This is a genomic window from Haladaptatus sp. HS23 (genome assembly GCF_056892285.1).
The window spans coordinates 1-114,417 of sequence record NZ_JBXGLH010000007.1; the positions used below are offsets into that span (position 1 = coordinate 1).

107 protein-coding genes and 3 pseudogenes (1 of these 110 only partly in view) are annotated in these 114,417 nt (G+C 60.3%); 60 read left to right on the top strand and 50 right to left on the bottom strand.

Going from position 1 to position 114,417, the window contains the following annotated elements; all coding sequences use genetic code 11:
- The first annotated feature begins 473 nt into the window (after positions 1-473).
- Positions 474-857, top strand: coding sequence for a hypothetical protein (locus AC1XDK_RS18105; RefSeq protein WP_483351371.1), 384 nt, complete (start codon positions 474-476; stop codon positions 855-857).
- Between the two features lie 7 nt (positions 858-864).
- Here the strand turns inward: AC1XDK_RS18105 and AC1XDK_RS18110 are convergent, their stop codons facing one another.
- Complete coding sequence (locus tag AC1XDK_RS18110) at positions 865-1,161, bottom strand: hypothetical protein (protein WP_483351372.1); 297 nt, start codon at positions 1,159-1,161, stop codon at positions 865-867.
- A 707-nt stretch (positions 1,162-1,868) separates the two neighbouring features.
- Entirely contained in the window at positions 1,869-2,642 is a 774-nt protein-coding gene (locus tag AC1XDK_RS18115) for a DUF7344 domain-containing protein (protein WP_483351373.1), read from the bottom strand.
- Between the two features lie 301 nt (positions 2,643-2,943).
- On the opposite strand from AC1XDK_RS18115, the gene AC1XDK_RS18120 reads away from it, so the two are divergent.
- Positions 2,944-3,276, top strand: a complete 333-nt coding sequence (locus AC1XDK_RS18120; protein WP_483351374.1) for a HalOD1 output domain-containing protein — start codon at positions 2,944-2,946, stop codon at positions 3,274-3,276.
- Positions 3,277-3,279: 3 nt separating this feature from the next.
- Here AC1XDK_RS18120 and AC1XDK_RS18125 read toward each other — a convergent pair whose 3' ends face one another.
- Positions 3,280-3,441 (bottom strand): hypothetical protein, encoded by a 162-nt coding sequence (locus AC1XDK_RS18125; RefSeq protein WP_483351375.1) that lies wholly within the window; start codon positions 3,439-3,441, stop codon positions 3,280-3,282.
- A 341-nt stretch (positions 3,442-3,782) separates the two neighbouring features.
- Between AC1XDK_RS18125 and AC1XDK_RS18130 the strand changes: the two genes are divergently transcribed.
- Positions 3,783-4,145, top strand: coding sequence for a hypothetical protein (locus AC1XDK_RS18130; RefSeq protein WP_483351376.1), 363 nt, complete (start codon positions 3,783-3,785; stop codon positions 4,143-4,145).
- On the top strand, positions 4,146-4,475 hold the full coding sequence (locus AC1XDK_RS18135; RefSeq protein WP_483351377.1) for a hypothetical protein: 330 nt from the start codon (positions 4,146-4,148) through the stop codon (positions 4,473-4,475).
- 394 nt (positions 4,476-4,869) lie between these two features.
- On the opposite strand, the gene AC1XDK_RS18140 is transcribed toward AC1XDK_RS18135, so the two are convergent.
- Together AC1XDK_RS18140 and AC1XDK_RS18145 are read right to left on the bottom strand one after the other, a co-directional pair.
- Complete coding sequence (locus AC1XDK_RS18140) at positions 4,870-5,316, bottom strand: fimbrial biogenesis chaperone (RefSeq protein ID WP_483351378.1); 447 nt, start codon at positions 5,314-5,316, stop codon at positions 4,870-4,872.
- Between the two features lie 292 nt (positions 5,317-5,608).
- Positions 5,609-6,226 (bottom strand): GAP family protein, encoded by a 618-nt coding sequence (locus tag AC1XDK_RS18145; protein ID WP_483351643.1) that lies wholly within the window; start codon positions 6,224-6,226, stop codon positions 5,609-5,611.
- 249 nt (positions 6,227-6,475) lie between these two features.
- On the opposite strand from AC1XDK_RS18145, the gene AC1XDK_RS18150 reads away from it, so the two are divergent.
- A complete protein-coding gene (locus tag AC1XDK_RS18150; protein ID WP_483351379.1) occupies positions 6,476-7,654 on the top strand; it encodes an AI-2E family transporter in 1,179 nt (392 codons plus the stop codon).
- An 8-nt stretch (positions 7,655-7,662) separates the two neighbouring features.
- Here the strand turns inward: AC1XDK_RS18150 and AC1XDK_RS18155 are convergent, their stop codons facing one another.
- On the bottom strand, positions 7,663-8,448 hold the full coding sequence (locus AC1XDK_RS18155; protein ID WP_483351380.1) for a PHP domain-containing protein: 786 nt from the start codon (positions 8,446-8,448) through the stop codon (positions 7,663-7,665).
- A gap of 114 nt (positions 8,449-8,562) precedes the next feature.
- Between AC1XDK_RS18155 and AC1XDK_RS18160 the strand changes: the two genes are divergently transcribed.
- Positions 8,563-9,141: a histidine phosphatase family protein gene (locus AC1XDK_RS18160; protein WP_483351381.1), complete on the top strand. Its 579-nt coding sequence runs from the start codon at positions 8,563-8,565 to the stop codon at positions 9,139-9,141.
- Positions 9,142-9,227: 86 nt separating this feature from the next.
- Positions 9,228-10,481, top strand: a complete 1,254-nt coding sequence (locus AC1XDK_RS18165; RefSeq protein WP_483351382.1) for an outer membrane protein assembly factor BamB family protein — start codon at positions 9,228-9,230, stop codon at positions 10,479-10,481.
- A 46-nt stretch (positions 10,482-10,527) separates the two neighbouring features.
- Here the strand turns inward: AC1XDK_RS18165 and AC1XDK_RS18170 are convergent, their stop codons facing one another.
- Positions 10,528-11,487 (bottom strand): hypothetical protein, encoded by a 960-nt coding sequence (locus AC1XDK_RS18170; RefSeq protein WP_483351383.1) that lies wholly within the window; start codon positions 11,485-11,487, stop codon positions 10,528-10,530.
- 137 nt (positions 11,488-11,624) lie between these two features.
- Here AC1XDK_RS18170 and AC1XDK_RS18175 point away from each other — a divergent pair, with 137 nt between their 5' ends.
- Positions 11,625-13,121 (top strand): hypothetical protein, encoded by a 1,497-nt coding sequence (locus AC1XDK_RS18175; protein ID WP_483351384.1) that lies wholly within the window; start codon positions 11,625-11,627, stop codon positions 13,119-13,121.
- A gap of 34 nt (positions 13,122-13,155) precedes the next feature.
- On the opposite strand, the gene AC1XDK_RS18180 is transcribed toward AC1XDK_RS18175, so the two are convergent.
- The 3 genes from AC1XDK_RS18180 to AC1XDK_RS18190 form a co-directional block, all read right to left on the bottom strand.
- Complete coding sequence (locus tag AC1XDK_RS18180) at positions 13,156-13,560, bottom strand: DUF7475 family protein (protein ID WP_483351385.1); 405 nt, start codon at positions 13,558-13,560, stop codon at positions 13,156-13,158.
- A 179-nt stretch (positions 13,561-13,739) separates the two neighbouring features.
- On the bottom strand, positions 13,740-16,427 hold the full coding sequence (locus AC1XDK_RS18185; protein WP_483351386.1) for a heavy metal translocating P-type ATPase: 2,688 nt from the start codon (positions 16,425-16,427) through the stop codon (positions 13,740-13,742).
- A gap of 101 nt (positions 16,428-16,528) precedes the next feature.
- On the bottom strand, positions 16,529-17,263 hold the full coding sequence (locus AC1XDK_RS18190) for a CPBP family intramembrane glutamic endopeptidase (protein ID WP_483351387.1): 735 nt from the start codon (positions 17,261-17,263) through the stop codon (positions 16,529-16,531).
- Positions 17,264-17,462: 199 nt separating this feature from the next.
- On the opposite strand from AC1XDK_RS18190, the gene AC1XDK_RS18195 reads away from it, so the two are divergent.
- Positions 17,463-18,908, top strand: a complete 1,446-nt coding sequence (locus AC1XDK_RS18195; RefSeq protein ID WP_483351388.1) for an arylsulfotransferase family protein — start codon at positions 17,463-17,465, stop codon at positions 18,906-18,908.
- Positions 18,909-19,002: 94 nt separating this feature from the next.
- Here AC1XDK_RS18195 and AC1XDK_RS18200 read toward each other — a convergent pair whose 3' ends face one another.
- On the bottom strand, positions 19,003-20,034 hold the full coding sequence (locus tag AC1XDK_RS18200; protein ID WP_483351389.1) for a M48 family metalloprotease: 1,032 nt from the start codon (positions 20,032-20,034) through the stop codon (positions 19,003-19,005).
- 101 nt (positions 20,035-20,135) lie between these two features.
- On the opposite strand from AC1XDK_RS18200, the gene AC1XDK_RS18205 reads away from it, so the two are divergent.
- The 8 genes and pseudogenes from AC1XDK_RS18205 (at position 20,136) to AC1XDK_RS18240 (ending at position 27,761) form a co-directional block, all read left to right on the top strand.
- Positions 20,136-21,194 carry a DUF4129 domain-containing protein gene (locus AC1XDK_RS18205; RefSeq protein ID WP_483351390.1) on the top strand — a complete coding sequence of 353 codons (1,059 nt, stop codon included), beginning with the start codon at positions 20,136-20,138 and terminating at the stop codon, positions 21,192-21,194.
- Complete coding sequence (locus AC1XDK_RS18210; RefSeq protein ID WP_483351391.1) at positions 21,191-21,865, top strand: DUF7269 family protein; 675 nt, start codon at positions 21,191-21,193, stop codon at positions 21,863-21,865. Before AC1XDK_RS18205 ends, AC1XDK_RS18210 begins: the two co-directional genes overlap by 4 nt.
- Positions 21,862-23,136, top strand: coding sequence for a DUF58 domain-containing protein (locus AC1XDK_RS18215; RefSeq protein ID WP_483351392.1), 1,275 nt, complete (start codon positions 21,862-21,864; stop codon positions 23,134-23,136). Before AC1XDK_RS18210 ends, AC1XDK_RS18215 begins: the two co-directional genes overlap by 4 nt.
- Positions 23,133-24,617 (top strand): DUF7519 family protein, encoded by a 1,485-nt coding sequence (locus tag AC1XDK_RS18220; RefSeq protein WP_483351393.1) that lies wholly within the window; start codon positions 23,133-23,135, stop codon positions 24,615-24,617. The genes AC1XDK_RS18215 and AC1XDK_RS18220 overlap by 4 nt, the downstream gene beginning before the upstream one ends.
- Positions 24,618-24,657: 40 nt before the next feature.
- Positions 24,658-25,311, top strand: coding sequence for a DUF7504 family protein (locus tag AC1XDK_RS18225; RefSeq protein ID WP_483351394.1), 654 nt, complete (start codon positions 24,658-24,660; stop codon positions 25,309-25,311).
- A gap of 105 nt (positions 25,312-25,416) precedes the next feature.
- The gene (locus AC1XDK_RS18230) at positions 25,417-26,157 is read left to right on the top strand and encodes an HFX_2341 family transcriptional regulator domain-containing protein (protein ID WP_483351395.1); all 741 of its coding nucleotides are present in this window, start codon (positions 25,417-25,419) and stop codon (positions 26,155-26,157) included.
- Positions 26,158-26,824: 667 nt separating this feature from the next.
- Positions 26,825-27,468, top strand: a pseudogene (locus AC1XDK_RS18235) (cyclase family protein).
- A 71-nt stretch (positions 27,469-27,539) separates the two neighbouring features.
- Positions 27,540-27,761 carry a hypothetical protein gene (locus AC1XDK_RS18240; protein ID WP_483351396.1) on the top strand — a complete coding sequence of 74 codons (222 nt, stop codon included), beginning with the start codon at positions 27,540-27,542 and terminating at the stop codon, positions 27,759-27,761.
- A 58-nt stretch (positions 27,762-27,819) separates the two neighbouring features.
- Here AC1XDK_RS18240 and AC1XDK_RS18245 read toward each other — a convergent pair whose 3' ends face one another.
- The 3 genes from AC1XDK_RS18245 to AC1XDK_RS18255 are packed head-to-tail and all read right to left on the bottom strand — an operon-like array spanning position 27,820 to position 31,182.
- Positions 27,820-28,887 carry a sugar ABC transporter permease gene (locus AC1XDK_RS18245; protein ID WP_483351397.1) on the bottom strand — a complete coding sequence of 356 codons (1,068 nt, stop codon included), beginning with the start codon at positions 28,885-28,887 and terminating at the stop codon, positions 27,820-27,822.
- Complete coding sequence (locus AC1XDK_RS18250) at positions 28,884-29,876, bottom strand: carbohydrate ABC transporter permease (protein ID WP_483351398.1); 993 nt, start codon at positions 29,874-29,876, stop codon at positions 28,884-28,886. Before AC1XDK_RS18250 ends, AC1XDK_RS18245 begins: the two co-directional genes overlap by 4 nt.
- A 7-nt stretch (positions 29,877-29,883) precedes the next feature.
- Positions 29,884-31,182 carry an extracellular solute-binding protein gene (locus tag AC1XDK_RS18255; protein WP_483351399.1) on the bottom strand — a complete coding sequence of 433 codons (1,299 nt, stop codon included), beginning with the start codon at positions 31,180-31,182 and terminating at the stop codon, positions 29,884-29,886.
- A gap of 191 nt (positions 31,183-31,373) precedes the next feature.
- Between AC1XDK_RS18255 and AC1XDK_RS18260 the strand changes: the two genes are divergently transcribed.
- The gene (locus AC1XDK_RS18260; protein ID WP_483351400.1) at positions 31,374-32,504 is read left to right on the top strand and encodes an ABC transporter ATP-binding protein; all 1,131 of its coding nucleotides are present in this window, start codon (positions 31,374-31,376) and stop codon (positions 32,502-32,504) included.
- 26 nt (positions 32,505-32,530) lie between these two features.
- Here AC1XDK_RS18260 and AC1XDK_RS18265 read toward each other — a convergent pair whose 3' ends face one another.
- The gene (locus AC1XDK_RS18265) at positions 32,531-34,576 is read right to left on the bottom strand and encodes a DUF7997 domain-containing protein (protein ID WP_483351401.1); all 2,046 of its coding nucleotides are present in this window, start codon (positions 34,574-34,576) and stop codon (positions 32,531-32,533) included.
- 105 nt (positions 34,577-34,681) lie between these two features.
- Here AC1XDK_RS18265 and AC1XDK_RS18270 point away from each other — a divergent pair, with 105 nt between their 5' ends.
- Together AC1XDK_RS18270 and AC1XDK_RS18275 are read left to right on the top strand one after the other, a co-directional pair.
- Entirely contained in the window at positions 34,682-36,802 is a 2,121-nt protein-coding gene (locus AC1XDK_RS18270) for an alpha-amylase family glycosyl hydrolase (protein ID WP_483351402.1), read from the top strand.
- 26 nt (positions 36,803-36,828) lie between these two features.
- Positions 36,829-37,887 (top strand): TrmB family transcriptional regulator, encoded by a 1,059-nt coding sequence (locus tag AC1XDK_RS18275; RefSeq protein WP_483351644.1) that lies wholly within the window; start codon positions 36,829-36,831, stop codon positions 37,885-37,887.
- Here the strand turns inward: AC1XDK_RS18275 and AC1XDK_RS18280 are convergent.
- The gene (locus tag AC1XDK_RS18280) at positions 37,881-38,252 is read right to left on the bottom strand and encodes a DUF4112 domain-containing protein (RefSeq protein WP_483351403.1); all 372 of its coding nucleotides are present in this window, start codon (positions 38,250-38,252) and stop codon (positions 37,881-37,883) included. The genes AC1XDK_RS18275 and AC1XDK_RS18280 overlap by 7 nt on opposite strands.
- A gap of 95 nt (positions 38,253-38,347) precedes the next feature.
- Between AC1XDK_RS18280 and AC1XDK_RS18285 the strand changes: the two genes are divergently transcribed.
- From AC1XDK_RS18285 to AC1XDK_RS18305, 5 genes are all read left to right on the top strand, one after another.
- Entirely contained in the window at positions 38,348-39,097 is a 750-nt protein-coding gene (locus AC1XDK_RS18285) for a ferredoxin--NADP reductase (RefSeq protein ID WP_483351404.1), read from the top strand.
- Between the two features lie 97 nt (positions 39,098-39,194).
- Positions 39,195-39,917 (top strand): ThuA domain-containing protein, encoded by a 723-nt coding sequence (locus tag AC1XDK_RS18290; protein ID WP_483351405.1) that lies wholly within the window; start codon positions 39,195-39,197, stop codon positions 39,915-39,917.
- A 143-nt stretch (positions 39,918-40,060) separates the two neighbouring features.
- Positions 40,061-41,659: a hybrid sensor histidine kinase/response regulator gene (locus AC1XDK_RS18295; protein WP_483351406.1), complete on the top strand. Its 1,599-nt coding sequence runs from the start codon at positions 40,061-40,063 to the stop codon at positions 41,657-41,659.
- 190 nt (positions 41,660-41,849) lie between these two features.
- Positions 41,850-42,656, top strand: coding sequence for a DUF8054 domain-containing protein (locus AC1XDK_RS18300; protein WP_483351407.1), 807 nt, complete (start codon positions 41,850-41,852; stop codon positions 42,654-42,656).
- A gap of 1,599 nt (positions 42,657-44,255) precedes the next feature.
- A complete protein-coding gene (locus tag AC1XDK_RS18305) occupies positions 44,256-45,500 on the top strand; it encodes an orc1/cdc6 family replication initiation protein (RefSeq protein ID WP_483351408.1) in 1,245 nt (414 codons plus the stop codon).
- Between the two features lie 441 nt (positions 45,501-45,941).
- On the opposite strand, the gene AC1XDK_RS18310 is transcribed toward AC1XDK_RS18305, so the two are convergent.
- The 3 genes from AC1XDK_RS18310 to AC1XDK_RS18320 form a co-directional block, all read right to left on the bottom strand.
- Positions 45,942-47,072: a S1C family serine protease gene (locus AC1XDK_RS18310; RefSeq protein WP_483351409.1), complete on the bottom strand. Its 1,131-nt coding sequence runs from the start codon at positions 47,070-47,072 to the stop codon at positions 45,942-45,944.
- A gap of 161 nt (positions 47,073-47,233) precedes the next feature.
- Positions 47,234-47,608, bottom strand: a complete 375-nt coding sequence (locus tag AC1XDK_RS18315; RefSeq protein ID WP_483351645.1) for a ferritin-like domain-containing protein — start codon at positions 47,606-47,608, stop codon at positions 47,234-47,236.
- 33 nt (positions 47,609-47,641) lie between these two features.
- A complete protein-coding gene (locus AC1XDK_RS18320) occupies positions 47,642-47,842 on the bottom strand; it encodes a hypothetical protein (RefSeq protein WP_483351410.1) in 201 nt (66 codons plus the stop codon).
- Positions 47,843-47,998: 156 nt separating this feature from the next.
- On the opposite strand from AC1XDK_RS18320, the gene AC1XDK_RS18325 reads away from it, so the two are divergent.
- The 3 genes and pseudogenes from AC1XDK_RS18325 to AC1XDK_RS18335 all read left to right on the top strand — a co-directional run bounded on the left by AC1XDK_RS18325 (position 47,999) and on the right by AC1XDK_RS18335 (position 49,589).
- Positions 47,999-49,000: a succinylglutamate desuccinylase/aspartoacylase family protein gene (locus AC1XDK_RS18325; RefSeq protein ID WP_483351411.1), complete on the top strand. Its 1,002-nt coding sequence runs from the start codon at positions 47,999-48,001 to the stop codon at positions 48,998-49,000.
- Between the two features lie 57 nt (positions 49,001-49,057).
- Positions 49,058-49,303: pseudogene (locus AC1XDK_RS18330) on the top strand (low temperature requirement protein A); the annotation flags it as partial.
- A gap of 142 nt (positions 49,304-49,445) precedes the next feature.
- Positions 49,446-49,589: a hypothetical protein gene (locus tag AC1XDK_RS18335; RefSeq protein WP_483351654.1), complete on the top strand. Its 144-nt coding sequence runs from the start codon at positions 49,446-49,448 to the stop codon at positions 49,587-49,589.
- A gap of 183 nt (positions 49,590-49,772) precedes the next feature.
- Here the strand turns inward: AC1XDK_RS18335 and AC1XDK_RS18340 are convergent, their stop codons facing one another.
- From AC1XDK_RS18340 to AC1XDK_RS18360, 5 genes are all read right to left on the bottom strand, one after another.
- Entirely contained in the window at positions 49,773-50,339 is a 567-nt protein-coding gene (locus tag AC1XDK_RS18340; RefSeq protein WP_483351412.1) for a class I SAM-dependent methyltransferase, read from the bottom strand.
- Between the two features lie 40 nt (positions 50,340-50,379).
- Positions 50,380-50,778: a thioredoxin gene (gene trxA, locus AC1XDK_RS18345; protein ID WP_483351413.1), complete on the bottom strand. Its 399-nt coding sequence runs from the start codon at positions 50,776-50,778 to the stop codon at positions 50,380-50,382.
- Between the two features lie 230 nt (positions 50,779-51,008).
- The gene (locus tag AC1XDK_RS18350; protein WP_483351414.1) at positions 51,009-51,422 is read right to left on the bottom strand and encodes a DUF7970 domain-containing protein; all 414 of its coding nucleotides are present in this window, start codon (positions 51,420-51,422) and stop codon (positions 51,009-51,011) included.
- Entirely contained in the window at positions 51,419-52,255 is an 837-nt protein-coding gene (locus AC1XDK_RS18355; RefSeq protein ID WP_483351415.1) for a ParA family protein, read from the bottom strand. Before AC1XDK_RS18355 ends, AC1XDK_RS18350 begins: the two co-directional genes overlap by 4 nt.
- Positions 52,256-52,647: 392 nt before the next feature.
- Positions 52,648-53,625, bottom strand: coding sequence for an ornithine cyclodeaminase family protein (locus AC1XDK_RS18360; RefSeq protein WP_483351416.1), 978 nt, complete (start codon positions 53,623-53,625; stop codon positions 52,648-52,650).
- A 72-nt stretch (positions 53,626-53,697) separates the two neighbouring features.
- Here AC1XDK_RS18360 and AC1XDK_RS18365 point away from each other — a divergent pair, with 72 nt between their 5' ends.
- From AC1XDK_RS18365 to AC1XDK_RS18375, 3 genes are all read left to right on the top strand, one after another.
- Positions 53,698-54,843, top strand: coding sequence for an NAD(P)/FAD-dependent oxidoreductase (locus AC1XDK_RS18365; protein WP_483351417.1), 1,146 nt, complete (start codon positions 53,698-53,700; stop codon positions 54,841-54,843).
- A gap of 109 nt (positions 54,844-54,952) precedes the next feature.
- Positions 54,953-56,992 (top strand): S9 family peptidase, encoded by a 2,040-nt coding sequence (locus tag AC1XDK_RS18370; RefSeq protein ID WP_483351418.1) that lies wholly within the window; start codon positions 54,953-54,955, stop codon positions 56,990-56,992.
- A gap of 93 nt (positions 56,993-57,085) precedes the next feature.
- Complete coding sequence (locus tag AC1XDK_RS18375; RefSeq protein WP_483351419.1) at positions 57,086-57,502, top strand: SPW repeat domain-containing protein; 417 nt, start codon at positions 57,086-57,088, stop codon at positions 57,500-57,502.
- On the opposite strand, the gene AC1XDK_RS18380 is transcribed toward AC1XDK_RS18375, so the two are convergent.
- The 3 genes from AC1XDK_RS18380 to AC1XDK_RS18390 form a co-directional block, all read right to left on the bottom strand.
- Positions 57,499-57,735: a hypothetical protein gene (locus tag AC1XDK_RS18380; RefSeq protein ID WP_483351420.1), complete on the bottom strand. Its 237-nt coding sequence runs from the start codon at positions 57,733-57,735 to the stop codon at positions 57,499-57,501. The genes AC1XDK_RS18375 and AC1XDK_RS18380 overlap by 4 nt on opposite strands.
- Before the next feature lie 58 nt (positions 57,736-57,793).
- The gene (locus AC1XDK_RS18385; RefSeq protein ID WP_483351421.1) at positions 57,794-58,120 is read right to left on the bottom strand and encodes a HalOD1 output domain-containing protein; all 327 of its coding nucleotides are present in this window, start codon (positions 58,118-58,120) and stop codon (positions 57,794-57,796) included.
- Between the two features lie 195 nt (positions 58,121-58,315).
- Positions 58,316-59,647 carry a hypothetical protein gene (locus tag AC1XDK_RS18390; RefSeq protein WP_483351422.1) on the bottom strand — a complete coding sequence of 444 codons (1,332 nt, stop codon included), beginning with the start codon at positions 59,645-59,647 and terminating at the stop codon, positions 58,316-58,318.
- A 135-nt stretch (positions 59,648-59,782) separates the two neighbouring features.
- Between AC1XDK_RS18390 and AC1XDK_RS18395 the strand changes: the two genes are divergently transcribed.
- The 8 genes from AC1XDK_RS18395 to AC1XDK_RS18430 all read left to right on the top strand — a co-directional run bounded on the left by AC1XDK_RS18395 (position 59,783) and on the right by AC1XDK_RS18430 (position 71,876).
- Complete coding sequence (locus AC1XDK_RS18395; RefSeq protein WP_483351423.1) at positions 59,783-60,031, top strand: hypothetical protein; 249 nt, start codon at positions 59,783-59,785, stop codon at positions 60,029-60,031.
- A gap of 646 nt (positions 60,032-60,677) precedes the next feature.
- On the top strand, positions 60,678-64,895 hold the full coding sequence (locus tag AC1XDK_RS18400; RefSeq protein ID WP_483351424.1) for a hypothetical protein: 4,218 nt from the start codon (positions 60,678-60,680) through the stop codon (positions 64,893-64,895).
- A 2-nt stretch (positions 64,896-64,897) separates the two neighbouring features.
- Complete coding sequence (locus AC1XDK_RS18405) at positions 64,898-65,797, top strand: bifunctional DNA primase/polymerase (protein ID WP_483351425.1); 900 nt, start codon at positions 64,898-64,900, stop codon at positions 65,795-65,797.
- Positions 65,794-67,299 (top strand): primase-associated protein, encoded by a 1,506-nt coding sequence (locus AC1XDK_RS18410; protein WP_483351426.1) that lies wholly within the window; start codon positions 65,794-65,796, stop codon positions 67,297-67,299. Before AC1XDK_RS18405 ends, AC1XDK_RS18410 begins: the two co-directional genes overlap by 4 nt.
- Positions 67,300-68,374: 1,075 nt before the next feature.
- The gene (locus AC1XDK_RS18415; RefSeq protein WP_483351427.1) at positions 68,375-69,106 is read left to right on the top strand and encodes a DUF7437 domain-containing protein; all 732 of its coding nucleotides are present in this window, start codon (positions 68,375-68,377) and stop codon (positions 69,104-69,106) included.
- 9 nt (positions 69,107-69,115) lie between these two features.
- Entirely contained in the window at positions 69,116-69,646 is a 531-nt protein-coding gene (locus AC1XDK_RS18420; protein WP_483351428.1) for a PIN domain-containing protein, read from the top strand.
- 752 nt (positions 69,647-70,398) lie between these two features.
- The gene (locus AC1XDK_RS18425) at positions 70,399-71,259 is read left to right on the top strand and encodes a DNA-binding protein (RefSeq protein WP_483351429.1); all 861 of its coding nucleotides are present in this window, start codon (positions 70,399-70,401) and stop codon (positions 71,257-71,259) included.
- 263 nt (positions 71,260-71,522) lie between these two features.
- Complete coding sequence (locus tag AC1XDK_RS18430) at positions 71,523-71,876, top strand: hypothetical protein (protein ID WP_483351430.1); 354 nt, start codon at positions 71,523-71,525, stop codon at positions 71,874-71,876.
- A gap of 1,113 nt (positions 71,877-72,989) precedes the next feature.
- On the opposite strand, the gene AC1XDK_RS18435 is transcribed toward AC1XDK_RS18430, so the two are convergent.
- From AC1XDK_RS18435 to AC1XDK_RS18450, 4 genes are all read right to left on the bottom strand, one after another.
- On the bottom strand, positions 72,990-73,382 hold the full coding sequence (locus AC1XDK_RS18435; protein WP_483351431.1) for a hypothetical protein: 393 nt from the start codon (positions 73,380-73,382) through the stop codon (positions 72,990-72,992).
- A 97-nt stretch (positions 73,383-73,479) separates the two neighbouring features.
- On the bottom strand, positions 73,480-74,775 hold the full coding sequence (locus AC1XDK_RS18440) for an O-acetylhomoserine aminocarboxypropyltransferase/cysteine synthase family protein (protein ID WP_483351432.1): 1,296 nt from the start codon (positions 74,773-74,775) through the stop codon (positions 73,480-73,482).
- A 91-nt stretch (positions 74,776-74,866) separates the two neighbouring features.
- Complete coding sequence (locus AC1XDK_RS18445) at positions 74,867-75,295, bottom strand: hypothetical protein (RefSeq protein ID WP_483351433.1); 429 nt, start codon at positions 75,293-75,295, stop codon at positions 74,867-74,869.
- Between the two features lie 52 nt (positions 75,296-75,347).
- On the bottom strand, positions 75,348-76,349 hold the full coding sequence (locus AC1XDK_RS18450; protein WP_483351434.1) for a Cdc6/Cdc18 family protein: 1,002 nt from the start codon (positions 76,347-76,349) through the stop codon (positions 75,348-75,350).
- Positions 76,350-76,506: 157 nt separating this feature from the next.
- Here AC1XDK_RS18450 and AC1XDK_RS18455 point away from each other — a divergent pair.
- From AC1XDK_RS18455 to AC1XDK_RS18465, 3 genes and pseudogenes are all read left to right on the top strand, one after another.
- Positions 76,507-76,674: pseudogene (locus AC1XDK_RS18455) on the top strand (transcription initiation factor IIB family protein); the annotation flags it as partial.
- A 264-nt stretch (positions 76,675-76,938) separates the two neighbouring features.
- The gene (locus AC1XDK_RS18460; RefSeq protein ID WP_483351435.1) at positions 76,939-77,376 is read left to right on the top strand and encodes an SWIM zinc finger family protein; all 438 of its coding nucleotides are present in this window, start codon (positions 76,939-76,941) and stop codon (positions 77,374-77,376) included.
- A gap of 128 nt (positions 77,377-77,504) precedes the next feature.
- Entirely contained in the window at positions 77,505-77,996 is a 492-nt protein-coding gene (locus tag AC1XDK_RS18465; RefSeq protein ID WP_483351436.1) for a DUF7995 family protein, read from the top strand.
- Positions 77,997-78,366: 370 nt separating this feature from the next.
- Here AC1XDK_RS18465 and AC1XDK_RS18470 read toward each other — a convergent pair whose 3' ends face one another.
- Complete coding sequence (locus AC1XDK_RS18470) at positions 78,367-79,014, bottom strand: hypothetical protein (RefSeq protein WP_483351437.1); 648 nt, start codon at positions 79,012-79,014, stop codon at positions 78,367-78,369.
- A 266-nt stretch (positions 79,015-79,280) separates the two neighbouring features.
- Here AC1XDK_RS18470 and AC1XDK_RS18475 point away from each other — a divergent pair, with 266 nt between their 5' ends.
- Positions 79,281-80,240, top strand: coding sequence for an ArdC-like ssDNA-binding domain-containing protein (locus tag AC1XDK_RS18475; RefSeq protein ID WP_483351438.1), 960 nt, complete (start codon positions 79,281-79,283; stop codon positions 80,238-80,240).
- Positions 80,241-80,249: 9 nt separating this feature from the next.
- Here AC1XDK_RS18475 and AC1XDK_RS18480 read toward each other — a convergent pair whose 3' ends face one another.
- On the bottom strand, positions 80,250-81,239 hold the full coding sequence (locus tag AC1XDK_RS18480; RefSeq protein WP_483351439.1) for an alpha/beta hydrolase: 990 nt from the start codon (positions 81,237-81,239) through the stop codon (positions 80,250-80,252).
- A 194-nt stretch (positions 81,240-81,433) separates the two neighbouring features.
- Between AC1XDK_RS18480 and AC1XDK_RS18485 the strand changes: the two genes are divergently transcribed.
- The 3 genes from AC1XDK_RS18485 to AC1XDK_RS18495 are packed head-to-tail and all read left to right on the top strand — an operon-like array spanning position 81,434 to position 83,674.
- Positions 81,434-81,625, top strand: a complete 192-nt coding sequence (locus AC1XDK_RS18485) for a hypothetical protein (RefSeq protein WP_483351440.1) — start codon at positions 81,434-81,436, stop codon at positions 81,623-81,625.
- Entirely contained in the window at positions 81,622-82,554 is a 933-nt protein-coding gene (locus tag AC1XDK_RS18490) for an NAD(P)/FAD-dependent oxidoreductase (protein WP_483351441.1), read from the top strand. The genes AC1XDK_RS18485 and AC1XDK_RS18490 overlap by 4 nt, the downstream gene beginning before the upstream one ends.
- A gap of 4 nt (positions 82,555-82,558) precedes the next feature.
- Complete coding sequence (locus AC1XDK_RS18495; protein WP_483351442.1) at positions 82,559-83,674, top strand: FecCD family ABC transporter permease; 1,116 nt, start codon at positions 82,559-82,561, stop codon at positions 83,672-83,674.
- 37 nt (positions 83,675-83,711) lie between these two features.
- On the opposite strand, the gene AC1XDK_RS18500 is transcribed toward AC1XDK_RS18495, so the two are convergent.
- Complete coding sequence (locus tag AC1XDK_RS18500) at positions 83,712-83,900, bottom strand: hypothetical protein (protein WP_483351443.1); 189 nt, start codon at positions 83,898-83,900, stop codon at positions 83,712-83,714.
- Between the two features lie 145 nt (positions 83,901-84,045).
- Between AC1XDK_RS18500 and AC1XDK_RS18505 the strand changes: the two genes are divergently transcribed.
- Entirely contained in the window at positions 84,046-85,272 is a 1,227-nt protein-coding gene (locus tag AC1XDK_RS18505; RefSeq protein WP_483351444.1) for an FAD-dependent monooxygenase, read from the top strand.
- A 24-nt stretch (positions 85,273-85,296) separates the two neighbouring features.
- Here the strand turns inward: AC1XDK_RS18505 and nadE are convergent, their stop codons facing one another.
- A complete protein-coding gene (gene nadE / locus AC1XDK_RS18510) occupies positions 85,297-86,175 on the bottom strand; it encodes an NAD(+) synthase (protein WP_483351445.1) in 879 nt (292 codons plus the stop codon).
- A 207-nt stretch (positions 86,176-86,382) separates the two neighbouring features.
- Between nadE and AC1XDK_RS18515 the strand changes: the two genes are divergently transcribed.
- From AC1XDK_RS18515 to AC1XDK_RS18530, 4 genes are all read left to right on the top strand, one after another.
- The gene (locus AC1XDK_RS18515) at positions 86,383-89,250 is read left to right on the top strand and encodes a bacterio-opsin activator domain-containing protein (protein WP_483351446.1); all 2,868 of its coding nucleotides are present in this window, start codon (positions 86,383-86,385) and stop codon (positions 89,248-89,250) included.
- Positions 89,251-89,395: 145 nt separating this feature from the next.
- On the top strand, positions 89,396-89,539 hold the full coding sequence (locus AC1XDK_RS18520) for a rubrerythrin-like domain-containing protein (protein ID WP_483351447.1): 144 nt from the start codon (positions 89,396-89,398) through the stop codon (positions 89,537-89,539).
- Positions 89,540-89,546: 7 nt separating this feature from the next.
- A complete protein-coding gene (gene gdhB / locus AC1XDK_RS18525; RefSeq protein ID WP_483351448.1) occupies positions 89,547-90,848 on the top strand; it encodes a glutamate dehydrogenase GdhB in 1,302 nt (433 codons plus the stop codon).
- Between the two features lie 72 nt (positions 90,849-90,920).
- Positions 90,921-91,259: a DUF6176 family protein gene (locus AC1XDK_RS18530; RefSeq protein WP_483351449.1), complete on the top strand. Its 339-nt coding sequence runs from the start codon at positions 90,921-90,923 to the stop codon at positions 91,257-91,259.
- A gap of 44 nt (positions 91,260-91,303) precedes the next feature.
- On the opposite strand, the gene AC1XDK_RS18535 is transcribed toward AC1XDK_RS18530, so the two are convergent.
- Positions 91,304-92,311, bottom strand: coding sequence for an LLM class flavin-dependent oxidoreductase (locus tag AC1XDK_RS18535; RefSeq protein WP_483351450.1), 1,008 nt, complete (start codon positions 92,309-92,311; stop codon positions 91,304-91,306).
- Positions 92,312-92,426: 115 nt separating this feature from the next.
- On the opposite strand from AC1XDK_RS18535, the gene AC1XDK_RS18540 reads away from it, so the two are divergent.
- Positions 92,427-92,555: a hypothetical protein gene (locus tag AC1XDK_RS18540; protein ID WP_395281042.1), complete on the top strand. Its 129-nt coding sequence runs from the start codon at positions 92,427-92,429 to the stop codon at positions 92,553-92,555.
- A 27-nt stretch (positions 92,556-92,582) separates the two neighbouring features.
- On the opposite strand, the gene AC1XDK_RS18545 is transcribed toward AC1XDK_RS18540, so the two are convergent.
- Positions 92,583-95,564 (bottom strand): FAD-binding and (Fe-S)-binding domain-containing protein, encoded by a 2,982-nt coding sequence (locus AC1XDK_RS18545; RefSeq protein ID WP_483351451.1) that lies wholly within the window; start codon positions 95,562-95,564, stop codon positions 92,583-92,585.
- A 367-nt stretch (positions 95,565-95,931) separates the two neighbouring features.
- On the opposite strand from AC1XDK_RS18545, the gene AC1XDK_RS18550 reads away from it, so the two are divergent.
- Positions 95,932-96,231: a PadR family transcriptional regulator gene (locus AC1XDK_RS18550; RefSeq protein ID WP_231186837.1), complete on the top strand. Its 300-nt coding sequence runs from the start codon at positions 95,932-95,934 to the stop codon at positions 96,229-96,231.
- Here the strand turns inward: AC1XDK_RS18550 and AC1XDK_RS18555 are convergent.
- The 4 genes from AC1XDK_RS18555 to AC1XDK_RS18570 are packed head-to-tail and all read right to left on the bottom strand — an operon-like array spanning position 96,228 to position 98,926.
- On the bottom strand, positions 96,228-96,875 hold the full coding sequence (locus AC1XDK_RS18555) for a hypothetical protein (protein WP_483351452.1): 648 nt from the start codon (positions 96,873-96,875) through the stop codon (positions 96,228-96,230). The two genes, AC1XDK_RS18550 and AC1XDK_RS18555, sit on opposite strands and share 4 nt — an antisense overlap.
- A 54-nt stretch (positions 96,876-96,929) precedes the next feature.
- Positions 96,930-97,316: a hypothetical protein gene (locus AC1XDK_RS18560; RefSeq protein WP_483351453.1), complete on the bottom strand. Its 387-nt coding sequence runs from the start codon at positions 97,314-97,316 to the stop codon at positions 96,930-96,932.
- Positions 97,317-97,364: 48 nt separating this feature from the next.
- On the bottom strand, positions 97,365-98,051 hold the full coding sequence (locus AC1XDK_RS18565; protein WP_483351454.1) for a DUF7530 family protein: 687 nt from the start codon (positions 98,049-98,051) through the stop codon (positions 97,365-97,367).
- The gene (locus AC1XDK_RS18570; protein ID WP_483351455.1) at positions 98,048-98,926 is read right to left on the bottom strand and encodes an NAD(P)H-binding protein; all 879 of its coding nucleotides are present in this window, start codon (positions 98,924-98,926) and stop codon (positions 98,048-98,050) included. The genes AC1XDK_RS18565 and AC1XDK_RS18570 overlap by 4 nt, the downstream gene beginning before the upstream one ends.
- 82 nt (positions 98,927-99,008) lie before the next feature.
- Between AC1XDK_RS18570 and AC1XDK_RS18575 the strand changes: the two genes are divergently transcribed.
- From AC1XDK_RS18575 to AC1XDK_RS18590, 4 genes are all read left to right on the top strand, one after another.
- Positions 99,009-99,488: a DUF456 domain-containing protein gene (locus AC1XDK_RS18575; protein WP_483351456.1), complete on the top strand. Its 480-nt coding sequence runs from the start codon at positions 99,009-99,011 to the stop codon at positions 99,486-99,488.
- Positions 99,489-99,648: 160 nt separating this feature from the next.
- Positions 99,649-99,930: a DUF7521 family protein gene (locus AC1XDK_RS18580; RefSeq protein ID WP_483351457.1), complete on the top strand. Its 282-nt coding sequence runs from the start codon at positions 99,649-99,651 to the stop codon at positions 99,928-99,930.
- 56 nt (positions 99,931-99,986) lie between these two features.
- Entirely contained in the window at positions 99,987-100,748 is a 762-nt protein-coding gene (locus AC1XDK_RS18585) for an HpcH/HpaI aldolase family protein (protein WP_483351458.1), read from the top strand.
- A complete protein-coding gene (locus AC1XDK_RS18590) occupies positions 100,745-101,950 on the top strand; it encodes a threonine synthase (RefSeq protein WP_483351459.1) in 1,206 nt (401 codons plus the stop codon). Before AC1XDK_RS18585 ends, AC1XDK_RS18590 begins: the two co-directional genes overlap by 4 nt.
- A gap of 443 nt (positions 101,951-102,393) precedes the next feature.
- Here AC1XDK_RS18590 and AC1XDK_RS18595 read toward each other — a convergent pair whose 3' ends face one another.
- The 8 genes from AC1XDK_RS18595 to AC1XDK_RS18630 all read right to left on the bottom strand — a co-directional run bounded on the left by AC1XDK_RS18595 (position 102,394) and on the right by AC1XDK_RS18630 (position 110,169).
- A complete protein-coding gene (locus AC1XDK_RS18595; protein WP_483351460.1) occupies positions 102,394-102,711 on the bottom strand; it encodes a CDGSH iron-sulfur domain-containing protein in 318 nt (105 codons plus the stop codon).
- A complete protein-coding gene (locus AC1XDK_RS18600; RefSeq protein ID WP_483351461.1) occupies positions 102,712-104,511 on the bottom strand; it encodes a DEAD/DEAH box helicase in 1,800 nt (599 codons plus the stop codon).
- A gap of 33 nt (positions 104,512-104,544) precedes the next feature.
- The gene (locus AC1XDK_RS18605; protein WP_483351646.1) at positions 104,545-105,882 is read right to left on the bottom strand and encodes an oxidoreductase; all 1,338 of its coding nucleotides are present in this window, start codon (positions 105,880-105,882) and stop codon (positions 104,545-104,547) included.
- A gap of 81 nt (positions 105,883-105,963) precedes the next feature.
- The gene (locus AC1XDK_RS18610; RefSeq protein WP_483351462.1) at positions 105,964-106,437 is read right to left on the bottom strand and encodes a DoxX family protein; all 474 of its coding nucleotides are present in this window, start codon (positions 106,435-106,437) and stop codon (positions 105,964-105,966) included.
- 107 nt (positions 106,438-106,544) lie between these two features.
- Positions 106,545-107,102 carry a thioredoxin family protein gene (locus tag AC1XDK_RS18615; RefSeq protein ID WP_483351463.1) on the bottom strand — a complete coding sequence of 186 codons (558 nt, stop codon included), beginning with the start codon at positions 107,100-107,102 and terminating at the stop codon, positions 106,545-106,547.
- 55 nt (positions 107,103-107,157) lie between these two features.
- Positions 107,158-107,940 (bottom strand): class I SAM-dependent methyltransferase, encoded by a 783-nt coding sequence (locus AC1XDK_RS18620; protein ID WP_483351464.1) that lies wholly within the window; start codon positions 107,938-107,940, stop codon positions 107,158-107,160.
- A 128-nt stretch (positions 107,941-108,068) separates the two neighbouring features.
- The gene (locus tag AC1XDK_RS18625) at positions 108,069-109,061 is read right to left on the bottom strand and encodes a glutathione S-transferase family protein (RefSeq protein ID WP_483351465.1); all 993 of its coding nucleotides are present in this window, start codon (positions 109,059-109,061) and stop codon (positions 108,069-108,071) included.
- Positions 109,062-109,314: 253 nt separating this feature from the next.
- Positions 109,315-110,169, bottom strand: a complete 855-nt coding sequence (locus AC1XDK_RS18630; protein ID WP_483351466.1) for a winged helix-turn-helix domain-containing protein — start codon at positions 110,167-110,169, stop codon at positions 109,315-109,317.
- A gap of 214 nt (positions 110,170-110,383) precedes the next feature.
- Between AC1XDK_RS18630 and AC1XDK_RS18635 the strand changes: the two genes are divergently transcribed.
- A complete protein-coding gene (locus AC1XDK_RS18635) occupies positions 110,384-111,568 on the top strand; it encodes an MFS transporter (protein WP_483351467.1) in 1,185 nt (394 codons plus the stop codon).
- 101 nt (positions 111,569-111,669) lie between these two features.
- A complete protein-coding gene (locus AC1XDK_RS18640) occupies positions 111,670-112,803 on the top strand; it encodes a citrate synthase (protein WP_483351647.1) in 1,134 nt (377 codons plus the stop codon).
- A 7-nt stretch (positions 112,804-112,810) separates the two neighbouring features.
- Here AC1XDK_RS18640 and AC1XDK_RS18645 read toward each other — a convergent pair whose 3' ends face one another.
- Positions 112,811-113,671 carry a ubiquinol-cytochrome c reductase iron-sulfur subunit gene (locus AC1XDK_RS18645; RefSeq protein WP_483351468.1) on the bottom strand — a complete coding sequence of 287 codons (861 nt, stop codon included), beginning with the start codon at positions 113,669-113,671 and terminating at the stop codon, positions 112,811-112,813.
- Between the two features lie 330 nt (positions 113,672-114,001).
- On the opposite strand from AC1XDK_RS18645, the gene AC1XDK_RS18650 reads away from it, so the two are divergent.
- Positions 114,002-114,417, top strand: the 5' portion of a protein-coding gene (locus tag AC1XDK_RS18650) for an ATPase domain-containing protein (protein WP_483351469.1). Its footprint extends 1,060 nt past the window's final position; only the first 416 of its 1,476 coding nucleotides appear in the window; it begins with the start codon at positions 114,002-114,004; its stop codon lies beyond the right edge, outside the window.

The following is a 114,417-nucleotide window of genomic DNA, read 5'->3' on the forward strand; positions in this document are numbered from 1 at the left end:
GGCATTGGATTGGGTTTTCGTTCGCCCGAATCCACCGAGGCGCATATATAAATGCGCCGGATTCGGGCGGCCACCTCGTGGGGAGAACCACGAGGCGTCCTTCGCATTCTATCGAAATGCCCGGTAGAATTTAAGTACGTCGAATCAAAGACGCTTTGGCAAGATACGACACGTCCCACGCTACAATGACCCATTACCGGCCAGAGTCCGTTGATCCAAGATTTTAATTTTTGTTTCGTGTGCGCGCTCGCGTGTACGAGACACCTCGGCGAGGAGGTCGGGACGGATGGACCGGGAAAGTGGGAAGATAGTCCGGGGACCGCCTACCGAAACAGATGGTATGGGGTTCCGTCAGACGAAGGACTGACGCGGTTTGAATAACGAAGCGATCGAACGAATCGATGATGGTGCGGGGTAGCCGTCGGAGAGGAGAATCGTTAGCACAGTGCTATGGGAAGGAACCGGTCTCAACCATGGTCGCACGGGGAGTCGGAGGTGACGTGTTGAGAAAGACGTTCGTCACTCGGTCACCGATTCACTTCGAGTACGGAGACATGCGCCGAGCGTACGGCTGGACAGGAGCCATGCTTACTGCGGGAGCGACAGTCGTCGGAGTGGTAATAACGCTCCGAGTGCTGTTGACGGGGCTGTTCGTTGCGTTCATCACGGCGAACGTTCTTTCCGTGGTCGTATTCAACGTCTGTATGACGGTGGTGGTCGGACGGTGGCTCCTCGGGAGAGTTCGAATCCGTCCAGCGAAGCACCGACTGGAAAGAGAAACGAAAGACTATCGGGCGAATCCAGCGACCTTCGAGTGGAAAAAGTCGAATCAATCGGCGGGGACCGACCGCCTATAATATCCTCTCAGCAGTTCACACCGACGAGTGTGTCGAACGCCGCCGGGTCTTCCCAGAGTTCGCTAAGGGTCACGGCAGCGAGATAGCGTGTCGGTGCGGCGACCCACTCCGTAGTAATGCTGTCGTCCGGAGCCGGTGCGACCGCCTCGAACCACCATGCGACGTACCGTCCATCGACGAGCTTTGCGGTGGGGTACATCTGCCCGTTCACGGCAACATCGACGCGAGAGTTCGACTCGACCGCCGGCGCGTCGTCGGGTGAATCGGCGACCAAAATTTCGATTTGAACGGTCCGTTCGGTCACACCGACGCACCTCTCTCTGTCGCGGTGAACTCCGAGGAGCGTGCGACAGTTACGGGTACCATAGAGATACGGTCGACGTTCACGTACAAGAAAGTCAGTCAGGCGCGTGTCTGACGAACGCAAAGATTTCGACACGAGACGAAGAGTGTTCGACGGAATAGGTCCTCAAACGGTGACATCCGTGAATAAAACAGAGAACAGACTGTACTTCTCTACCAAGGGCACGGGACTCGCCAGCAATTTTGTCACCAAGCGACCGGATACCATCATGCCGGTTTCTCGACGGATATTGACATAGGATGACCAAAGAAAATTTGTCTGTTTAGTGCTTGTGCCGACTCTCGTCGAGTTCGTATAGATCGGTACTGAGCGACGTAGTGGAGTCGTCCACAGTGGTAGAACGATCCGTATCGTGATGTGTGATCGCATAGAAGAGCAACCCGAGTCCGAGCGCGAGTAACACACCTTCACACGACTGAGTAATCAGGAGTTCGTTGCCAGTCAAGATGTAATCGCTGCGAATACCCAGTTGATACACAGGTTCCACGAGCCCACCGAGGACGATAAAGGCAAACCCGATAGTAGAGTACCGGTACGACGATTTTCTCGGGTTTTGGTAATATGCATAAAAGCTCAACAGCATCAGAACGCTGCTGATGAGGAATAAGAACATATTCGCCAGTATGAAAGCCCACAGTTCGGGTGGTCTACTCATAGGGCGTTCTCCAGATACTCGGTGTGCCGAACGGGTCGCTCGTACTCTCGGTGGCTTGATTGTACGACGTTTGCAGGCCCTGAAGGAATCCGTTCAATCGCTTGACGAGGCGCGAATCCGGCTTCCGGAGAACCGTGATCAGTTCCTCGACAGCGGGGTGATTCGTATACGTTGCCTGTCCGGTCTCGAAGTCGTAGTCGATGATCGCGGTATCGCTCAGCGTCGGGAGCTGTTTGTGATGAAGTGCTATCGCAGTTTCGTCGACCGCCGCTTGCGTCGGGTCCGTCTCGACGCTCTCCCGTCGAATGACTTCTCGAGCGAGTGCCGTCCGCGACATCGGTGAACCCTCGTCTCGGAGGATGGCGAGGACGAGGCGCTGACGTGTGTCCGCCAGTTCAGCCAACACATCGTCGATTCCGTCGGCCTCGATTCGCAGTAGTCGTTGGAACCGTGGGTCTTCGAGCGCGATGTGATCCGTCGTCGTTATCGATTCCTCGTCCCTCTCCCACTCGATGAAGTCGGTGTCCTCCAAGAGGGGAAGCTGAATGTGATAGAGGTCGAGTTGGACGTTCTCTACCGCTGCAGTCGGTAAGCTCTCCTCCGAGATTCCGTGTTCCATCGCCGTTACCGCGCGTGCGAGCTCTCGCCCGGACATCTCGGGAGTTCGAGCGAGAAGGGTGAGAAGCGACCGTCGTCGGTCGCTTCTCACTGCCGTAAAGATCGGGTCTCCCGTTTCCCCCTCTCGCGTCTGCGTTTCGTTTCCCATTACGCGCCCCTCGGGTCCGCGTTTATATAGACTTCTCGACTATCTTTCAGGAAGAGTCCATAACGGGCCGTGACGGGGAGCGTAACGGCAGCACCCGGTATCGGATCACACCGTCAACCGGATAGTCCCGTTTGTATTCATCATCACCATTTCGACTGACATGGTCCGCTGCCGATACCGGATTGATGCGCACCGACAACATCAGTAGGATACGCAGCCTACACATTGATGCAGACAGTCGAGATATTTCTCAACGTACCCAACGAACAGACAGACGAAAGTGCTGGAAGGGGGTGACAAAATGACGACGAAAAAACAGCTGGAGCCGATAGAGGTCACGGAGAACGAAACGTCCGATGGAGGGGAAACGGTGACGAGCTACCTCTACGATATCTCCTCGTATATATCGCGAGGAGACATCTGTGTCGGAATCGTCACCGCGTTGGCGAGCCGGACCCACCAAGGCGAGTTGAACCTCCCACCGTTGGGGGCGGTGATCGACGCCGGGGCTCTCGACCGACTGTTAGGAACGCGGCAGCCCAGTGATGCCGTGTCGGTGACATTCCCGTATGGCGTCTATATGGTGACCGTTTCGGGAAACGGGACGGTACTCATCCGTAACGAGGTTCACTGAGGGTCAGTCTTCGTACCCCTTCTCCTCGAATTCACGGAAGTCGGTCGCGAAGGACCCGGAGTCGTCCTTCATCGATGAAACGAGTTCCCGCTCGGACGTCACCGGTCGGTCGAGCAGAGTCCTGAAGACCCGCCTTCGCCGGTTCGTTCTCACCGCGGTGACCATCGAACGATGGTTTTCGTGTACGTTTGGCTGATACTGGTTCCCGATTCGTCCGATTCTATTTTCCCAAGAGGGTATAATCGTAGAAGCTCGGTAATGAACGTTTGCGACGCGATGGCAGCTAACACATCGATGATGAAGTCGACGAGCCGATTTCTACGACGAGGGGGAGAAGAGTTCGCTGGGTGAACGAGTTTCGCTCCGTTGACTGCGACGACCTGCCCGCATTCACTTCCGCTTATTATGGAGCAGAAAATCGACCTCCTGCTGGATAGTGCCCATCTACTGGATCGCAGCTTCAGTACGCCCATACATTGATTACGTCAGCACACCAAGTACAGCGTATGCCCGTTCGTATCGAGGAGTTCGAAGCCGGGGACCTCCCAAGTGGCCCAAGCGTGCCTCAACAGGTACTTGGCTATCTCTATACAAACCGGGACAAAGCGTTCACCCGGTCGGAAATCGCTACCAGTATTGACGAAGATCCGAACACAGTTGGGACAGCCCTCTCACGGTTGAAACAGCGTGAACTCGTCCGACACAGAGGAAAGTACTGGGCAATGACGGACGATCTTGATCGTGTTGCAGACGCATATGCTCTCCACACGGTCACGGAGCGGCTCAATCAGGACGAAGGAGAAATCGAACCTGACGAGTGGGACGCAGTCGCTCCGGACGAACCGCACCCAAGCGAGAGAGACGAATAGATGCAACCGGAACGTGGCGATGTGGTTCGAAGTTCAGACCCGTTCAAACTGGGCGAAGATAGCCAACGGCCGTGGCTCATCGTCAACAACGAATCGCATCCGTTCGGCGACGAGCAGTACGTGGCTGTCGCTATTTCGACGAAAGAGTACGGTGATTCGATTTCCCTAGAGTCAGCTGTCTGGAAAACAGGTGGTGTACCGTACGAATCGTTCGTCTCTCCATGGGCAGTCCATTCCCCTCGTATCGAAGATCTGGTGACGTGGCAGGGCCGAGTCACGAAGGACTTTGTTGATCACGTCGTGGATTCACTTGAGACGTATCTTCGATGACGGTACAGTGTGCGCTCAGAACACTACCGGGCGAGAATCAATAGGTGGCTCGACGGGGTCAAAACCGAGCGACCCGCTTCATATACACCCGAAAATTTTCATTGAATACAGAGGATGGATTGACAACCCGAGAAAAGCTCACCTTTAGAGAGCACATGGCGATACGTGAGTACGCTGAAGAACGACTCAGCAAACGCTCCCGTCCAGTTTCGCCGCCCCTGTTTCGTTTATCTCTATTCTGGAACGATAACAACTGTCAACTCAAGAGTACCCTGGGTTCTACTACCTCTTGGAGCAGAAAATGGGCTTCATGGTGGTTAGAGAGCGTGCATCTATCACTTGCCACAGGGGATATTCGCCCTATTGTCTGAATCGACCAGCGTTGCCGTCGAGCTCACTCGCCATGAAAACTCACCAGATGCATATACAACTCCTCTAAAACGCTGTCGTACTCCCGCTTGGGCGGTGACGGATTGAATGGAATCTTACTACCTGTTTCGGGGACTGTGCCGTCGAGTGTGAATGCGACCAGGTAGTAGACGGATTCAGTGAAGATATTTTTGAATGTCTGTGTCTCACCGGGAGCAACTGACGATGAGGCCGTCAATTCTCGTTGCTGAGGCGGAACGGTCACGTCACCAGAGACGCTGTATCCATCAGAGTCCGTCTCTGGTTCAGCGCCTACGTCTACAACCGAAATTCCAACGACGTGCGGGAGGTTATCCTGATTCTCGAATTGGAGACTCCCGGCGGGGATGTCGCCGTTTAGAAAACTTGAGCACCCGGCAAGACCCGATACACCGAGCGCAGTGAGCGATGTGAGGAGGGCACGACGGCTCATGCACGAGATTCGTACGATAGCTAATAAGTATTTTCTGTTAGTTGATTGTTTGAAAAGCCCAATGGGTGGGATGACTGAAATATCCATACCACGAATTTCCCACAGATTGATTCGGGTGTCCCGGGGTCGTTGCACTTCCGCTTATGGCCCTAATGAGTAGTGTAGGGCGAAAAGGCGAAAGCTAGGTATTCGGAAGGGAGAAGGCCTATAGACCACATTTCCGTTTTAATAAACCGATTAATGCGATATGAAAACGGGTGACGTAGAAGGTTGGAGCGCGATAGAGGAATGGCTACCCGAGCAGGTTGTTGAGGCTCATCCCGACGAACAGCAGGATGACGGCCTCACTGACGACCCAGGAGTTGTCGTTCATCCACTCGCGGACCTTCGGGAGAAAGGCTTCGGCGCGTTCGCCGAAAGCGAGGAGGACGAGTGACGGGAGGGCGAGGAAGAACAGGGTGACGGCGATGAATCCGAGCGAATCGGTCCACGGCAGGCCGTTCGCGGCGAGGTAGGACCCGACAGCGACAGAAGTGAGGATGTCGGTCGGGAAGAACCCGAGGAGGAGAAAACCGAGTCTGAACGCGAACCGCGGACTCGCGGACGTCAACTTCCCCATCCACTTCGGGGGTTCTGACTCCTCACGCGTTAGGTAGGTATGCACCATGGCGACGAGTAGGAGGACGAGAACGATGGCCGAGAGAGTGGTGTTCGAACCCCCTTGGCGGTTCGCGCCGATACCGAGGAAGAAGGCGACTGAAACGAGGAGGGTGATGGAGAGCGCCGCGCCGAAGACGAACGCGATGGAGTTCCGCCGCCAGTCCTCGCTCGTGGCGAGGAAGATGGCGCTGAGGATTTGGGGTCCCGCTATCATCACGAACGCCAGCGGAAGGACTTGGAGGAAGCTCATCGCCCTCGCGTTCCGCCGTATCGCATCGCTGCTCGACGTTCCCGTCGGCGTCCATACCCCCGCTCGATTGTCGATTTCGATTCGATCATGTCGCTCACCCTGAAACACGACCGGGCGCGAGCGCCGGGTCGTGCCGTTCGATATACGTATGCTGGCTAACAGGATAGCCGTTGCGGTGGAGTTCACACGAAAGGGATGCGGACGACCACCGACGGCAGAGCTAACGCCGTCGATGACGTACGGTACCATATGGCAGGGATTGGGGCGAGTTCGGAAGCGATGAGGGTTCGTATCGTTCGGCCGGGGCTGAAGTGGTGGGTCGTCGGCCTGATAGTGTTCGGAATCATCGCCGCGGTGGCGTACACGTTCCTACCGTGGGTGGTATTCGGCCTGTTCGTCTACTACGTCGCGCGGCCGATAAACCGATATCTCGGGCGCCGAATCGAAGGCGGGAACACCTCGGCGGCGTTGTCGTTGCTACTCATCGTCGTCCCCGTTGTACTCTTCTTGGGCGTCTTCTTCTCGATAGCTATCGGGCAGTTGGCCACCTTTGCGAACACTGACGCGGCAGCGCGCCTCCTCGGTGGACTGCCGAGTACCACGATTCCGAACGACCCGAACAAGTTGCTCGACACGGCGACCACGACGCTCCAGAAACCGTCGGTGCAGTCGGCGCTGACCAGCGTACAGTCGTTCGCCGGTGCCGTCGCATCGAGCGTCTTCATGCTGTTCCTCTCGCTGTTGCTGGGCTTTTTCCTCCTCGTGGAGGACGAACGCCTCGCCCGGTGGGGGAAAGAGCAACTGCTCGGAGATGACCCGGTGTTCATCGACTACCTCGAAGCGGTCGATTCGGGGTTGAACTCGGTGTACTTCGGTTACACGCTGACCATCTTCGTCATCATGATACTGACCGCGATAATCTACAACCTCTTCAACCTCTTCGCGCCGAACAACCTCCTCATCCCGGTGACGATACTTCTCGCGGTCATCACGGGCATCTTCACGCTCGTCCCGCTGGTCGGACGCTCGGTCGTCTACCTCGCCATCGCGGCGTTCCTCGCGTTGGGGGCGATTCAGCGCAACCCGAACGACCTCTGGTATCCGCTGGTGTTTTTCCTGTTCATGACGCTCGCGTTCGACAACGTGGTTCGGACCTACATCCGACCGTACCTGTCAGGGAAGATGTTTCACCTCTCGCTGGTCATGTTCGCCTACCTCCTCGGACCAATACTGTTCGGGTGGTACGGCGTCTTTTTGGGGCCGCTCCTGATGGTCGTCGTCGTTCAGTTCTTCCAAGTGGCCGTCCCGCGCCTTCGCGGCGAGGAGCAGTCCGAGCGTCTCGACATCGGTCCGACCACGACCCGGGAGACGGACGAAGGATTCGACGACACGAGACGAGGCGGCGAGGCGACCGACGGCGGGGAGTGACCGAAACGTCACTTCACGAGGTCGAGACTCGGCGGGGAGACGGGGTCGACGTCGACCGTTTCGAGGTGGGTCCCGAGGAACTCGCGTCGGGCACCGACCTGTTCGGGTTCGTGTGAATCCGATCCGATGGTGAACGGAACGTCGTACTCACGAAGAATCGAGAAGAAGCGTTCGGAGGGATGGACGATTCCCGCGTCGGTCAGGGCGCGACCGGCGTTGATTTCGGGGACGGTTCGGGACGACGCGAACGCCTGTGCGAGCCGACGGTAGTGGTCGTCCGTCGCGCGGCCACGGAGTCCGGGGGTTCGCTCTATCAGGTCGGGATGGGCGGCGATGTCGAACAACTCGGACTCGACGAGGGCGGAGAGGTTGTCGAAGTAGCGGTCCACGATGCCGTCGAGTTCGTCGTCCGCCATCGCCGCGAAGTTCGAGGGAACCTGCACGTTCATCTCCGAGATGTCGTGAACGCTACCGATGGTGTAGTCGAAGTCGGCGCGTTCGAGGAAGTCGCGTATCTCGGCCTCGTCGCGGGGGTCGTAATCCATCTCGACGGCGTCGTAGATATCGACGGTCGCGTCCTCGCGCAACTCCTCGATGGCCCGGCGGCGTCGTTCGTACGTGACGTCGAGATTGAATCCCCTCGCGGCGCGAGCGTCCTTCGTGTACTCGCGAGCGGAGACGGTGCAGTGGTCTGCGAACCCGATTCCGTCGAGGTTCGCGTCCTCGGCGGCACGAACCATCCGATAGAGGAACGTCCCGTCGGAGTAGTTCGAGTGGGTGTGAAAATCTCGCATTCGATAGGAGCGTGGACGAGGAACGATATAAAATCCGCTGTCGATTGCGTGAAAAATCCGGTGTGGACGGGAGAGATTCAAAACGCTCATCCCGAAACCGGGCGAGGGGAAGGCATGACTACCATCCACTTCGTTCGTCACGCCCACTCGCCGTGGATCCCGAACCGCGAGGCGGAACGGCCGCTCTCCGAGCGAGGACATCGGGATGCAAAACGCGTCGCGGCGGTGCTCGCGGACGAAGAAATCGACGCCGTGGTTTCGAGTCCGTTCGTCCGTGCCCGCCAAACGGTCCGTCCGGTGGCGAAACATCACGGAGTGGAAATCGTCGAGGACGAAGGGTTCCGCGAACGGCAGTTGACTGGCAGTCCCGTCGAAACCGTCGGCGAGACGTTCGAAAGCGCCATCGAACGGGTCTGGTCGGACTGGTCGTTCGCGTGGCCCGACGGCGAGTCGAACGACGACGCACAGGCCCGCGGCCTCGCGGCAGTCGAGCGGACTATCGAGCGCTACAGGGGAGAATCCGTGGTCGTCGGAACGCACGGGAACCTCCTCACGCTCGTCCTGAACACGTACGACGAGCGGTTCGGCGTCGAGTTCTGGCGAACCGACCTGACGATGCCCGACGTGTACGAAGTCAAGTTTGCGGACGGGAGCCGGGACGACCCGGTAGAAATCACGCGTCGGTACGAGTGAATGGCCCGCGTCTTCCAAACGGACGACTAGTACGCGAGACGAACGATGCGGGTAGTTTTTCCGTTCTCCGTCGGTAGAGTGAACCAATGCGTACCCGAACGATGGCGGTCATCGCGGTCCTCCTTCTCTCCCTCGTCGGTGCCGGGGTGTACGCCGTCACCCAACCGAATCGGCAGGGCCAACTGACGGAGAAGTGGGTGTCCGACACCTCCCGAAACACGGTCGGAAACCACCACGTTCCGGCGGTGACGGAGGTAAACGGGTCGAAGCGAATCGTCGTCTCGGTCAACGTCGAGCAGAACAAAGGGACGTGTTCGCTCGTCGAGTTGGGCGCGAACGGGACGAAAGGATGGCAGACGAAGATGCCGAAAAAGACCTGCAACATCCACGGCTACGGCGACCCGGTTTTCGCGGATTACGACGGTGACGGTACCCAAGACGTGTTCGTCGCGACGACCGAAGAGAAACTCCTCGGGTACTCGGCCGGAGGTGAACGGGAGTTCTCGGGGAACCTCTCGTGGTGGGGATACACGAACCCCATCGTGACCGACTTCACGCCGAACCCGGGGAAGGAAATCGTCGTCACGGACCTGAACGGAACCGTCTTCGTCTATTCGGCGGACGGAAACTTAGTCTGGAAGAAACACATCGACACTTCGACGACCGTCGTCGCCGCACCGGCCATCGCGGATTTCGACGGCGACGGAACGTCGGAACTCGCCGTCGGGGAGCAAAACGTCACCGTGTACGAACCGGACGGGAGCGTGAAGTGGCGAACGGGAACCGACGGGAGCGTCAACTGGATGACGACCGAACAGACCGACGACGACCCCGCCGTCGAAATCGTCGCGGGAACGTTCAGCGGAGCCGTCACCGTCATCGACGGGAAGACGGGAAAGGCCCAGTGGTCGAAATCGTTCGACGGAATGGCCGCCGTGAAGTCCATCGGCGACGGTGACGGCGACGGGAAGGTGGAGGTGTACGCGTCCGGGCTCCACGAGCAGGGAGATACGGAAGTCGGGAAACTCAGGGCGCTCGACGCGAGCGACGGGAGCGTCGAGTGGACGACGACGCTGACCACCGAGGACGTCCAGACGATGCCGCCGCCGATACTCGGGGACCTGAACGGGGACGGAAAGAAAGAGCTGGTCGCAGTCACCGAAACCGGCAGCGTGTCGGTCATAAACCCGGACACAGGGTCCGTCCTCGCGAGCTACGAGCGCAGCGTTCCGATCTGGACTCACGTCAAACTGGCCGACATCGACGACGACGGAAACTCCGAGATATTGGCCGTCTACGGCGACGGACGGGTCGTGGCATTAGACTACATCGAGGAGTAGCTGGACGGTAGTGGAGGAGTCAACGGACGGGGAATTCGATTCGGTTTTACGACGACCGATATCGCGGCACCGAGAGCGCGTTTTTCAACGGGAGATAGGCGTAGACGTGTTCGGTTCCTAACGACCCGACACGGGGGAGTTTTCCGCCTTCCGGGGTGAGGCTGTGGGCGAGCGTGTAACAGAGCGCGTAGTTCAGCCGAAAGGTATCCCGAGCCATCCGCTCCGGAAACGCCGCCGTCAGCCCCTCGAAGATATCGCGGCCGCGCTCTTGGGCCGTCTCGCAGTCGGATTCGGGGAAGAACTTGCGCGAGAAGAAAGAGTAGGCGTGTGGGTTCTCGAAGAAGTCGAGGAGGATATCCGCAATCGAGACGCCGGACGCGCCGATTCGGTCCTCGCGGACGCACGAAAGCGCTTCGACGGAACGGACTTCGGGCGCTGACGCCCCCGGCGAGCGGTCCATGAAGGCGTCGATGCAGCAGTCGGGATATCCGTGGAGGCCGCCCTGATAGCGTTCGAACTCGCGTTCCGTCTCCTCCACGACGCCGACGACGTTCCGATGGATGACGTCCTCCGGGTCCGGCGCGTCGCCCTCGCGGAAGAAGTACGCCCGAAGGCCGAAGTCGATACCGTTACCGCCGGTTCGAACGAACTCGGGGAGGGTGAGACAGTCGCCGGGAAACGACGAGCGGAGCAGTTTCGTCTCCGGCATCGAGCGATACGTCTCGTGGACGTTGTTCGCCGCGTGTTCCAGCGTTCCGACGGACAGCGAATCGAGGTGTATCGAGGCGTTCCGAACGGTTTCGGAGGAGTCCGAAAGCGAGTCGATGCGGTCGGCGAACGACGCGCCGTCGAGGCTTCGAAGCACCGAGAGCTGATTTTCGAAGTAGAGGTCGCTCATCTGGATGCTCGCACCGTCCTTTCGTCCCATGAGAACGGGCGCGGTTTCGAGCGCGACGAACGACGGAAGCGAGGACAGCGCCGCCGCGTCGAACGATGACGAAGGCATGGCGGTGGATTGCCGTCACGGCCGCAAATACGTTCTGGGTCGGAGATTCCGGGTAGCTCCCGACGAGCGGAATCGGACGGTGCCGTTCCGACGCAGAACCGCAGTTGCTTTTCCCGTTCGGTCACTACGGGCGCACGATGAACCGTGGAAACGGGAGGCGTCGTGGAACCGGGCGATGGCCACGAGTTCTACTCGTCGTCCTGCTCGCGCTCGGAGCGGTGCCGGGACTGGCGAGCGCACACCAAGTCCCGTCCTCGAAGTTCGCCTCGCCGCTCCCGCTTCCGCTGCTGTTTCTCGGTGCGGGCGCTACCGTCGCGCTGACCGCGGGATGGCTCGCGTTCACCGAACGGACGCCCGTGGAGAGGGCTCGTCGGACCCACGTTCTCACCGTTCCGCCGTCGGTTTCGGCGGCGATTCGGCTCACCCTTCGGTTGGTTTTCTTCGCCGGATTCGTCGCCGCGTTAGTCCTCGGCGTGGTCGGGAAACAGGTGCAGGCGGAGAATTTCGCCACCGTGTTCGCGTGGCCGGTCTGGTTCCGCGGGGTCGCCCTCCTCTCGATTCTCCTCGGAACGCCGTGGGCCGTCCTCTCGCCGTGGCGGACCCTCTATCGCGGGTTCACGTGGCTCGAAGGCGGGCGATTGGCCATCCTCGGGTCCTACCCGAAACGGCTCGCCAGTTGGCCCGCGTTCGTCGGATTCGTCCTCCTCATGGGCATTTTCGAGAACTTGACCTACATCCCGACCAGTCCGCAATGGACGACTGCCGTTCTCGCGGTGTACGCGGCCCTGATGGTCATCGGGAGCGTGCTGTACGGAACGGAGTGGTTCCGCTGTGCCGACCCGCTCTCGGTCCTCTACCGCCTCTTCGGGCGGGGTACCTCCGTCACCATCGACCGGACGGAGGACGGAAGCACGGACGTTTCTCTTCGAGCGCCGTGGCGCGGGAGCGTCGAACCTGTTCGGAGCTTTTCGCTGGTCGCGTTCGTCGTCACCGCCGTCTACACCGTGAGCTTCGACGGCTTCACCAACACGCGGACGTATCAGGACGTGCTGTTCGGCACGCGGGACGTGCTGGGAACGGGACCCGAAACGAGCGTTCTGCTGTACGCTGCCGGACTGGTCGGCTTCGTCGTCTCGTTCACGCTCGCCAGTTGGCTCGTCGAGCGACTGGGCGGGAGCGAGGGGACGCGTGCGAGACGCGCCGCCGACGCGAACACCGACGGCGGGCAGGTAGCTGACGGGGACGGACGGCCGCTCGCACCCGGATGGCGCGGAGCGGCGCAGGCGTTCGCACCGACGGTCCTCCCAATCGCGGCGGCCTACGAGGTGGCACACAACTACACCTACGTCTTCCGCTACGTCGGGCAACTCGTCGCCGTCGCGCTCCAACCAGTCGCCCCCGGCATCCAAGCGGTGAATCCGGTCGGATGGCTGTCGCTCCCGGCGTTCTGGGGGTCACAGGTCCTCCTCATCGTGTTAGGGCACGTCATCGCGGTGGTCGCCGCCCACTACGTTGCGGTGGAGCGGTTCGAAACCCCGGCCGCTGCCCGACGGGGACATCTCCCGTTAGTCGTGCTGATGGTCGGGTACACGGTCCTCTCGCTGTGGATAATCTCGCAACCGGTGGTCTCCTGAAACGAGCCGTATTCGACGTCGGAAACAGGGATAGTCACTCGTTCCTTAGCCACGCCGCCGCGACGCCCAAGAAGAGGAGTTCGACGGCTTTCGTCACTAATCCAAGCGTCTCCGGTTCCTCGACCCCGACGACTGGAAGCCCGACCGTAACGTGAGCGACGTATAGCACGAGGGCGATGACCGCGATGGCGACGCCGAGCCACCATCCCCATTGGCGGTTCCGATAGATTCCGACCGCTGCGACCGCCGCGGCGACGAAGTTTGCGGCGAAGAGCACGCCGAGATAGGTCGTTTCCTCCAGATGTTCGGGCACCAAGGCGAGGTGGATGACCCCCGTGAGGAGGATGAGTCCGGCACCCGCAACCGCGAACAGGTGTCGTCTCGACTGGCGATTCGAGTCGGCGGCCGTCGTCTCTGCGCGTTGTGTGGAAGTATCCATGATTGGGTGGTTCTGAAACGGGAACGGTCGTCGGGCGAATCCGTCCGACCCTCGATTTCCCATAGACCGGGGACGGAAATAGTGGCTATGGTACAGCCATCGAATGCACTGGAAAAACAGACGGGGAGGACGACTGACGACGAAGAGAGCGGACAGCGGAGAGAACAGGGAGACGGTGACTACTCTCGAAGGCTCTCGGGCGTAATCCGCGACAGTCGCATCGCGTTCCCGGTTATTGCCGTCGTCATCCCCGCGTCGCCGACGAGGACGGCGGCCCAAATGGGAACGAGGCCGAACGGCACCGCGACTGCGAGTGCGGCTTTCACGGCGAGACTCGTCCAAACGTTCTGGCGGATGACGCCGTTCGCGTCGTGCGCGAGAGTGTAGAGGTACGGCAGTTTCGAGAGGTCGTCGGCCATCAGCGCGATATCGGCGGTTTCGAGCGCGGTGTCGGTACCGGCGGCGCCCATGGCAACCCCGACCGTCGCGGTGGCGAGCGCCGGGGCGTCGTTGATACCGTCGCCGACCATCGCAACGCCGGACGAGGTCCGGCGATCCCACGACCGTCGTTCGTGTTCCCCGTCGTATCGTTCCCGGAGTTCCTCGATGGCTTCGACCTTCTCTTCGGGAAGGAGTCCGGCACGGAACTCGTCCACGCCGACCTGTTCTGCGATGGCCTTCGCCGTCCGCTCGTTGTCGCCCGTGAGCATCACGAGGTGGTCGATACCGAGGTCACGGAGGCGTTGGACGGCTGCTTTCGCGTCGTCGCGTACCTCGTCCGCGACGGCGATTGCGCCTTCGAGTTCGTCCTCCGTGCCAACCAGCACGACTGTCTTCCCTTCGCTCTGGAGCGAGGGAACCGCGTCTTCCAGCAGGTCGAGGCAGTCGTTTCGCTCACAGAGGTCGCGAGTCGCTGGGGCGACGCCTCCGTCCGTCGCGTGAACGTGATTCAGGTCGAATCCGAGGGTTTCGAACAGGCCGGGTTTGCCCGCATAGTGGGTCGTGCCGCCGAGGTCCGCGCGGACGCCCTTGCCCGTGAGGCTCTCGAAGTCGTCGATTTCGTGTTTCGTGACGTTCGCGCCGTCCGCTTCGGCGACGATGGCCTCGCCGATGGGGTGTTCGCTCCGCGCTTCGAGGCCGTGGGCGCAGCGGAGGACGTCCTCCTCGGTGTTGCCGTTGAGCGGAATCACGTCGGTGACGGTCAGTTCGCCCTTCGTCAGCGTTCCCGTCTTGTCGAAGGCGACGGCGTCGACCTCACCCATCGCTTCGAGGTGGGTACCGCCCTTGATGAGGACGCCGTTCTTTGCGGCGCTGGTGATGCCCGAGACGACCGTGACGGGCGTGCTGATGACGAACGCACAGGGACACGAGAGGACGACGAGCGTCAGTCCGTAAACGAACCACCCCACCCACGGTTCCGCGAAGAGGAGCGGCGGAACGACCGCGACGAGTACCGCGAAGGCGAGGACGACGGGGGTGTAGTAGCCCGCGAACCGTTCCACGAACTGCTCGCGTTCGGTCTTGTTGCCTTGTGCCTCCTCGACCATCCCGATGATGCGCGAGAGGGTGTTGTCGCTCGCCTCGGCGGTGACGTCGATTTCGAGGTAGCCTCCCTCGTTGATGGTTCCCGCAAACACCTCGTCGCCGGGCGATTTGTCCACCGGGACGCTCTCGCCCGTAATCGAGGCCTGATTGACCGCGCTCTCGCCGTCGGCAACCGTCCCGTCCATCGGGATTTTCTCGCCGGGACGGACCACGACCACGTCGCCGACGGTCACGGCATCGACGGGAATCGTCCCCTCCTCGCCGTCGCGTTTGACCGTCGCCTCGTCGGGCGAGAGGTCCATCAGTTCTTGGAGGGAGTTTCGCGCCTTGTCCATCGAGTAGCGTTCGAGGAGTTCCGCGACGCTGAACAGGAACGCGAGCGTAGCGGCTTCCAAGTAGAGCGACTGTCCGAAACCGACGCTGACCGCGAGCGCGCCGAGGATGGCGACGCTCATCAGCAGGTCGATGTCGAGGTTCCGGTTGCGAAACGAGTAGTACCCGTTCGTGACGATTGCCTGTCCACCGACGAGGACGGCCAGCAGGAACGCCACATCTGCAACCGTGATTTCGATGGTCCCGGCGGCGAAGAGACCGCCAGCGCCGACGACGGTGGCGTTCTGTCCAGTGAGAAGGAACTCGAAGAGCAGTCCGAGCGCGACGAAGACGCCGCTGGTCCACGTCTTGAGCGCGCGCGGACTTCGCCAGACGCTCTCCGAGTCGAGCGACCCGTCGTCGGTTTCGTCCGCGCTCGTCCCGACGACGTCGTAACCGGCGGTTTCGATGGCCCCCGTCACGTCGCTCAGGGACGCGGACGGGTCGGTGGTGACGACGACCTTCCCCGTCGTCGGTCGCGTGTCGTACGTTCTGACGCCGGTAACGCCGTCGAGGGCGTTCTCGATTTTTCCGGCGCAGGACGCACAATCCATGTCGGGGACGGAGAGCGTCACCTCCGAGGAATCGTTTTCGACCGTGTAGCCCGCCTTTTCGACCCGGTTTTCGACGGCCGCGGCGTCCGTTTCCGTCACGTCGTACTCAACGGTGAGGGTTCCGGTCGTGACCTGCGGGTCGATGGCGTCGATGCCGTCCAGTTTTCGGACGCTGGTTTCGACCTTCCCGGCACAGGAGGGACAGTCCATGTCGGGGACGGATAACCGGACGACCTCGCGGTCGCCAGCGCCGTCGGTGACGATTTCGCTGTTGTCCGACTCGCCGCCGCACTGGCCGCCGTCGTGGCTCTCGCCCACGTGCTGGCCGTGGTCACCACTACAGCCACACGAATCTGAGCGGGGAGAGCAGGGCGAATCAGAACCCGCGTCGTTCATAATCGAACGTAGCCGCCACCATCTTATTAATCCAGCTGCTACGAATCGGCAGTTCGTTAGGGAGAGATTATTAAAACGGTAGCTTTAGATTGTTATCTAGGTCACGAAGAGATTTGACCTGTCGCAATGAGGTACTGGAGGCTGAACAGTACCGCGTCGTACGCGCCGTGGACGAGGATGGGAACCACGAGGTTGTCGGTGTACTCGTACAGGATTCCGAGGATGAGCGACAGCGTGAATACGGTGCCGATGGAGACGAGTTTGCCCGCGCCCGAGAGCGAAAAAACGTGGACGACCGCGAAGAGCGCGCTCGCCAGAACGATGGCTCGCGCCGGCCGGAACGTTTTGCGCAGGAGTCCCTGAATGAGTCCCCGATACAGCAACTCCTCGCCGGGACCGATGAGGAGGAACGAGAGCGGAATCAACAGCAGGTAGATGTCGGGGTTCCCGCTCGCCATATCGATGACGGAGTTCTGTGCCGACTGGAGACCGAGAGCCTGAATCAGTTGCGAGATTATCTGAAGCGCCCCGAAGAGGACGACGAATCCGGCGACGGCCATCCCGATGTCCCGAAGCGAGGGAACGCGGGCGTGAATGAAATCGAGTCCGAGATTTCGATAGGTCAAGTAGCCGAGCGCGATACCGCCGAAGGTAACGCCTTGGAGCATGACGGTGCTGATCGCAATGAGAAGCGCGGGTCGGTTCAAAACGTCGATACCGACGGCCGCGAAGGCGAGCGCGGCCAATAGGACGACGACCTGCCCGACACCGAAGGCCCCGAACGAGAGGAGGAATCCGACGCCGAACGTTCGGAGCTGCGTTCCTGAATTATTCATCCGTGCAGAATACGGACGCACCCTTTCTTCCTCTTTCGGTTGCGGAACGGTAGACGACTGCGGAGTGGATTCACCCGAAAAAGTGTGCCACCAGTTGTCTCATTTCTGTCACCGACGGTTCATCTTTCCGCGAAAGATGATAGTTATATCACGCGTTCGGTCAAAACCGGTATATTTTCGGAACTAATAGAGGGAGGTAATGGTATCAAAGCGGATGTGTCGGCTCTTCTTCGCCGGACTAGTGATACTATCCGGGGTCGCGGTCGTGAACTCGTACGCCTCCACCCCCGGCAGTTCCGCGGATTTCCGCGGCAAATCACAGTCCGAAATCAGGGCCGAAACGGGTCAAACGGTCTCCCCCCGTCAGAACATCACCGTCATCGCAACGGACTCCAACTCGTGGCTCGGCCGGGAAGCAAGCGGTCCCCGCGCACGGGCGGAACTCGTCGCGTTCAATCCGAACGGGTCGATTCTGTACTACAACGACTCCCACACGCGCTACTGGGACGTGGACCCCGTGAAGGGAACGACGGCCACAGTCGAGTACTCGTACGCGGACCACCTGAAGAAGGCGGAGTGTCCGACCGACTGGAATCTCTCGCGTCGAAACGTCGACAAGGAAACGTGGAACGAGTACATGAACGTTCACGGCGAGGTGGGCGCGTGCACGCGAAACGGAATCGAGCGCGTCAACCTGACCACCGGTGAAGTTACCGACATCTGGTCGGAGGCCACGCCGGGGAAGGAAGCGACACGCTATCACGACGTGGACCGTCTGAACGAGACGCATTTCGTCGTGGCGGACATCTTCCTCGACCGCGTGTTCATCGTGGATACGAGGGACGGACAGGTCGAGTGGACGTGGAACGCGAGCGACGCGTTCTCGACCAGCAACACCGGCGGCCCGTACCCGGACGACTGGACGCACATCAACAACGTCGAAGTCCTCGACGACGGGAGGATCGCCGTCAGCGCCCGCAACAACGACCGGGTGTTGTTCCTGAAGCGCGGGCAGGGCTTGGTGAAGAACTGGACGCTCGGTGAAGAGGACAACTACGACATCATCTACGAGCAGCACAATCCCGACTTCATCGAGGAGGACCAAGGCGGTCCGGCCGAACTCGTCGCCGACTCCGAGAACAACCGCGTGGTCGAATACCAGCGCGAAAACGGCTCGTGGGAACGGACGTGGACGTGGCAGGATTCGAAGATGCAGTGGCCCCGCGACGCGGACCGCCTCCCGAACGGCCACACGCTCATCACCGACTCGAACGGCAACCGCGTCTTCGAGGTGAACGAGCAGGGCAAAATCGTGTGGGACGTGCAGATTGCGTTCCCGTACGAAGCCGAACGGCTCGGAACGGGCGACGAGAGCGCTGGCGGCCCGAGCGCCGAGAAGGCCGGTCTCAAATCGAGGTCGAACGGCGTCGTCAACAAGTTCTGGATCGGCGTGAAGGACGCCATTCCCGGCAAGTACCTCAACGGCCTGATGTACATCACGCCGGTCTGGATCGGCGTTCCCGAACTGTTCGCCGTCCTCGTCGGCGTCCTCTCGCTCGTGACGTGGGGACTGTTCGAACTGAAGTGGCGAGGCGTCTTCACGTCGGTTCGGCAACGGATCGAATCGCTGAACGAAACGCGGTAACTCGGGTCGGCACGCGAATCGAATCACCAGGCGAAACGCAGGAATCGCGGTACTGACCGCTCATTTTTCGGTAGAAAGGGGACGACGAGAGCGTTCAGTGGTCTGATTCGGCGACGAGCGAACGAAGACCGTCGAGGCGATCTTCGATTTCCGGATGGGTTTGGACCGAAATCGGGAGCGACTCGAACGCGCCACCCTCCTCGCCGAACCCGCCGGGAAGGAAACAGAGCTGTTTGACGCCGTCGACGGCGCGTGCGTCGCGGTCCGGTGCGGATGGGCAGTCCACGCCGAGCGTCCTGAGCGCGGACGCCATCGACGCCGGACTGCCCGAAAGCGTCGCCCCTGCGCGGTCGGCGGTGAACTCCCGGTCGTGGGAGAGACGCCCCGCGAGCGAGATGATGGGCATCGCCAACAATCCCAGCGCGACCCCGCCGAACAGCAGGACGAAGGCGACGAGGAGGACGTACGTAACGGTGTATCGGACGCCGAATAGCGGGGCATCGATGACCACCGCGCTGGGAACGTAGAGGAGGACGATTGCGGCGAGCCACACGGTTCGGCGGGCCGACCGGCCCAACCCGAGGTCTTCGAGCAGGGAGTAATCGCCCGCCAGCGCCGGGAGGAAGGTCGCGAGGGTCAGCACCATCGCGTCGCGATTCTTGACGTGGGCGAGTTCGTGAGCGAGGACCGCGTCGAGTTCGTCCGCGGAGAGCGTGGAGAGGAGTCCGGTCGAAACGACGACCGTCGCGTTCCGGGGCGTTCCGACGGTGAAGGCGTTCGGAACGTCCGTCTCGGTGACGGCGACGGTCGGGACGGCGACGTCCGCGCCGGTCGATAGCCGTCGGACGCGGGCGAGCAACTCCGGATACTCCTCGTCGGTGACGACGGTCGCATCGACCTCCGAAAGGGCTTCGCGGCGGGTGTATCGCAGTTGTGCCCACGCGACGACCGCGGTCGCGGGGACGACCAGCGCCAGCCATCCCAAACCGGACGGGAGGGTAGTTGCGACCGGGGCGAGCCAGGGACGGAGGAGGAACGCGACACAGCCCACGAGCAGGAAGTCCGCAACCAGCACGCACGCGAGGGTGGCGACGATTCGCCGGGTCAGGGCGGGGTCTCGTGACATGTCGTACGTAACCTGTCGAGCCCACACCACATGAATGTTGGTTCAAGGATGTGTTCAGTGAGGAGAAGATATTTGCCGGATGGGGATGAACCCCACCATCAGTGGAACGCAATCGCCTCCGCGCCGCCCTCATCGCCCTCTGTGTCCTCGCGGTCATTTTCGGCGCGTCGCTGTTTCCCGCCACCGGATTCGGGTCGTACCCCGCCGGGCCGGGAGGCGGCGGTCGTGCCGTGAATCCGGGCGCACCCGACTCCGGCAGTAGCTCGGCTACCGGTGACGGAAATCCGTCAGATGCGGGAACGGTGCAAGCGACGACGGTAGAGACGACCGACAGCGAGTCGAGCGGCGGGTCGGCGAATTCCGGGACGACAACCACGACCACGACGACCGTAGCGGCTGCATCACCGGACTCGTCCGGCGGTACTCCGCTCCTTCGAACGCTGGTGAAACTCGGTGGACTCGTGGTTCTCGGCGGATTCGTCGTCCTCGGCATCGGCTTTCGAACCGGGAGCGTCGCGCTCGACGGCACCGGCACGATACCCCTCACCGTTCACGGGGTACCCATCGGCGAACTCGTCGGGAAGGTTCCCGCCCGGACGATGGGACTCGTCGTGGGATTCTCGGCGTCGATTCCGCGGCTAGCAGACGACGCAATCGACCTCCTCGTCGAGGCCGGACGCGGCCTCTCCGCGAGTACCGTCGGACTCGGGTCGGCGCTCGCGCGGACGGTCGGCGTCATCGGACGCGGTTTCAGCGGGACGCTCCTTGCCATCGGGAGCGTCGGCAGCGGCCTGTTTTCGATTCCGGGGTCCCTCTCTCGTCCGACCCTGTCGGGACGTTCGCGTCGAAAATCGGGGAATCGAACCACGGTGAACGAGGAAACCGCGACACCGGAACCCGAGGAGCGCGGACCGCCGAGCGTCGAGGAGGCGTGGGAATCCATGACCGAACATCTGTCGGTCAGGCGTCGGCGCACCACGACGCCCGCGGAGTACGCACGCAAAGCGATGGAACGCGGCTATCCCGCCGACGCGGTACGGGAGTTGACCGACGCATTCCGTGAGGTTCGGTACGGGAGTTTTCCGCCGACGGCGAGGCGGACGAAACTCGCTCGCGCGGCGCTCGACAAAATCGAGCGGTTCGGGGAGGGAGACGAATGATGCGGTACGTCGGGCGCGTCGTCGGACGCATCGTTGGCCGTGTCGGAGCGGTGTTCAGGGACGGACGGAGCCGTGAACGACTCCTCCTCGGTCTCGGTATCTGTTCGCTGGTACTCTCGTTCGCCACGGTCTTCGCGCCGTGGGCAGTACCCGAAGCGGCAGTGAAGCCCCTCGTCGGATGGATAGCTGACCCGACGACGATTTTCGTTCTCGCCGGATTGGGCGGATCGTTGGCCATCTGGTCGCTCGGCGGCGACGTGACGGGCGAACCCGAGGAGGTCTGGCGACCGCAACGCGACCCCGAACGGGCACACTACTACGAGCATCGGACGAGCGGGTCCGAAGTGGACGAGGGACTCGGGTTGTCCGGAAACTTCGGGCTGAAACCCAGAGAGCGCCGCAGTCGGCGGGCGACGACGCGCCGCCACGTCAGACGCGCCGCCATCGAGACGCTCCGTTCGGAGGGTTACACGAGAGCCGAAGCCAGAGAGCGAATCGAAGACGGGTCGTGGAGCGACGACCCGCGGGCGACGGCGTTCTTCGGCGCACCGAACGCGAACATCCCGCTTCGGACGCGAATCGTCGATTGGGCGCGGGGGGAGACGTTCGACCGCCGTGCCGAACGGGCGGTGTCCGAACTGCAATCCCGAAACGGGGGTGAGTCGCGATGAACAAGGGTCCCGAGTTGAACGCGGGAATGACGGTGGCCCTCCTCGCCGGTGCGGCGGGTGTCGTCACCGGAAACACCGTGATGTTCCTCTCCGCCGTCGTCGGGTTCGTCTACGCGGCCTACCAGTTCACGTCGGGGACGCCGGACCTGAACGTCGAACTCGACCGCGATGTGGAAGAGCGGTCGCCGCGGCCGAGCGAGGACGTAACGGTCACGCTTACCGCGGAAAATCGCGGTGAGGACGCGGTTGCGGACCTTCGAATCGTCGACGGCGTGCCGGAACGACTGGCCGTGGTCGATGGGTCACCGCGCCACGGGACGAGTCTCGGACCCGGGGAAACCGTCTCGTTCTCCTACACGGTTCGAAGCCAGCGAGGAACGCACGAGTTCACGCCGACGACGCTCGTCGCCAAATCCATGAGCGGGACGAAGGAAGTCCGCGAGGAACGGACCCTCCCCGCGACGATGACGTGCGATACGTTCGTCGAGGACGTGCCGCTGTCGAAGTTGACGACCCCGACGCCGGGGCACATCGAGACGGACGCGAGCGGCGAAGGCATCGAGTTCCATTCGACGCGTGAGTATCGGCCATCGGACCCCATGAGCCGAATCGACTGGAAGCGGTTCGCCCGGACGCGGGAACTGACGACGGTGAACTTCCGCGAGAGTCGGGCAGCGAACGTGCTACTCCTCGTGGACGCCCGCCCCGCCGCCTGCATCGCTCGCCGGTCCGGTGAACCCGACGCCATCGACCTCTCGGTGTACGCCGCGGAGCGAATCGCCAACGCGCTCGTCCGGCAGAACGACCGCGTCGGTCTCGCCCTGTACGGACCACAGGAGTTGTACCTCCCGCCCGGCGGCGGACGGGAGCAGGTCGCCCGCGTTCGTGGAGCGTTGGAGGAAGTCGAGACGCCGAAAGAGCTGTCGGGCGTAAGCGGACTGTTCGGTGCGAGGCGGGAGGAGCGAACGATGGAGCGGCGATTCAAACGCCTCCGAAATCGCCTCTCCTCGGACACGCAGGTGATATTCCTCACGCCGCTCACCGACGATACCGCCGTGGACGTGGCAAAGCGCTTCGACGCCTACGGCCACGCGGTGACGGTCGTCGCGCCGGACGTGACGGGGACGGAGACGCCCGGCGGAGCGGTGTCGGACATCGCACGGACGAAACGGCTGAACGAGATTCGACGGGGGAGCGTCCGAACCATCGACTGGTCGCCGGACGAACCGCTCGCGACGGCGGTCGAAAAGAGCGCGAGGTGGTCCGCATGAACGGTGAAGTGAACCACGGTTCGACGCGCTTCGGCGGCGCATTAGCCGCCGTTATCGCGGCCTGTACGGCGCTCCTTCTCGGTTGGGGGACCGGAAACCTCGCCAGCGTCGGCGCGGGCGTCGTCGGCGCGGTCTGTATCGCGCTCGGCGCGATGGGGATGCAGTCGGCGGCGAACGAACGACGAGCGGCAGGGAGCCTCGGCGTCATCGCCGGAGCGATAGCGCTCACCGTCGCCCTCGGACTCGGGACGCCGCCGTTGTTCTCGCTCCTACTCGGACTCGGGGTGGCGGCAGTCGCGCTCAACGCGACCGTCGCCCTCTCTTCGGAGGTCAGCTATCCGGTCTACCTCATGCTCCGTCGGTCGCTCGCGGTGCTGGGCGTCGGGACGCTTCTCGCCGCGAGCATCCACGCGACGGTGTTCAGAACGGTCGGGTGGGTGGGGAGCATAATACTCGTCAAAACCGTCACGTCGAGTACGCTCGCCATGCTCGTCAGCCTGCAAATCGGCTGTCTCGTGGCCGTCGAACTCCTCTACTGGGTCGTTCCGATACTGGACGACTGGCTTCCGGCGACGGCGAACCTCCGTCATCGGATTCTCGAACCGTTCGGGTTCCGACTCGAAACGGTGCCGACGGCGTACTGGGTGTTCCTCGCGATGCAGGTCATCGTCACGTTCTCAGGTTGGGGTCCGCGCTGGTTCGACGGCCTGCTCACGATGTTGTCGGTGTTGGGCGACGTCGTCCGAGTAGTGATCGGTTCCGGCGTGCTCCAAGCGGTGGTCGGGGCTGTCATCCTGTTCGAATTAGTCGTCCTCGCCGCACGCGGGGCACAACACGTCGTCATCGCGTGGATGGGTGACGAACCGTCACAGACGCTCGCGTTCGCGACGGGGGGAATCGCCGCCGTCGCGTTAGCCGCCGTCGTCGCGGTAGCATCGGCACTCGTCCCGACCGTCGGGACGAGGTTTGCGAGTGTCGAACCGTGGGGGTTAGTCGAACAACTGGGACCGGCGACGGTCATCACGGGCGGCGTGACCGGCGTGCTGTTGCTCCTCGTGTTGGTACAAGTCGCGGCCGTCTTGGCCGTCCGCCCGTGGGTCGCCCTCGATTCGGCGAGCGGGTTCGCGTTCGGGGGTGCGACCCTCTTCCTCGGAGCGCTCGTCGCTGCGGGGTTGGGTGCGCCGCCAGTCGTCGTCTTCTGCGCGGTCGGTGCCGCGCTCGTCGTCCGCGACGTCGGCGACCACGCGGCGGAAGTCGGACTACAGATCGGCCGAACCGCGAAAACACGACGGGGAGAAATCGCCCACGCGACGGGTGGAATCCTCGTCGCAGGTCTCGGAGTCGGCCTCGCCGTGGGGACGCTTTCGTTCGTCGGTCCGGTGTCGCTTCCAGCGAGTTCGTGGCGTGCCTACCTCGCACTCACTCTACTGTTAGTCGCAGTCGTGTCGTTCACGGTACTCCTCGCGACCGATTCGGAATGACGAAACATTTATTTCGTAAACAGCGTTAGTTTGATATAACATGAGTTCCGGCCGGCCTCGATTCGCCGACTCCCCACACGAGTTCGCACGCTATCTGCACGAACTCAAGGAACGGGGGAGCAACCTGCTCATCACGGGAAACGTCCCCCATGACGTTACGGCACGGGCGACGCAAACGCTGTTCGGGCAGGGCAGTCGGCGGTATCGAGTTCTCGCACTCCTCGATGCGACCAGTCGGATTCCGGAGTCGCTTTCGCCCGACGGGGACCGTTTGTGGGTCGTCAAACGGGCCGATGAGGAGCGCTCGGTTCCAGCGAGCACTCCGGACACAGAGTCGATGGAGAATCCCGGCGATTTGGATTCGGTCCGGCGTGAAATCGCCACCGCGGCGGAGTTCTACGACGACACGTTCGGCGAACTCGGGCCCTCGGAACTCCGAGTCGGAGTCGATTTGGGTGCCGAGGAGGACCCCGATTCTATCGAGCGATTTCTCGACGGGACGGCCGAAATCGTCGTCGAACACAAGGGAATGGCCCACTATCACCTTCCGAAACCGGACGATGACCCGCTCGTCGAGACGCTTTCGCCGCTGTTCGATGCGCGAATCGAACTCCGGAAAGAACCCGGTCAGCCACCCGAACAGCGGTGGCACGTCCCCGCGTTCGGTAAGACGACTATCTGGGTACGGCTGTAACGCGCCGGAGCCCAAATGGAGTTCGTAACGCTGTTCTTCCCCCAACGACGGAGTCTACGGTGAAAATCTAGCGGTTTTAACGGGTCGCACGCGAACGGGTTCGCTATGCAATCCATCGACGAGGTACACATCGCTCCGCTCGGCTTCGAGTACGACCGAATTTTGGGTCCCGTCAAGCAACACGGGGTCGATATCCTCTATCTCCTCGAACACGATGGACCGGCGTCGGAGCGTCCCGACTATCACGAGGCGCTCAAAGAGGAACTCGAAGCGGAGGGTATCGAGGTCCGGTCACGGACGGCGGATTTGATGGACATCTACGACGTGTTGGGAATCGTCACCACGCTCGTCTCCGAACACGAAGACGACATCGTTCGGGTGAACGTCGCGAGCGGGTCGAAACTCTCCGCGGTCGGTGCGGCAATCGCTTGTATGGCGACCGACGCGACGGCGTACTACGTCCATCCCGAGGGATATGCGCACGCGGACAGGGACGAGCGTCAGAGCTACGGGTACGTCGGCGAGGAGGTAGTTCCGACGTATCCCATCGAATCGCCGACCCACGACCAAGTGTCGGTGATGAACTACCTCGAAGAAGCGGATACGGACGTGTACACGCCGAAGAAAAAGGACCTCATCGGCTACTCCGAGGACGAGGGTTTGTCGTACATCGCCGACAGCAACCCGGCGAACGACAAGGCGAAGTTCGCCCTGCTGAACGCGAACATCGTGGACCCACTCGAACGGGACGGTTACATCGAGGTACGAAAGGTCGGACGACAGAAGCAGGTGACGCTGACCGAGACGGGACACGACGTACTCCACGCGTTTCGGCACAAACTGTAAGGACGGAAATCAACCGACGGGGAGATAGTGCTAAACGTTAAAACAGGAATGAGAGTAGAAACTGGATGATGAGTATTGATAGTATAGAGAGTTTTGAAACTATCGATAGTACTATGGTAGTACTGAATTACCCACTCGGAGTACGACTAAACGATGACGACGTAGCGACCCACCACCCCGATGGTCGTTTCCCCGACGACCACGCTTCGGCCCTCACTACCCGCCCCCCTGCCGCTCTCAGCACTGGTGGGACGCGAACGATCGTCATCCCCTCCATTCTTCCTCCACAACGTTCGGCAATCAGACGACGCTGAAGAGTCCGTGTACACTCACGTCGAAACTAGTGGCGTGATAGAGGCGTTCTATCGCCATAATAGGGAAATCCGAGCTAACGGTTCATGCGAATGTATTCCATCAGTCCGCGAGGAGATAGCTGCGTTCCGCGATGAATCCCCCACGAAGAATCCCGTCGAGACCCGATGTTCCGGTCGAAATTTTTGTCAGATTAGAACCACTAATGCGCGCGTTGTCATATAGCTATCCGAAGAGTATATTTCTATCGAATCGATTGATCCAAAATCGAACGGTAGGTGGTAGCTATACAAGGGTTTAAGAGGACTTCCCGAACGACGGGACTTTGGTTTAGCCACCTCTCGATCGAACGAGGATGCTCCGCGATTGTACCCAACCGGTGATAACAACGACCACGGTGTACCCCGGCGACCCACAAGTCGAGCGCGTTCAACACGCGACACACGAGGAGGATGGCTATCGCGTCACCCGACTCGAATTGGGAACCCACAGCGGGACCCACGTCGATGCGCCCTGTCACACCGAACCCGGTGGCCGGACCCTCGATTCGTTTCCCGTCGAGACGTTCGCGTTCATGCCCTTCGCGTCGATGTGCGCGGAAAAACGCCGCGCGAGCCGATAGACGGGAGTGACCTACCGGACTCCACGGACGACGACCTGCTCGTCTTCCACACCGGATGGGACGCTCACTGGGGTACCGACGCCTACTTCGACCACCCGTATCTCACGGCCGACGCGGCGGCGTGGTGTGCCGACCACGACTATCACGTCGCCATCGACGCCCTCAACGTGGACCCCACGCCGACCGAGAACGCACGGGACGACGAACCGGCGGGCGTACCCGCCCACCACGAACTCCTCGGCACCGACCACCTCATCGTGGAGAACCTGACGAACCTCGACGACCTTCCCCGGCGGTTCCGGCTTTCGGCGTTTCCGCAATCCGTGGAAAACGCGGACGGAGCGCCCGTTCGGGCGGTTGCGGAGTTCGAAGAATAGAAAGAACGGAGCGGAACCGCGACGAACTGGCGAATCGACAGGTTGATTTCTGGCCGAAAATATCGGAATTCATGGACGACGCTCTCCGAATCCGACTGGACCTTCTCGTCTTCCTGTTGTTCGTCTGTGCCGCGTTTCTCGGGACCATTGCGGTCGGAGTGACGGGAGCGAAAGCGCTCGGCACGTCGATGTTCTTTTTCGGTGTGTGGACCGTGTTCTCCTTCTTTCTCGTGCAATGGAGGGAAATCCGCGACGAAGACGACACGAATACCGAGGACGCGGAAATCGAGTAATCGGAAGGAATCCGTCCCTTCGAATTCCTTCGCGAACCGCTCGCGACCGCTCCCGCCGTCAGCCTTCCATACCGCCGAACGAAAGCCCGCTCTCGATGTAGCGCTGGGCGAACAGATACACGAGGACGATGGGCGTCGCGAAGGTCAGGGCGAAGGCCGAGAAGCGTGCCCACGGCGTCGAGTACTTCCCGACGAGACTGTACAGGCCGACGGGAAGCGTGTACTTGCTCGTATCGAGCAGCAGTTGGGCGACGATGAACTCCGTCCATCCGGCGAGGAAACTGAAGACGAAGACCGTCGCTAACCCCGCCTTCGACAGCGGGATTATGATTTCCCAGACGATGCGCCACGAGGGCGCGCCGTCCATCATCGCCGCCTCCTCGTAGGACGTCGGGATGTTGTCCATGTAGGTCTTCAACAGCCACGTGTTGAACGGGACGGCCGTCGCGGCATAGTAGGCCGCAAGCGCGAGTTTGCTGTTGTCGAGTCCGAACTGGACGAACGTGGCGTACAGCGCGATGAGCGCCGCGACGCCGAGTCCGCCGCCGACCTGCGTGAACAGGACGTACAGATAGAGCACCTTCGACCGGAAGAGGAATTTCCGGCGCGAGAGCGCGTACGCCGCCGGAATCACTATCGCCATCGTCAGGATGACGGTCGGGACCGCGACGGTGAAACTGTTCCAGAGGAACAGCGGGAAGTCCGAACACCCGCCGAAGCGAGCGCAGTTCACCGTGGTTGAGATGCCGGGCGTGTGCAGCGCGATTTCCGTTCCGAACAGGTGGACGGCGATGTCGTAGCTCGGAACTTCCATGCCGCCGAGAACCCACAGATACGCGTCCAACGAGGGTTTCTTCGGGAGAAGTCGGATGCCGCTCGTACTGTAGAGCGACCCGCCGGTCCCGGAGAGCGAGGCGAGGAAAATCCAGTAGATGGGGAACAACAGCACCCCGACCATCACCAACGCGAGCGCAGTGGCGACGAGTTTCGCCGCCACGATGCGCCCCGACACCTCGCCGGTTCGGAGGCCGACCACGGTGTACCGGACCGATTCGACGGCGCGTCCGGGCGCGCCGAGCGCGTTCCGAACGTCGTCCGCGAATCCGCCGAGGACACCGCCGCTCATTCGTTCACCCCCTCCGCGAGACGGCCGCGTTTGACGTTCAGGACCATGAAGCCGCTGATGACGATGAGCGTCGCGGTCATGATGGCGGCCCCCTTGCCGTACTTGTCGAAGCGGAACGCCTCACGGTAACCGTACACGATGAGGAGTTCGTTCTGTCGAAGCGGCCCGCCCTTGTTCATCACGTACGGGATGAGGAACTGCTGGAACGACGCCGCCGCCGTCAGAATCGACGCGAAGAGGACGGGGCGCTTGATTGACGGAAGCGTAACGTGCAAGAATCGGTTCAGGAAGCCAGCACCGTCCACCATCGCCGCGTCGTGAAGTTCCTCGGGAACGTCCTGTAACGCGCTCACGATGATGATGACCATGAACGGGTAGGCCAACCACGTCTCGGTGACGTTGTAGGCCAGAAACGCGGTCCACCGCTGGTCGAGCCACAGAATCGGCTGGATGTGCATACCCTTCAACACCTGATTCGCCAATCCGTACCGGGCATTGCTGAAGATACCGCGCCAGACGGTGATGGTGAAGATGGTGGGAAGCCCCATCGGAACGATGATGACCGAGCGCATGTAGCGCCGACCGATGACGTAGGGGTTGGTCAGCACGAGCGCGATACCGATGCTCAGCACGATTTTGAGCGACACGCTCGTGACGACGAACAGCCACGAGACGCCCATCGAGTTCCAAAATCCCTCGTTGAGCGGGAGGGTGGTGCTGGTCCCGAAGAGGATCAATTTGAAGTGCGGCGCGCCGAACAGCACGTTCTCGTAGTTCTCGAAGCCGACGAACGAGAAACTGTTCGTGAACAGCGTCAGGTTCGTCGCGTCCGTCATGGACAGGAACACCGAGTAGAGGATGGGGTAGAACATGAACGCCAAGAACAGGAACAGCCCCGGCAGTATCAGTAACAAGGGCAGGTCGTCCCGGTCGAACACGGGGTTCCCCAGCGCTTGCGCGCCGCGTGTGAACGTCGAGCGTATACTCATTTCGACCTTATTCCCAGTTCTGTTTGATGGTCTTTTCCGCGGATTCGAACGCGGGCTTGGCGTCCTGTTTGCCCTTAAGCACCTTGAGGAAGGCGTTTTTCACCGGGTCCCACACCTTGTTCATGTGCGGGGCGGTCGGCATGGGTTCGCCCATGGCGACGGACTCGGAGAAGCCTTTCACCGCCGCCGGGAGGTCGTCGCTTCCCGCGAGGTCCTTGTGAACCGGGATGAACCCGTGTTCCTTGGCGAGGTCGAGGAGGAGGTCGGTGTTCGTCGTGTGCCACTCCGTGAACTTCCGCCCGGCTTTTGCGCTCTTTCCGCCTCCGTTCATCTTCTTGGCGAAGTACCACATCTTGACGCCGGTGTACGGGTTCGGCTTACCGCCTTTCGGCTTCGGCAGCGGCGCGACGCCGACATCGAGTCCGGCGTCACGAACGGTTCCGAGGTACCACGGACCGTTGATGGCGAACGGTGCGTTACCCTCGTTGAACACCGCTGCCTGTGGGTCGTACTTCTGGTCCCGCGGCGAGTATTTCGCCAGTTCGTCGCGCACGAAGCGGAAGCCTTTGAGCGTCTCCGGTTTCGTGAGGCCGAGTTCGTCCTTCTTCTCGTCGTAGTAGAACCCGCCGAACGACTGGACGTAACCGCTGATGAAGTAGGGGTCGATGGGGAAGGAGAGGCCGTACTTCCCGTTGGACGGGTCGTGGTGGTCCTCCATGACCGACTGCATCTCGCTCACCGTCTCCGGCGGTTCGTCCACCATATCCTTGTTGTACAGGAGCGCGACCGTTTCCGCGGCGTAGGGCAGGCCGAGCGTTTCGCCGTTGAACTGAACCGCCTGTGCCGCCGCGCTGGTGTACGTCGATTCGGGGTCGACGGAGAGGTTGTCGCTCTGGTCGGAAAGCAGACCCGCCATCTGGTACTCGCCGATCCAGTCGTGGGCCCACTGGAAGAGGTGTGGACCTTTCCCGGCGGGGAGTTTGTTCTCGATGGTCTTCTGGAGGTCCGAGATTTCGGAGAGTTTTATCGAGTTGCCCGTCTCGTCCTGAAACGCCTTCACGTTCGCTTCGAGGCTCTTTTTCGGCCCCTCGGAGCGAGCGTGCCAGAGTTGTGCGGTCCCGCCGTTCGTCCCGTCGTTACCGCCGTTGTCACCATTGCCACCGTCGTTTCCGTCACCGCCGCCACCGTTGGACGTCTCCTCGCCGCCCGCGTCCTTTCCATCGTCGTTGACGCTGATGCAACCTGCAAGGGTGATTCCGGCCAGTGCGCCGCCTGTCTGTAGGAATTTCCGTCGTGGGTACGACATTTGTTATCCGTTATGAAATATGACTTCACGTATTTAATCCTTAGGGATTTTCGTGTCGTTTTCCTATCGACATATTCGAGAAAACGGATGAAAGGGGAGAATTCACCGGTTGAGAAAGTAGTATGAAAAATTCCGTCACAGATTTGGCTCGATGGGAAAGAACTTTACCGTGGTACGACACCACACGAGTAATGGCAAAGCTTCGACTGGAGTCCCTCAGAAAGGAGTTCGACCGCGGGCAGATAGTCGCGGTCGACGGCCTCGACCTCGACATCGAGGACGGCGAGTTCGTCACCCTCGTCGGCCCGTCCGGGTGCGGGAAGACGACGACCCTCCGCATGATAGCCGGTCTGGAAAGCGCCACCAGCGGCCGCATCTACATCGGCGACGAGGACGTGACCGACGTACACGCGAAAAACCGCGACGTGGCGATGGTGTTCCAGAACTACGCGCTCTATCCCCACAAGACGGTCGAGGAGAACATGGGATTCGGCCTCCGGATGAGTACCGACCTCTCGAAGCAGGAGCGCCACGAACGGGTGTACGAGGCCGCCGAGATGATGGGTATCGAGGACCTGCTCTCGGACAAACCGGACGAGTTATCCGGCGGGCAGAAACAGCGCGTCGCTCTCGGGCGCGCCATCGTTCGTGAACCCGACATCTTCCTCTTCGACGAACCGCTATCGAACCTCGACGCCAAACTCCGGACCACGATGCGCACCGAAATCCAGCGGATTCAACAGGAACTCGAAATCACGTCCGTGTACGTCACCCACGACCAGGAGGAGGCGATGACGATGGGCGACCGCATCGTCATCCTGCGCGACGGTGAACTCCAGCAGATGGGCGCGCCGACCGACGTGTACGACCGGCCGACGAACCGCTTCGTCGGCGGCTTCATCGGCTCGCCGAGCATGAACTTCATCGACGTTCGCGCGACCCGTGAGGGCGAGGACATCGTTCTCACCGACAGCGACGGCGCGTTCTCCTGTCGGCTCTCCGCCTCGTTCGGCGACCGAATCGGGGACGTCGACGGCGAGTTCACAGTCGGCGTCCGCCCGGAGGACATATTCCCGGCGAGCGAGGGGGACGGGAACGTCCTCGCGACCACCGTGGAAGTCGTCGAACCCATCGGGAGCGACAACTACCTCTACCTCGACGCGGCCGAGGACTTCATCGCGCGGGTCGATTCCGACGTGGAACCGGCCCCCGGCGAGACGATTCGAGTCACGTTCTCGGAGGACGACATCCACGTCTTCGACGGGGAGAGCGGCACCGTCGTCGGCGAGAAGGGAAAAGTGGCGGGCAGAGCGTCGGTCTGAAACCGGTTCGAGGTTCGATTTTCGATTCAGTGGTCGGCGACTCGTTCGGACGATTGCAGCGCGTCCTGTTCGTGAAGCGATGCGACCGTCGCCAACCGAATGGCGTGCGGCCATCCGAGCGGCGTCGCGCTATCGGGCACGCCGGCGTCGAAGAACTGCTCCGGCAGATAGCCGCTCTCCTCACAGAGCGGTCCGTCCGGCAGGAGGAGCGAAAGAAGGTCATGAGAGCGTCGCGAGAACTCCTCGGCGCGGCTGTCCTCGCGCGCCGAGAGCAGGGCAGAGAGTTCGCTCGCGGCGTTGGCACCCCACGCCGTCGAAACCGTCCAGATTTTGGAAGCCTCCTGTTCGCGAACCCGCCAGTTGTCGCGGTCGAATCGGGCCAGACCGCGAATGTGGCTTTCGTCCGGGTCGCGCCAGAGACCGTCCAGCACGGCCTCCGTGTGGGAGACGAGACGGTCGACCTGTTCCCCGTCGAGGTCGACGACCGACGCGGCGGCGCGGTGTGCGGCGGCGAGCGCGAGCGCGCTGGAATCCAAGCGGTCGTCCCGTTCGCCGTCGACGAGTCGAAGGGCGTAGAACTCGCCCGTCCACAGCTCGTCGAGGCCGTCGAGAACCGCGTTCGCGCCCTCTAACGCTCGTTCTTGCAGGTCGTCCGCGACCGGCGCGCGCGCGAGTTCGGCGTACGCTTCGAGGTACGTCGCCGCGGTGTGGGCGAACCGTCCGGTCATGTTCTCCCACGCGTTCTGGCAGTGAATCGGCAACCCGTCGGGTTCGAGCGTGTCGTCGAGGCCGTCGAGTGCCTCGCGAAGCGTCTCCCGAACCGCCGGTTCGAGGTCCGAGTCGAGGTCCCGCTTCCGGAGGTACCTCGCGAGAAACGCGATGACGCTTCCCGTTTGGTCGGCCTGATAGTCCGCACCGTCGCCGGCCTCGACGCGGGCGTTCGCCCATCCGGGCGCGATGGTCCCGTTTCGGGGCCAAACCCGGTGTGGCCACGTACCGTCGTCGTGTTGAGTTTCACAGTAAAAGCGCGCGCTACGGTCGTGCCAGTCCGACAGGGAGAGGTCGAAACGGTCGTCCGCCGCGAGCAGGAATCCCGAGATTTCGGCGTCGTCACGGAACCACGTGTAGCCGTAGCCACCGGAGTAGCGGTAGAACGGGTCGAAATCAGGGCCAGCGATTCGCGCCCCGGTGTCCGCGGAGAGGAACGAAAGGACGCGTAAATCGTCCGTAACGGCGGTCGTCGTTTGCGCATCGAGCGTCGCATCGAGGTCCCGTTCGGGGGACCCTTTCTCGGCGACGGCGCGGAGCGCTTCGGGCGAGTCGTACTTCGATGCGAGTTCCCGAACGCGGGAAAGCGCGTCCTCGCGCGATGTTTCGCCATGGTTGGCGAGCAGGGAGACGAGCGTCGCCCCGTCGTCAAGCACAAGCGAGACGACGAGTTCGCCGCTCAACCTGCTCTCCTCGTATCGCCCGGTCTCGCCCACGGGTGGAACGTCCTGCGCTCGGTCCGAGAGGAGGGTTTCGAAGTTCGCGGGAACGAGGCCGTCGATTCGGGTTGGACCGGGTGCTGTGGCGAGGTAGTCGTGTTCCTCTGCGTGGAACACTTCGACCGCATCGCCGTGGCGGAGTTGTCCGATTCTGTCGTCCCGACCGTCCGGTGCGAACCCGAAGTAGGCGACGAGTTCGGCGTCGTCGGGGAGGCCCCCGCCGTCCGTCACGAAATGCGTGATGTGGGAATCCGAACGCGTCAGGTCGTACTGGGACACAGCCCAGTCCTCCCCCTCGTGTTCGGTGACGACGAGGCCGGTTCCGCCGTGATACCGTTGTGTCGAATCGACGGCGTCGAACCACACGATGTCCCCGTCCCGCCGAATGCCGAACCGGGAGCGGTCGATGCCGTAGTGACCGCAGAGCGGGAGGGAGTAATCGCGGAGCGACCCGTGCGGGCCGACGTGGACGAGACGAGCGTCGAGACCGGAGAATCGGCCCGTCGTCGTCCGGCGTTCACCGGGGAAACGGGTCGCGTTCCCGCGGTAGCGTTTGAAGTCGGAGAGTGCGTCGCGGAGCGTCATCAGGTAGGACCACGCGAAGGGATGATAAAAGGCTTGGTGAAATAATCCTTCACAGATTATCAGAAGAGCGCAAGATAGATACATCTCCCCTGCGGCGTGGGAAACATGCACGATGCAGGCCCCCCACGGTTCACGACGGTCGGGAAGTCGGTGGAACTCGCACCACGCGACCCCGTTCCTGATGCGAATCCGGAGTACGATTGGAACGTGGAAGAACGACCGGAGGGAAGTTCCGCAGTCGCGGGAGACACCTCGGTTATCCACTTCGCGCCCGACGTTCCGGGCGTCTATCGACTTCGCCTCACCGCACCCGACGGTGAGCACGAACGACTCGTTCGCGCGTTTTCCGACGAGCGCCGCAGCGCGCGGTTCGAGTTGCCGTTGTCAGACCTCCCGATTCCGCACGAGGAGTTGGAGACGGTTTGCGTCATGGGTCCGTTCAACGAACAACTCGTAGGCCGCGACCGGCCGACCTACGAGGACGGGGCGTACGTGTACGAAACGAAGCTTCCGCCGGGGGAACACCCCTACGGGTTCCTGCTGAACGACGACCTCACCGAGCAAGTTCAGGGGACGCTCACGGTTTCGGGACCGGGGCGACCTACAGTCCGACTCACCGCGGAGCGAGGGCCAGAAGCCGTCGTCGTCACTGCCGACGCGAAGTCGACACCCGACAGCGAGTTCGCGGACGACGAACTCGCCGTGGAGTTCTATGCCGACAACGAACTGCTCGGTCACGTCGACGACCACGAACGGGCGGTTCGAATCCCACGCGACGAAATCGGAGACGGGATTCGGCTACACGCCGTCGCAGTCGGTGAGCGCCACAGCGTCGCCGATTGCGCGGAGATTCGCGGGAAAGGCGAGCGCGCAAATGAGACACAAAGTGGGAACGTGAGTGATTCCGAGCGAAGCGAGGGGACGCGAACGCGAATCCACCACCCGAACGACCCGCCGGAGTGGGCCGAGTCGTCGACGGTGTACGAGATTTTCGTCCGGTCGTTCGCGGGGGAGACGGTCGATACCACGTTTTCGGAACTGGAGCGCCGGATACCGTATCTCGAATGGCTCGGGACCGACTGCGTGTGGTTGACGCCGATTTTAGGGAGTCCGACCGACCACGGTTATCACACGACGAACTACTTCGAGACGGCCGAGGACCTCGGCACGCGTTCCGAGTTCGAATCCTTCGTCGAGGCCTGCCACGACGCCGGGATTCGCGTCATCTTCGACCTCGTCATCAACCACTCCTCGCGCGACCACCCGGCGTTTCAGATGAGCGCGGCGGGAGTGCCCGAGTACCGCGATTGGTACGTCTGGGAGGATGACGAGGAAACGGGAGAAGCGAAAGCTCAGCGCTACTTCAACTGGGAACGGATACCGAACTTCAACTTCGATTCGCTCGCAGTCCGTCGGTTCCTCCTCGACGTGGTGGACGAGTGGGCGGGCCTCGTGGACGGATTCCGATGCGACGTGGCGTGGGGCGTCCCGCACGAGTTCTGGAAGGAAGTCGCGGACCGCGTCCCCGACGATTTCCTGCTCCTCGACGAGACGATTCCGCGCGACCCGGACTACCACGAGGGCGAGTTCACGATGCACTACGACACGACGCTGTACGGCACTTTGCGCGAAATCGGGAACGGGGAGAAACCCGCGTCCGCCGTCTTGGACGCGATAGAGGATGCGGCGCACGTCGGGTTCCCCGACAGCGCGGTCCACCTCAGATACGTGGAGAACCACGACGAATCGCGCTACCGCGATGAGTGCGGTCGAGCGGCGCTCAAAGCCGCGGCGGCGGCGACGTTCACACTCCCCGGCGCGCCGATGATATACTACGGACAGGAGCGCGGTATGACCGAGTATCGGGGAACGATGTGCTGGGAGGACGGTGACGACGGATTGACGGCGTTCCATCGCTCGCTCAGCGCCGCACGCGAGGAACTTCCCGTCCTCCGCGAAGGGACGGTCGAACGTGTCGAATGGGAGAGCGGTTCGTCGGACGTCGTGGCGTTCGCCCGCGAAACGAACTCCGAACGCGTCGTCGTGGCGCTGAACTTCTCGGAACAGGACCGGCCGGTACGAATCGGCGAGCGAACCGAAACGGTGGACCTCGTGACGGGTGAGGCAGTTCCGACCGTGACGCGGAACGAGGACGGGACGGCCGTCGGGACCGAACTCCTCGTTTCGGACGTCGTGGTGGTTCGAATCACCGAGGAAAGTAAATAGATACCCGATAAATCATGAGTCAGGAAATGGACGACCGCACGCTCTCAGAACTCCTCCGTCAGTTCGGACTCTCGGAGAAAGAAGTCGATACGTATCTCGCGATTCTCGAACAGGGCGAGGCCAAAGCAAGCACAATCGCCGACGACGCTGGGGTGTCGAAGCGGTACGTCTACAGCACCAGCGAGAAGTTGGCGGAGCGCGGGTTCGTGGAGGTGAACGACCACGTCGTTCCGACGATGATTCGGGCGAACCCGCCGGAGGGGGTCATCGGTACGCTCGCGGACCGGGTGGAGACGATGCGACCGGCGCTGGACGAACGCTACTCGTCGACGACCAGCGAACCCGACCAGTTCGAGGTCATCAAATCGCGCGTCACCGTCATCAAACGGATTCAGAACAGGCTCGCCGCGGCGAACGAAGAAGTGACGCTGTCGATACCGTACGAACACCTCCCCGAAGTCGCGAGCGAACTCGAACAAGCGGTCGAACGGGGAGTGTTGGTCTTGCTCGTCCTGAGCGGCGTCCACAGGGACGACGTGGACGGGTCGGAGTTCGAGGGACTCGCAAGCACGGTCCGGGTGTGGCGCGAACCGATGCCGACGACGCTCACGGTGGACAAGCAGTTCGGTCTCGTCTCTCCGACGGAAATGATAGTCCGGTCGAACAGCGACAAGCAGGCCATCACGTTCGCACAGGAACAGCTCGTGCCGGTCCTCGTCGGGTCGTTCTTCGGCAACTACTGGCCGATGGCGAACGAGGTGTACGCGGCCGAACCGGTGGCGCTGCCGAAGACGTTCGACGACTTTCGCTCCGCGGTGTTACAGGCGACGCTCCACCTCAGGGAAGGAAACGAGATTCTCGCGCGCGTGCGAGGCCGACCCGTCGGCGGGGAGTCGGACCCCACGACGGTCGAAGGAAGTATCGTCGACGTTCGTCAGTCGCTGCTCGAACCGGCGTCCAACGCGTTCCCGGTCGAAGCGGCCTTCGTCCTCGAAACAGAGGACGGCGAGGTGACGGTCGGCGGAAGCGGGTCGTTCGTCGAGGATTTCGAAGCCGAGAACGTGACGCTCGAACTCGCTCAGTAACGGTCGATATGTCGTTCGAGGAGGCTCCGATTCTTTCGGTTCGCCTTCCACGTCGCGTCGAAAATCGAACCGAGGACGGGCACCGACCCGCCGAAGGTGTCGATTGCGACGTTCGCGAGCATTCGAGCGAGGACGTGGCGCGGGACCTCCATTCGGTAGCCTTCGAACGCGATGTACAGCGAGATGAGCGCGGACGCGAGGTCTCCACCGACCGGAAGCAGACCGAGAATCGGGTCAAGACCGACGCGGAACTGGGTTCCCGGAACGCGAAACGCCTCGTCGAGGAGGTGACTCACTTTCTGGACCCGCTGCATGGATTTTCGCTTATCACGGGGGAGCTCTTCAGGGAAGTCGGCGGGGTTCATCGGGATATATCCAGGGGCTTTACCCGGTTATGTGTTCCGGCAGTCCGGTTTACCTAGCCAGTTCATTTAGGGAAATCACCCACGTCAGGGGAACCATGCGCGAGGTCGAAATCACGTCGATACATCGGATGACGCCACGGGTAAAGCAGTTCGAACTCGCCGCGGACGAGCGGTTCGAATATGAACCCGGCCAACACACCCGGCTTCACTTCGAACGCGAGGGTGACGGGAGCGACGAGGGAGCGGGCGAAGGTGAAGATGGAGAGAGCGAAGACGAGGAGGTCGTTCGCCCATACACGGCGACCGGGTTGCCGGGAACGGACAGCATCACGTTGGCGATAAAGCGCTACGACGACGGAACGGCGTCGGAGTACATGCACGACCGCGACCCCGGAGACACCATCGAAATCGAGGAGTTGGACGGAAACCTCTACCTCCGTGACCTCGATACCGACGTGGCTTTCGTCTCCACCGGGACCGGTATCACCCCCATGATGGCGATGGTGAAACAGTACCTTCGGGACGGAAACGGTCACGCAACCTTCCTCTACGGCGAGAAATCACAGGAAGACGTGATGTATCGCGAGACGTTGGACCAACTCGAAGCCGAACACGACGACCTGACGGTGGTCTACTCGCTTTCCGACGAGGACTGGAGCGGCCGAACGGGGCACGTCCAAGAACACATCGAGGACGTCGTTTCCGACCCCGAGAGGACGGATTTCTACTGCTGTGGCGTTCCCGGTATGGTCGTCGAAACCGAGGAGAGACTCGGCGACATCGGCGTCCCCGAAGAGCAGATATACAGCGAAGGGTGGGAGGAAGACGAGATTTCAGAGGAATGATTTCAGGAGGGGGGAGTCAGATTTCAGGAGGGAAGTCAGATACGGTATCGCATGACGTTCCGAAACAGCCAATCGAATGGGGAGAGAGACACGAGACATGGACACTCTGCGCATCACGGTGTGGAACGAATTCCGGCACGAACGCGAGGACGAAGCGAACAAGGATTGTTATCCCGACGGCATTCACGCGGTGCTCGCCGAGACGTTCGAGGAACAGGGTTTCGAGGTCGAGACGGCGACGCTCGACGAACCCGAACACGGTCTGACGGAGGATGTGCTCGCGGAGACGGACGTCCTCACGTGGTGGGGCCATATGGCCCACGACGAGGTGGCGGACGAGGTGGTCGAGCGGGTACACCAGCACGTCCTCGACGGGATGGGCCTCCTCGTTCTCCACTCGGGTCACTTCTCGAAGATTTTCAAGCGGTTGATGGGGACGAGTTGTGACCTGAAGTGGCGAGAAGACGGCGAGCGGGAGCGGTTGTGGGTCGTCGAACCGAGTCACCCCATCGCGGAAGGTATCGACGAACAGGTCGTCGTTCCGGAAGCCGAGATGTACGGCGAACGATTCGACGTACCAGCACCCGACGAACTCGTCTTCGTCAGCTGGTTCGAAGGTGGCGAAGTGTTCCGAAGCGGATGTTGTTACCGCCGAGGGTCGGGACGAATCTTCTACTTCCGTCCCGGCCACGAGACGTACCCGATTTACTGCCAGCCGGAAATTCGACGGATTCTGGGCAACGCCGTCGAGTGGGCCTCGTCCGGAAACGAATCACGGCCCGATTTCGGAAATGTTCCGGAATCGCCCGAGCGGCAGTAGCACCGCCAACAAGGCGGGTAACACGGAATTGAGCGCTTCGAGTACGGAGCCGTCGATAAAACAGAAACCACGATCAATATAATTTACCCTACGAGACGAGAACAAAGTTATATATTGGTCACAAACGAGACCTGTAGTGTAAAATGGAAGGTCGCCAGATACGGGTTCTCCATGTCGAAGACAACAAGTTCTTCGGAACGGTGGCATCGGAAATCATCCGACAAGAACTCCCCGATGCGACCGTCCACACGGAGACCGTCCCAACGGACGCGCTTACCCGTCTCGAACAGGAACGGTTCGACTGCGTCGTTAGTGATTACGAGATGCCGGGGATGGACGGACTCGAACTCCTCGATGCGGTGCGGGAGACGGCGCCGAAGATGCCCTATATCCTCATGACGGGGGGTGGAAGCGAGAAGACCGCGAGTAACGCGATCTCCGCCGGCGTCACCGACTACCTCAAGAAAGGAACCGGGAAGCAGCAGTTCGTCTCCCTCGCAAATCGGATCGAAAACACCGTCTCCCACCGCCGCGCGGAGGAAACGGTCCGGCGACAGATAGCCATCAACGAACTCATCTGGGGAATCAGCCAATCGCTCCACGAAGCCTCGACGCGCGAGAGGATAGTCGAATCCGTGTGTAACCGTCTCGCCGCGTCCGAATCGTATCGGTTCGTCTGGATAGGAAAGACGAACGACGACGGAACGGTCATTCCTCGTGTTTCCGCGGGAGTCGAGGAGGGCTACCTTGACGACGTGTTTCACGACGATGTGGAGAGACAGCAGTACGCACCGCTCTCTCGCGCGCTCGAAACCGGACGGATTCAGATAATCCGGAATATGGGGAACGATTCGACGGGCGAAGAATGGCAACGAAAGGCGCTCGAACGAGGATACCGCGCCAGCGCAACGATTCCGCTTCAGTACGAAAACACCATGTATGGTGTGTTGAACCTCTATTCCGGACATCCATATGCGTTCGACGAGACCGAACGCCACGTTCTCTCGAAGTTCGGAAACAGTATCGCGTACGCCATCAACTCCGTTCGGACGCGACAGGAGTTACTCCGTCGTGAACAACGCCTCCAAGTGTTCAATCGAATCCTCCGTCACAACCTTCGAAACGACCTCAACGTGGTTCTCGGTCACGCGGACAATCTGATAGAGGCGGTTCCGGAAGCAGCCAAAAGCGCACGGATAATCAAACGAAAAGCGACCGACCTGATAGACGTCAGCGAGAAAGCACGCCAGGTCGGGCGGACGCTCGACAAACCGGGTAGAGCGCGCGCAGCCATCGAAATTACGGAACTAATACAGCGGACGTGTTCGGACCTTCGGGAAACGTATCCCATGGCTGACCTCTCGGCAGACCTCCCCGAGAGCGTATGGGTGTATGGGGACGGGACCCTCGATACGGTAGTCAACGAAGTCGTCGAAAACGCAATCAAACACAACGACCGCGGGACACCGAGGGTGACACTTTCGGTATCGACCATCGAGACGAACGAGGATCAGTGGGTCAAAATCGTCGTCGCGGACGACGGGCCGGGAATTCCGGAGGGGGAACGAGAGGTGCTGATCGAAGGACGGGAAACCGCTCTTCAGCACGGAAGTGGACTCGGGCTGTGGTTGACGAACTGGATCGTCGGCAAGTTCGGCGGAGAACTTCGTTTCGGAACCAACCAGCCACGAGGCAGCGTCGTAACGATTCGGCTCAAGGAAGCGAATTCCTCCGTCGATTAGCTCGCGAGAAAGACAGTTTTCCAGTGACGGTCCGGTTTTCGGTGGGCCATCGACCCGACGACCGACGTTTCGAATCAGTCATCGGTATTTCAAGCCGATCGTCGGTGTTTCAAGTCGATCAGTCGTCTCTGTTCAGTGCTAAAATTCCATCCATAAATATATAAATGAGAAATTGAGTGGTAGGAACGAAATGAGTACGGAACTATCGGATACTGTGGAACGATTCCGACGACCGGAGTACACGGGTGAGAATCGCTGTATTCCATGTACGGTGGTGAACGTCGCCATCGCCGTCGTTGCCAGTACGGTACTGACCTTCTTGGCGATACCGCTCGGAGTCGCGTTCTTCGTGTTCAGTTTAGTCGCGATTTACCTCCGCGGATATCTCGTTCCCGGAACACCGTGGTTCACCAAAACGTACTTCCCCGACAGGTTGCTTCGCAGCTTCGACAAACACGAACTGCAGACCGCAGAGCCGAAAGCGACGGATCGCAACCCGGAAGCGGTTCTCGCCGAGGCAAACGTCGTCGAACCCTGCGAAGAGATGGACGACCTCTGTCTCGACGAGGAGTTCCGAACGCTGTGGCACGAGAACATGGAGCGTGTCATGGAAGAAGGAGCGGAAAAGCGCGACTTGAGTCGGATTCTCGGCGCAGACGAGTCGGAGTTGGAGTTCGAAGAACACGACTCCGCCTTCATCGCCAAAATCGATGGACGTCGGCTTGGACAGTGGGAGTCGCGTCCCTCGCTCATCGCTGACCTCGCCGCTGCCCGAGAGTTGAGCGACAGATACCACCAGTGGGACCGACTATCCATCGACAACCAGAGTCGCATCCTTAGCGGCCTCCGCATCTTCCTCGATACGTGTCCGGAATGTGGCGAGGATATCACGATAGAACAGGAGACGGTAGAGTCCTGCTGCCGGTCGATAGAGGTCGTCGCGGCCACCTGTGAAGGGTGTAATGCGCGTATCCTCGAAGTCGAGCAAATGGAGTAAGACGAGTCGACTGCTCAGCGAGTTTGTGAGTATCGGCATCTGATTTCTACGAGACCTATTTCTACCGAACCCGTAACGGACACCACACCACTATTTCCGCTGTTATTGTGCAGCGAAACGACGATTCTGATCATTCAGTTTCACGGGGTAGTGTCGAGAAATAACGGTATAGAGTGCGCGAGAGAGACTAACCAACCACTGTTCGTTTTCATTGAATGTTTTGTTGACTCCTCTATTTCCGCTGTCTTCGACTCCGAACGACGACGAGCGAATTTCGAGCAACGTATAAGTGACCCCGTGATTTCCGTTGTTTCCGTCGTTTGAGCAAATTTCTTCACAACCCCACCGTTTCCGCTGTTCTCGTGAGCGTGGTTGTCGGTGTTGACGACGATGAGATGCGTGCTCGCTGCTGGAACGAGTAGTGTTGGTATTCGTCCACTCTCGATACAGTCGCTCTCAATGCTGTCATCGTTGATACGGTGCTCGTTTTGGGTCATGAGTATCGATGGATCGTGAGTATTGACGGGTCATGAGTATCGGCAGATCACGAGTATTGAGTTACCCTCAGGGGGTACAACTGTCCGAACGAAAACGAGAAACGTCGATAGAGAACGAGATCGAGTAGACGTACACGGTTCTACATACCCCACAGTTTCCGCTGTTGGATAGACGAAGTTTGGCGAACGAATCCCGAGACGGAGGCCTTGGAGATATATGGGTAAGGGTGGACACCCACCCCATGATTTCCGCTGTTTTGGTGGGGAAGGGTGGGTGGGGTGAAGAAGTGGATGTGAGGAGGCGGGTGTGAACGAGGACAGATTATGGCGCGGAAAGTACGAGGCTCGTGTTCAGAAAGCGAGTTTCCAGCCGAGGAAAACAGCGGAAATGGAGGGGTATCAATATGGGAGAAAACGCACTGGAACGCCCTAAAAGGGTGTTATAGCCGTTCTAACTGGAAGGCGAGACTCTCTGAGAGAAGCAATGTAACGCACACGAATATCGTTGCTGAAGTGACGAGAGTACTGATGAAGAAGACAAGTGATTGGATAAACGAACGGACGAGTGAACGAGAATCGAAGCAACTAGATTCTAGTTTAATTACGTTGTTAACTACGTATTAGTTCCCAATACGGATACTGTTCGACAAATTAGGATATAAATCTATCGCTTTTATAGAGCTGTTTCCCACACCCCCCTACCGTCCATTCCTAAAGACTCCGGAAACAGTGGGGTGGGTGTGTGTTTATAAACAGTTGACATCGTTTTCCGTCGTCCGCGATTCGACAACCCACTGTATTTGGGGCTCTCAGCGTCTTTTTGCTGACTTTACTCTGCAATTAACCCCTCGACACTACTTTCTCTCCCCCACCGTTTCCGCTGTTCTTCGAACGATCGTCTCCATTGTTGCATTCTTAGTTTCCGTTTTACATTCTCAGCTTCCGTTTTACATCGTCACTCCATGACTTCCCGTCGTTCCCCTTTCGCCCGAACATCGGAAACGATGCACCGCCTCAAATCTCGGTGATTATTAAATCGTTCGGAACAAAAGAAACAGCGGACGGTCCAGTTTTATATACTCGACTGTGAATACGTTGTATAATGACTTCGTTCAGTTTCGACCGGGATAATTCCCTTTACAAGAACCGTGACGCTCTCCTGGAGGAGTACACGCCGAACAATCTGGTCGGTCGGGACGACGAACTCGAGGAGTACCACGCTGCACTCCAACCGATAATCAACGGAGAAGCGCCGTCGAACATCTTTCTGTACGGGAAAAGCGGGGTCGGAAAAACCGCTGCAACCCGATTTCTCCTGAACCAACTTCAAGAAGACGCCGCCCGGTACGACGATATCTCCCTCTCCGTCGTCGAGATCAACTGCGACGGCCTGAACTCGAGTTATCAGGTCGCGGTTCGCCTCGTCAACACGCTCCGTGACCCCGCGGATCAGATCAGCAACACGGGCTACCCGCAGGCACAAGTGTACAGCTTTCTCTGGGACGAACTCGACCTCCTCAACGGTACCATCATCATCGTGCTGGACGAGGTTGACCACATCAACGACAACTCCATCCTCTACCAAATCCCCCGCGCGCGGAGCAACGGCTATCTCGAACACGCCAAAATCGGCCTCATCGGTATCAGCAACGACCTCTCGTTTCGTGATTCCCTCTCGGCGAAAGTCCGTTCCTCGCTCTGTGAAAAGGAAGTCTCGTTCCCGCCGTACGATGCGACGGAGCTCCAGAAGGTGCTTTCCCAGCGTGAACAGGTCGCGTTTCACGAGAACGCCCTCGCGGAGGACGTCATTCCGCTCTGTGCGGCGTATGGGGCACAGGACGCCGGTGACGCACGGCAAGCGTTGGACCTGCTCCTCGAAGCCGGGGACCTCGCGCGAAAGGACGCGGAAGGGCAGGTCGTCGACCATCACGTCCAGGAGGCGCGCCGGAAACTCGAACGCGACCGAATCATGGAGGGTGTCGCGGACCTCACCCAGCACGCACGTCTCATCCTCTACGCGCTCACTTCTCTCGAAGCGGAGGATAACTCTCCCGCCCGCTCACGGGACATCCGCCCACGGTACGAACAGCTGTGCAACCACATCGGTACCGAGGCGCTCACGAGCAGACGAATGCGCGACCATCTCGCCGACCTCGCGATGCTCGGCGTCATCTCCTCGACCGAGAAAAACGAGGGAATGTCCGGCGGGAAGTACCGCGAACACGCGCTCAAACAGGACCTCCACCTCGTGGTGAGTGCCCTCGAAGAGACCATCGAACTCGCCGGCGTCCACGAAAGCATCCGCCCGTACTACCAGTCGCTCCTCGACGAACGAACGGACGGGTAACGGACGGTAGAGAAAAGGACGCTGAGAAAAGCGCACGCGGTAAATACACGGGAAAAACGTTTAGGGTAAATGCAGGGGGAAAACGTTCAGGGTAAACACACCGGAAAAACGCACGACTGAATGGGGGTGACTCTCCCGTTTCGACACGTCTAACCCCATTATTTCCGTTGTTACACTCCTATTTCGACATTCGAATTAACGCCACAATTTCCGTTGTTTTCCCGATGGACGGATTCGTCCACGTGTTCCCCTTCGAACCCCCCCATTTCCGCTGTTTTTCTATTCCCGTCGGGCTTCTACGTCCGCTCTGACTCCTGCGATTTACTTCACGCCGACTCTTCCGATTCACTCCATCCCGGTTTCTTCGATTAACTCCACTCTGACTCCCTCGATCAACTTTACTCCGACTCCCTCGATCAACTTTACTCCGACTCCCTCGATTCACTCGACACCGATACTAATTCCTCCGCGTCCAGGTGCTTTCGGTCGTTCTCCCAACACGACGGTTTCCGTCAACCGCTGCCCGCCTCTGATGAGTTCGACATCGACCCGTTCTTCCGGTCGCGTCTCGATGAGGAGGTGGCGCATCAACTCCTCGTGTGAGCGCACGGCCGTTCCGTCCAGACCGACGATGACGTCTCCGCCGACGGGGACGTCGCGCCCGCGGACCGTTCGAACCGATTCACACCCCACGAGGGCACCGCTCGCCGGACCGAGGCGCACGTCCACGACGAGGACGCCGCGGGTTTCGGCCAACTCGTTCGCCTCTGCGACGAGCGGCGAGACGTCCACCGTCGATATTTTGAGGAACGGATGACGGTAGTAGCCGGTTTCTATCAGGTGTGGCACGACCCGCGAGACGATGGCTCCCGAGATGGCGAACCCGATACCGTCGCCTTGTCGGGCCCGATTGACACCGACGACTTCTCCGTCCAACGTCACGAGGGGACCGCCGCTGTTGCCGGGGTTGATGGCGGCGTCCGTCTGGACCGTATCGGGGATGGCGAACCCGTTTCCGGTGGGAAGCGAGCGGTTCGTTCCGCTGACGATTCCCCTCGTTATCGTCCCGTCGAGTCCCATCGGGTTCCCGAGCGCGACGACCCGTTGGCCCGGTTTGGGCGCGTCCTCCGCGACGGGAAGCGGCGTGGCGTACGCCGGAAGGTCGGCCACTTCCACGACGGCGAGGTCGGTGCCGTCGTCCCGCCCGACGACGCGTCCGGTTCGCCAATCGCCCTCGCTGAACCGGAGTTCCACCTCCTCGGCACCGCCGACGACGTGTCTGTTCGTCACGGCGTATCCGTTCGTCTCTACACCGCCGCTCACCCATCCGTCTCCGTTTGTCGTCTCCTCTCCACTTATCATCCCGTCTCCACTCGTCGCCCCGTCTTCATTTTCCGCTTCGTTTCCGTCGTGGCCGTAGATGAACCCCGACCCCGCGCCGACCCTCGTCGGCCCGTTCGCGTCGCGTGGGGTGACGTACACCGACACGACCGACGGAATCGTCTCGCTGTACAACTGCTCGTATGTCAACTGCTCTCCCGTTGACTGTTCGTTCGTTTCGTATTCGTTCATGCGTTACTTCGATCATCGAACTTCGTACCGACCAGTGAACTCACGGCCGGGAAACGAATCCCTGTCCCGAGCGACACGAACCGTGAATCGTGGAGGGCGGCGGCCCGATGGCCGATTCACGTTAGGTTAGTGCCGAACACGGTTAAGCGTGTCACCAGTTGTCACTCGGAGTGCACGACTTCGACTCGATATCTCTCACGACCCCTCGGCGCGGCACCTTTGTACGCCGCGACGCCCGTGTTCTCCAGTGCCTTCGCCACGCCGAGGAACTCGGAGACGTTGCCGTAGCCGAAGTCGTATTTCGCTTCTTCGACCGGCGTGCCGCCGAGTTTCTTCACCGTTTTCGTAAGGGCATCGACGTGGGCGGCCTCGTGGTCGCCGACGGTGTTCATGTAGCTCGGAACGTCCATACGGACTCCCTCGCCGTACTTCGAAAGCACCTTCGCGCCAATCAGTTCGTCGTCGCTGAACTCCTTCAGGCCGTCGCGGTAGAAGGCGTTCTCTAGGTGTTCGAGCGTCAACGCGTAGTTGAGTATCGGAACGCCCGGTTCGCCATCTCCCCTTCTTCTTCAGTCGTCTTCATGTCCGCGGTGGTCGTCCCCATGCCAGTCGTGGTGTCCGTCGTGGACCCTGCCCCGTGGTCGGTATTCCCCGAACAACCCGCGAGCGTGACCACAGCCGACCGTCGCAGTCGTTCCGAGGAACACTAGCCACGTTCGTCGCCGTCCCGCGTGAGTCGAATCGTCGGTGGCGTCGTTGGTCTGTTTCATGGCTTCACTCCCATCGAGCCCGTAGGGGTCAAAAACGATTTTCCGAACTATGACATGAATGCGCCGAGGATGTTTCGGGACTGTCTCCCCGCTCTACCCAAATTCGTCCTCCGGGTCGGGTCAATCTCCAAGTCGGCGTCCGTCCTCTCTCCACCTATGGGGGACTCATCGACGTTCGAATTCGACGGGGGTCGCGTCGAACCCGGCACCACGCAACAGTTCCACTTTCCGACCAGCGAAACCTACCTCGGAGACCCGGTTCGAATACCCGTCACCGTCATCAACGGCGAAAAATCCGGCCCGACAGTGTTTCTCGGAGCGGCGCTTCACGGCGACGAACTCAACGGCATCGAAGTGGTCCGGGAAGTCGCGGGGGAGTGGGAACACACGGACGTTCACGGGACCATCGTCTGTCTGCCCGTACTCAACGTGCCCGGCTTCCTCGCCCAAGAGCGTTATCTTCCGGGGTACGAACAGGACCTGAATCGTGCCTTTCCGGGTGACCCGGCAGGGACGAACGACCGCCGTATCGCCGACCGCATCTTTCGTAACTTCGTCGAACCGTGTGACTTCGGCATCGACTTCCACACGTCGACGCGCGGCCGGACCAACATGCTCCACGTTCGGGCCGACATGGTAGACCCTACCGTCTCCCGCCTCGCCAACGCCTTCGGAACGAACCTCGTCATCGCCGGACGCGGTGCGCCCGGAATGCTCCGTCGCGAAGCCACGGATCGGGGAATTCCGACCATCACCATCGAGATGGGCGAAGCTCACCGCTTCGAACGCGGCCTCATCCAACACGCATTGAAGGGCGTGAAGAGCGTCTTCGCCGAATACGGTATCTACGAACAGGAGCTCGTCCGCTGGCCCGGATGGCGGACCGTCGTGGAAACGGACGACGAACGGACGTGGATTCGTGCGGACGAGGGGGGAGTAGTCGACATGCATCGCTCCCGCGGCGAACTCGTGTACGAAGGCGACACCATCTGTGCCATCAGCGACCCGTTCGAACGCGAAGGCGTCGAAGTGGTCGCGCCGTTCACCGGCCTCCTCGTCGGCGTCCTCGAAAATCCCGTCGTCTATCCCGGAAACCCGCTGTGCCACCTCGTAGAGATCGACTCGACCGTTCGCCGCTCCATCGAGTTGTCCGCGTAGGCCGTTCGAGCCCCGCACTAGCTGCACTATATCTAAAAAATGATCCATGAATCAACGATGATCACGTTCGAAGTCTGTATCCTCCATGCGTCGGATCGTTCTCTTAGGCTACACACCGAGACGGACGAGGAGCGCCACGCCACTTGGCTCGAACTCTTTTTCGACTTGGTGTTCGTACTCGCGGTGGCCCAACTCGGGCGGTTGCTTCACGCGAACCTCTCCCTCGGTGGAGTTCTCGTTTTGGTCCCGTTGTCCTTCCCGGTTTGGTGGGCATGGGTCGGATTTACGTACTACGCCGACCAGTTCGGCACGAACGACCCGGTTTTCCGGAGCGTCATCGTCGTCGCAATGTTCGGGGTCATGCGTTCGCAACGACGGTCCACGATGTTTTCGCGGGCGGAACCGTGGCCTTCGCCGCGGCGTATCTGTTCCTCCGATGTTGGTCGTGGGGCTGTACGCACAAACGTGGCTCGTGACGGCCGACCTTCGGGAACTATGTCGTCCGTGGATTGCCGGATTCACGCTCGGTGCGGGGGTGTGGACCGTCTCGCTCTTCGCCCCATCGCCGATGCGGTATCTGCTCCGGTGACCGTCGCCCTTACCGCTGGTGTCCTCGTTGGATTGGTGGGTTTGAGGGAATCGACTCCCGATTCGAGCGACCCGAGTCCGAGGGTAGCCGCACATCCTAAGTCCGACGCCCGAGACTGCACTCTCAACGGAACGATATCGCTGTATCCGATTTATAAACGCAAAAAGGTCGAAAATTGGTTCCTCAGTTCGTCGCCACCGACACGAACGTTTCCGGGCGCTCCTTCCCGAACTTCACTTCGAATCCTGCGGTAGTGAGGAGTTCGCTCGCCTTCTCTTCGTCGTATCGTTCGTCGACCGACGGGCCATCTTCGCCACGACCGTTCGCGCTCCAATCGGCGACGACCAACCGGCCTCCCGGCCGAAGCACGCGTGCCACCTCCCCGAGCGCGTCCGCTCCCGCGAACTCGTGGAACGTCATCGTGGAAAACGCCGCATCGAGCTCGTCGTCTTCGAACGGGAGATCGTCTACTGCCGCCGTAACGAGCGCGACGTTCTCCGGGACGCCCTTCTTCCGATAGTGGTCGTGCATCTCCGCTTGCACGTCTACGGCGTACACGGAGACGCCCATTTCGTCGCCGAACGAGGCCACGTCGTCGGTGTAGAATCCCGTCCCGCTTCCGAGGTCGGCGACGGTTTCATCGCCGGCGAGGTCCAGTTCCGCTACCAATTCGTCGCGGGAGACGTACCGATACCGTCCCGGATCTTCGAGCTTTGCCGCCTTATCGGGGTCGAACGTGTGAAAACCCATCTCGTACTCCTATCGTCACCCTCCGAATAAAGAACCCCGTTTAAGCGAACCGCTCGACGAGGTTCGTCAGCGTCGCCTCGTCCTGCATTCCGACCAACCGCTTTACGGGTTCCCCGTCGGCGTACATCTGCAGCGTCGGCACGCCGCGAACCCCGTGTCGCTGTGCGAGCGGTTGGTGCTGGTCGATGTTCACCTTGGCGACGACGGCGTCGGTTTGCGCCGCCACGGTTTCGAGTACCGGTTCGAGCATCTTGCACGGGCCACACCAATCCGCGTAGAAATCGACCAACACGACTCCGCCCGTCTCAGTCAACTCCTCGAAACGCGTTTCGCTCCCGACGTGAACCGGCTGTTTGGCGGTTTCTTCGTTCGTCTCCGATTCTTCGTTCACCAACGCTTCGCGCTTTCGTTCCCGTATTTCGCTGAGTTCGTCCGTCATTCACTACACCGTAGGGACCGGTCCGATTTAACGGTTTTGCACTACTTGCACAATTAGTGTGCCGTAGATGCCCGTTTCGTTCCCACCACTCCCCCGAAAAACCATCCGGAATTACTGCATCGGGCTCTCTCGAAATATCTATCTGTATATCTTTCCAGAAATATATGTGGATATATGTGAATAATTCTATTCAAATATCTATCGAGATATCCGCAAGCAAGAAGCGACTTTTACCGCCGACCGTAGCCCCACTCTTCCATCACGCGGCGGACGTCGTCCGCGTTCTCCAACCCTGCTCGGATGAGTGCTTCGCGCACGTCGAGTGCCATCACCTTGTCACCGTCGAAGGTCTGGCCTAATTCACGTTCTAATTCGTCGATTTCAGTCGCCGTTTGGTCTTGTACGTACACCGGAACGGCGTCCCGGTCGGCTTTCACGGTTCGACGTGCGAAGATGAACGGGAGCGGGTCGGAACTCGTACTCGTCGTCTTTGGCTCCGGTTCGCTCGGCGTCGATTCGCCTGCATCTGACTCGGTCGCGGCGGCTTCGTCGGTCGAAGCCGTATCCGCGGTCGATTCGGCGTAACCCCCGATGTCGTCGCTGTAATCGTCGTCCGTCGCGCCGTACCTGTCGTCCTTGGTCATGCCTCGACCTCCACCGCGTCGACCGTTCCCTGTTGGACGATTCGCGCTAGCTGTTCGAAGTTCGCGAGCAGATCTTCCTCGTACTCGCGGAGGTCACGCGTTTCCTCGCTTTCCGCGAACTCGAACAGGTTCATCTGGTTCTTCCACGCTTCCTTCAACACGTCGCGTTTTCGAACGCCGAAAGGCGTCACCGGTTTCCCGTCCATTTCGAGTTCCTCGCGCGTGTCACGGTAGATGTTCGAGTCGCCGACTTCGTTCGGAACGACGGCGAGGATTCCTAATTTGAAGCTGTCGTCGAACTTCTTGAATCCGCGCTCCATGCTGTCGAGGGTGTCTTCCAACCCTTCGATGGAGATGCTTCCCTTTCGAGTGAGCTCGATGGGGATGAGGACGTTTCGCGCCGCGACGAGCGCGTTATCTACGAGAACGTTCAACGTCGCCGGCGGGTCGATGATGAAGTAATCGTACTCCGACGCGACGGATTTGAGCGCCGACCTGAGTTGGAACTCCCGAAGCGAGGTGTTCCGTGCGGCCATCTCGCTCTCGATATTTGCGAGTCCCTCGTGGGACGGCACGAGGTCGAAATCCTCCGTTTCGACGATGAGCGACCGGATGTCCTTCTCGTCGTCTAACAGGACGTCCCCGAGGTGGTCGCGGTCGCCGGTTTTCAACTCTTGGTAGCCGACGTGGTCGGTCAGACTTCCCAATTGGGGATCCAAGTCGATAACGAGAACCCGTTCGTCCTGTCGGCTCAGCGCGGCGGAGACGTTCGTCGCCATGGTCGTCTTGCCGACCCCGCCGGACTCGCTCCACAGTGTGATGGCCCGTTTCATACAGTCGGTCGATATACGCTAGCTCCTCATAAATTCTCGTCAGACAACTGGGCGAAACTATACGGATAGCTATACAGATGGCTATCTACCCGGATATCTTTCTGGATATCTGATTGGGTTTCTACGAAGATACTTGCATGACTGCGGTGGATTCGACTGACTTCACGCTCCGTCTCTTCGTGAAACATGTGATTCGCTCCCGCTTCGTCTGGATTTCTGTTTATATTTCCGTATAGATATCTAGCTGGACATATATCCCGAAATATCCCCAAAAATCTGCCTGTATGGCTGTACCGCTTTCCGGTGCTCACGTTGGAAATCTATTCGGATATCTGGGTAGCTCTCTGGCAAGATATCTGAATATATCTCGGGCGAGACTCCCTCGATGGTCGTTACAGCCCGGCTTCCTCACCGACGTTCGACGCCGCCGCTCGCTCGAACACGAACTCGCTCGCGGCGGCGTCGAGTACGGCCGACCCGACGCTTTCGACGACGACGATTTCCGAATCGGAGTCCCGGACGGCCGCTCCGTCGAACACGTCGCCGAGCGGAACGAAGTCCTCGGCTTCGAGGTCGGTCGCCCGTACGTCCCCGATTTCGGCGACCTCCTCCGGCACGTCGGCGACCGTTTTATCCGCGCGGGAAAACGTCTCCCGGTCGAGTTCGCGCATCTCCTCGTTGTAGGCACCGATCGCGATAACTAGCGTTCCGGGGCGGAGTGCCTCGCCGGAAAAGACGGGAGTAGTCGCGGTCGTCGCGGTGACGACGACCGTCGAATCCACCACGGCGTCGTCCGCCGATTCGGCCGGCGTGGTCGGCACGCCGAGTTCCGATTCGAGCTCTTCTGCACACTCGTGCTTGGAATCGCTCGGCGAATAGACCCGAATCGATTCGACGTCCGTCGCGGTTGCGATACAGCGCGCTTGCCAACGGGCTTGCGTCCCCGCTCCGATGACGGCTAATTTCACCGGAGACGACGAGGCGAGTTCGGCGGCTGCGAGGCCGCCGATACAGCCCGTTCGCGCGTTCGTGATTCTCGTTCCGGCGATGACGGCGACGGGGAGTCCCGTTTCGGCGTCGGTCAGCGCGATCTGGGCATTGACCGTCGGAAGCCCGCGGTCGACGTTCCCTCCGTGGACCCCGACTAATTTCGTGGCGTAGTGGGGTGCACCGTGGATGTAGGCGGGCATGACGAGGCCGGTTCCGAGCGGGGCGTCGCCTTCGAGCCCCGCACCGACCGGAAAGTGGGGGCGGTCGGGTCGTTCGACGTCACCGCGTTCCTGTTTGACGAACGCATCACGGACGACGGGAAGCAGGGCGTCGATTTCGAGGAGCGACGCCACGTCGTCGTCGGAGAGGATTCGAACCATAGGGGGCATTGACGGCGAACGTTCTTATTTCCCGACGATGGAACCATTATCCCGGAGTCCGTTTCCGTAGCCATGCGAGTCATCGTGGTCGGTGGCGGAATCGTCGGCTGTTCGAGCGCGTACTATCTCTCGAAACGCGGGGCCGACGTGGTCCTCTGTGAACGCTCGAACATCGGCGCCGGAAGTACCGAACGTTCCGCTGGAGGCATCCGAGCACAGTTTTCGACGCCCGTCAACGTCGCACTCTCGCGGGCCAGCATGCGCGTGTGGGACCGGTTCGAGGAGGAGTTCGACGCCGACATCTCCCACAGACGCTCGGGGTATCTCTTTCTCGCCAGAGAGGAGGATTCTGCGGACGAACTCGCGGAGACGGTCGCGATGCAGAACGAGTGCGGCGTCCAAAGCGAGTTGCTCACCCCCGAGGAAGCGCGCGAGGTTTGTCCCGGCCTCTGCGCCGACCTGTTCCGCGCCGCGACGTACTCCCCGGACGACGGGTTCGCGGACCCGCATTTGGCGCTACAGGCGTTCGCCACCCGCGCCCGCGAGGTCGGTGCCGACATCCGAACCGGTGTCGAGGTGACGGGCGTCCTCGGCGATTCTACCGGAATCGAGGGCGTCGAGACGACCGACGGACCCATCCATGCCGATTTCGTCGTCAATGCCGCCGGACCGTGGGCGAGCAGGGTCGCCGCGATGGCAGGTCTCGACCTTCCGATTTCGCCCGAGCGTCGCCAGATGGCGGTCGTCGACCCGGAAACCTCCGTTGCCGAGTCGGTTCCGCTGACCATCGACCTCGATACGGGGTCGTACTTCCGCCCGGAACGCGAGGGTGCTGCGCTCGTCGGCGGCCATTTCGGCGGCGATACGACGGCCGACCCGAACGCCTACGACCGGACGACGGACCTCGACTGGACCATCGAGGCCGTGGAGAAGGCGGCGGAGTGGACGACTTACTTCGGTCCCGACTCCGAGATTCGCCGGGGATGGGCGGGTCTGTACGCCGTCACACCGGACCATCATCCCATCATCGAGGAAACGATTCCGGGATTCGTGAACGCCGTCGGCTTTTCGGGGCACGGCTTTCAGCACGCACCGGCGACCGGCCAACTGGTCACGGAAATCGTCTTCGACGGCGAGGCATCACTCGTGGACATCTCCGCGCTCGATTCCCATCGATTCGCGGAGGGGCGAACCGTCGACGAACGGAACGTCGCGTAAAACGGAACGCTCGCCGTCGCGTGAAAACCGACCGTCCCGCCGCGTCCCGGCATCCGTCTGATTTGCTGGCGCACATACAACTATTAGCGTCCCGCGGCAGGAAGTATTCGTGACTGATACGTTTCACCCCGACGATTTCTACGACCTGACGTTAGTGACCGACCTCGCGCTCTCGCCGGACGGCAACCGAATCGCCTTCGTCGCCGACGAGTTCGACCGGACGGAGGACGACCGACGAACGTCCCTGTTCGTCGTCCCGACGGACGGGAGCGACGACCCGTATCGGCTCTCGCGGGCGTCCGACGCCGGGTCGCCGAAGTGGTCTCCTGACGGGGAGAAACTCGGGTTCCTCGCCGCCCGCGAGGAAGACGTCACCCTTTCTGTGACGGCGACCGACGGGAACGATGAAGAGGACGATGAGGACGAAACGAGCGGCGCGGACGACGAACCCAACCCCCAACTCTGGCTGTTCGACATGGCTCGCGGCGGCGACGCCCGGCAAGTCACCGACCAGGAGGAAGGCGTCCGCGAGTTCGATTGGTCTCCCGACGGCGAACGACTCGCCATCTCATCGCGCGACCCGACCGAGGAGGAACGCGATTACCTCGCGGACCTCCGGGACGGCGGTCCCGTCGAAACCGAGCGACTGCAACATCGGTTCGACGGGAAGGGACTGTTAGACGACGTAACGACCTACCTGTTCGTCGTCGACGTCGAAACGCGCGAAACGCGCCGCCTCGACGACGCCTACGGCGGTGGGGCGTACGAACCGATGTTCGGTCTGCAACCGGCGTGGGGTGCCGACCGAATCGCGTTCCTTTCGAACCGCACCGACCGCCCGGACGATTCCGGCGTCATGGACGTGTACACCATCGCACCCGACGGGAGCGACCTGCGGAGGGTCACCGATTCGAACCTCGCCGCCGCGGGGCCGCGCTGGTCGCCCGACGGGTCGCGTCTCGCGTTCACCGTGGACGACCCGACGAACACGCACATTCCGACCCAGTTGTACGTCGCCGACGACGGTGACTATCGGTCGGTCACGGAATCGCTCGACCGGACCGTCGCACGGTCCGGGCGGTTTCGCTGGGAAGACGACGAGACGCTCCTCGTCGCCGTCGGGGACGAGGGGAGCACGCGCCTCGTTCGCTGTTCGGTCGACGAGGATTCGCCCGCGTTCACCTTCGACTCGCAGGGCGACTACCGAACCGTCCAGACCTTCGACTTCGCGGGCGAGACGGTCGCGTTCCTCCTGACCGACCCCGGAACAGTCGGCGACCTGTACGCGATGGACGCGGACGAACTTGACGCCGGGGAACCTGCTCGCGTGACGGCCTGTAACGCGGCGTTCGAGGAAACGCACGCCATGCCCGACTGTCGACGCGTCGTGTATCCGAACGAGTCCGGCGACGACATCGAGGGCATCGTCTACTATCCCTCGGACTTCGACCCGGAAGACCCCGACCCGAGGCCGCTAATCGTCAGTATTCACGGCGGTCCCGTCGCCTACGACGCGCCCGAGTTCTCGTTCGAGTACGCCTTTTGGGCCGACCGGGGATACGTCGTCTTCCGCCCCAACTACCGGGGAAGCAGTTCCTACGGTCGGGCGTTCAGTGAAGCCATCCGTGGCGATTGGGGCCCCCGAGAATCCGAGGACGTGCTCGCGGGTGTCGAGTATCTCGTCGAACAGGGGTGGGCCGACTCCGATCGAACCTTCGTCACCGGCCTCTCCTACGGCGGCATTACGACGGGCTATCTCGTGACGCGGACGAACCGCTTCGCCGCGGCCGCCGCCGAACACGGCATCTACGACCTCCGGTCTGCGTACGGAACCGACGACGCTCACATCTGGTGGGAAAACGACTTCGGCCTGCCGTGGGAGAACCCGGAAACCTACGATTCCTCCTCCAGCATCACGGACGTCGGCAACGTCGAGACGCCCCTGTTGGTCACGGCCGGTGGCGAGGACTGGCGCTGTCCGCCCTCGCAGTCCGAACAGCTCTATATCAGCGTCAAAAAGCAAGGCGTTCCCGCGAAACTGGTGGTTTACCCCGACGAACATCACAACATCGGCGACCCGGACAGGGCCGTACACCGCATCGAACAGCTGACGGAATGGTTCACAACTCACGACCCCGAACGGCCGTAATGGGACGTTAGCGGTTGAACGATTCCCATTTCCGATTAAACGGTCGCTCGCTTTATTCACTCGCTCGACTTACCCCTCTCCGGGGAAACACTGATGAGTGAAACAGAAGCGAGAGAAGGAACGTCTCGAAGTACCGACACCGACGAATCGGGACTGAAATGGCTGAGCGGTTTCGTATCGCTCGTGGGGGCGTGGATATTCATCTCCGCGTTCGTCTACCCATCGATGTCAATGACGAGTTACTGGAACAACCTCATCATCGGGGCGGCGATATTCCTCGTCGCGGGGTACAACTACTACCGCATGTCTCGAGGGATGTCGACGAGCGTGGGTAGTTCGTCGTTCGTCGCACTGTTGGGCCTCTGGATGATACTCGTGCCGTTCATCATGACGGCTTCGACGGCGTTCTGGAGCGACATCATCTCCGGCATCGTCGTGGCCATCATTGCCGGGTACAACGCCTACGCGGGCCGTGAGGAGAGAGCGGGCGCACCCGCCGGGACGGCTTAAAGCCGTTCCAGTTTGTCCAACCGGAACGACGCGAGATGGTATCGGGTGACGAGGACGGCGAATCCGACCATCACGATGGCAAACATCGCGTGGAACGAGAGTGCAGTCTGGTGTGAGTAGCCGTTCCACAACTGGGCGAGGCCTAACAACACTGGGCCGAAACTGAACAGCCCGGTCTGTACTGGCAGCTCGGAGAACAGTTCACGGAACGTAACGGGTGCTTCGTCGGTCATCAATCGGTTCTTGACGCCATTCGTGGCCCGGGCATCAATACCGTTTCGAAATCGTTTCCTACTCGTTTTCGTCCTCGTCTATCGGCCCGTACACGACTATCTCGCCGTCCGCCTCGATGAGTATCTCGCATCCTCGTGCGTTAAACGTAACATTTCCGTTCGTCCGCAGCGTCCCGTCGTGCTTCTGTCCGAAAATCGCATCTAACGCGTCGGGGTCGACGCTATCGTAGAGCCACGTTTGCTTTTCCTCCCCCTCTCCGACTATCTCCTCCACTCCTCTGATAACTCGTGTACTTGGGTCGTCGTTCCCTCCCGCGACTCGATATGCCTTTCGTCCGTCTCTGTCGAGTTCTGCCGCCCGTTCGGTAAGTCGATTCTCTTTCATGATATACCGCTCCACGCGTTCAGTTAGGGTGTTAAACTAATTACAGCAATAAAAGAACCTCGGTTGTATCTGAAACTAATATGACTCCGTAGTATCTCAGTACTCTGATTAAATATAAATCGGATATGTACCGCCGCAGGTGACTATTCCCACCAGCCCGTTCTCATCTCGACTCCGATTCTCGCTTTCTCCGTTCTACGACTGTCCCCCCCTCCACCAGCCCAACAGCAGGAGCGCGACCAACGCCACTGGCACCGTGAACCCGGGCAAGCTAGTGTTCCCCGACGGTGAACCCGTCCCGCCGGAGTCCGCGTTCGTCGTCGTGGATTTCTCCCCCGTAGTAGTCTCTTCCGTCGCGCTATCGTTCGTCGTTCCCGTCATCGAACCCGGCCCGAGTTCCAGCACCCATCCGTCCATGCCTTGAGCGCCGAACCCACCGGTTTGTCCCGCGAGGAGGTAGCCTCCATCGTGTGCCTGTACAGCGGGCCACGGTTTATCCCATTCCGTGCTTCCGTACGCCTTTTCCCACTGAAGGCTCCCGTCAGCGCCCGTTTTCACCACATAGCCGTCCGCACTCCCGATTCCACCGGTCAGCGTTCCTCCCGTGAACAGGTAGCCGCCGTCCTTCGTCGGCATCGCCGAGTCGAGCCAATCGACTTCCCCACCACCGAATCGCTTCTCCCAGTCCAATTTCCCGCTCGAATCATACCGGAACACCCAGCCGTCACGCGATTCGCCGCTTTCCGACTCGCCGGCCACGACGATCCCGCTTTCGTCACCCGTCGCCGCCCAGACGGCTTCCCGGTCCGACCCGCCGAGGGTACGTTGCCACTGTCGTTTCCCGCTGTTGTCGGCTCGGAGTATCCACGCGTCTTGGCTTCCGCTTTCGACTTCCCCTGCGACGAGGTATCCGTCAGCCGTCGAGACGACCGCTTTGAAACGTCCCGTACTCCCGTTTGGAGCCGCGTACGTTCGTTCCCACGCCTTCGACCCCGACGCGTCCTGTTTCAGCAGCCACCCGCCAACGCCGCTGTCCCCTTGGGTCCAGCCAGCGAGTACGTACCCGTTTCCGTCCTGCTCGACGCCGTAAAACGCGCCCGTTCCCGGCGTTCGCTCGTTCTGCGTTCGTCCGTCCGCGTCGAGTTCCAGCACCCATCCCATCGGGCTTCCGCCGCGGTCGGTTCGCCCGGCGACGACGGTTTTGTCTCCCGTAACGACGACGGAGTACAATCGGTCCGTTCCCGGTGTGGAGAACGTCCGTTCCCACTCCTTGTTTCCATCGCCGTCGATCTTCATCACCCACCCGTCGATTCCGGAGCTATCGCTCTCCTTTTCGCCCACGAGCACGTAGCCGCCGTCGTCCGTTCGTGCGATATCGTTGAAGATGTCGTCGCCGGACCCGCCATACGTCTTGTTCCAGCGTTCTTTCGGTTCCGAGTTCGACTGCGGTTCGGCCGCCACCACCGCCATCGCCCCGACTGCGGAGGCGACGAGCAGGGCGAATACGAGAGTCGTCGGGCGTCTCATGTGACCTCCGTCGGGAGACGCCCAGTTTGTTATACCTCTCCTGCACTCGAATCAGGCGGTAACTGTCCCTCGGTTGGCACTGCCTGTCCGGCCGGAACCCGAAGGTCTTCGTCGGTGGCCGGTTTCCGGAACGGCATGGTTCGAACCGCGATATATTTCGCCCTCGTCGGCATGCTCGCGTGGGGCGTCTGGGCGGTGTTTGCCGATTTCGCCACCCGAACGCTCGCACCCGAAGTGGCGATGGCCATCTCCTACACCGTGGGCGTCGGCGTCGCAATCGTATACATCACCGCCCAATCCGCCCCCCTCTCCCTATCGGGTTCGGGGGTCGCGTTCGCCGTCGCTGGCGGCCTGTTCTCCGGTATCGGTTCCATCAGCTACTAAGTGGCGCTTCACCGCGGCAATACCGCGGTCGCGACGACCGTTACCGCGCTCTATTTCGTCGTCGCCGCCACTCTCGGTGCGGTATTCCTCGGCGAATCGGTGGATATGCGGGACGTAGCGGGTATCGGCTTGGCGGCCGGTGTCGTCATTTTTTTGTCGCCGTGCGTTTTCAGAGAGATATATCGCATGCTGCTATACTCATCTATCGACACAGTAGATGATAATCACAGGGTCAGCACACATGATCTATGATAGAGATATCGTTAATCAAATGGAATACTCCGAAGTCAGTACAAATTTTGTCGAGAGAGCATCATTATCCAGTGTTTAATATCTTGAGAACATCTTAGAAATGAGGTTAAAATCGACTTTTAACGTAATCTGAAAGTCAAATTATTAATAATAAAAGTCAATATTTTTATCATAGGGGAAACTTTCTCCTCCATGTGCTCTGACGAATATCTGGATCCGTGGGATTACTTCATCGAGCAAAATATGTTCGACACAAGTGATGTTTCGTAGTTACCAACGGCCAGACATGCCGAGGAGTACGATGTTCCACTGTCCAAGATATAACAATCACTTGAATCAACCGCGCTCACCTCACCAGCTAACACGCCAACTCACAAGAATCAATTCACCACCCATGACCACTACTCGTCGCTACATTCGAATCGAACCAGCCCGTGAGCGTGTCACCCCCTCCGATATCATCTCTCGCCTCGCCGCCCTGCGTAAGCTCAAATCTGGCTGGAAGGTCAAATATGATCCGCGGAAAAATGCCCCGATGTTCGAATTCCTTGCACTCACACAGGGGAATCAAACGCCGGTACGCTTCTATCTCGGTGCCACTGATGAATCGCTCTTGTCGACAATCCGCTCGGAGTTAACTACTGCATATCCAGCGAGTTACAACCTGTCAGAGGAAGAACTCACGCTTCCCGAGGAACTTCTCGGGCCGTCCACAGAGAACACCGATACGGACGAAGATGAAGACTCAGCCGAGTCTCAGTCCATCGATGATGCGCGATCGGAACTGTTGACCAGACCACCAATTGCTGTCCGATGGCGGGGGATTGCAACGCGCACTGGCGACTGGATGACACCATTAAAACAGTATTCACAGCTCCACGCGACACATAAAGGTGACAATGCATCGGCGAAAGCCCCACTTGCAACGGCGGTCGAGCGGCTTGCGAACGCGAGTGCCCCCACCGTGTTGCAAGTACTCTTCACGCGGTATGCAGACTGGGAGGAAGCGGCCAACACTCGCAAGGAGAACATTCAGAAGAAACGTGATGGGATCGTCGAGTCCACGAGGACCAAGGTTCGAGATGCGCTTCGGGGCTATGATGAAGAAGAGATTCGTGATCGACGGCGTGGTCAAGATGCACCGCAGGTCGGGGAGAATATCGGCCAGTCACTACACACGCCGAGTAGTGGGACGGCCTCTCGCCTAACACTCATCGACCAGAAAAACCCGTCCCAGACGTTTCTGGTAAACATGCGTGCAGCGGGGATACCACCCGCGGACGCCACCGAGACGACGATCGGAACGGTGGAGAGTGAGGTCGACGCGCTTGTAAACGCGTTCAATCATCTCGAAGGAGCACACTATGAACTCGGCGGGAAGCGTCTCACGAAAGGATTGACCAATATTCGCGATCCGGCGAAGAAGGAGCTCAAACGGCTGCTCGATCGGTCACTCAAGATTTCACGCAACGGACGGACGCGCCCAGAGATTATTTTGAATGCAGACGAACTCGCCAATTTCGTGGCTGTACCGAGTGCCCATGGATTGACCACTGAGGGCGCTCGTGGGACTCGCGGCAAAGAGCGACTCCGCCAGCCGTTGTCACTGCCAGCACCGGAGATGTTAGACCGGTTATCAGCACCTGGAATGGCGATTGGTCTGCCGCTCAAAGATCGAAACCAACCCCTTGATGACGCGGTGTACGTCCACATATCGACGCTCGTCACCCACTATCTTCGCGCTGCCTCGACTGGCTCGGGGAAGTCGAAAAGCGTCTTGAATGATATGTTGACACTGAGTGAGCACGTCGGCGGGCCAACGGTGCTGCTCGAGTCGAAAGGCGATGGGATGGTTGAAAACTATCTGAAAGCCCGTTACGCGAAATTCGGCACGTTGGACAACGTCTATCACTTTGATGCGCCGGAGATGCTCCCAGCCTTCTCGTTTTTCGATATCCGTCCTAAGCTTGCGATGGGCCGCCGCCGTGAAGATGCAATACAGGATACCGTCGAGCACTTCCATGAAGTCATGCGGCTGATTCTCGGGACAGAAACGCACGGTCGAGCATTTGTCGCGAACGAGATCCTGACGTTCTTGATCAAAGCACTGTTTGACAAGGAGTACGGACAAGATGCGTTTAGTCTCGATACGCTCATTGAGGCTGTCTATCAGATGCACCATGAACGCATCATCCCGGAAATTTGTGCAGAGAATGCTCACATCGAGCGGGCATTACTCCAACAGTGTCAGCTGGACGAGGCGCAATTCCAGCAGTCAATGGGCGGGGCTGCGAATCGACTGAACAAACTGGTCGAACTTGAGCACCTCTACCAGATCTTCAATCACGTTTCCGAGTGGGACGACGAAGCCAACGAATACACTGAGAACGTCTTCGACTTTCGGCACTTTCTCGATGACGATGCAGTGATTCTGTTCGATATCGGTGAGTTGCGTACTGACTCGCGCAACGCGCTGACGATGGTTCTGTTGAGCAACCTCTGGGATGCGGCGCAGGGATGGTCCGATGAGAGCAGGACAGACGAGGAAGAACCAATGGCGAGTGACGAGAAGATTGCGAACGTCATCATTGAAGAAGCGGCAGCGGTTGCGACCTCCGAACTCGTCTATGAGGAGTTTTTGCCTCAAGGACGAGGATTCGGCGTGAGCCTTGGCCTGATTATGCAGTATCCCGATCAAGTGAACGATCACAGTCGGTCGAATCGACCGTACAAAGAGATTTTGAACAACGTGAAGACGAAAATCATCGGGAACATCGAGGTTGACGATGAGCTCGCGAAATCGATGGCACACGAGAATTTATCCAAACAAGATCTCAGCAAGCGGATACAACGGTTGCCGTCAGGCGAGTGGATCGTGCAACTCCCAAGTCCCGGCTTTGGCGAAACCGATCCGACGACATTCTCACTCGCACCCTTACCCATTCCAGAAGGGCATCCGGAAAGTGATGAGCCACTCGCCGGTGACGCACGCCACCTCTTCGAGGAGATGGCCCGTCCGCAGGTCAGACGACGAACCCAGACCAAATGCAGCATCCCCGATCGTCCGAGCAGAATCGGGCACGGGGATGCACGGGACACGCTTGCAGAGATGGGTGAGGAGGACACTGCAGAGACAGACGGGTCTCAAGAGCACACTGCCGTCACTGAAGCCGCCGACGGTGGCACTCCAGCCGAGACACCCTTCTTCGGTGGAAGCGATGTGAGTGACGCCACAGGCACAGCTGCAGACGGCGAGGTCGAATCGGACATAGAAGATACACCAGCCAGCGACCGACCGAGTGACGAACAGGATTTCGGACGCGCTTCCATGTTCGGCGCTCCGACGACGGAGCAGTCACCACCCGACGACCCACCGAACTCCACATCGTCCGAGCAGACAGAAACGGGTACCCAGAATGGACCTAGTAGCGAAGGAGAGGCGGGAACCACAGACGCAGACGAAGAGCCGAGAGACACGAAGAACACGGGAGACGGACCGGATGATGCTGCACTCTCCGAACACGTCCACTACGATACGGAGACCGATTGCTACGTCTGTGCTCTCTGTGGCACTGAGTATACAGACGCTGAAAAACGACGAGCGAGCGCTTGTTGTCAGTTTGCGTCGAAAGACGAGGTCTTCGTTGCCGCTCGTCGAGCGCACAAGACGACTGACTCCACGAGTGACTTTCTTGATCGACTCCGAAAAATCGCTGCCCATGCCGAAGACTACGGCATTGAAATCTCGCTCCAAGACTTTACATCGCTTGAGGTATCTGCCGCTGCACCGCCCACGGATGGTAACGAAGACGAATCAGAAGCCATCCTCGAAACGGAACAACCCCAATCGTCCGATGACGGCACAGCGACGCGCTTCAGTGACGCAACGACACATGTTCCAGACGCAACGCTTCGGGCAGAAGGAGTAATGCGTGATGAGGCAGCGTTTCTCGAGCTCGTACTGGATGCAATGAACCACCAGCTCGACGAGTATTCGCTCCAAGAGAGCATGACTGTGCTCGAAGAACCATTTGCTGATCTCGACGTCGAGGCACTCATAGAGAAAGGATTTCTCGAGGAACACCGCTCCTTCCGCCAGCAATACTACACCGTATTGCCAGCTGGGCGGCAGTTTCTGGATCGCTCGCTAGAGGCCGGTCCAGGTGTCGGCGATCTTGGTGAGAAAACGCCGCACAAGGCTGGAGTTGTCTTTCTCGACGCCTGGCTCACCCAACAAGAAGATGTCGCCCGCACGGAAGTCTACTATCAACACTGGGAGGATACAGTCTTCGACGTCGCTGGCTTCGACACCGCAGACGACCTCATCTGGGTCGGTGAGGTCGAAACCCCGAGCAATAATTCCGATGCGTTGGTTGCGGACTACGAGAAGCTAGCGAGCGTCGACGCCGCTGCCGTATGGGCCGGTGAAGATAAAGCATTCATCCTGGATGCAATCGAGACACTTACCGACACCGGGAAGGTCGATTTTTCGCTGAGTTCGACTCAACGACGGACGATTAGCTCGCTTCGTGCAGCGATCAGCGGATACGACGATCCGGGGATGACGGCACTCCACACGTTCCGAAGTCTCGAAGCGGAGGTCTTCGACTAACAATGCCCCCACCATGGCGACCCGCGATACGTGAGGACCTTCACACCTACTACACAGCGACGTTTCCCGAGTACGTCGACACGCTACCGTCATTCGTGACCGTCGATGGACCGAAGCAGTACGCCATCGCATTCCGCGAGCCATACCCGATCCGGAAGCAGCACGCCCCCGAGCGGTCGTTCATCCGCCGCGATACGTGGCAGACCAAGAGATCCAGCGACCGCACGAACCAGCAGTTCAATTCACAGGATCATCTCGTCGAGTTCGTCCAGTATCCCGCACGATACGACCCCGCTCAAGGGAGTGACTATGCACTCGCCGATCCGGATCTCCTCGAACGCCCAGAGCCACGTCCCGAGGCCGTCTACTATGCGCTCGATCACTGGGAGCGGCCGTGGGTGCTCGCTGTTGATATCGACGCAAAAGACATCGCAGCACAGCGCACTTCCCGTGAAAGCACCGCTGGTGAGACCGACGACGACGATGTCGAGACTGAAAAGCTTCGAGCAGCGGGTATTCTCGAGAGTGCACCCGAAGGCTACCCGTACGCGTTCACGGACATTGAGGACGCCCTGGAATACGGATTCATCGTTCAGGAAATCTTCGAGGACGACTTCGCGGCCACGGAGACGTTGGTGGTCTACTCGGGGCAAGGCAGTCATATCTACCTGCTCGATACCGACCATAAGCACCGCTACGACGAGCAAAGTCGCGAGGTGATCAACGACCTGCTGCTCGAAGAGTACGAGATTCCAATCGATCCCGTTGTCACGGCCGACCGCCGCAGGGTGATGCGCCTGCCATACTCACTCCACGCTGATATCTCGCGTGTCGTCCAACCTATTGACAGTCCGGATTTTGACTTTCGAACCGAGGCCGCCCCCAGTTTTCTCGAACCATGAGCCGGAAGACTCCACTGAACGACGAATACATGGCGTATCGAGTGGCAGCACTGCCCCGCGATGAAGGCCAGGTCCAACTCACACAACTGTTCGAACGTGGATATCAGCGGTGGACGGTCGATGATACGCAAGAAACTGAGAAACTGCTTGCAGATATCGAGCGGTTCACGTGCGATGCATTTGCGCCAAGTAAACGCCGGGAGGCCGCAGAGCGGCCCTATGTTAGTGATTCGGGAATGCTCGCCGTTCTTGCAACCCTTGGCGCGGTCTGTATCATGGACCACCCGAAACTCGAGGAGACACCCCCGCGTCACCTCGCACTCCTCGATGATTTGCGGGAACTCTATGTGAACAATATCGCCTCGCTCATTCGTGAGTATGATGATTTCACCCTTCACCAGGAGATCACCGAAATTCTCTATGCGAAAGAACCGAGTGAAGACGGCCCCCACTCGGGACGTGTCTGTACAGACATTACGACACGTCCAGAGTTCAGCGGAGGCTACTATCTTGAGATTCCACTTGTTGCTGCCTCACGGAAATGCTTGGCACGGACGGATCGTGATGGCGATCAACAAGGCGAGATCCAAGCACACGTCGCAGACAACCATCTGTACGTCCCTGTCTCGGATTTCATGCAGAAGTATCGGTCGTATGCCGAGGACGCGTTCTCACGGTTACTTGCGGCGCAGGAAGAGGCGCTCACGCCAGAGCAACGTAGCTGGCTCACCGCGAACGAGTCGGCGATTACCGACCGGATCGACCGATTCTTCGCCGCTGGGCAAACGCACCGGATCTGGCGGAACTGGAGCCGCCAGAAACAGCAACTCCGGACGATCATTAACGCTGTCCACGCGGTGGACGATGATGTTGCCCAACTCGGCCAGACACATACCGCACGCGAACTCTATGCCGCCCTCGAGGCGTACGACCCGGAGCGATCGTGGGAGCAACATGTGTGTGACTCTATATCGACGCCGCGCAGTCTCGGAACGATTCTCTCTACGAACCGAGATCATCCAAGCGTCACTGTCGAAAGCGATCGCTTGAACCAATATACGCTCCGTCAGTATAGCGACGGCGCACAACCGATCCACGTTGATGGTCTCGAGGATCTCTTCGAACTCCCCTGTCTAGCGGCGATGGATGAGCGGCTTCACGAGAAGAAACCCGTTCGGAAAGATCTCTACAATCTTGTGCGAATGGCGTGGTGGCTGCCCCAGTATCGAGACGCGAGTACAGCAGAATTCGTCAATGATATGAAAGAGGTGTTCGCCCGGTGGTCGTGGTATGATGAGGAGACTACGGAGTACCAGATTCGGTACGAACTCAACAATGATATTGGCGGTGAGATCCCCCTCCCAATGAATTGCTCGAATGATGATATGCAGCGCTATTGCATCGGGTGCGACCAATGTTCGTACTCGATCTATGGCAGTCTTCCATTTCCTGATGAGATGTATGATCAGTTTGAGAATCGGTCTGAAACTTCCCTCAACTAAGTCCATTTCATTCGATTGAATCACCCATTCTACCAGATTTCATAGTGTTATTCAACCTCGCTTTTTACTCCATCGAAACCCAGATTTTGCAAACACGATTTAACGGCTCTAACCCGAAAGAATGGCAGTTTCAGCGGTTTTAACCCTGAATTTTTCATATAGGATTTGTGATGCTTTTCATATAGCATGTCGAACATGAATGGACTTCAGACCTGATATGCTGATTTTGGCACATAGAGCCTCTCAAACACTATATTCATCATTTTGCGGTTCGATTTTGATTTGCAAACACGATTTTACGCCCTTAGAACAGCTTAATCCAGTTTGTATGACTTCTCCGCTAGTATCAAGGCTTTGCGTACCTCCAAAATCGTCCAAAGAAAGAGGGGGGTACGAAGAACAAACGGGACTAGCGCGACCGGGGGAAAGCAAGCGGAACAAGAAATCACAGTAAATTGCCGAATTATCAGCAATCTAGAAGAGGTGAGCCGAGAAATCTAGACGCTGAAAACGGAATAGCAATTCGACAGCACGGAAGAACAATGAGTAGTCAAACAGCGGATGGTACTGATGTGATAGTGACCACTGGATTCCCTCAATCGAGTTTTCAGAGTTTAGATGATTTGTGAAGAGTGCGTGTATTCACTGGCGGTCAATAGAGGATGCTATGAGAGAATAGATCGAGTGGTACTCGACTGGGAAACCAGTACGAAATCGCGACCTCTTCTCGTCTTCTATCAGAATAATTACCAGATATGGATGCACCTGAGAACAGACCCCAAAGCGTGAATTTTCACCGCACATTCAGACGCATTCGACGACACCGCAAATGAAGCTGATGAGTGAGATTCACAGAAAGCCCTTGACCGTTCGGCATCCCGCGGCCACGTGAGACTGCGTCTCGCTGGCCCTCGTTCACTACGGAAGACTCACTTCGTTCGTCTTCCGTGCTCCCGCTCGTTTCATTCGCGGGAACTTCGCTCACGAACCCCCTCCATTGCTATCGACTGACTGTCCAGAAAGAAGTGTAGGAAGCCAAGTATACTCCCTTGGAATCAGCGGTAGTCTGAAGTACATGGACTTCGGACTAGTAACTATGACTCAGACACCCGATTCCGGTCGGATCCTCCCAGATGGAGGCATTGACACGCTTGACCCACCAACTGACGCACTGAACGAGGAAACGCTTGCCCCGGAAGCACTCGCACAAAACGCACCCGGCTTAGAAACTGTCGTTGAACTCCTCAACCACCCAGCTCTCACCCGTGTTTATGTATACATCTGTTATTGGGGGGCCGTATCGCCACCGGAGGTGATGGACGGACTCGAGCTATCCAAATCGACGACGTACGAATATGTCGACCGGCTCGTGGCACTCGGTCTCGTAAAGCGTGATGAATCAACCCGTCCTCAGCAGTTGACTGCCGATCCGATTGTGCTCATCGAGAAGCACCTCCCGATCATCATTACGCCGACTGTGCTGCATGCCTTTGCACTGCAGGAAGTCGACGAAGATGTCGAATATTTCGTCGATCGATATGGGATCGGCAAGCTCGTCGCGGCGCTGCGCGGGGCTGGTCTACACTTCGCAGGGAAAACAACACAGCGGATGATTGGGAGTGATATCGATGTCCGTGAGACGGAAGCAATGCTCATCGTGTACGCTCTCGTGCCAGCCCTTGCTGTCGGCCGTGACCACGATCCCTACTTCGACTATCTGTTCCCAGATGTTCATGATGAGATAGACCTCCCTGATCTTGAGGAGATGGAGACGTCGCCGGTCGAACCGTCGCTGGACGACGAGTAAGCACGATAGATGAATCAAGATACGCTGCTGTCCCTAGAGACGGATGTCCTCGTCGATGCGAACATCTTTATCGCGATCGGACATCCAACAAACCCGCGGTACAAACGATTCCGACGAGCGGTGCAGACCGCTGGCGTCGTGCTCAAGCTACCTCATCGTGTTATTGGTGAGATTGGTGGGCCAGAGACAGATCGTGTCCGACGTGCTCTTGATGAGGGCTGGGCTGAGGTCATCGACGCCCCAGCACCAACGGACGGAGATGCCGTCGCAGCGAGCGATATCGCCAGACGAACGATTGCGAATGAGACTGGCCGACCGGAGCATGAGGTTGAGAAGGCGGATACGATTCTTGCAGGGTTGGCCATTCAATACCTTCGAGATCGGTCGACGGCCGGCGTTATTGTGCTTACCGATGATAAGCCAGCCAGGAAAGGTGTTGAACGGGCTGTTGGCGCACAAGGGTACACAGATGCGATCTCCGTGTACGGGATAGCAGATATCATCGGCGATGATCCCGGCGATTCACTGCGGCTGATTTGAGTGACTGTTATTGGGGGGATGCTAGCATTGAGATACTGTTCTCGATGTGATTGCAGCTGGAGAGTAGAATCAGGGTGGGGGAACATTATGTCTGCACACCAGGCGACAGGGAGGGGTTTGGAGTCGACAGTCATCGAATGAACAACAGACGATACTCGGCTAAGTATAGAGACGAATGCAGTGAGCGATTTTCCGCGGCCAATAGCCTCGAAAGCCCCCGCACGCTCGCCGGCTGCGTCTCGCTGCGCTCCTCACTCTGTTGCGGTGCTTACGTCGGCTCGCTCGACGAGCGCACGGCCCCTTTCAATCCCGCCCTATTCGGGTAGTCGAGATTTGGTGCTCACTGTTTAACTGGTGATTCGTGAACAGCCCGCCCCGCTCGCCGCGTTCCGCCCTCCGCGTCGCTCGCGACCGACCAGTCCGGGCATGCGGCCTCCGGCCGTTCCGGGCATCTGGTTTCGACGCCAGCACCAAGCACGCTGTCGGTTGCGTCTCCCGCTGGTCGACGGACACGAAACCGGCTTGTGTGCTGGCTGCTCGCGCCGGGCGGGTCGCCGCGCGGTGCTGGTTAGGTCCCTTCGAAAACGCGCGCTCGCTTCGCGCCCAGGGGGACGCTCGCGAAGGCGCAAGCGAGCGCGCAGGAGTCGGATTGAGTTGTGCAGTGTAGAGTTGTGACTCATATAGGAGCGAGTGTCGGAAAAGACGCGATAGGAGACGCGCCTTCGGACGAAATCACAGTGTGAGTGATTCCAATGAGTAGCAAACACACGATCGGTCAAATAGTTTCGGTTGACGAACAGGCGATTGAATGTGACGAAGCGGAACAATTCGAGGGTGTTACGGAAACACCCGAGCTGCGGCCATCGGTTGAGCAGACGATCCAAGGGAAAGTGGATACAAATCACCCGGATGGAGTTGGACGCGGACTGACGTTGGCGGCAGAAGAGCGGATGGTGGCACGAGAGACAGAAATCACACGAACACGTGAGCGATGGGATCGATCACAAGATTCGAAGCGAGAAGCGCAGTGTCGGCGAGCATCGAAAGCAGTGAGTCAAGAGCGGCGCTGTGCGTTCCAGGAGCGGGCGGCAAGCGTGGATCCGTGGTGCGACCCGGAGAGAGGAGATCCTCGTGAAGAGTTGGCTCAGGAGGAGTTGGCGGCAGTGAACAAACAGGCGATGCGGTTAGCGACAAAACTCGATGGGTGGTCGCGAGCAGCGATCAGTCGGCGATTAGCTGAACGCATCGTGGATGGAACAGGTGTGATGAGTGCAGTTGTGGGTGTGTACGAGGAATTGCGGACGGCCCCCGGTCAGATGATTCCGATTGCGGATGTGCAAGACGTGAATCGGAAGGAGGTAAGCATTGAGGGGCAAGTTACCCAGCTGTGGACTCCTGGCAGTCCAAAGATCCAGCAAGTTGGACTGATCGAAGACGAGAGTGGTCGTATCAAATTCACCGTGTGGCGAGCATCGCAGAAGACGATGGTTCGAGAGGGTGAAACCGTGCAGTTGCGGTCAGTCGCAAAGAACTGGTACGAGGGGCGTGTCTCGGTGGCAGTGACTGGCTGGAGCGGTATTCACAGTCTTGAGCGCGATCGTTGGTGGGAATAGTCGGGTAGCATGGGCTTCTTTTTTTATTGTGTACCGGACCGACCCAAGCCCCGCCGCCCCACCCTCCGCTCCGTGTTCGCTACGCTGTGCGCGCAGCCACAACCCTACACCTAGATGTTTCACGACATTTGAGCATCTCCCAACAATGCTCACTCTTGTGGATGCCATGCTCAAGAGGACTCAGGGCAGGGGAAGAAATCTTGTCAGGGGAGATGAGTTTTTGTGCCCCCGGAGGGGCGGAGGGTACAGAACGACGTGACCCCATGCAAGCATGTCCAAGGATACTACTCTCACAACCCGTGAGCGACTTCGCAGTCAAGTTCCAGAACGTCGCAGGACGGGAGGCACGCCAGATCACGGGGGTCGCCGTTATTCGGTCCGAACATCTTCACAGAACGATCAGAAACGGGACCGATAGCGGCGTGCTCGATCGACACGAGATCCGCTACACGATTGACTTCGACAGTACGTCGAAGGGTTGTCACCATCTCGGAGTTCGCTTCGTACGTAGTGACCGTCCCCTCAAAGTGCGTCATCCGTGCGGCAATAACGGTCGTAATTCCCCGTCCTCCACCGACGACGACGACATCATCGCCATGTTGGACGTGACGGCGTAATGCTGCGCTTGTGCCATCCTCAAATTCTGGCCAATAATCCCGCTCTTTCTCAGGTGTCACTGACGGAACTCCAACACCGTTATAGACGGTGGTTCGTGGTTCCACTCCTGCATCATCGTTCGACATCGGTCACGTGTCACGACGCCGGAAAAATAAGTCTATCTCTGGTGTGGGACACCGTCTGTATGTGGCGCCAAGGTCGAACAAGTAGCATGACCGATACGCGCCCTGTATGTAGCATAGGTGTAATGACTTCCCCAGCCGCTGTCAGAGATACTGTGCTGAATAGAGAGCGTGAATGAAGCAATTCTAAAACGAGACTTACTCCTCTGGACACGAGCCTTCTGTGTCCCCGTGCGCAAGATGTCGATCCACTGCCGTTGGCGGTACTTCTATCGTTGTTCCCTTGTGACAAACTTCGACTGTATTATGGCCGGGAGCGTCACCGCTCTTGCCCGGTGCCGGTTCACCAACAGTAACAGTAACAGACTTGGTACAAACGCCGTCTTCCTGAGGGACAACGGTACCCTGAACGGTATAACTTCCCGAAGAGGAGTAAGAATGTGGTAATGAAAAAGTATTATTACCTGGGTCTGTATCTGCAGTGACAACAGATGCACCATCCCCGAAATCAATTTTTAACAGGGGTGCAAGAGGAGTTTGACTAGACAGTGTTGCTGTAAGTTCTTCACCGGGAGCGACTGTCTGTGGTGAAACCGTTAGGTCACAAGAGATAACCTCTGCTTCTACAGATTCACTGATACTTATGCTACCCAGGGCCAATCCGCCAACAAGCGCGCCGGTCTTTCATCAGTACTTCTCGTCGTGGAATTTCGTTTGAGTCCCCCATCTGTCTACTGATTCAGGATGACTACCCTTTACTTAGTAATTAATGTGTTACCATTGATGGATACTGTGGTAACGCCCAATACCCTGTAGTTCGCACGCTCTCGATAATACCTTCTGTATTTGAGAGGAAACTCTTCGATCAATTCGCACCACGAACTCAACAACCAGTGGATGTGGGTTGAAAGAGATGCGCTCTCTATTCAGCAGCGTTACTGAAACTTGTCACCGATAGAGGATTTCAACAAGGTCGTTGCTCAGTGTTTCTCAACCAAATGATGCCAAACTGGACTCGGTATATTGCCCTAACTCCTCCTCAATGTCCGACTCACGCCACCCAAGCGGCGATACCACACTCGCCGCAGCACGAACCAACAACTCCCGATAGAACCTGACATCATACTCGTCTAACTCCTCACTCGCCAACATCACCCGCTCTCGCGAGCCCTTCCCGTCATCCACCACCACATACGACACGCTCTGCCCTGGCGCACGCGCTAACCCCAAATCCGCTGCCCGCTCTAGTGCCGCCACACTTCGTGTCGATTGTGTGTAGTCTTCCTTCTTCTTCGAAACCCGATTCGTGATTATCAACTCATTCGGATCGACCGCCCCACGGCTGCACTTCCTTACAAACCGCCGCTGGATCTCGATACGCATCCACCGCTTGAATCAGCGCTTTCTGTGTATCATCGATATTAAACCACTTGTCGATCCCTTCTGATTATCGACTCGGTATCGAAACGACAAGAGCCGTCTATGTGGCGGCGTCAATAGCGTTCTCAAGATCAGCAATGATCTGTCCAGGATCTTCAATACCCACAGAAAGGCGAACAAGATCATCAGTGACGCCGGAAGCAGCCTGTTCAGTGTCTGTAAGCTGTTGATGGGTTGTACTAGCTGGATGAATGATGAGTGTCTTTGCATCACCGACATTAGCGAGCAAGCTTGCCAGCTCTGTCGATTCAACGGTTTTTCGCGCAGCGTCGTATCCATCCGCGAGACCGAAAGTGATCATGCCACCATAGCCATCCTCGAGGTATTTGCTGGCCGTTTCATGCGTTTCGTGGGAGGTTAGCCCGGGGTAGTTCACCCACGCAACATCCTCATGGTCTTGGAGATATTCGGCTACTGCCATTGCATTCTCGCAGTGACGATCCATCCGAAGGGAAAGCGTTTCAAGTCCCTGTAGGGTTTGCCAAGCATCGAAGGGCGCTTGTTGGTTCCCAAGATCGCGGAGTCCGCGGGCAATCGCAGCGTATGTGAACGCCTCATCTCCAAATTTTTCCGCGAAGTTGACACCATGATATGCAGGGTTATCTTGAGCAATCTCACTATATTTCTCTGGGTAATCGCTCCAAGGGAATGAGCCACCATCAACAATCACGCCACCAATGGTAGTACCGGAGCCGTGAAGCCATTTTGTGGTCGAGTTCCAGACAAGATCCGCGCCATGTTCGAGTGGACGACAGAGGTAGGGTGTCGCAAAGGTATTATCGACGAGTAAGGGAACGCCGTGGTCGTGAGCGATATCGGCGATTTGCTGGATATCAGGTGTATCGAGGGCTGGATTCCCGATCGTCTCAAGATGGACATAGGCAGTATCGTCGTCGATGGCCTCATCGTATGCCTGATAGTCGAGTGTGTCCACGAATTTGGCTGTGACACCTCGGCGTTCGATTGAATGGGTGAAGTACGTGTATGTACCTCCGTATAATGAGGAGGCTGTGACGATATTGTCGCCAGCTTCTGCCAGTAGGAACGTTGCGAGGTTCAGCGCAGCCATCCCAGATGCAGTGACAACACCCCCGACACCGCCTTCAAGAGCGGCAAGTCGGTCTTGTAGTGTCTCAAGGGTCGGATTCATCAATCGAGAATAAATATAGCCGGGCTTTTCGAGCGCAAACTGGGTTGCTGCATCTTCGGCATCTTCGAAAACGTAGGAAGTGGTTTGGTAGAGTGGTGGTGCTCGTGCCCCAGTCACAGGATCAGGGTCTTGACCGGCGTGCAGTGAGTCAGTAGCGAATGAACTATCAGTAGAATCGTCGCTCATGCATTCCCAAAAGAGATCTGGGATATTATGTGGATGTATTAAGGGAAAGCTTGCCGAAATCGTTGACAACATTGTGAGCTGCCAACCGGAGTCACCAACTCATTCGGATCAACCATTCCACGCTCAAGCCAATCAATCCACGACTGCAATTCCTCACAAACCCCTCCGGGTCACGATACTCATCGACTGCTCGAATCAACGCTTTCTGCGCATCGTCGATATACGACGGCGAACTTCGCTGGCGACACTCGATGCCCCGATATTTATACACGTTCTTACCTGCAACCTTCCCGAAGTACTTCGTCAAAGCACCAGCATCCGAATCACGTAATGGCACAAACGCTATCCAGTCGTAGTGCGCTTCGTGCTCAAGCCGAATCTCTACCTCTTCAGAAATCTCCGAGACAAGCTCCGAAAACGACGTCTGTTCCCCGCCTTCGATCGGTGTCACCCACACGCTATCGACGATGCCATGCACAATGCGCCAGCCATGCTCCTCAAGCACTGCCTTCGTCTCCAAGAGAATCTCCCTCGCGAACGCATTAATCGCCTCGGGACTCAAGAGAAACCAATCAACGGGGGCGGTAGGTACGAGCGCGGTTCTTTCCCTCGGCAATCACGAGCCGATAGTGCTCCATTTTCTTCAAATGATTCCGAACCGTCCGATTCGTTTTCGGCTCGTCGACACGCTCTTGGTACGCCTCGTACAATTCGCCTGGGTCAAGTTTCCCCTGTTCGTCCAAAATCTCATAGAGGACGCGCTGATGGGGGTTGAGTTGGTCAATAGTTTTCTGGCGAACTTCGTGACGACCATCGGGTACTGCCTCGTGTACGATGTCGGTTGTGATGTGGTCTGTTCCTGACTGATCTGCACGCCGGGCGGCGTTTCTGAGAATGCCAATCGCAACTCGTGCATCCCCGGCAGCGGCATCAGCAATCAGGGATAATTGCTCGTTTCCAATTGTCCCTTCCGAAAGACCACAGTGAACGCGAGCGGAAAGGATCGCGACGAGTTCCTCAAGGTGGTACTTTTCGAAGGGGATGCGAACGCAGGTCTGCAACCGACTGGTCAGGCGATCATCGAGCTGGCTGAATACGTCTTCTTCTCGGTTCGAAATGAGAATCATCGTGATGTTCGGCATCCGATACAGATCATACAGGATGCTCTTGTCTTCGAGTTGATCAACCTCGTCAAGAATGGCAACAAACTGCGGGCCGTCATATCCTTGGAGCCTGTCGAGGAGTTCGTCTTTCGGCGTTGATCGACGATGAATGTCGACCGTGTTGCCGATGCCCTCCAGAATTCGATAGAGCACCTGGAATCGCGTATACTCTTGCCAGCAATTGACGTACTGCATGTTGATATCGAGGATATTCTCACGCAAGCGTTCGACCGTATAGTTGGCGAGACACGTCTTTCCTGCACCAGACGGCCCGAGCAAAAGCGACGTTTCACCGGGCTGGCCGTCCATAATCGGCTTGAGTGTGTTCGAGAGTGCGTTGATCTCTTGGTTGCGATGCTCGATCTCATTGGGAATGAACTGTGGTTGGAGGACCCGAGCATCTTGAATCATCGTTTGACAGCATGATTCTATGCTTACGATGATAAACGGAAGTGGGTGGTTTCCGATTCTTCCAATACGTATGGATGAGAGTACTACAGGGAGTTTTTTCGCCCCCTGAGGGGTGCGAGGCGTTCTAGAAGGAGCGTCTCGATGAGGAATGATTTCGATGATACGCAGCGACAGCTACGCAACCGGCTTCGACGAAGACGTACCGAGCGAACCAACTACCGGATGTCCCGAATGTGACGGCCTGGTCACCACCAACGTGATTGAAACAGTCTGTGAGGATTGTGGCATTGTCATCGACCAACGAGCCAATCACAAACCAGAGTTCGCATGAAAGACCTCCTGATGCAACTCACTGGCCGATCACACAGCACTGTCATTGCTGAGTGCCGCCAATGTGGAACCACGGTCGAGGTCGAAACGAGCGAGTGTCCGGAATGCAACCATGACGGAATCGCGATTTACCGATTCAATTGATCGACCTAATTTCCTTTCGACCCTCGCTACGAGAGATCCCGTGCTACAGCGTCGAGAGCGTGTTTTTGTTGCCCCCGAGGGGTGCGGGGCACACTGCGTGCCTCGTGGAGCGAGTATGTCCAGTAACAACGTCCTATCCCAATTGACGTTCACGAAGCGAGTTGCAAAGCGCGCCCAGTACGAAGCCTTCGAATTTTCACTCAAAACGAGGGGTGTTCTCGTTCGCAATACGAGTCACGCGAATCCGGCCGATCATGAATATCTCGTCACCGTTCGCGACGGGATACCGATTGCCTGTGAGTGTCCTGCAGATACTCGGTACGAAGGAGCATGCAAACATCGGATTGGCATCGCAATTCGAACCCCACTCCTGCAAGCGGCGACAGACAACTCCCTCGTTGCAGACGGCGGGACACAAATCGAGAAGGAATCTGAAATCCATGTAGAAGACAGTGACACGGATCAGCCAGCAGACTGTGACTGCGATGGGCTTGGTGGCTTTCCATGTTGGCCCTGTGTGCGATCCGGGCGTCACGATCTCCCGGAAAAGTAGGGCGAATCACGTGTGAATCTGCTCCTCTCGCAGAGTGATTTTATTAGCGCCGGCGATGGGTGCCGGCGCACAAACGAGGTGTTGTGTGATAGAGTTGTGTCGAACCACTGTGTCGGCGAGGTGACCATATGCACCAAGTAATTTACGCACTCGTAGAAGCATCGACTAAAGATACTGCACTTGCATCCGGAAAAGCGGCGTTCGACCGATTGATCGGCGCTGGTCCTGACAATGCTGCAATCTTTGACTACTACGTGACATTCGATGATGAGCGGTCATCCGTCGCAGGCAAGGCTCGGTGGGACGACCTTCCGGTCGTCGCACCAGTCGACTCAGACGACGGCGAAAAACTCTTAGAACGTGACTGGGAGGCAACCAGACAGGAGTTCGAACGGAATCTCGAACGAGTGAGAACGGCGGTCACCGAGTTCAGTGACGATGAACTCATGCACGACAAAGATCTCGCCCGCCACGCTTGTTACAATCTCGGCGCGTATCGTGGCCCGTCGCTCTACCTATACACTGAATTCGGCGATGCGATTCGCAATCGTGAACACCTCGAGCATGTGCTCACTGCTGACGAGCAGTTGTGGATCATCCCGGCGGACGTCCACTACTGAGCAAACAATTGCAGCGAATTTTCATCCCATGAGTGTCTAACAGAGCTATCCTTTTTGCTTGGTTGAGAAGCATTAGAGTGGTTTGTCGCTCCTTGGAAGGTGTAGCAGAGCATCCGAATGAACGTCCCCTGCATCGCTCCTGCATGGTTGTGACTATTCGACGGGATTCACTTCATGAGGAAAGAGACTCCAGTCTCCGTAATTCAGGTAAACGACGGAGAAGATACGTTACTCTTGGTCCGAACCATCAGTCGCGGAATTGGTGTGACTACCGAGCAATTTTCGGAGGAAGCTCGGTGCTTTATCGATGCGTTCCGAGCCCAATTTCCGGCCAGTTTTCGGGGATTGAACCATGGTTCTATTGTTCTACTCAAATATTCCGCTTCAAGCCAGATAAAGCTAGGGCTCCCGAGACGAGGATCAGTAGTCCAAGAAATCCATTCGTCCCCCACGTAAGGAAGGCAAGGCCGTGAAAAAGGAGCAGGAGTGCCGTGACGAGTAACAACTGCGTGACAAGAAGTTGGTACCGATTTGCCGATTGTTCCTGCTGAAGGACTCCAATCCACTCGTCGTATCCTTCGAGTAACGTAGCAAGCCACTCTTTCTCACTATAGCCTTCCTCTCGAACTTCTTCGCGCCACGTCGAATCAATACCGACATCAAGCTCAGAGTCAGTATAGGTCAAAATTGAGACGAGGAGCGTGAGAAGAAGAATAAAAATACCCGATCCAAACAGTATGAGCACACTAGTCGGCATCGATGTAATCCGGGAAGTTCCAATGAGTCCAGCACCAGAGAGAATGATCCCGAGTACAACCACGGCAACGCGGCCAATCCGCAGCGCTGCATCATCCATGGCGTTGATATCCGTTACCCGATGATCAAGCACTGCACGCGATTCCTCACGAGCGATCCGTAACGCTTCGACATCGGAGAGTTCTTTCTCGTCCTGGTCAGGAGCGTCACTCTCGGTCGTCGCGGTGGATGAGGATTCGTCGGAGCTGACCGTCTTTGTCACACTACTCTACATCATTCAACGGTTTATATTTAAACCCATTGTTGGGAGAATCAACGTGTTCTCATTCATACTTCCGTGGATTGCAGTGGCTACTGCATGATTCGACCGTGAAGCGCCGTGCGGTCACACTCCGAGATACTCGGCCTGCTCTGTCTGTAGTTCAACAGCAGATCGCCAATTGTTCGTTAGTTGTGGAGCACAGACGCGATTTTTATCCCCCGAGAGGGGTGCGGAGCGCTCGAGAAAAGCGTCCGTGTTCGAAAATAATGGCTTTGAGTACCAACTTTGCGGTGTCATTCGACGACTTCGACACCCGACGTGACGAAATGCACAGCACGATTGAACAGTGGATCGACGATCTCACTGCCTTGACTGATGAGGCCAGAGCGAGTCAACAGTTCCAAGAGTGGTTGGACGTCCAGTCGAAATTCCACAACTACTCCCATCGGAACACACTCTTGATTACTCTTCAGTGTCCGAACGCGACGAAGGTCGCGGGGTACAACACCTGGCGAACCGAGTTCGACCGCCACGTCCAGGAAGGCGAGAACGGAATCTGGATCTGGGCGCCGATCATTACAAAGCAGTGTCCTGAATGTGAGAACTCGCCCAGTTACCACGAGCAAAGCGAGTGTCTATACGACGAAACACCACCTGATGCGTGGTCGAACAGACTCGTCGGATTCAAACCCACTGCTGTCTTCAATATTTCTCAGACAGAGGGTGACCCACTTCCTGACTTGGAGACTGCGGCGACTGGAGATGCCGAAAATCTCGTTCCTGCCCTTCAGAAGGCAGCCGATGAGCTCGATGTGACAGTTCGTATCGTTGACGTTGACGACTGGGAACACGGCAAGGCAAGGGGGATCTGTAAACAGCGGAGTCTGTACAATCTTCAGCCAATCGTGGAGGTGAAAGATCGGGTAAGTCAGGCGGATCTCACGGTGACACTGATCCACGAATACGCGCACGCACTGCTGCACTTCGATGTCGACGAGGAGTGTGAGCGATCGAAACGTGAAGTTGAGGCGGAAGCCGTCGCGTACATCGTTGGTCGATACGTCGGGTTGGATACGAGTGGCTCAGCGTTCTACCTCGCAGCATGGCAGGACGATGATTCGGACGCGATTCACAATCGACTTGGACGAATCCAGACGACGGCAGCGAAAATTTTCGATGTACTCGAAACAAAACCTGACCGTGGCGGACCGAGAGCGACCACGTGATATTGTTAGTCAATCCACGCCAAGTGCATCCGCGAGGTCGTCACCGACATCGGCGATGGCTTCGCGAGCTCGGTCGACGTCTCGGAACGTCATGAAACCGTGGACCATGTCGTCATAGTTCTCGTAGTGGGTCGGAACGCCGTCGTGGACGAGCTGTTCGGCGTATCTCTTCCCACCGTCTCGGAGCGGGTCGTATCCGGCGGTGACGACGGTTGCCGGTGCGATACCGGAGAGGTTGGCGGCGTTCGTCGGGTCGGCGTATGGGTTGCGCTTGTGGATCTCGTTCACGTAATAACAACGGTCGTACCACTCTATATCGGCTTTACTGAGGACGATACCCGTGTGTTCTTGGACGGACTGCTGGCCCTCCTCGACGCCGACAGCAGGGTAGATGAGCGCCTGATAGGCGATTTCGGGGGAGGTGTTCTTTTTCGACTCACTGGTTTCCGTCTCGTTTCCACGGGGACTGGAGCCATCGCGTTCGGCGGCCATGAGGGCGGCGACGGCAGCGAGGTTCCCGCCCGCGGAGTCGCCCGCGACCGCGATGTCCCCAGTTCCATTGAGGGCATCCGGGTTCGCGGCCGCCCACTCGACGGCGGCGTAGGCGTCCTCGACCGCCGCGGGGAAGGGGTGTTCCGGAGCGAGCCGGTAGTCGACCGAGAGGACGGCACAGCCGCTCTCCCGAGTGAGGTGACGGCAGAGCCAATCGTGCGTCTCGATGCTCCCGAGGACGAACCCCCCGCCGTGGAAGAAGACGACCGTGGGGAACGGCCCGTCCGCGTCCGGAAGGTAGAGACGGGCGTCGAGTTCGCCCGCGGGACCGGGAATGCTTCTGTCGACGGTCGCGCCGACATCGGGCGGGTTTCGGTTCTGTATCCGCATCGCAACCCGACTGATGAGGCGGAGGAGTTTTAGTCCGCGGCGGCTGTGCGGGAGCGGAAGCCGGTCTTGACGTTTGACCGCCGCCCGCGCCTCTGGATCGATTTCAGTAGCTTGCATTGGCGGTCGTTCGGACGGTCGATACTAACCGCTTTTCCCCCGGAAGGTGGCGATGCGGGGGAAGACGAGAGAGCTCCACTGACACATCGGAGAATCCTCGGATGTGTTGCACTGACTTGTGCCCCACAGATTGCCGATTTTTGGCTGGCCTAAAAGTCGGAACGTTTTTGTATGATTTAGGCGGACCTAAATCCATGGTGAACGACCTGACAGACGAGATACTCACACGACGCGACTCCGTGAACGTTCGAAGGGCGGCGACGGACCGAACCGAAGGGACACCGAGTGAAGGCCCCGACAAGCACTCCGCTGGAACGCAATCCTCGTCCGTGAAGGCTTCTCGTCAGCGCATCGCGGGCATCATCAACGAGAGGTTTTACCCTTGAGTACTGCCGACGCCACCGACGGGAACGCCGGATTCGACTACGACATCGTTATCGTCGGCGGCGGTCCCACGGGCTGTTCGGCGGGCGTGTTCACCGCGCGATACGGTCTCGATACGGTCATCTTCGACCGTGGCAACTCCTCGATTCAGCGGTGTGCGTATTTGGAGAACTACCTCGGTTTCCCCGCGGGTATCGACATTCAGACGCTGTACGCTTTGATGCACGACCACGCCAATGAAGCCGGTTGTGAACTCGTCTCGAACATGGTCGAGTCGGTCGACCGGAACGGAGACGGCGGCTTTCTCGTCGAAACGCAGGACGGAAACACTGTCACGGCCGAACGCGTCGTGGCGGCCGCCAGATACGACGCCGATTTCCTTCGCCCCCTCGGTGACGAGGAGGAGATGTTCATAACACACAGCCACGACGGCGAGGAACACGAACACTTCGACCGAGACTACCCGGACGAGGACGGAACGACACCGGTCGACGGGTTGTACGTGGCCGCGCCGGCTGGCGACGCGGAAGCACAGGCAATACTGTCCGCCGGTCAGGGTGCGCGGGTCGCCCGGACGATACTTGCAGGGGTTCGACGTGAACGCGGGTTCCCCGACGATATTGCCGAACACTGGGACTGGATACGCCGAGACGCCAACCTGACCGGGGAGTGGGCCGACCCCGAAAGATGGCGGGAGTGGTTCGACGAACACACTCCGGACGACCACGACCTCAACGAGGAACGACTCGTCGAACTCCGTGAGCGGGAGATCGACCGGAAGTTCGCGACGTATCTCTCCGACGAGGATATCGAACGACGAGTCGAGCGGGGTCAGAAACGGCTTCTCGAACACATCGACGACGAACTGATCCTCGCCGCTGCCCGCGATATCGAGGCCGAGCGGCAATCGTCCGAGACGAGCGAGGACTGAGACGATGGCGAGTAAATCAGTCTCCAATTCCGAATCGACGAGCCTCCGGGAGCAATGGTTCAGCTGGTTCGACGGGTCGTTGTTCACTCTCTGTGTTGGAAGCGTTATCGTCGTCGTCGCTGGTGCGCTCGTGCAAGTGAGTTTCGGCGCGTTCAGCATGACCATCGCGGAGGCGTGGCATGCCGTGTTCAACCCCGACGTGATTTTCAACTGGCAAGCGTGGAAAGCCTTCCTTCTCGGTGCCGAGGTCCCGGAGATGGGAAAGCAAAGCCTCATCGTCTGGAACATCCGCCTCCCGCGCGTGTTCGTCGCGATTCTGGTCGGGATGAACCTCGCCATCTCGGGTGCCATCTTCCAAGCCGTGACGAGAAACGAACTGGCGAGCCCGTTCATTCTCGGCGTCTCCTCGGGCGCGGGATTGATGATTCTGCTCACGTTAGTCGTGTTCTCCGGGCTGTCGACGTTTCTCCCGCTCATCGCCTCCATCGGCGGTGCCGTCGCGTTCCTCATCGTTTACGCCATCGCGTGGAAGAACGGCACGTCTCCGGTCCGACTCGTGCTGGCCGGCGTCATCGTCGGAACGGTGTTCGGGTCGCTCCAGACTGCGCTCTTTTTCTTCGCTGACGACCTCGGCGTCGTTCAGTCCGCCATCGCGTGGACGACCGGGTCCTTGACCGGAACCGACTGGGAGCAGGTTCGAATGGCCCTCCCGTGGACGGTCGTCACCATGCTACTGGCCCTCGTCAGTTCCCGACAACTCAACCTCCTCCTGCTCGGCGAGAAAACGGCGAAATCACTCGGAATGAACGTTGAGAAGGTCCGATTCCTGTTGTCCGGAATCGCCGTGTTGGCGGCCGCGGCAAGCATCGCCGTCGCGGGTATCGTCGGGTTCGTGGGACTCATCGTTCCACACATGGTCCGCAACATCGTCGGCAGCGACTACAAGAAACTCGTCGTCGGCTGTCTGTTCGTCGGACCGGCGTTGATGGTCGCTGCCGACGTCGGCGCACGCCTCGCGCTGAATCCGGTGCAGGTTCCGGTCGGCATCGTCACCGGTCTCATCGGTGGACCGTACTTCCTCTACCTGATGCGCAAACAGGACAACATGGGTGAAATCTGATGGCCAGTAGGGACACGACGCGCTCGGACGGTTCGATTTACGCTCGTGGAACGCCCGGTGAAGTCCTCACCGCGACCTCCTCGCGGACGTCTTCGAAATCGAGGCGACGGTCACGCCCACGGAACACGGCCCGCAAATCATGCCGCTTCCCCCCTTCACGAGTCCGAAGCGACGGATGACGGGAGTGTTCGCTCCTGACGACCCACCGGTCGAGGTTCGGCTTCAATCGACGATATAATCCGGAATGGATTATACGGGCACGAAAGCTTTTCTACCCCCTCGCCTCGATTTCCACTCGTCCATGCGAACTCGTAGTTGCTTGCCGTTTCTCCGACGCATTTTCACACACCGATTCGCTACGGAGGACGGGGATGACCACTGAGTCCGTCGACGTGGTCGTCGTCGGTGCCGGCCCGGCCGGATGCGTAGTGAGCTACCTCCTCGCCCGAAGCGGCGTCGAGACGGTCCTCATCGAACGGCAGCGCACGCTGGAACGCGAGTTTCGGGGCTACGGCTTCCGTCCGCCGATTCCGCGGCTTTTCGAGGAGATGGACCTCCTCGCGGACGTCGAGGACCTTCCCCACGAGACCATCTCCAGCGGAACGGTCGTCGCCTACGGAAAATCGTACCCGGTGTTCGATTTCGACGACGAGCAGGTGCTGTTGCTGAAACAACCGCCGTTGCTCCGACTCCTCATCGAACGCGCTCGGGAGTTCGATACGTTCACGTTTCACGACGGGACGACGTTCGACGGCTTTCGCCGCGAGAACGGTGCAGTTGTCGGAATCACCGCGACGTCCCGTCCCAGCGGCGAAGAACACGAAATCCGTAGCCGACTCGTCGTCGGGGCCGACGGTCGATTTTCGACGACCCAGCAGGCCGCCGGAATCGACGTGGAGATGGAGGAAACCGGCGCTGAAGTCGTCTGGTTCAGGCTTCCCCGAGCGGCGGCGGACTTTACGACGCACATTCGCATCGAGGAGGAGGGAGTACTGGTTTACTCCCCGCTCAGCGAGCACGAATCGCAGTACGGGTTGCTGATTCCTGTCGGACGGTACCCCGCGATACGGGACCGTGGCATCGCACGGTTTCGACGCACCGTCGCGGGAATCGAACCCGCAATCGCGGACAGCGTGGAATCACACCTGACGTCCTTCAGCCAATGCTCGCTGCTTTCGATACGCTCCGGCCTCGCGGACCGGTGGACCGACGACGGATTCCTGCTCATTGGGGACGCTGCACACGTCGCGTCGCCCATCGGTGCCGAGGGAAACAACCTCGCCATTCAAGACGCCGTCGTCGCACACCGTCTGTTGACGCCGGTACTCACCCGTGGCGATGGTCCTATTTCGAACGTCGTCCTCGGGCGCGTCGAGGGAAGCCGTCGTCCCGCCGTCGAAGAGGCGATAGCGGGACAACGGTTGAGGGGTCGGGGCCTCTCCTCGTTGCTCTCGTCCCGCGACCGGGTCCCGAACGCCATCGAACCGCATCTGCTGCGGGGCGGTGCCGCGATGATGAGTCTCTTGGCGCGACTGCCGACCCGTTCCGGGACGGACGACGCCGAACCGTCGGTCGATAGGACGCTGTTCGCGGAGTGACGATTCGGAGGTTTCCGGCGGGTTTCAGCGACTGCCGGTGCGCGGTTCGAGCGACGGCGGAAACGTCCGTTCTCTCTCCGACTGCTCGTACAGCGTGACGATTCGTTCGACCGTCTCCTCCTCGACGCCGAGGAGGTCTGCTGTTCGACCCGAGGACACCGGTCCGTCGACGGTCAGCGCGAGTATCGAGTCGATGGTGTCGTAGTCGGCACCGAGGTTCTCCTCGTCCGTCCCCGCCGCTCCGATCTCCGGGCTGGCTTTGCGCTCGACGACGCTGTCCGGAACGCCGACGTGTTCGGACAGTTGTCGGACCTGTCCCTTGTACAGGTGGAGAATCGGTTGACAATCGACCGCCGCGTCACCGTACTTGTCGAAATGACCGGTCAGCCACTCGCTTCGGTTGCTCGTCCCGACGACGACCCCGTGTACCTCCATCGCGTTCAAGTATTCGAGGAGGGTCCGGGTCCGAAGTGCGGTCAGGTCTCGCTGGAATCCAGACACGCGGTCGTCAGTCTCCCCGTGGTCGGGTAGCGCGCCGGTTATCGCGTCCACGAGCGGTTCCATCGCCACGACGTCGTAGTCGATTTCGAGGTCCGCCGCGATGCGTTCCGCGTCGCTCATGGTTTCGTCGCCGCTCGCCTCGCTCGGCATGACGATTCCGTAGACGTTCTCGGCCTCCAGCGCTTCGACGGCGAGGTAGGCGACGAGCGTGCTGTCGATACCGCCCGACAGTCCGACGACGGCGGTGTCGAATTCCCGCGTCATACCCATTCGCTCTTCCGTTCTGTCCACGTGTTCCTCGATGAACGAGCAGATTCGCTCGCGCTCCGCGTCGAGTTCGTCGTCGGTAAAGCGGAGGTCGAGCGGTTCGTTCGCGGTTCGGACCGTTCCGTTCGTTCCCATGCTCGGACGTTCGTCCTCCTCTCGGGAGTTTCTTTTCATCCCAGAAAATACGAATTCTTCTTTCCGGACAGGTCGGAATCGTACAGTGTCGGTGAGGTTGGCCTTTCCGAATCGACCTATCGACTCTTCTCTTATTTCGCTGACCGAGGTTCGCACCCGATTCGGAGACCGACGTGATTTAACAACTCCTTGCGTCATCTCCCCACCATGGAACCGACGCGACGCTCCGCGGACTCTCCCACGGGACCGATTTCGGTCCTCGTGGTCGGCGACCCGAACTGGCGGGAATCGCTCGTCTCCGGGCTTTCGACCGCCGAGGAAGTCCTCGTCACGACCGCGGTTCGTGGCCACGACGGGTACGAGTGGCTCACGTCACAACCGGGCGACGTCGATTGTATCGTCTGTGCGCCCGACTTGGCGGATATGTCCGGCGTGAGCTTTCTCGAAGTCGTTCGAACCCTCTATCCCGACCTTCCGGTGGTCCTCCTCGACGCCGACGCGGACGCGACGGTCGCCAGCAGGGCCGTCGCCGCCGACGTGACGGAGTACGTTCCCGTCGAGGCCCGACCCTCACTCACCGACGACCTCCTCCGACGCATTCGACGGGCCGCGGTCGAATATCGAACGGCGCTGACCCGCCGCCGTCGAGCGCGTCAGTTCGACGCGCTCTTCGACGACCCTCGGTCGTTCATGTGGGTCGTCGACCCTGACGGAACGCTTCGGCGGACGAACCACACCGCCCTCGACTTTCTCGATGTTTCCCCGGAATCGGTGGCCGGGACGCCGTTCGCAGAATCGCCGTGGTGGGCCCGGTCGGACGCGTCTCCCGAGGAGGTTCGGGACGCCCTTCGAACCGCGAGGGGCGGTTCAGTCGCGCGGTTCGAAACGTCCTTCGACGCTCCGGACGGGTCCGTCGAACTCGACGTCTCGTTCCGTCCGGTGACGGACCGAGGGGGGGCCGTCGTCAGCGTCGTGGTCGAAGCGCTCGACGTTAGCGAACGTGCCCACCTCGAACGGGAACTCCGCGAGTCGGAGGAACTCCACCGGGTCACGCTCAACAACATGACGGACACCGTCCTCGTCACGGACGACGCGGGTGAGTTCACCTACATCTGTCCGAACGTCCACTACATCTTCGGTTACTCGGTCGAGGAGATTCGGGACCTCGGAAGCATCGACGCCCTCCTCGGTGACGACCTCTTCGACCGGGAAGCGCTCGACTCCCACGGGTTGCTCACGAACGTCGAGTGTACCGCGACGGATAAAGCGGGGCGCGAACACACGCTCCTCGTCAACGTGAAGCGGGTCTCGATTCAGGGAGGGACGACGCTCTACAGTTGCCGCGACATCACCAAACGAAAGGAACGCGAGCGGGCGTTGACCGCGCTTCATCGGACGAGCCGCGACCTCCTCTACGCGGAGACGACGCGGGAAATCGCCACGCTCGTCACCGACGACGCGACCGACATCTTCGACGTGGACGACTGTGCTGTCTACTTCTTCGACACGGACGCGAACGAACTGTGGCCCGCCGCGGCCACGGACGCCATCGAATCCCTCTCGGGTGCGCTGCCGACGGTTCGGCTCGACGAACCGAGCGCGCTCGGACGGTCGTTCGTCGAACAGACGACGGTCGAGTTCGACGACGTGGACGACCCCGTCATCTTCTCCCCGACGGTTATGGAACGACGGAGCGGACTGTTCATCCCGCTCCGAGACCACGGCGTCTTCGTCGCGGCGGACGAACGCGGGTCCCTCGACGCGGTAACGAGGGAGATAATCGACCTCCTCGCGGCGACCGTCGAGGCGGCGCTGGACCGCATCGAACGGGAAGACGAACTGCGTGACCGCGACCGGGAACTCCAGCGACGGAACCGCCAACTCTCCCGGTTGAACCGGACGAACGAGATAATCCGCGAAATCGACCACGCCCTCGTTCGGGCGGATTCGCGCGAGCAGATAGAGTCCGAAGTGTGTGAACTCTTGACCGCGAGCGACCGATTCGATTTCGCGTGGGTCGGCGACATCGACCCGAGTACGGGCGTCATCGAACCCCGTGCGTGGTCGGGCGACGACCGAGGATATCTCGACGCCGTCGACCTGTCCGAATCCGGCGACCCGGCGGGGAGAACGGCGGCGACGGGGTCCGTCTCGGTCGTTTCGAACGTTGCGGACGATTTGCGGGGGACGTCGTGGCGGAAGGAAGCGATATCGCGCGGATTCCAGTCGATAATCGCCGTTCCGCTGACGCACGGCGATGCCGCCTACGGAGCCCTTTCAGTGTACGCCGGTCGCCCGGACGCGTTCGACGACAGGGCGCGGACGGTCATCTCCGAACTCGGGGAAACCATCGCGTCCGCCATTCAGTCGACCGAGCGAAAGCGGGCGCTCGTGAGCGATACCGTCGTCGAACTCGACTACCGCATCACGGACGACAACTGCGTCCTGCACGCGCTGGCGCAGCGGACGAACGCCACCCTCGAACTGAAGGGTGGCGTCCGCGAACTCGACCCGGGTGCCCGAATTCTCGTCTCCGTATCGAACACTTCGCCGGACGCCGTCGTTACGGCCGCAAATACCGTCGTCGCTGTCGAATCCGCCCGCGTCGTTTCGACCCACGCCGACGGCGGATTGGTACAGTTGACGCTCGCCTCGCCGTTCGTCGCGACTAGACTGGCGGAGTCGGGTGCGACGCTTGAACGCCTCCGCTCCGATAACGGCGACACGACGGCGACGGTTTTCGTCCCCTCGCCCGTCACGGTCCGAACCATCGACGACGTTCTCTCGGACGTCTATCCGTCGTCCGAACTCGTCGCACAGCGCGAACGCGAGCGACCACCCGAAACCGGAGGCCGGTTCCGCGAACGGTTCTTGGACGAGGTCACCCACAGACAACTCGAAGTCGTCCAGACGGCCTACTACAGCGGTTACTTCGATTCTCCGAGGACGAACGACGGGGCCGCCGTCGCCGCCATGCTCGACATCTCGTCCGCCGCGTTCTACGAACACGTGCGGAAGGTCCAGCGGAAACTCCTCGGTTCGGTGTTCGACGGAATTCCGTCCATCCCGGAATAGATTGACTATCTAGCCTCTACCGTCTACGACCACCTCTCTATTCAACCTCCCTCTACTTCCCCTCGTCGCAAAAATTGCGGTGCATGGCGACGACCTGTCGGTGTCGTTTTCGATAGCGGGTCGTCGTCCACCGGAGGACTTCCCGATGCGAGATATAGAACACGACCCAACGACAGAATCGAAGTACGAATGTCCGCGCTGCGGTACCATCGTGACGGCAACGCACCATCCCGGAACGTGCACCGACTGTGACGTTCATCTCCGTAACAGAGGGACGCCCCTCGAATAGCTTCCCTATGGCATCCAACACCGTACATTCGGGGTCGAAATCGGACGCGAACGAATCGAGCGACGACGCCACGGAATCGGCGCTCGATACCGCCAGACGGCAACTTAATCGAGCGGCCGAGGGTGTGGACATCGACCCGAACATCGTCGAACGCCTGCGGTACCCCAGACACGTCCATCGCGTTACCGTCCCGCTGAAGCGCGACGACGGGTCCGTGGAGGTGTTCACCGGCTATCGTGCGCAACACGACAGCGTGCGGGGTCCCTACAAGGGCGGCATGCGCTACCATCCCGGCGTCACCGAGGAGGAGTGTATCGGCCTCTCGATGTGGATGACGTGGAAGTGCGCCGTCATGGACATCCCCTTCGGGGGTGCGAAGGGCGGACTCGTCGTGAACCCGAAACGGCTCTCGGAGACGGAACGGGAGCGCCTGACCCGACGATTCGCACAGGAACTCCGCGACACCGTCGGGCCGAACCGCGACATCCCGGCCCCCGACATGGGAACCGACGCGCAGACGATGGCGTGGTTCATGGACGCCTACTCGATGCAGGAGGGCGAAACTCAACCCGGCGTCGTCACCGGCAAACCGCCGGTTATCGGCGGCTCGTTCGGCCGCGGAGAGGCACCCGGCCGTTCCGTAGCGCTCATAACCCGCGAGGCGTGTGAGTACTACGATTTCGGCCTCGACGGAACGATCGTTGCGGTACAGGGATTCGGAAGCGTCGGCGCGAACGCCGCCCGTCTCCTCGACGAGTGGGGGGCGACAGTCGTCGCGATTTCCGACGTGAACGGCGCGGCGTACGACCCCGACGGTATCGACACGGGTGACGTTCCGTCCCACGAAGAGGAACCGGAGGCCGTCACTCGGTACGCCGCGGAGCGCATCAGCAACGAGGACCTCCTCACGCTCGACGTGGACGTATTGGTTCCCGCTGCCGTCGGCAACGTCCTCACGGAAGACAACGCGGACGACGTGCGGGCGTCGCTCGTCGTCGAGGGTTCGAACGGCCCGACGACGGCGTCCGCGGACGCCGTCCTCGCCGAGCGGGATATCCCGGTGATACCGGACATCCTAGCCAACGCGGGTGGCGTGACGGTCTCGTACTTCGAGTGGCTACAGGACATCAACCGCCGCCAGTGGTCGCTGGAGCGCGTGAACGACGAACTCGAATCCGAGATGCTCGCCGCGTGGAACGACGTGCGCGAGGAAGTCGAGAAGCGAGAGGTGACGTGGCGCGAAGCCGCGTACGTCGTCGCCCTCTCGCGTATCGGGGAAGCTCATCGCGTTCGTGGCCTCTGGCCCTGACGCGTATCGTCTGCCGATCCCTTTCCGTCCGCCTGCAGAAACTTATTGTTCCCTTCACACGTCGGGTCGGCCATGACCGACGTCGTCCTCATCAGGCAGGAAATCCGTCCCGGAAAAACGGGGCGTCTCCGCGAGTGGTGTGCCGAACTGGAGTCGCGGGAAGAGGAAGTGTTCGAAACCCTCGACAACGAGGGTGTCTATACGGAATGTCGGTTCCTCCGCTCCACGGCCGACGGCGATTTCCTGTTCACGTTCATGGAGGCGGCGGACATCGCCGAATCGAAAGCCGCCGTCGAAGACTCGGATTTCGACATCGACGACGAACACGCGGCGGTGATGGAGGAGGTACTCGTCGATGAAAGCACGGAACTGTTGGACTCCCTCGACACGTTCGTCGCCGACCGGCCGTAAAACAGCGGAAACCGTGGGGGTGTGTGGCCCTCTCGTATGGTACTTTACTCACGAACTAACGGTGCAACTCCGTTCCCCAACCGCTCCACGCATTCGACCATCGTGTCGGTGCCGATGCCGGGGTGGTAGGTGCGGAAGATGAAGTGGACGTCGTCGCCCAGCGCGTCGCGGTACTCGTTCAACTCCGCGGCCACCTGCTCGGGCGTGCCGAAGATGGCCTGCTCTTTCAGTTCCTCTTTTCGTTCGCGGTCGAGTTCGTCCACCGATTCGCCGGAAAAGATTTCGGCGTAGCGGCGCTGGATGTAGAAGTAACCGGGTTTCATGGCCTCCCACGCCTCCTCTTTCGAGTCGGCGACGAAGCCGTGCTGGAGGATGTACACCTCGAAATCGCCACCGATGTCCTCCGTCTCGCGGACACGTTCGATGTCCTCCTTTCGCTTTCTGACGCCCTCGATGGAGAGCGAGGAGGGAGCACACCACGCGTCCGCGACGCGGGCGGCGCGGCGGACGGCGGGTCTGACCGACCCGCCGTACATGATCGGTATCTTCGATTCGGGTTTCGGCGTCACGTTCACGTCGGCGGACACGTCGTGGAACTCGGCGTCGTAATCGAGCGGTCCCGAAGACCACGACGCGCGGAGGAGGTCCGTCAGGTCGGTCATCCGCTCCACGCGCTCTTCTCGGGGGACGCCGAACGATTCGAACTCGCGGGGGTTCGACCCGATGGCGAGTCCCACCGTCAGTCGGCCGTCGGCGAGCAAGTCCACCGTCGCGGCGTCCTCGGCGAGACGGACCCCGTCGTAGAGCGGCGCGAGCGCGATACAGGTCCCGAGTTCGACGGTTTCGGTGCGGGCGGCCAGCGCCGCGAGCGAGGGCATGGTGGCCGGAAGGTAGCCGTCCTCCGCGAAGTGGTGTTCCGACACCCACATACTGTCGAGACCGGAGTTGTCGATGACCTCGCCGAGTTCGAGCATCTCGTCGTAAATCTCGGTCATCGAGCGGTCGTCGTCCGGTCGTCGCTGGCAGGTGAACAGCCCCGTCCCGAGTTTCATGCCCGGGAAGTCGAACGGTGACACCTTAATGGTTTATAAGAACGGATTCGAACGCTCCCAAATGCTCGACGTTTCTCACCACAAAACTTACCCCACGAGTTGGAAAATCGATACTATGGATGGTCCACTCACCAGTTCCGGCCCGAAGAAACCGGATAGCTCGATACTGAACGCGTTCAAGCCGGTGATGGTGTTGCTCGCGTTGCTCGTCCTGTTCTTCGCCGCGATGTACTTCCTCGGTTGAACTCGATAGTGGAAGCGGAGAACCGCGTCAGTACGACGTGCTCCCGCGCGGGAGTGCTTCCGCGACCTTTTCGATGGGATGAGGCGGGCGCGAGTCGTGGCCTTCGAGTTGCGTCCGGCAGGACGCGCCGGGGGCGACGACGGTTTCCGCGTCGCTCTCGTCGACCTGTTCGAACAGGATTCGACCGATGGCCTGCGAGAGGTCGTACTGCTCGGCGCGGTAGCCGAAACTACCAGCCATGCCACAGCACCCGCTCTCCAGCGGGTCCACCGCGTAGCCCGCCCGCCGGAGGACGCCGACGGCGTGGTGGTCCCGCCCGAGCGCCTTCTGGTTGCAGTGGCCGTGATAGGAGAGCGACTCCGTCACCTCGCGGAACTCGATGTCGTCGTCCAGTCGCTTTCTGTCCACGAATTCACAGACGCCGAACGTATTCGCGCCGACCAACTCGACGGCGGAATCCGAGACGAGGTCCTGATACTCGTCCTGCACCATCACCGCGTCGGAAGGTTCCACGAAGACGACCGACCAACCCTCCGAAACGGCCGGTTCGAGCGCCGAAACGTTCTTCTCCGCGTTCTCTTTCGCCGTGTCGAGGAAACCCTCAGAGTAGGCCGCCCGACCGCTCGGCGCGAGGTTCGAGGGGACTTGCACGTGGACGCCCGCCGCTTCGAGGACGCGGACGGCGGCCTTGCCGGGTGCCGGATAGCTGTAGTTCGTGAAGGTGTCCGGAACGAGGACGACGTGCTCCGTGGCGATGTCCCTCGGAACGCGGGGGCCGCGCGCCTCGAACCACTCCTCGAACGACTCCCTGCTGAACGACGGGAGGTCCCGTTCTGACGCGATACCGAGGAGTCTCTCGGCGATGACGTCCGACCCCGGAAGTTTCGTCGCCCAATTCGAAACCGGGGCGAGCGCGCTTCCGAGCGCCGAAATCGTGTCCGCGTTTGCGAAGAAGCGGTCCCGCCGACTCGGGCCGCGCTCCTCGTGGTGGGCGTGTTTCACCTCGGCTTTCAGCTTCGCCAAATCGACACCCGTCGGGCAGTCGCGGGCACAGCCCTTACAGCCCAGACAGAGGTCGAGGACCTCTTCCTGAAACCGGTCGGTGTACAGCTCCTCGGTCGGAATCTCGCCGCTGATGGCGGCACGGAGCATGTTCGCTCGGCCCCGCGTGGTCGCCATCTCGTCCTTCATGCCGCGATACGACGGACACATCGTCTCGCTGCCGGTCTGACGGCAGGTCCCACAGCCGTTACAGAGTTCCACGAGGTGCGAGAAACCGCCCTCGTCGGAGAAGTCCTGCACCGTCGTCGGTTCGAGCGAGGAGTACTCGGGTCCGTATCGGAGATGTTCGCGCATGTCGGCTCCCTCCTCGTCGCGGAAGACGACTGTTCCGGGGTTCAGCCGCCAGTCCGGGTCGAACGCCGTTTTGAGGTCCTGAAACGCCGCCCACAGTTGCGGGCCGTACATCTTTGGATTGAACTCGGTCCGAGCTAATCCGTCGCCGTGCTCGCCCGAGAAGGACCCGTGGTGGTCGAGGACGAGCGAGGTCACGTCGTCGGCGATGGAGTGCATCGTCTCGATTCCCTCCGCGTCCTTCAGGTTCAGAATCGGGCGGATGTGGAGCGTTCCGCTCCCGGCGTGGGCGAAGTAGGCCGCCGACGTATCGTGGGCTTCGAGAACGTCCATGAATTCGCGCACGTACTCGGCGAGTTCTTCCGGCGGGACGGACGCGTCCTCGATGAACGGATACGGTTTCGGGTCGCCCTCCATGCTCATCAACAGGGGAATCGCCGCCTTCCTGAGCTTCCAGAGGTTCGCCTGCTCGTCGGGAGTGTAGGCTTCGAGTACGTCGAACGCCCCCCCGGCGTGGACGAAGTGGGCGTTCGTCTCCGCGATGGCGTCCTCGAAATCGTCGCAAATCTCACCGTCGAACTCCAACATGAGGGCTGCGGCGGCCTGCTCGGGAATCGGTTCGGCGTACGCGGCGAACTCCGACGAGTTGCGCGCCAGACGGAACACCTCGTCGTCCATCAACTCGACGGCGCTCACGTCGAACTCTAACGCCTCTGGAACCGCTTCCATCGCCGACACGAGGTCGTCGAAGCAGTAGAGCGCGAGTGCGGTTTCGTCGGGACGCGACACCAAATCCAACGTCGCGCGGACGACGACGCCCAAGGTTCCCTCCGCCCCGACGAACAGTTTCGAGAGGTTGATGTAGCGGTTCCCGTCCCGCTCGAAGATGACTTTGTGGAGGTTGTAGCCGCTGACGGAGCGCTTGAGCGTCGGATAGCGTGCTTCGATTTCCTCCTCGTTTTGCTCCACGAGTTCCCGGACGGTGCGGTACAACTCCGCTTCCCGGTCGTCCTTCCCGACGATTTCGTCCCACTCGTCGCCGTCGAGTTCGACGTCGCGGGTGTGCATCAGCGACCCGTCCGCGAGGACGACGTCCAGTTCGGCGGTGTAGGCGTCGGTGATGCCGTAGCGCACCGAGTGTGCGCCCGTGGAGTTGTTGCCAATGCCGCCGCCGACTGTGGCCCGGTTGGAGGAGGCCGGGTCGGGGGCGAACTTCAGCCCCCACTGTTCGAGGTGGTCGTCCAAGTCGTCCTGCACGACGCCGGGTTCGACGACCGCCTGCTGAGCGTCTGGGTCCACGTCGAGAATCGAGTCCATGTGTCGCGAGCAGTCGAGAACGATACAACCCGGCCCGACGGTTTGCCCGGCGAGCGAGGACCCGGCACCGCGCGGGAGGACGGGCATGTCGTGGTCGGCCGCGACGCTGACGGCGGCCTGTACGTCTTCCACGTCCGTCGGAAGGACGACCCCGGCGGGTTGGGCCTGATAGATGCTCCCGTCGGTCGCGTACAGGATGCGCGTATACTGGTCGAACCGGACCTCTCCGTCGATGGCGCTGTGCAAGTCGTCCGCGAGAGAGGGGTGGGCGTCCGGGGGCTCGTGTCCGAGAGCGGCGCAATACGTCTCGAAGTCGGGGTGGTCGTCCCGTATTGCCATGAAAAATCCAAACAGTCACACGGACATAAATCCGCGGTTGAATCCGTCAACACAGAATATGATAAAAATACTGGTTGGCTCCATGATATATCGGAAAGACACAGACAACCGGTCTCAAAACGTACGTTTTCGGTCGTCACACGCGGTTCGAGCGGTCCTTTTTTCGACGTGTCCTACAGCGAGACGTGACGGTCACAGGAGTATCTATAGAGTTTGGAGAGAAACGATTCGTATCGCTTTATCAATACTCTTCGTGAGGCAGCGGTGACGTCGCTTTTCGAGAAAATCGCAAGCAAGCGTCGGGTCTATTTCGGAGCGGCCATCACTCTTTTGTCTGTTGCATGATTCTGTAGGGATAGGGAGAACCATGCACGACCTGACTGGTTTCCAGCGGGACTTGCTGTACGTCATCGCTGGTTTGGACGAACCGCACGGCCTCGCAATCAAAGAAGAACTCGAAGCGTACTACGAGAAGGAGATTCATCACGGGCGGCTGTATCCGAATCTCGATTCCCTCGTGGACAAAGGGTTGGTGGAGAAGGGCCAGCGAGACCGTCGGACGAATTACTACACGCTCACCCGCAGAGGTGCGCGCGAAATCGAAGCGCGCCGTGAGTGGGAAGAACGTTACGTCGGTCCCGATCTCGGCCAGACACAGACCGCTTAAGGGGAGAGAGCGGTGCCGAGGACGGCGGCGTTAAGCGCTCTGACGTGAGCGAAGACTGAACTCGATTCGTTTATTTTGTAGCCGTCACCGGACGGTGTGAGAACGTCGAGTTCCTCCAACTGTTCGACGTGCATCCACACCGCTTTCCGGGAGAGACCGACGTGGTCGTGCAGGTCGTCCTGCGTGAACTCCTCCGTCTCGTCCATGGCGAGGAGGGCGTCCAACAGCAGGCGCACTTCTTCGGGATGTGTGAGGTCACGAAAGCCGTCGGACGCACCGCGTTCGTCCGCCGCGCTTCGCAACTGTCCGACGGCGTTGGCGACGACGCTTTCGGCGTTGGGTCGATACGTCTCTTCCTCTTCACGGAACACGCGAAGCGAAACGAGGTCCTCCAAGCTCCGTTCGACTGCATCGACGTCGCAGTCGAGTTCGCGCGCGAGTTCCTCTACCTTCCACTCGCCGCCGGTCGCTGCGGCGAGTCGAACTAATTCGCGAGTCGCCGTGTCGCGGGTCAGAAAGAGCCACCCGGACGGGTACGCCGCTCGTGCGGCCCGAATTCCTTCTTCGTCTGCAAGCGTCCACATCTCGTCTCGATTATTAGTCGTACGGAGGGTCCAATCGCGTGTGTCTACCTGGAGCACCATTAGTTTCCATTCACCCGCCGATGGTATATAATGGTTGTACTCCATTTCGATATCTCAGGCTGGATTCGATTCACACGAAACGCGCCACGAGGCGTCGGAACGTGCGGTCAGCCGCCGATAAATGGCCTGAAGACCCGCCGAACGCGTATCCGGCAGGACGTGGAGCTCGATGGACCCGTATCTGACGACGACGCGGAACGTGGTGTCGCGGTCGCGGTCGCGGACGAGGTACATCGGGACGGGAAGGTCGAACCAATCGCCGTAGGTGTATGCGTCCCCGTCTAACACGTCCTTAACGAGGACCAGGAGGTCGTTCTCGGTTGGTTCGGAACTCGGCGACAGGCGGAAGAACGTCTCTCCCTCGTAGCGGACGCCGCCCTGTTGCGGATACGTCCGGCGCGGCCGGTGTGGAATCGAGAACGACGGGTCGCTGTCGGACATGATTGTGGTACCTGTACCACCGAATAACACCGTCATCCGTTAAATAGTTCAGCCGCGGATGCGGATGAAAATCGCGCTCCCCGACACGCAGAACACGGCGACGACGTGTCCGACTAACGCGAACACCAGCAGGTCGTACCCCCATACGAACGGTACGAGGACGAGTTGCAACAGCGCGAACCCGATGACGAAGGCGTCCACGCGCCGGAGTTTTCGTCGCGTGGCCTCCTCGGTCGGATACCGCACTGCGACCCAGAACCCGGTGACGCTCGCCCACCACGCGGTGCCGATGCGATAGCACACGTCCCAGAGGACGAGGAGCGTGAGAAACACCGACGGAATCGGCGGCGAGGTCCCTAAAAGCGATTCGAGAAGCGGCGCGCCGGTCCGCGGGGTGTACACCAGCAGGTACGTGACGAGGGCGACGTAGGCGATGACGCCGAGCACTACCTCGATGCTCGACCCGAACAACAGCTTTCGGTACGCCATCGGTATCGACAGGTCCCGAACCCGTCGCCCGATGAGGAGCATCAGCGCGCTTCCGGCGGTGGCGACGACGATGGCCGCAGTCCCGGCCGGAACGGCGTGCCAGAGGTCGTATCGCCACGCGAGGAGCACCATCAATCCCTCGAAGAGGACGAACTGAACCGTGAGCGCGAGCCAATCGGGAAACGTGACGCCCGGAATCGCATCGACGATGCTCTCGTACGTCCACCGGTAAACGGGACGGTTCATGCAATGGAGCGCCGAACGGCGTCGTCGAACGACGTCAACTCGACGGGGACGAGCGAGCGTATTCGGTCGTCTTCGACGACGGTGCGCGTTTTCAGGCCGAGAATGAGCGGATGGGCGACGTCCTTCGGAACGTCCGTCACTAAATCGACCCAGTAGGCGGAAAGCTTGGGCGTGAGGACGGGCACGGGAACCATGGTGGAATGCGTGCCCAGCAGGTCGCCCGTCCGAAGCACCATCTCGCCGTAGGTGAGTACGTCCGGGCCGCCGATTTCGAGCGTCTTTCCCGCCGTCTCGGGAACGTCGAGGACGCCGACGAGGTAGGCCACCACGTCCTCGACGGCGATGGGTTGACAGTCGGTCCCGACCCATTGCGGCGTTATCATCAGCGGCAGTCGTTCCGCCAGTTGTCGAACCATGCGGAAACTCGCGCTGTCTCCGCCGACCACGATGGCCGCCCGGAGGACGGTGAGGTCGTACGGCCCGGTGCCGAGGATGTATTCCACCTCGCGGCGCGACTTGAGGTGGTCCGAGAGGGTGATGCGCTCTCCGCCGAGTCCGGACAGATAGACGACTCGGGAAGGGTCCCCCTCGCGAGCAGCGGAGACGAAGTTCCGAGCGGCGACCCTGTCGTGGGCCATGAAATCCTCGCTCTCGCCCATCGAGTGGACGAGGTAGTACGCGGCGTCCACGCCGTCGAAGACGCCGCGAATGCTCTCACGGTCGTTCAAGTCGCCCTCTACGACCGAGACGCCGTCCGGCGGGTCGTACGTCGAAGCGTTCCGGGTCATCGCCACGACTTCCTCGCCGTTCGCGACGAGTTCGGGGACGAGGTGTCGGCCGACGAACCCGCTCGCTCCGGCCACGAGTACCGTCATCGTCCGTATCTGCGGTCGCTATCGTTCAAAAACTATCGGGGCAACCTGAAGGGTTATGCCTCGCAAACGCCACCCTTCCTACATGGACTGGCCCTTCCTCGTCGCCCTCGTTCTCCTTCTTTGCGGCGTCCTCGGGAGCGTCGTCCCGCTCCTTCCAGGCGTTCCGCTCTCGCTCGCGGGCATCTACGCCTACTGGTGGTGGACCGGATTCGAGACTCCCGGCCTCCCCTTCGTCGTGATTGCGACGCTCCTCGGCGTCGCCGCTCTCCTCGCCGAGTACGCCGGTGGAGCGATTTCCGCGCGGGCGGGCGGCGGGTCCGTCTGGTCGGCCGTCGCCGCGGGTATCGTCGGTCTCGTCGCCCTCCTGACGACCGGACCGTTGGGAATGGTCCTCGCCGTCGCGCTCGCCACGTTCGCCGTCGAACTGGTCCGGACGAGGGATTTCGAACACGGCGCACGAACCGCCGCCTTCGCCATCGTCGGCCTGCTGGCTTCGGCGGTGTTCCAGTTGCTCGTGACGGGCGCGCTCCTCGTCGGCTTTCTCGCGGCGACGGTATTCTAAGCGCGACTCTTCCTATCAATCGATTCTGTTGTCATGAATGCCGACTTCGACCGAAAAATCGGATGCGGTTTTCCATATCTGTTTGCCGAATTACAGAATTGAATAATTTTAAGTCAGTAGCTTGATTTGTAGTTCACGAAATTCGTAGGCGATTCACTCCATGCAAGCTATCGAAATCACGTATATCATACTCAGCGTCGTTCTCGCCGCGACCGGTCTCACCATGGTCGGCTTGGCGATGCGGGCGTATCTCCAAACGTCCCGTCGGTCGATGCTCGCCCTGTCGGTCGGGTTCTCGGTTCTCGTCGCGGCCGCGATTGCAACCACGTTCAGCGCGTTTCTCACCGACTTCGAAAACAGTCGGATGCTCCTCACGGTGAACTACGGTGTCTCGACGGTCGGGTACCTGTTCGTCATCTACAGCGTCACCGGCGCGGACTGAGAACGCGTATTTCCCCGACCCGGTGCTATTTTTCCCTTCCTCCCATCACCCTCTTCATGCGTACACTCGCAACCGCCGTTCGCACGGGTGAGGCCGTAGTCGGGTCGTGGATTTCCATCGGCCACCCCGCCGTCGCGGAGATGAGCGCCGAACTCGGCTTCGACTTCGTGGTCATCGACGCCGAACACACGTCGATGTCGCTTGAAACGGTCGAAACCCTCGCCCGTGCGGTGGACGCCGCGGGCGGGGAGACGGAACCGCTCGTTCGAGTGGCCGACGACGACCCCGCCCGCCTCAAACGCGTCCTCGACACCGGCGTTTCCGGTGTCATCGTCCCGATGGTCGAGACGGAAGCACAGGCCCGCGGAATCGCCGACGCGACGCGCTATCCGCCTGAGGGAGTCCGCGGTGTCGCCGGGTCACGGGCGTCGCGCTACGGACGCGAACTGGCCGACTACTTCGAACGGGCGAACGACGAGCGCCTCGTCGTCACGCAGATAGAATCCGGAACCGGCGTCGTAAACGCCGCCGAAATCGCGGCCGTTGACGGTATCGACGCGCTCTTTCTCGGCCCGGCGGACCTCTCGGCGTCGCTCGGTCGGTTCGGCGACACCGACTCGCTCGACACCGAGATCTCCGCTGTTTTGGACGCGGGGCACGACGCGAACGTTCCGGTCGGTAGCATCGCGCTCACTCCCAAGGACGTGGAACGATGGGTCGACACCGGGTTCGATTTCCAGGTCGTCGGCATCGACGCCGACTACCTCCTCGACGGCGCGAGTCGTGCCAAACGAACCTACGAGGAGGCGATTCGATGACGGCGGGAAAGTCGCTCGCGCGCGTCTGCTATCGGTGTGGCACCGAAGCGACGGCCGGTGCGCGCTGTTCGTGCGGCGAACCGCTCTGGTTGAAAACCGACGCGACGGAATTCGCGTGGACGGAAACCTCGAAATCGTCCATCTGGCGCTACAGGGAGTTGCTCCCCGGCACCCGACCGCCGGGTATCGGTTCCGTCGTCGGCGGAACGCCCCTGCTTCGAACGTCCGGGTTGGACGAGTACGCCGGATGCGTACTCCGGGTAAAGGACGAGAGCGCGAATCCGACGGGCAGTTTCAAGGACCGCGGCAGTGCCGTCGGCGTCGCCCGAGCGCTCGGTTTCGGCGACGACTGGGTGGGCACCGTTTCGCACGGCAACATGGCGATGAGCATGGCCGCGACGGCGGCGAGCGCGGGGGTGAACTGTCTCGTCCTCGTCCCCGACGACATCCCGTCGGAGCGACTGGCACACATCGCCCAGTACGACCCGACGCTGTTGCGAGTCGAGGGCGACTACGGACGACTGTACGACACGAGTCTGGCCCTTCCCGGTGTCCGGTTCGTCAACTCCGACACGCCGCTTCGGGTCGCGGGCCAGAAGACGACGGCGCTCGAAATCTGTGAGGCGTTCGCCGGGTCGGAATCCACACCGAACGCACCCGACGCCATCGTCGCCCCCGTCAGCAGCGGTGGACACGCGAGCGGCATCTGGAAGGCGGTGTGCGAACTCCGCGACGCGAGTCTCCTCGATTCGACGTCGCATCCTCGACTGTACTTCGTGCAGGCGGCGGCTTGCGACCCCATCGCGGCGGCCTATCGGGACGGTGCCGACGACGTGTCGCCCGTCGAGGGTGACGAAACGGTCGCGTACTCCATCGCGAACGCCGCTCCGCCGAGCGGAAACCGGGCCCTTGCGGCGGTTCGAGACACCGGCGGTGCCGTCCTCTCCGTCCCGGACGAGGCCATCATCGACGCGAAACGTCAGTTCGCGCGCCGCGCCGGTCTTTGCGTCGAACCCGCCTCCGCGACGACGTTGGCGGGCATTCGTCTGCTCTCGAAAGCGGGCGAAATCGACCCCGAGGAGTCAGTCGTCGCCGTCGCGACCGGAACTGGATTCCGCGAACGTTCTTCGAGTGTGGAGACTCCCGACGCCGTACCGATTGCCGACCTTCCGGGGCGCATCGCGTCGCTGGTGTCCGGATAGCACCTCGCGAGAATCGTTTCGGTTTCGACCGTCGCGCCGTTGACGACCACCTCGACGCTCGTGAACACGATGCCGTTTCCGTACGGTTCGACCGTCCGACCCTGCATCGGGCCGAGGAGCGCCTTCCCCTGCTTTCCCGTGACGGTATCCTCGTAGAACACCACGAGGTCGTACTGGACCCACTTCGGTTCGACCGAGACGGTCACGTTCCGACACGTGTAGTCGATGTCGGCGTTCACGCCGACCGCCTGATATCCCGCCGCCCCCGCGAATTGCTGACTGTTTCCACCTGTAACCACTCCGGGAACTGCGACGATGACGGCGATGACGACCGCCAGCGTTCCCATCGTTCCCAGTAATCCCGCGGTTCCCCCGAAGCGCATACCATCGGCACGCCGGGGATTCAGTTAGGCGTTGTTGCCGACCTGTCGTGTCGGTCGCCGTTATTCGTCGTCGCCGTCGCCACTACCGCCGTCGCTGTCGCGGTACACTATCTCCTCGATTACCCGTCGCTCGCCGCTTTCGTACCGATAGACGGTGTCGCCCTCTTCGTCCCGCGTCGTGCGATGTGACCCGTCACAGAAGGGGTATTCGTCGGACAGACCGCACAAGCAGATGGCTATGTTTCCCTTCTCGTCGTCAAAGTCGCCCTCGTCCACTTTGAGCGGACCGGTCGCGTCGTGTCGAACTTCGCGGACCATACCGGAACTCGGGTCCGCGCTCACTTCAGTCCCGTTGCCGACGGCCCGGGGATGGTCCACCTACTCGTCCAGCACGGTCTCCTGAATCCGGATACCCTTCGACGCCAAGTGACGCAACTGTTGGCGGGCGAATTCCTCCTCGCGGGTGCCGCGCGTTGCCAGCACGTACATCCGGGCGCGTCCGGCGGGGCGCATTGTCCGCCCTGCACGCTGTGCGCCCTGCCGCCGCGACCCGCCTAAGCCGGACGCGACGATGGCGATTTCGGCGTCCGGGAGGTCGATTCCCTCGTCGCCGACGCGGGAGATGACCAACGTATCCTCCCGTCCGTCGCGGAACGCTTGCAGGTGGCGTTCGCGTTCGGGGTGGCGCATCTCGCCGCTCAGGAAGGGAACGTCGAGGGCGGACGCGATTTCGTTCCCCTGTTCGAGATACTCCACGAACACTAACGCCTTGGCGGTGGGGTGTTCCGCGAGGAGGAACCGAATCTCGTCCAACTTCGCGGGATTCGTCGCGGCGATTTGGCGCTTCCCCCGTCCGTCGGCGCTGGCGTACTCGCCGTGATACGTCTCGTCGTCCCACCCGACGTACCGGATTTCGACCTCGGGTTCCGCGACGAATCCGGCCTCGAACAGCGCGTCCCAATCGGTGCCGATGGGCGGGCCGATGAGCGTGAAGATGTCCTTTTCCTTGTCGTCCTCACGGACCGGTGTCGCGGAAAGCCCCAACCGGTGCTTCGATTGGAGGTTCGCGCTTCGGCGGAAGACTCGACTCGGAATGTGCTGGCATTCATCGTAGACGATGAGGCCCCACCGACGTTGGTCGAACAGTTGTCGGTGGCGGTCCATTCCGGCGGTTTGGTAGGTCGCAATCGTCACCGGGCGGACGTTCTTCTCGCCGCCGTGGTACTCGCCGATTTGGTCCGGCGTGAGGGTAGTGTGGGTGAGCAGTTCGTCGCGCCACTGTGCGGCGAGTTCGCGTCCCGGAACTAAAATCAGCGTTTCGCCGGCGACGGCTTCGAGGACTCCCATCGCGGCCACCGTCTTCCCGCTTCCCGGCGGCCCGACGAGGACGCCGGATTTCAGGTCCACGAACTCCTCGACCCATTCGCGCTGGTAGTCGCGCAAATCGAGACGACACTCGACGGGCAGTTCGTCGCCGGTTTCCAACTCCCGGTCGTCCTGCACTGGATATCCCGCCTCGTAGAGGATTCGTTTTACTTCGGCCACCTTGTCCTCGGCGACCCAGCTTTCGTCGTCGGCGATCGGGGCGCGGAGGTGGCTCTCGTCCAACTTCTGGCGGGCGACGTTTCCCATCAGGTCGTCGCTAGCGGCTTGGAGGACGACGTAGCCGTCCTCGTGGGTGTAGAGGCGGAACTGCTTCGCGCGCTTCCACTGTGCCTCGATGAACGACTCCAAATCCGGCGACGGTTCCGGGAGCACCTGCCGGACGGTTCGCATCAGGTCGTCCAAGGACTCGTATGGTGCGGACCAGATGTCCTCCTGACGAACCCGATAGCTGTAGCTTCCCGCCCGCGTCGTGTCGGTGAGGTGGGCGAACTGGGAGAGTTGTGCCCGCGTGAACTGCTCCGGTTGGTCCGCGACGATTTCGCGACGCTTCGGAAACACGACGATTCGCTCGCGGTCGGCCAACCGCTCCCACTCCGTCGGGAACCAGACCACCGGGTCGTTCTCCACGTCGAGACGCGTCACGTCGCGCTCCTCGGTCAGGCGCTCCAGCACGCGGTTCGCCTCCTCGTGGGAGCAGTCGAGGGCGCGGGCCACCTCGTCTGCGGTCAGCACCGGCCGCCCGACGGCCTCGATGGCGTCGTAGAAGTCGGAAATCTCGTAGTCGTCGGTCACTGCTCCGTTGTTGGGTCCCGGGTCGAATACCCGTTACGACTCCTCGCGGTTCGATTGGTTTCCCGGTCCGTCGTAGGCCCCCGACTCGCGCAGCTTCCCGCGTTTTTCGAGGACCGTAGGGGTGCGACAGACGCCGCGTGCGCCCGCCGCTTGCGGCACGGTACAGTTGTTGCAGTTCTCGCAGATGACGGCGGTTTTCGAACCTTCGAGAAGCCGCGCCGGAAGCCGCGGTTCCGCGTAAAACGGTCGTCCCATCCCCACGGCGTCACACGACCCGTCGGCCAACAATCGGTCGATTTGGGGGCGCGTTCGAATCCCGCCTTCCGCCAACACTGGAACCGACACGCGCGACTCGACCCGGCGGGTGAACGGGCGGTTCCACGCCGGGTCGAACTCGTATTTCAGCGACTGGAGCCAGTTGAGGAGAGCAACGAGCCCGGCCCGCGGTTTGCTCCCGAACGCTTCCGAATACCCGTCTCGGAACCGCTCGTCACGCCACGCGCGGGCCGGGAACGCGCCGCGGATGATGCTCGCGTCCCAGAACACGGACGCCTGCACCGGGACGAGGGCGTCGAATCCCACGTCGGCCAATCGCTCGCAGATGCGAACGCCGTCGGCGAGCGAGAGGTGTCGCCGGACGAACGCCGGGGCAGTCGTCTCGGCCGGCACTTTGGTCGCGATGGGGACGTCGGGACCGACGCGCTCCCGAATCTCCTCGTACACGACTTCGAGGAATCGCGTTCTCGCGGCGAGCGACCCGCCGAACTCGTCGTCGCGGCGGTTGTAGAACGGCGAGAGGAACTGCTGGACGATGCCCATGTTCGCCCCGGCGATGTGAATCCCGTCGTAGTCCGCCTCGATTGCGTACTCCGCCGAGCGGCCGAAATCGGCAGCGAGGTCGTACACCTCCGCCGTCGAAAGGACGTGCGGGTCGTAGTCGAGAAACCCGACTCTGTCCAGCAGGCGGAGCACGGTTGGCGGTCGGGAAACGGCTAGTTGTCGCAGGTCGGAATGCTCGGCGCGATAGCCCGCGTGCCACGTCTCCATGCTTCGCAGCCCCCCGTGTTCGAGTTGGACGAAAATCCGGCTTCCGTGGTCGTGCACCGCGTCCGTGAGTCGGGACAGACGCGAGACGAACGTCGGGTCGTGTACTCGCGTCATCCCCGGCGCGGCACAGCCACCTTCACCGCGGACGATGGTCGCACCTTGACAAATCAGCCCCACGCCCGATTCGGCGGCCGGTTCGAGTTCCCGAATCAGGACGTTCACCGTCTCCTCGTCGTTGCCGGCACATTCGAGCAACGGAGCGCGGTAGAGGCGATTCGGCAGTTCGACGCCCCCGATTTCGAGCGGGTCTTCGAGGTTGGCCACTGTGGTCACTGGTTCGTCGGATCCACCCGTAAAGCTTCGTGAGGTCAGCGGACTCGGTCGAAAAAAGCGTCGTCCCGTCCGTTAGTTCGCCTTCGCTCTCTTCGTCCCCTTCGATTTCTTTCCCTTTTCCCTCTCTGCTTTCTCCTCCTTTGCCTTCGCTTTCTCGCTTCCCGCGACGCCGAGGAAGGCGAACGCCGCGCCGAGCATGGCCGCGTTCTTGAGGAAGTGGTTCTCCTCGTTCTGTCGCTCCTGTCCCTCCTGATTCCAGAAGTCGTGCGTGAACGGGGTGACGCCGACGAGGAAACTGATGGCGGCGCTGGCGGCGAGACCCGGGAGTTTCCACAGGCTGATTCCGACGCCGCCCACCACGAGGAGCCAGTGAGACGCCACGACGGACGCCTCGGGCATCGGGACGCCTTTCGCTTCCGCGTACCCCGCCTGTGCTTCGATGTTCCGGAGCCCCGAAATTCCCATATACGTGAGAAGACCGCCATAAATCAATCTGGCTAACCTGAACCCCGCCGATTTCGTCACCGTGTCGTTACGTTCTGCCATGGGTAACTCCACGACGAATTCTCACTTATAGCTGGTTCCCAAAATATTCGGTAACGTTCACGTCTACGCGTGGCACGAGTGTTACCGCCCCCTATCAAATTTCGGTATCACTTCCACTTGATGGAACAGCCGCGGGACGGCATGAAATCCAAGTCCACGTCCTCGCCCGAGAGGACGCTATCGATGGCATCGCGGATGTAGAACTCGGTAGCTTCCGCGTCGGGATTCAGCGCGTCGTCCAATCGGCCGTGGTATGCCAGCGTGAAGGCGTCGCCCTCGTTGCGGAGCAGGAACGGGTCGGGCGTACAGACCGCACCGTAGGCCCGTGCGACCTCCTGTGATTCGTCGTGCAGGTAGGCGTCGTACCCGATCGTTCTGTCCTCGACCCGTTCTTGCATGGCCTCGAAGGAATCGTCGGGGTACTCCTCGGCGTCGTTCGAGTTGACGCCGACGACGGCCACGTCGTCGTACTCGTCCGCGATGTCGTTCAGCAGGTCGAATTTCGCCTTCGCGTACGGACAATGGTTGCACGTGAACACCAACAACACGGCGTCGTAGTCGTCGAAATCCGAAAGCGTGTACGTCTCCTCGTCGGTCCCGCGGAGTTCGAAGTTCGGTGCGACGTCGTCGCGTCCGATCTTCTCCTCGGACTCTTTCATCACCATATCCCACCATTCCCGTCGAGCCTCAAAACACGTTCGCCGACCTGATGGGGCCGACCTACTTCCGTCCCGATGTCACGTCTGTCGTCCCCGTTTGGGTGAACGTCTCCCCATCCATCGCATTCAGCCGTTCGGTGATATCCGACGTGAACGCCGCTTCCCGCTCGCCCAAAACGTCCGGCGAGCAGAACGACAGCGAGCGGAGATAGCCGACGATTCCCTCCGCGTCCCATTCGCGCTCGAACGCGAATCGCTCGACCGTCACGTCTTCGAATCCCGCCTCGGCCAGTAACTCGTCCCACGGGTCGTCGTACTCCTCGACCGGCCCGGTCCGTTCGGGGAGGGAAACGTACTCGCTGGCGACCTCGTAAACCTCCTCCTGCCATTCTTCGGTCCCCTTCGTTAGCCACTCTCGGTCGGTGAGGAGCGCGACGCCGCCGCCCGATTCGGTCAGGCGGTACACCGTTTCGAGCGTCGATTTTCCGTCCATCCAGTGAAACGAGCGACCCATCGTCGTCAGTCTGAGCGTGCCGAGTTCCTCGACGAGGTCCGCGTCGGACCCGACGACGAATTCGACGTTTTCACGTCCAGCCCGCTCCGCCCGTTGCCGCGCGTGCCGGAGCATGGTTTCGTTCGGGTCCATCGCCACGACTTCTCCCGCGTGTTCCGCGAGCGGAACGGCGATTTGGCCCGCTCCGCATCCCAAGTCGAGACTGCGCGACGAGTCGTCCAACTCGAATCGGTTCACTAAATGCGCCAACGCCGACCCGTCGTATCCGGGTCGGTGTTCGGCGTAATGGCGTTCCGTACTTTCGAAGGGAATCGAATCGTCGGCAGGCATAACTCGTCTCCATTCGAGAATTCATACCGGAATAAAAAATCGATGTTCCTTCACGGCCCCTGCTGTCGCCGTTCCCGACTATCTCGGTGGCGACGTACAGCACGGTCGCCAGTCCGACAGCGAGCGGTTCAGTGCCGAACTTCCTCCGGAGGGCCGCCCGCCAACCGCCCCCGGTCGTGGTCCGACTCGAAGTCGAGTTCCGGGCCGACGGGGACGATTCCGGACGGGTTGATGTCCGTATGGCTCCGATAGTAGTGTTCCTTGATGTGGTCCATGCGGACCGTCTCGGCGACGTCGGGCAGTTGCATCAGTTCCTTCAGGTAGTTCCAGAGGTTCGGATAGTCCACGATTCGGCGGACGTTGCATTTGAAATGCGTCGCGTACACCGCGTCGAAGCGCACCAACGTCGTGAACATGCAGAGGTCCGCCTCCGTCAGGTCCGGACCACAGAGATACCGCCGGTCGGCGAGCACCTCCTCCCAGTGATCGAGCGCGTCGAACAGGTCGGCCACGGCCTCCTCGTAGGCCGTCTGCGTTTCAGCGAACCCCGCCCGATACACGCCGTTGTTGATGGGTTCGTAAATGGCCTCGATGGTGTCGTCCACCTCCTCGCGGTATCCCTCAGGGTAGAGAGTTACGTCCCGGTCCGCAACCGCGTCGAATTCGGTGTCCACCATCCGCAGTATCTCCTTCGACTCGTTGTTGACGATGGTATCCCGCTCCTTGTCCCACAGGACGGGGACGGTCACGCGCCCGGTGAACGCGGGGTCGGCTTTCGTGTACACATCGCGGAGGTACTCCGCCCCGTTCACGCTGTCCGCGGTACAGCCTAACCGGTCGGGTGAGAACTCCCACCCATCGTTTCGACGATGGGGGTCCACGACCGACACCGAGATGTGGTTTTCGAGTCCCTTCAGCGCCCGCACGAGGAGCGTCCGGTGTGCCCACGGGCAGGCGTAGGAGACGTAGAGGTGATAGCGCCCCGACTCCGCCGGGAACTCGCTTTCCGGGTCGTCCTCGACCCACTCGCGGAACGAGGTCGTTTGTCGTTCGAACTCGCCCTCCTCGTTCGTACTCTCGTACGCGTCGGTCCGCCACTCGCCGTCCACGAGCATGTTCATGTCGTTCGATATGTCTTTCGCGGCCTTATCGGTGCGGTTTCCCCACGCCGCTTCCGGTTTCTGTCGTCGGGTCCACCGAGACTACCCGACAGCGTCCGACGGTTTCTTCGGCCGCCGATGGAACGGTTCAGCATCCTCACCGGCCCGCCTGCTACCGGTCTTTCCAGAAATCCTTTCAGCAATCTCTCCAGAAAGCTTTCCAGAAATCCTCCTAATCACGCCCCAAGCCCCGCTTTTGCCCCTCCGGACGCTTTCACTCGATGTCTCGAACCCGCATCTCCTCGTCCAGCGAGAGCGTCAGTTCGTCATCAGCCAGTCGAATCGTCAGCCGAATCTCCGCCGGGTCGTCCGAGCCGAGTCGTGTGCTCTCGGCGACGTACTTCTCCATCTCCCAGTGCGGTGTCTCGGTGAGGTCGATTTCGTGGTCGTAGCAGAACGCGACCACGGCGGGATGGTCGATGACGTTCTCTGCGGGCGTCGTCCGGAGGAAGCCACCGCAGCGGTCGCAGGTGTGCGTGACGTGAATCTCGGCTCCTTCCTCCGCTCCGTCGCTCACCACCCCCGAAAACTCGTGCGTCACGGTACTCGCACACCACGGACAGACGCCGTCCCGAAGGAGAGCCACAAGCCGTCGCGTCCACGCGTCGAACGCCTTCACCCTATCCCCATCCGTCCTGTTTTCCAGACCCGCTCGGAGAAACGGTGCGTTCGATACCGTCTCGTCGCAGTCGGGACAGCGCGCGTCGAACACTTGATGGTCGTATCGCAGGCGGAGCGCCGCGCCGCAGGTCGGACACGCCGTATCGAGCGAAATCGGGGCTACCGATTCCGGTCCCGTAACGCTCCCGAGCATCGCCCGATAGAGGGCGATGCCCCCCGCGAGGTGCGTGTAGCCGTTGTCGGTCTTCCGAACGAACGTCCCGCCCAGTTCGTTCAAGTGGTACTGAAACTGCCCGCTGTCGCGCATTCCCACCGCCTCTTTCAACTCCGTGAACGTCGCCGTCCACTCGGGTGCGTTCCAGAGCGCGTACAGGATTTTCAGTCGGGTTTCGTTCGCCAGCAACTGGAAGGCGTCCCACACCTCCGCGTCGATGTCTCCCGCGTTCACGGGTTACGTACCACGGCGGGGGATTTCAGCGGGTCGCTTTGCCGTTCGAAAACGACAGGAAAGCAACTGAAATCCGCTTCAACGAACGCTTTTCCCGTCGCGCTGTGTCCCACGGACTACGAACTTCGACGATTCATGTATCCGATTTTCCCTCCCAAACCGTTCCGCCCGATTCGCACCGCCCCTCGAACGAGTCGTTTCTTCGACACCGCCGATGGTATCCGTTGACCGGTCCGTTCGCCGGTTCTACCTCTACCGGGGGCTCACCTCGGAGGGATTCGTGTATCCCATCCTCACCGTCCACGCCCTCGCACAGGGTCTCGACCTCGCGGGCGTGGGCTTCGCCGCCGGGTCGTTTTTCGTCGGGACGCTCCTCGGCGAGGTTCCGACGGGCTATCTCGGCGACAAAATCGGTCGCCGGAACGGCCTCGCCCTCGGTTCGGCCCTCATCTCGCTGACCCACCTCGGGTTCGCGTTCGCCGACTCCCTGACGGCGTTCGTCGCGCTCTGGTGTTTCTGGGGTATCTCCGCGACGTTCCGGTCGGGGACCACGGACGCGTGGCTGTACGACACCCTCGCCGACCACGGCGAAACCGGCGCGTTCACCCGAGTCCTCGGCCGGAGCAGCGCGACCTTCTATGCGGCCGCCGCGATGACCGCGCTCGCCGGGGGCGTGCTGTACGAACGGTGGGCACCGCTGCCGTTCCTCGCGGCGGCGACCCTGACGGGACTCGGTTCGCTCGTCATCCTCACGCTCCCCGAACCGACGGTCAGCAGTTCGAACGAGGGCTTTTCGCTCGCCGACGCTCGCACCGCGCTCACCCGCGTCGTCTCGAACCGCCGCGTCCGGTCGTTCGTGTTCCTCTCGGGCGTCGTCCTCGCCGTCCCGGAAACAGTCGAGGTGTTCGTCCAACCGGTCGCGCTCTCGGTCGGGTTCACTCCCGCGACGCTCGGCGGCCTATACGCGGGGCTGATGCTCGCCGCCGCAACCGGGTCCTCCGTCGCCGCGAGAATCGGCGACCGGTTCGGAATCGACGGCTGGTTCACGCTCGGTCCGGTTCTGCTCGCGTGTGTCCTCGTCGGTGCCAGCGTCGTCCCCGTCGTCGCCCTTCCCGCGTTCCTGTTCTCCCGAAGTTCGAACACCGTGTCGGCGACGCTCAAGAGTGCGTTTCTCAACGACCGAGTCGAATCGCACGGTCGGGCAACCACGCTGAGCGGCGTCTCGATGATTCACGGTCTCCTTTTCTTCCTCGCCCGAACGACCGGTGGTGCGGTCGCAAACGCCACGACGCCGCTCGTAGCGCTCTCGGCGTTCGGGGCCGCCGCCGTCGGGTCGGTTCTCCTCTTTCGCTCCGTTTCCGACCCGTTCGAGTCCGGCCGGTCAGTGGCAACCGACTGATGGTTTTTCGACGAGAAAACCGACAATCTTCACGAAAATACGTTCAGTAATAGGAAATATAGGGAGTATATATGGCTCGCCGTTCGAACTTCGTTCGAACCATGACCGACCAAACGACGAACGAGGGATTGGAGAACGTCATCGTCGCGGAAACGCGTCGCAGCTACATCGACGGCGACGCCGGCGAACTGATAATCGGTGGATATCCGCTCGCGGAACTCGCCGAACACGCGACGTTCGAGGAAACCGTGTTCCTCCTCTGGAACGACCGGCTTCCGAACGTGGGCGAGTTGGCGTCCTTTCGCTCCGACCTCGCCGCGTACCGCGACCTCTCCCCCGCCACGCTCGACCTCCTCCGGGCGGCCGCGGCGGACGACGCCGACCCGATGGACGCGCTTCGAATGGGTGTCGCGGCGGCGACCATCGGTCACGACACCGACGGCTCCGAGGACGAGGCCCGTCTCCTCGTCGCGCAACTCCCGACCATCGTGGCGGCGTACTGGCGACTTCGAAGCGGCGACGAACCGGTCGCCCCCGACGACGACCTCTCCCACGCCGCGAACTACCTCTACATGCTCACCGGCGAGAAACCGACCGACGCCGAGACGCGCGGCCTCGAAACCTACCTCAACTCCGTGGTGGACCACGGCCTCAACGCCTCGACGTTCAGCGGCCGGGCCATCGTCTCGACGGAGACGGACCTCGTGTCGGCTGTCACCGGCGCGGTAGGTGCGCTGAAGGGACCGCTTCACGGCGGCGCTCCCGGTCCGGTACTGGACATGCTCCTCGACGTCCACGAGTCGGGGGACACCGAGGGCTACGTCGAGGAGAAACTCGACGCCGGGGAGCGAATCATGGGCTTCGGCCACCGCGTCTACAACGTCCGGGACCCGCGTGCCGCCGTCCTCTCCTCGGCGGCCGAGTCGTTCTACGACTCCGGCGGCGAACGCGACTTTTTCGAGACGGCGAGAACGGTCGAGACGACCACGACCGATCTGCTGGCCGAACGACGGCCCGACCTGAGTCTGGCGACGAACGTCGAGTTCTACACGGCCGTCCTCCTCCACGGCATCGGAATTCCGTCGGAACTGTTCACGACGACGTTCGCCATCGCTCGCGTCGGAGGGTGGACTGCACACTGTTTAGAACAGTTAGAGGACAATCGCATCATCCGTCCACGTTCGGCGTACGTCGGAGAACGCGACCGGACGTGGGAACCGGTCGAGGACCGGTGATTCGGGACTACACCTCTGAACTGGTCGAATCCGTCGGACGGGGGAGGGCGACGTACGAAAGCCGTTCGATGGAGAACGGGTCGTAGACGGACTGGTGGCACGGACAGTAGATGTAGTTTTGAGCGTTGAACTTCGCGCTCGCCGGGTCGGCTTTGAACAGCGGCACACAGCAGAAGTGGGTGCATTTGTCGAGGATGGCGATGAACCCTTCCTCTGTACTCGCTTTCAACCACTCGTTGGTCTTCGCCTTCTCCTCGATCGCCGCGCTTCTGATTATTTGAATGGGAATCGTCCCGCTCGACGGGACGTCCTGTGACCGCCACGTCGCGGAGGCGGGTTTTCCAAGCCCGGACTTCCCGATACCGTCGCCCCACGTCTTGTAGTCGTCGAAATCGTCGATGTTGACCTTGTCCCCCTCCGATGCCGTCTCGGACTGCCACGTGTACTGCGAGGCGGTGTAACGGAAGTAGTTGTCCTGTTCCGCGTCCGGTTTGATACCGGGATACGTTTGGACACCACAGTACTGGAACCACTGCGAAGAGTAGGTTATCCCCCCCATCTGCTGTTCGGCGACGGTGACGGTGTTGTTGTTTCGTTCTACCTGTTTCACCTTGGGCCAGACCCCTTTCAGGTCGCCATTGCTGTCGAGTTCGACGGGAATTTGGGGCATTCCCCGTGGTGCCGGTCCACCGATGTTTTCCACGCCGTAGTATTCGACCGTCCCGCCACCCGCCCCCGATGGGGACGTCGCGGTTTTCATTATCGCCGCCGTTCCCGTGCCGATTCCCGCTAGCGCCGCACTGCCGACGACGCCTTTGACGAATCGCCGACGCGAGGACTCTTCTGGATATTTGTCCGAATCAGACATTTTTCACCTGCGTGTCGCTCGCTCCTGTCAGGGTCACGGGACGAGCGGTTCACGCTATCGTCCGTAGCTAGGTGCCCGCCGTGCTTTGTTATTGGTTGCCAATCGGTGAGTTGCCCGCCCTTACCGTCGGACAGAGAGGGGTAAGTATCTGTTTTCTCACATCTCCTGTCCCTCCTTACGGAATCGCCTCTCACTTTCTGCTATCTAAAAACGGTCATTTCCCGCTTCTTCCCGCGACGGAATTCCGAATTACAGCGTCGCTTGCTTGCGATTCGTTGCTTTCACGCCCAATAGAGATATATGTGTGTTTGAGCGATTCTGTACTAGGGTATGACTCTCAGTCCACCAACGCGAATATCGACCGGTGTTCCTGGACTGGACGAGATACTGCACGGCGGACTTATTCCAGGACGGAGCTATCTCGTTCGGGGCGATCCGGGAACGGGGAAGACGATTCTCGGCATCAACTATCTCACCGCGAACATCGATTCGGGCGAGACGGTGTTGTTCGTGAATTTAGAGGAATCGAAGGACGAAGTCCGGGCGAACGCGGCGACGCTCGGCATCGACCTTTCGAACGTCCACTTTCTCGACTTGAGTCCGGACTCGGACGTGTTCGTCGACGACCAGTCCTACGACATCTTCACGCCGAGCGAAGTCGAACAGGAACCGCTCACACAGGCCATCACCGACCGGGTAGAGACCATCAACCCCGACCGGGTATTCATCGACCCACTCACTCGACT

Coding starts and splice junctions, on each gene's coding strand:
- AC1XDK_RS18105 (WP_483351371.1), top strand. CDS start 474: ATGGTCGCACGGGGAGTCGGAGGTGACGTGTTGAGAAAGACGTTCGTC.
- AC1XDK_RS18115 (WP_483351373.1), bottom strand. CDS start 2,642: ATGGGAAACGAAACGCAGACGCGAGAGGGGGAAACGGGAGACCCGATC.
- AC1XDK_RS18120 (WP_483351374.1), top strand. CDS start 2,944: ATGACGACGAAAAAACAGCTGGAGCCGATAGAGGTCACGGAGAACGAA.
- AC1XDK_RS18125 (WP_483351375.1), bottom strand. CDS start 3,441: ATGGTCACCGCGGTGAGAACGAACCGGCGAAGGCGGGTCTTCAGGACT.
- AC1XDK_RS18130 (WP_483351376.1), top strand. CDS start 3,783: ATGCCCGTTCGTATCGAGGAGTTCGAAGCCGGGGACCTCCCAAGTGGC.
- AC1XDK_RS18135 (WP_483351377.1), top strand. CDS start 4,146: ATGCAACCGGAACGTGGCGATGTGGTTCGAAGTTCAGACCCGTTCAAA.
- AC1XDK_RS18140 (WP_483351378.1), bottom strand. CDS start 5,316: ATGAGCCGTCGTGCCCTCCTCACATCGCTCACTGCGCTCGGTGTATCG.
- AC1XDK_RS18145 (WP_483351643.1), bottom strand. CDS start 6,226: ATGAGCTTCCTCCAAGTCCTTCCGCTGGCGTTCGTGATGATAGCGGGA.
- AC1XDK_RS18150 (WP_483351379.1), top strand. CDS start 6,476: ATGGCAGGGATTGGGGCGAGTTCGGAAGCGATGAGGGTTCGTATCGTT.
- AC1XDK_RS18155 (WP_483351380.1), bottom strand. CDS start 8,448: ATGCGAGATTTTCACACCCACTCGAACTACTCCGACGGGACGTTCCTC.
- AC1XDK_RS18160 (WP_483351381.1), top strand. CDS start 8,563: ATGACTACCATCCACTTCGTTCGTCACGCCCACTCGCCGTGGATCCCG.
- AC1XDK_RS18165 (WP_483351382.1), top strand. CDS start 9,228: ATGCGTACCCGAACGATGGCGGTCATCGCGGTCCTCCTTCTCTCCCTC.
- AC1XDK_RS18170 (WP_483351383.1), bottom strand. CDS start 11,487: ATGCCTTCGTCATCGTTCGACGCGGCGGCGCTGTCCTCGCTTCCGTCG.
- AC1XDK_RS18175 (WP_483351384.1), top strand. CDS start 11,625: ATGAACCGTGGAAACGGGAGGCGTCGTGGAACCGGGCGATGGCCACGA.
- AC1XDK_RS18180 (WP_483351385.1), bottom strand. CDS start 13,560: ATGGATACTTCCACACAACGCGCAGAGACGACGGCCGCCGACTCGAAT.
- AC1XDK_RS18185 (WP_483351386.1), bottom strand. CDS start 16,427: ATGAACGACGCGGGTTCTGATTCGCCCTGCTCTCCCCGCTCAGATTCG.
- AC1XDK_RS18190 (WP_483351387.1), bottom strand. CDS start 17,263: ATGAATAATTCAGGAACGCAGCTCCGAACGTTCGGCGTCGGATTCCTC.
- AC1XDK_RS18195 (WP_483351388.1), top strand. CDS start 17,463: ATGGTATCAAAGCGGATGTGTCGGCTCTTCTTCGCCGGACTAGTGATA.
- AC1XDK_RS18200 (WP_483351389.1), bottom strand. CDS start 20,034: ATGTCACGAGACCCCGCCCTGACCCGGCGAATCGTCGCCACCCTCGCG.
- AC1XDK_RS18210 (WP_483351391.1), top strand. CDS start 21,191: ATGATGCGGTACGTCGGGCGCGTCGTCGGACGCATCGTTGGCCGTGTC.
- AC1XDK_RS18215 (WP_483351392.1), top strand. CDS start 21,862: ATGAACAAGGGTCCCGAGTTGAACGCGGGAATGACGGTGGCCCTCCTC.
- AC1XDK_RS18220 (WP_483351393.1), top strand. CDS start 23,133: ATGAACGGTGAAGTGAACCACGGTTCGACGCGCTTCGGCGGCGCATTA.
- AC1XDK_RS18225 (WP_483351394.1), top strand. CDS start 24,658: ATGAGTTCCGGCCGGCCTCGATTCGCCGACTCCCCACACGAGTTCGCA.
- AC1XDK_RS18230 (WP_483351395.1), top strand. CDS start 25,417: ATGCAATCCATCGACGAGGTACACATCGCTCCGCTCGGCTTCGAGTAC.
- AC1XDK_RS18240 (WP_483351396.1), top strand. CDS start 27,540: ATGGACGACGCTCTCCGAATCCGACTGGACCTTCTCGTCTTCCTGTTG.
- AC1XDK_RS18245 (WP_483351397.1), bottom strand. CDS start 28,887: ATGAGCGGCGGTGTCCTCGGCGGATTCGCGGACGACGTTCGGAACGCG.
- AC1XDK_RS18250 (WP_483351398.1), bottom strand. CDS start 29,876: ATGAGTATACGCTCGACGTTCACACGCGGCGCGCAAGCGCTGGGGAAC.
- AC1XDK_RS18255 (WP_483351399.1), bottom strand. CDS start 31,182: ATGTCGTACCCACGACGGAAATTCCTACAGACAGGCGGCGCACTGGCC.
- AC1XDK_RS18260 (WP_483351400.1), top strand. CDS start 31,374: ATGGCAAAGCTTCGACTGGAGTCCCTCAGAAAGGAGTTCGACCGCGGG.
- AC1XDK_RS18265 (WP_483351401.1), bottom strand. CDS start 34,576: ATGACGCTCCGCGACGCACTCTCCGACTTCAAACGCTACCGCGGGAAC.
- AC1XDK_RS18270 (WP_483351402.1), top strand. CDS start 34,682: ATGCACGATGCAGGCCCCCCACGGTTCACGACGGTCGGGAAGTCGGTG.
- AC1XDK_RS18275 (WP_483351644.1), top strand. CDS start 36,829: ATGGACGACCGCACGCTCTCAGAACTCCTCCGTCAGTTCGGACTCTCG.
- AC1XDK_RS18280 (WP_483351403.1), bottom strand. CDS start 38,252: ATGAACCCCGCCGACTTCCCTGAAGAGCTCCCCCGTGATAAGCGAAAA.
- AC1XDK_RS18285 (WP_483351404.1), top strand. CDS start 38,348: ATGCGCGAGGTCGAAATCACGTCGATACATCGGATGACGCCACGGGTA.
- AC1XDK_RS18290 (WP_483351405.1), top strand. CDS start 39,195: ATGGACACTCTGCGCATCACGGTGTGGAACGAATTCCGGCACGAACGC.
- AC1XDK_RS18295 (WP_483351406.1), top strand. CDS start 40,061: ATGGAAGGTCGCCAGATACGGGTTCTCCATGTCGAAGACAACAAGTTC.
- AC1XDK_RS18300 (WP_483351407.1), top strand. CDS start 41,850: ATGAGTACGGAACTATCGGATACTGTGGAACGATTCCGACGACCGGAG.
- AC1XDK_RS18305 (WP_483351408.1), top strand. CDS start 44,256: ATGACTTCGTTCAGTTTCGACCGGGATAATTCCCTTTACAAGAACCGT.
- AC1XDK_RS18310 (WP_483351409.1), bottom strand. CDS start 47,072: ATGAACGAATACGAAACGAACGAACAGTCAACGGGAGAGCAGTTGACA.
- AC1XDK_RS18320 (WP_483351410.1), bottom strand. CDS start 47,842: ATGAAACAGACCAACGACGCCACCGACGATTCGACTCACGCGGGACGG.
- AC1XDK_RS18325 (WP_483351411.1), top strand. CDS start 47,999: ATGGGGGACTCATCGACGTTCGAATTCGACGGGGGTCGCGTCGAACCC.
- AC1XDK_RS18340 (WP_483351412.1), bottom strand. CDS start 50,339: ATGGGTTTTCACACGTTCGACCCCGATAAGGCGGCAAAGCTCGAAGAT.
- trxA (WP_483351413.1), bottom strand. CDS start 50,778: ATGACGGACGAACTCAGCGAAATACGGGAACGAAAGCGCGAAGCGTTG.
- AC1XDK_RS18350 (WP_483351414.1), bottom strand. CDS start 51,422: ATGACCAAGGACGACAGGTACGGCGCGACGGACGACGATTACAGCGAC.
- AC1XDK_RS18355 (WP_483351415.1), bottom strand. CDS start 52,255: ATGAAACGGGCCATCACACTGTGGAGCGAGTCCGGCGGGGTCGGCAAG.
- AC1XDK_RS18360 (WP_483351416.1), bottom strand. CDS start 53,625: ATGGTTCGAATCCTCTCCGACGACGACGTGGCGTCGCTCCTCGAAATC.
- AC1XDK_RS18365 (WP_483351417.1), top strand. CDS start 53,698: ATGCGAGTCATCGTGGTCGGTGGCGGAATCGTCGGCTGTTCGAGCGCG.
- AC1XDK_RS18375 (WP_483351419.1), top strand. CDS start 57,086: ATGAGTGAAACAGAAGCGAGAGAAGGAACGTCTCGAAGTACCGACACC.
- AC1XDK_RS18380 (WP_483351420.1), bottom strand. CDS start 57,735: ATGACCGACGAAGCACCCGTTACGTTCCGTGAACTGTTCTCCGAGCTG.
- AC1XDK_RS18385 (WP_483351421.1), bottom strand. CDS start 58,120: ATGAAAGAGAATCGACTTACCGAACGGGCGGCAGAACTCGACAGAGAC.
- AC1XDK_RS18390 (WP_483351422.1), bottom strand. CDS start 59,647: ATGAGACGCCCGACGACTCTCGTATTCGCCCTGCTCGTCGCCTCCGCA.
- AC1XDK_RS18395 (WP_483351423.1), top strand. CDS start 59,783: ATGGTTCGAACCGCGATATATTTCGCCCTCGTCGGCATGCTCGCGTGG.
- AC1XDK_RS18400 (WP_483351424.1), top strand. CDS start 60,678: ATGACCACTACTCGTCGCTACATTCGAATCGAACCAGCCCGTGAGCGT.
- AC1XDK_RS18405 (WP_483351425.1), top strand. CDS start 64,898: ATGCCCCCACCATGGCGACCCGCGATACGTGAGGACCTTCACACCTAC.
- AC1XDK_RS18410 (WP_483351426.1), top strand. CDS start 65,794: ATGAGCCGGAAGACTCCACTGAACGACGAATACATGGCGTATCGAGTG.
- AC1XDK_RS18415 (WP_483351427.1), top strand. CDS start 68,375: ATGGACTTCGGACTAGTAACTATGACTCAGACACCCGATTCCGGTCGG.
- AC1XDK_RS18420 (WP_483351428.1), top strand. CDS start 69,116: ATGAATCAAGATACGCTGCTGTCCCTAGAGACGGATGTCCTCGTCGAT.
- AC1XDK_RS18425 (WP_483351429.1), top strand. CDS start 70,399: ATGAGTAGCAAACACACGATCGGTCAAATAGTTTCGGTTGACGAACAG.
- AC1XDK_RS18430 (WP_483351430.1), top strand. CDS start 71,523: ATGCAAGCATGTCCAAGGATACTACTCTCACAACCCGTGAGCGACTTC.
- AC1XDK_RS18435 (WP_483351431.1), bottom strand. CDS start 73,382: ATGCGTATCGAGATCCAGCGGCGGTTTGTAAGGAAGTGCAGCCGTGGG.
- AC1XDK_RS18440 (WP_483351432.1), bottom strand. CDS start 74,775: ATGAGCGACGATTCTACTGATAGTTCATTCGCTACTGACTCACTGCAC.
- AC1XDK_RS18450 (WP_483351434.1), bottom strand. CDS start 76,349: ATGATTCAAGATGCTCGGGTCCTCCAACCACAGTTCATTCCCAATGAG.
- AC1XDK_RS18460 (WP_483351435.1), top strand. CDS start 76,939: ATGTCCAGTAACAACGTCCTATCCCAATTGACGTTCACGAAGCGAGTT.
- AC1XDK_RS18465 (WP_483351436.1), top strand. CDS start 77,505: ATGCACCAAGTAATTTACGCACTCGTAGAAGCATCGACTAAAGATACT.
- AC1XDK_RS18475 (WP_483351438.1), top strand. CDS start 79,281: ATGGCTTTGAGTACCAACTTTGCGGTGTCATTCGACGACTTCGACACC.
- AC1XDK_RS18480 (WP_483351439.1), bottom strand. CDS start 81,239: ATGCAAGCTACTGAAATCGATCCAGAGGCGCGGGCGGCGGTCAAACGT.
- AC1XDK_RS18485 (WP_483351440.1), top strand. CDS start 81,434: ATGGTGAACGACCTGACAGACGAGATACTCACACGACGCGACTCCGTG.
- AC1XDK_RS18495 (WP_483351442.1), top strand. CDS start 82,559: ATGGCGAGTAAATCAGTCTCCAATTCCGAATCGACGAGCCTCCGGGAG.
- AC1XDK_RS18505 (WP_483351444.1), top strand. CDS start 84,046: ATGACCACTGAGTCCGTCGACGTGGTCGTCGTCGGTGCCGGCCCGGCC.
- nadE (WP_483351445.1), bottom strand. CDS start 86,175: ATGGGAACGAACGGAACGGTCCGAACCGCGAACGAACCGCTCGACCTC.
- AC1XDK_RS18515 (WP_483351446.1), top strand. CDS start 86,383: ATGGAACCGACGCGACGCTCCGCGGACTCTCCCACGGGACCGATTTCG.
- AC1XDK_RS18520 (WP_483351447.1), top strand. CDS start 89,396: ATGCGAGATATAGAACACGACCCAACGACAGAATCGAAGTACGAATGT.
- gdhB (WP_483351448.1), top strand. CDS start 89,547: ATGGCATCCAACACCGTACATTCGGGGTCGAAATCGGACGCGAACGAA.
- AC1XDK_RS18530 (WP_483351449.1), top strand. CDS start 90,921: ATGACCGACGTCGTCCTCATCAGGCAGGAAATCCGTCCCGGAAAAACG.
- AC1XDK_RS18535 (WP_483351450.1), bottom strand. CDS start 92,311: ATGAAACTCGGGACGGGGCTGTTCACCTGCCAGCGACGACCGGACGAC.
- AC1XDK_RS18540 (WP_395281042.1), top strand. CDS start 92,427: ATGGATGGTCCACTCACCAGTTCCGGCCCGAAGAAACCGGATAGCTCG.
- AC1XDK_RS18545 (WP_483351451.1), bottom strand. CDS start 95,564: ATGGCAATACGGGACGACCACCCCGACTTCGAGACGTATTGCGCCGCT.
- AC1XDK_RS18550 (WP_231186837.1), top strand. CDS start 95,932: ATGCACGACCTGACTGGTTTCCAGCGGGACTTGCTGTACGTCATCGCT.
- AC1XDK_RS18555 (WP_483351452.1), bottom strand. CDS start 96,875: ATGGTGCTCCAGGTAGACACACGCGATTGGACCCTCCGTACGACTAAT.
- AC1XDK_RS18560 (WP_483351453.1), bottom strand. CDS start 97,316: ATGTCCGACAGCGACCCGTCGTTCTCGATTCCACACCGGCCGCGCCGG.
- AC1XDK_RS18565 (WP_483351454.1), bottom strand. CDS start 98,051: ATGAACCGTCCCGTTTACCGGTGGACGTACGAGAGCATCGTCGATGCG.
- AC1XDK_RS18570 (WP_483351455.1), bottom strand. CDS start 98,926: ATGACGGTACTCGTGGCCGGAGCGAGCGGGTTCGTCGGCCGACACCTC.
- AC1XDK_RS18575 (WP_483351456.1), top strand. CDS start 99,009: ATGGACTGGCCCTTCCTCGTCGCCCTCGTTCTCCTTCTTTGCGGCGTC.
- AC1XDK_RS18580 (WP_483351457.1), top strand. CDS start 99,649: ATGCAAGCTATCGAAATCACGTATATCATACTCAGCGTCGTTCTCGCC.
- AC1XDK_RS18585 (WP_483351458.1), top strand. CDS start 99,987: ATGCGTACACTCGCAACCGCCGTTCGCACGGGTGAGGCCGTAGTCGGG.
- AC1XDK_RS18590 (WP_483351459.1), top strand. CDS start 100,745: ATGACGGCGGGAAAGTCGCTCGCGCGCGTCTGCTATCGGTGTGGCACC.
- AC1XDK_RS18610 (WP_483351462.1), bottom strand. CDS start 106,437: ATGGCAGAACGTAACGACACGGTGACGAAATCGGCGGGGTTCAGGTTA.
- AC1XDK_RS18615 (WP_483351463.1), bottom strand. CDS start 107,102: ATGGTGATGAAAGAGTCCGAGGAGAAGATCGGACGCGACGACGTCGCA.
- AC1XDK_RS18620 (WP_483351464.1), bottom strand. CDS start 107,940: ATGCCTGCCGACGATTCGATTCCCTTCGAAAGTACGGAACGCCATTAC.
- AC1XDK_RS18625 (WP_483351465.1), bottom strand. CDS start 109,061: ATGAACATGCTCGTGGACGGCGAGTGGCGGACCGACGCGTACGAGAGT.
- AC1XDK_RS18635 (WP_483351467.1), top strand. CDS start 110,384: ATGGTATCCGTTGACCGGTCCGTTCGCCGGTTCTACCTCTACCGGGGG.
- AC1XDK_RS18640 (WP_483351647.1), top strand. CDS start 111,670: ATGACCGACCAAACGACGAACGAGGGATTGGAGAACGTCATCGTCGCG.
- AC1XDK_RS18645 (WP_483351468.1), bottom strand. CDS start 113,671: ATGTCTGATTCGGACAAATATCCAGAAGAGTCCTCGCGTCGGCGATTC.